At 66.8% G+C, this 112,433-nt stretch carries 106 protein-coding genes and 5 tRNA genes (1 of these 111 running past the window's edge); 61 read left to right on the top strand and 50 right to left on the bottom strand.

Annotated features, from left to right (window positions below; all coding sequences use genetic code 11):
* From ILP86_RS19305 to ILP86_RS19280, 6 genes are all read left to right on the top strand, one after another.
* On the top strand, positions 1–156 hold the end of the coding sequence (locus ILP86_RS19305; protein WP_113681754.1) for a DUF4352 domain-containing protein. 381 nt of this gene lie to the left of the window's left edge; 156 of the gene's 537 nt are visible here — the last part of the coding sequence; the start codon falls outside the window, past its left edge; the stop codon is at positions 154–156.
* An 85-nt stretch (positions 157–241) separates the two neighbouring features.
* Positions 242–4,951, top strand: coding sequence for a PKD domain-containing protein (locus tag ILP86_RS19300; protein WP_227751424.1), 4,710 nt, complete (start codon positions 242–244; stop codon positions 4,949–4,951).
* Positions 4,952–4,962: 11 nt separating this feature from the next.
* Positions 4,963–6,273 carry a hypothetical protein gene (locus ILP86_RS19295; RefSeq protein WP_061017332.1) on the top strand — a complete coding sequence of 437 codons (1,311 nt, stop codon included), beginning with the start codon at positions 4,963–4,965 and terminating at the stop codon, positions 6,271–6,273.
* 53 nt (positions 6,274–6,326) lie between these two features.
* Positions 6,327–7,679 carry a polysaccharide biosynthesis tyrosine autokinase gene (locus ILP86_RS19290; RefSeq protein ID WP_052748602.1) on the top strand — a complete coding sequence of 451 codons (1,353 nt, stop codon included), beginning with the start codon at positions 6,327–6,329 and terminating at the stop codon, positions 7,677–7,679.
* Between the two features lie 194 nt (positions 7,680–7,873).
* Positions 7,874–10,624 carry a right-handed parallel beta-helix repeat-containing protein gene (locus ILP86_RS19975; RefSeq protein WP_193762706.1) on the top strand — a complete coding sequence of 917 codons (2,751 nt, stop codon included), beginning with the start codon at positions 7,874–7,876 and terminating at the stop codon, positions 10,622–10,624.
* A gap of 10 nt (positions 10,625–10,634) precedes the next feature.
* Positions 10,635–11,945 (top strand): lipopolysaccharide biosynthesis protein, encoded by a 1,311-nt coding sequence (locus tag ILP86_RS19280; RefSeq protein WP_113681724.1) that lies wholly within the window; start codon positions 10,635–10,637, stop codon positions 11,943–11,945.
* A 45-nt stretch (positions 11,946–11,990) separates the two neighbouring features.
* Here the strand turns inward: ILP86_RS19280 and ILP86_RS19275 are convergent, their stop codons facing one another.
* Genes ILP86_RS19275 through ILP86_RS19265 form a run of 3 tightly spaced genes read right to left on the bottom strand, consistent with a single transcriptional unit; the run spans position 11,991 to position 15,851 of the window.
* Positions 11,991–13,127, bottom strand: coding sequence for a glycosyltransferase (locus ILP86_RS19275; RefSeq protein ID WP_193762705.1), 1,137 nt, complete (start codon positions 13,125–13,127; stop codon positions 11,991–11,993).
* Positions 13,124–14,320 carry a glycosyltransferase gene (locus tag ILP86_RS19270; protein ID WP_113681722.1) on the bottom strand — a complete coding sequence of 399 codons (1,197 nt, stop codon included), beginning with the start codon at positions 14,318–14,320 and terminating at the stop codon, positions 13,124–13,126. Before ILP86_RS19270 ends, ILP86_RS19275 begins: the two co-directional genes overlap by 4 nt.
* 4 nt (positions 14,321–14,324) lie before the next feature.
* Positions 14,325–15,851: a sugar transferase gene (locus tag ILP86_RS19265; RefSeq protein WP_061018776.1), complete on the bottom strand. Its 1,527-nt coding sequence runs from the start codon at positions 15,849–15,851 to the stop codon at positions 14,325–14,327.
* Between the two features lie 350 nt (positions 15,852–16,201).
* On the opposite strand from ILP86_RS19265, the gene ILP86_RS19260 reads away from it, so the two are divergent.
* From ILP86_RS19260 to ILP86_RS19245, 4 genes are all read left to right on the top strand, one after another.
* The gene (locus ILP86_RS19260; RefSeq protein ID WP_193762720.1) at positions 16,202–17,344 is read left to right on the top strand and encodes a low temperature requirement protein A; all 1,143 of its coding nucleotides are present in this window, start codon (positions 16,202–16,204) and stop codon (positions 17,342–17,344) included.
* A 77-nt stretch (positions 17,345–17,421) separates the two neighbouring features.
* Positions 17,422–18,375, top strand: coding sequence for an intradiol ring-cleavage dioxygenase (locus ILP86_RS19255; RefSeq protein ID WP_193762704.1), 954 nt, complete (start codon positions 17,422–17,424; stop codon positions 18,373–18,375).
* A 202-nt stretch (positions 18,376–18,577) separates the two neighbouring features.
* Positions 18,578–18,862, top strand: a complete 285-nt coding sequence (locus ILP86_RS19250; RefSeq protein ID WP_127011755.1) for a hypothetical protein — start codon at positions 18,578–18,580, stop codon at positions 18,860–18,862.
* A gap of 155 nt (positions 18,863–19,017) precedes the next feature.
* Positions 19,018–20,136, top strand: a complete 1,119-nt coding sequence (locus ILP86_RS19245; protein ID WP_307723518.1) for an acyl-CoA desaturase — start codon at positions 19,018–19,020, stop codon at positions 20,134–20,136.
* 85 nt (positions 20,137–20,221) lie between these two features.
* On the opposite strand, the gene ILP86_RS19240 is transcribed toward ILP86_RS19245, so the two are convergent.
* The 3 genes from ILP86_RS19240 to ILP86_RS19230 form a co-directional block, all read right to left on the bottom strand.
* Entirely contained in the window at positions 20,222–21,613 is a 1,392-nt protein-coding gene (locus tag ILP86_RS19240; protein ID WP_046746759.1) for a hypothetical protein, read from the bottom strand.
* Between the two features lie 213 nt (positions 21,614–21,826).
* The gene (locus ILP86_RS19235) at positions 21,827–22,351 is read right to left on the bottom strand and encodes a hypothetical protein (RefSeq protein WP_308431988.1); all 525 of its coding nucleotides are present in this window, start codon (positions 22,349–22,351) and stop codon (positions 21,827–21,829) included.
* 49 nt (positions 22,352–22,400) lie between these two features.
* On the bottom strand, positions 22,401–22,706 hold the full coding sequence (locus ILP86_RS19230) for a hypothetical protein (protein WP_046746757.1): 306 nt from the start codon (positions 22,704–22,706) through the stop codon (positions 22,401–22,403).
* A gap of 133 nt (positions 22,707–22,839) precedes the next feature.
* Between ILP86_RS19230 and ILP86_RS19225 the strand changes: the two genes are divergently transcribed.
* Both ILP86_RS19225 and ILP86_RS19220 read left to right on the top strand, forming a co-directional pair.
* Positions 22,840–23,103 carry a hypothetical protein gene (locus tag ILP86_RS19225; protein WP_218867944.1) on the top strand — a complete coding sequence of 88 codons (264 nt, stop codon included), beginning with the start codon at positions 22,840–22,842 and terminating at the stop codon, positions 23,101–23,103.
* 62 nt (positions 23,104–23,165) lie between these two features.
* Positions 23,166–24,008 carry a transposase gene (locus ILP86_RS19220; protein WP_193762702.1) on the top strand — a complete coding sequence of 281 codons (843 nt, stop codon included), beginning with the start codon at positions 23,166–23,168 and terminating at the stop codon, positions 24,006–24,008.
* Between the two features lie 58 nt (positions 24,009–24,066).
* Here ILP86_RS19220 and ILP86_RS19215 read toward each other — a convergent pair whose 3' ends face one another.
* The 4 genes from ILP86_RS19215 to ILP86_RS19200 form a co-directional block, all read right to left on the bottom strand.
* Positions 24,067–25,002 (bottom strand): aminoglycoside phosphotransferase family protein, encoded by a 936-nt coding sequence (locus tag ILP86_RS19215; RefSeq protein ID WP_193762701.1) that lies wholly within the window; start codon positions 25,000–25,002, stop codon positions 24,067–24,069.
* 116 nt (positions 25,003–25,118) lie between these two features.
* Positions 25,119–25,191, bottom strand: a tRNA-Phe gene (locus ILP86_RS19210).
* Between the two features lie 69 nt (positions 25,192–25,260).
* Positions 25,261–25,334: transfer RNA gene (locus tag ILP86_RS19205), tRNA-Asp, on the bottom strand.
* A 27-nt stretch (positions 25,335–25,361) separates the two neighbouring features.
* Positions 25,362–25,434: transfer RNA gene (locus ILP86_RS19200), tRNA-Glu, on the bottom strand.
* A gap of 209 nt (positions 25,435–25,643) precedes the next feature.
* Here ILP86_RS19200 and ILP86_RS19195 point away from each other — a divergent pair.
* Entirely contained in the window at positions 25,644–27,023 is a 1,380-nt protein-coding gene (locus ILP86_RS19195; protein ID WP_193762700.1) for a M23 family metallopeptidase, read from the top strand.
* Positions 27,024–27,095: 72 nt separating this feature from the next.
* On the opposite strand, the gene ILP86_RS19190 is transcribed toward ILP86_RS19195, so the two are convergent.
* Both ILP86_RS19190 and ILP86_RS19185 read right to left on the bottom strand, forming a co-directional pair.
* Positions 27,096–27,587: an inorganic diphosphatase gene (locus tag ILP86_RS19190; RefSeq protein WP_017204665.1), complete on the bottom strand. Its 492-nt coding sequence runs from the start codon at positions 27,585–27,587 to the stop codon at positions 27,096–27,098.
* 83 nt (positions 27,588–27,670) lie between these two features.
* Positions 27,671–28,336, bottom strand: coding sequence for a TMEM175 family protein (locus tag ILP86_RS19185; protein WP_141370518.1), 666 nt, complete (start codon positions 28,334–28,336; stop codon positions 27,671–27,673).
* 83 nt (positions 28,337–28,419) lie between these two features.
* On the opposite strand from ILP86_RS19185, the gene tilS reads away from it, so the two are divergent.
* On the top strand, positions 28,420–29,412 hold the full coding sequence (tilS, locus tag ILP86_RS19180) for a tRNA lysidine(34) synthetase TilS (protein WP_127011761.1): 993 nt from the start codon (positions 28,420–28,422) through the stop codon (positions 29,410–29,412).
* 41 nt (positions 29,413–29,453) lie between these two features.
* Here tilS and ILP86_RS19175 read toward each other — a convergent pair whose 3' ends face one another.
* Positions 29,454–30,050: a DUF937 domain-containing protein gene (locus ILP86_RS19175; protein ID WP_061015361.1), complete on the bottom strand. Its 597-nt coding sequence runs from the start codon at positions 30,048–30,050 to the stop codon at positions 29,454–29,456.
* Between the two features lie 131 nt (positions 30,051–30,181).
* On the opposite strand from ILP86_RS19175, the gene hpt reads away from it, so the two are divergent.
* The 10 genes from hpt (at position 30,182) to ILP86_RS19125 (ending at position 38,960) form a co-directional block, all read left to right on the top strand.
* Positions 30,182–30,733, top strand: coding sequence for a hypoxanthine phosphoribosyltransferase (hpt, locus tag ILP86_RS19170; RefSeq protein WP_046746747.1), 552 nt, complete (start codon positions 30,182–30,184; stop codon positions 30,731–30,733).
* A 112-nt stretch (positions 30,734–30,845) separates the two neighbouring features.
* Complete coding sequence (ftsH, locus tag ILP86_RS19165; protein ID WP_141370512.1) at positions 30,846–32,846, top strand: ATP-dependent zinc metalloprotease FtsH; 2,001 nt, start codon at positions 30,846–30,848, stop codon at positions 32,844–32,846.
* 1 nt (position 32,847) lies between these two features.
* The gene (folE, locus tag ILP86_RS19160) at positions 32,848–33,453 is read left to right on the top strand and encodes a GTP cyclohydrolase I (protein ID WP_058631537.1); all 606 of its coding nucleotides are present in this window, start codon (positions 32,848–32,850) and stop codon (positions 33,451–33,453) included.
* On the top strand, positions 33,450–34,259 hold the full coding sequence (gene folP, locus ILP86_RS19155) for a dihydropteroate synthase (protein ID WP_061015363.1): 810 nt from the start codon (positions 33,450–33,452) through the stop codon (positions 34,257–34,259). The genes folE and folP overlap by 4 nt, the downstream gene beginning before the upstream one ends.
* A gap of 34 nt (positions 34,260–34,293) precedes the next feature.
* Positions 34,294–34,689 carry a dihydroneopterin aldolase gene (gene folB, locus ILP86_RS19150; RefSeq protein WP_058631535.1) on the top strand — a complete coding sequence of 132 codons (396 nt, stop codon included), beginning with the start codon at positions 34,294–34,296 and terminating at the stop codon, positions 34,687–34,689.
* On the top strand, positions 34,686–35,225 hold the full coding sequence (gene folK / locus ILP86_RS19145; RefSeq protein WP_046746742.1) for a 2-amino-4-hydroxy-6-hydroxymethyldihydropteridine diphosphokinase: 540 nt from the start codon (positions 34,686–34,688) through the stop codon (positions 35,223–35,225). The genes folB and folK overlap by 4 nt, the downstream gene beginning before the upstream one ends.
* Positions 35,222–35,704, top strand: coding sequence for a DUF3180 domain-containing protein (locus tag ILP86_RS19140; protein WP_046746741.1), 483 nt, complete (start codon positions 35,222–35,224; stop codon positions 35,702–35,704). Before folK ends, ILP86_RS19140 begins: the two co-directional genes overlap by 4 nt.
* Positions 35,655–36,236: a PH domain-containing protein gene (locus ILP86_RS19135; protein WP_046746740.1), complete on the top strand. Its 582-nt coding sequence runs from the start codon at positions 35,655–35,657 to the stop codon at positions 36,234–36,236. Before ILP86_RS19140 ends, ILP86_RS19135 begins: the two co-directional genes overlap by 50 nt.
* The gene (locus tag ILP86_RS19130) at positions 36,233–38,278 is read left to right on the top strand and encodes a PH domain-containing protein (protein WP_193762699.1); all 2,046 of its coding nucleotides are present in this window, start codon (positions 36,233–36,235) and stop codon (positions 38,276–38,278) included. Before ILP86_RS19135 ends, ILP86_RS19130 begins: the two co-directional genes overlap by 4 nt.
* Entirely contained in the window at positions 38,268–38,960 is a 693-nt protein-coding gene (locus ILP86_RS19125) for a DUF2520 domain-containing protein (RefSeq protein WP_046746738.1), read from the top strand. Before ILP86_RS19130 ends, ILP86_RS19125 begins: the two co-directional genes overlap by 11 nt.
* 45 nt (positions 38,961–39,005) lie before the next feature.
* On the opposite strand, the gene ILP86_RS19120 is transcribed toward ILP86_RS19125, so the two are convergent.
* Positions 39,006–40,883: a DUF2207 domain-containing protein gene (locus ILP86_RS19120; protein ID WP_193762698.1), complete on the bottom strand. Its 1,878-nt coding sequence runs from the start codon at positions 40,881–40,883 to the stop codon at positions 39,006–39,008.
* An 80-nt stretch (positions 40,884–40,963) separates the two neighbouring features.
* Here ILP86_RS19120 and lysS point away from each other — a divergent pair, with 80 nt between their 5' ends.
* A complete protein-coding gene (gene lysS / locus ILP86_RS19115) occupies positions 40,964–42,496 on the top strand; it encodes a lysine--tRNA ligase (protein ID WP_058631529.1) in 1,533 nt (510 codons plus the stop codon).
* A 13-nt stretch (positions 42,497–42,509) separates the two neighbouring features.
* Here lysS and ILP86_RS19110 read toward each other — a convergent pair whose 3' ends face one another.
* Positions 42,510–43,628, bottom strand: a complete 1,119-nt coding sequence (locus tag ILP86_RS19110) for a DUF4192 family protein (protein WP_061018211.1) — start codon at positions 43,626–43,628, stop codon at positions 42,510–42,512.
* A gap of 112 nt (positions 43,629–43,740) precedes the next feature.
* Here ILP86_RS19110 and ILP86_RS19105 point away from each other — a divergent pair, with 112 nt between their 5' ends.
* The 3 genes from ILP86_RS19105 to ILP86_RS19095 all read left to right on the top strand — a co-directional run bounded on the left by ILP86_RS19105 (position 43,741) and on the right by ILP86_RS19095 (position 46,236).
* On the top strand, positions 43,741–43,914 hold the full coding sequence (locus ILP86_RS19105; protein ID WP_164734077.1) for a hypothetical protein: 174 nt from the start codon (positions 43,741–43,743) through the stop codon (positions 43,912–43,914).
* 87 nt (positions 43,915–44,001) lie between these two features.
* Positions 44,002–45,462, top strand: coding sequence for a cardiolipin synthase (gene cls / locus ILP86_RS19100; protein WP_046746734.1), 1,461 nt, complete (start codon positions 44,002–44,004; stop codon positions 45,460–45,462).
* A 45-nt stretch (positions 45,463–45,507) separates the two neighbouring features.
* Positions 45,508–46,236, top strand: a complete 729-nt coding sequence (locus ILP86_RS19095; RefSeq protein WP_193762697.1) for a hypothetical protein — start codon at positions 45,508–45,510, stop codon at positions 46,234–46,236.
* 19 nt (positions 46,237–46,255) lie between these two features.
* Here ILP86_RS19095 and ILP86_RS19090 read toward each other — a convergent pair whose 3' ends face one another.
* Complete coding sequence (locus tag ILP86_RS19090) at positions 46,256–47,254, bottom strand: diacylglycerol kinase family protein (RefSeq protein ID WP_113680717.1); 999 nt, start codon at positions 47,252–47,254, stop codon at positions 46,256–46,258.
* A 76-nt stretch (positions 47,255–47,330) separates the two neighbouring features.
* Between ILP86_RS19090 and ILP86_RS19085 the strand changes: the two genes are divergently transcribed.
* Positions 47,331–47,858 carry an RNA polymerase sigma factor gene (locus tag ILP86_RS19085; RefSeq protein ID WP_193762696.1) on the top strand — a complete coding sequence of 176 codons (528 nt, stop codon included), beginning with the start codon at positions 47,331–47,333 and terminating at the stop codon, positions 47,856–47,858.
* Positions 47,859–47,892: 34 nt separating this feature from the next.
* Here ILP86_RS19085 and ILP86_RS19080 read toward each other — a convergent pair whose 3' ends face one another.
* A complete protein-coding gene (locus ILP86_RS19080; RefSeq protein WP_058631524.1) occupies positions 47,893–48,273 on the bottom strand; it encodes a nuclear transport factor 2 family protein in 381 nt (126 codons plus the stop codon).
* A 110-nt stretch (positions 48,274–48,383) separates the two neighbouring features.
* Here ILP86_RS19080 and serS point away from each other — a divergent pair, with 110 nt between their 5' ends.
* The 9 genes from serS to ILP86_RS19035 all read left to right on the top strand — a co-directional run bounded on the left by serS (position 48,384) and on the right by ILP86_RS19035 (position 58,170).
* Entirely contained in the window at positions 48,384–49,700 is a 1,317-nt protein-coding gene (gene serS / locus ILP86_RS19075; protein WP_061018213.1) for a serine--tRNA ligase, read from the top strand.
* Positions 49,697–50,518, top strand: coding sequence for an HAD family hydrolase (locus tag ILP86_RS19070; RefSeq protein WP_113680714.1), 822 nt, complete (start codon positions 49,697–49,699; stop codon positions 50,516–50,518). The genes serS and ILP86_RS19070 overlap by 4 nt, the downstream gene beginning before the upstream one ends.
* A 42-nt stretch (positions 50,519–50,560) precedes the next feature.
* A tRNA-Ser gene (locus tag ILP86_RS19065) sits at positions 50,561–50,645 on the top strand.
* A 51-nt stretch (positions 50,646–50,696) separates the two neighbouring features.
* A complete protein-coding gene (locus ILP86_RS19060; RefSeq protein ID WP_061018215.1) occupies positions 50,697–51,947 on the top strand; it encodes an LCP family protein in 1,251 nt (416 codons plus the stop codon).
* Positions 51,948–52,010: 63 nt separating this feature from the next.
* Positions 52,011–53,018 carry a LacI family DNA-binding transcriptional regulator gene (locus ILP86_RS19055; RefSeq protein ID WP_017204694.1) on the top strand — a complete coding sequence of 336 codons (1,008 nt, stop codon included), beginning with the start codon at positions 52,011–52,013 and terminating at the stop codon, positions 53,016–53,018.
* A 181-nt stretch (positions 53,019–53,199) separates the two neighbouring features.
* The gene (locus tag ILP86_RS19050) at positions 53,200–54,831 is read left to right on the top strand and encodes a glycoside hydrolase family 13 protein (RefSeq protein WP_193762719.1); all 1,632 of its coding nucleotides are present in this window, start codon (positions 53,200–53,202) and stop codon (positions 54,829–54,831) included.
* Between the two features lie 52 nt (positions 54,832–54,883).
* Entirely contained in the window at positions 54,884–56,254 is a 1,371-nt protein-coding gene (locus ILP86_RS19045; RefSeq protein WP_193762695.1) for an ABC transporter substrate-binding protein, read from the top strand.
* Between the two features lie 6 nt (positions 56,255–56,260).
* A complete protein-coding gene (locus ILP86_RS19040; RefSeq protein ID WP_193762694.1) occupies positions 56,261–57,226 on the top strand; it encodes a carbohydrate ABC transporter permease in 966 nt (321 codons plus the stop codon).
* The gene (locus ILP86_RS19035; protein ID WP_046746726.1) at positions 57,223–58,170 is read left to right on the top strand and encodes a carbohydrate ABC transporter permease; all 948 of its coding nucleotides are present in this window, start codon (positions 57,223–57,225) and stop codon (positions 58,168–58,170) included. The genes ILP86_RS19040 and ILP86_RS19035 overlap by 4 nt, the downstream gene beginning before the upstream one ends.
* A 90-nt stretch (positions 58,171–58,260) precedes the next feature.
* Here the strand turns inward: ILP86_RS19035 and ILP86_RS19030 are convergent, their stop codons facing one another.
* Entirely contained in the window at positions 58,261–58,839 is a 579-nt protein-coding gene (locus ILP86_RS19030) for a TetR/AcrR family transcriptional regulator (protein WP_046746725.1), read from the bottom strand.
* A 94-nt stretch (positions 58,840–58,933) separates the two neighbouring features.
* Here ILP86_RS19030 and ILP86_RS19025 point away from each other — a divergent pair, with 94 nt between their 5' ends.
* Complete coding sequence (locus ILP86_RS19025) at positions 58,934–61,219, top strand: glycoside hydrolase family 3 C-terminal domain-containing protein (RefSeq protein WP_193762693.1); 2,286 nt, start codon at positions 58,934–58,936, stop codon at positions 61,217–61,219.
* Positions 61,220–61,317: 98 nt separating this feature from the next.
* Here ILP86_RS19025 and ILP86_RS19020 read toward each other — a convergent pair whose 3' ends face one another.
* Both ILP86_RS19020 and ILP86_RS19015 read right to left on the bottom strand, forming a co-directional pair.
* Positions 61,318–63,924 carry an alpha-L-rhamnosidase gene (locus ILP86_RS19020; protein WP_193762692.1) on the bottom strand — a complete coding sequence of 869 codons (2,607 nt, stop codon included), beginning with the start codon at positions 63,922–63,924 and terminating at the stop codon, positions 61,318–61,320.
* Between the two features lie 52 nt (positions 63,925–63,976).
* Positions 63,977–64,684, bottom strand: coding sequence for a potassium channel family protein (locus tag ILP86_RS19015; protein WP_058631517.1), 708 nt, complete (start codon positions 64,682–64,684; stop codon positions 63,977–63,979).
* Positions 64,685–64,843: 159 nt separating this feature from the next.
* Between ILP86_RS19015 and ILP86_RS19010 the strand changes: the two genes are divergently transcribed.
* Positions 64,844–64,932 (top strand) — tRNA-Ser (locus tag ILP86_RS19010).
* 264 nt (positions 64,933–65,196) lie between these two features.
* Here ILP86_RS19010 and ILP86_RS19970 read toward each other — a convergent pair.
* Positions 65,197–66,321, bottom strand: a complete 1,125-nt coding sequence (locus ILP86_RS19970; protein ID WP_193762691.1) for a tyrosine-type recombinase/integrase — start codon at positions 66,319–66,321, stop codon at positions 65,197–65,199.
* Complete coding sequence (locus ILP86_RS19000; RefSeq protein WP_193762690.1) at positions 66,318–66,518, bottom strand: hypothetical protein; 201 nt, start codon at positions 66,516–66,518, stop codon at positions 66,318–66,320. Before ILP86_RS19000 ends, ILP86_RS19970 begins: the two co-directional genes overlap by 4 nt.
* A gap of 782 nt (positions 66,519–67,300) precedes the next feature.
* Here ILP86_RS19000 and mobF point away from each other — a divergent pair.
* Complete coding sequence (gene mobF, locus ILP86_RS18995) at positions 67,301–70,846, top strand: MobF family relaxase (RefSeq protein ID WP_193762718.1); 3,546 nt, start codon at positions 67,301–67,303, stop codon at positions 70,844–70,846.
* Between the two features lie 454 nt (positions 70,847–71,300).
* On the opposite strand, the gene ILP86_RS18990 is transcribed toward mobF, so the two are convergent.
* Positions 71,301–71,753 (bottom strand): signal peptidase II, encoded by a 453-nt coding sequence (locus ILP86_RS18990; RefSeq protein WP_227751423.1) that lies wholly within the window; start codon positions 71,751–71,753, stop codon positions 71,301–71,303.
* A 255-nt stretch (positions 71,754–72,008) separates the two neighbouring features.
* On the opposite strand from ILP86_RS18990, the gene ILP86_RS18985 reads away from it, so the two are divergent.
* The 5 genes from ILP86_RS18985 (at position 72,009) to ILP86_RS18965 (ending at position 75,719) form a co-directional block, all read left to right on the top strand.
* On the top strand, positions 72,009–72,368 hold the full coding sequence (locus tag ILP86_RS18985; protein WP_025103725.1) for a helix-turn-helix transcriptional regulator: 360 nt from the start codon (positions 72,009–72,011) through the stop codon (positions 72,366–72,368).
* A complete protein-coding gene (locus ILP86_RS18980) occupies positions 72,365–72,970 on the top strand; it encodes a cadmium resistance transporter (RefSeq protein ID WP_060926248.1) in 606 nt (201 codons plus the stop codon). The genes ILP86_RS18985 and ILP86_RS18980 overlap by 4 nt, the downstream gene beginning before the upstream one ends.
* 98 nt (positions 72,971–73,068) lie before the next feature.
* A complete protein-coding gene (locus ILP86_RS18975; protein ID WP_227751421.1) occupies positions 73,069–74,037 on the top strand; it encodes a permease in 969 nt (322 codons plus the stop codon).
* Positions 74,038–74,267: 230 nt separating this feature from the next.
* Positions 74,268–74,669: a hypothetical protein gene (locus ILP86_RS18970; RefSeq protein WP_046747422.1), complete on the top strand. Its 402-nt coding sequence runs from the start codon at positions 74,268–74,270 to the stop codon at positions 74,667–74,669.
* A gap of 312 nt (positions 74,670–74,981) precedes the next feature.
* Entirely contained in the window at positions 74,982–75,719 is a 738-nt protein-coding gene (locus ILP86_RS18965; protein ID WP_308431985.1) for a metallophosphoesterase family protein, read from the top strand.
* Between the two features lie 154 nt (positions 75,720–75,873).
* Here ILP86_RS18965 and ILP86_RS18960 read toward each other — a convergent pair whose 3' ends face one another.
* From ILP86_RS18960 to ILP86_RS18940, 5 genes are all read right to left on the bottom strand, one after another.
* Entirely contained in the window at positions 75,874–76,422 is a 549-nt protein-coding gene (locus ILP86_RS18960; RefSeq protein WP_193762688.1) for a GNAT family N-acetyltransferase, read from the bottom strand.
* Positions 76,423–76,498: 76 nt separating this feature from the next.
* Entirely contained in the window at positions 76,499–77,059 is a 561-nt protein-coding gene (locus tag ILP86_RS18955) for a T6SS immunity protein Tdi1 domain-containing protein (RefSeq protein ID WP_193762716.1), read from the bottom strand.
* A gap of 10 nt (positions 77,060–77,069) precedes the next feature.
* Complete coding sequence (locus ILP86_RS18950) at positions 77,070–77,645, bottom strand: polymorphic toxin type 15 domain-containing protein (protein WP_193762687.1); 576 nt, start codon at positions 77,643–77,645, stop codon at positions 77,070–77,072.
* A gap of 79 nt (positions 77,646–77,724) precedes the next feature.
* Complete coding sequence (locus ILP86_RS18945; RefSeq protein ID WP_227751420.1) at positions 77,725–78,261, bottom strand: hypothetical protein; 537 nt, start codon at positions 78,259–78,261, stop codon at positions 77,725–77,727.
* A gap of 247 nt (positions 78,262–78,508) precedes the next feature.
* The gene (locus tag ILP86_RS18940) at positions 78,509–79,120 is read right to left on the bottom strand and encodes a TetR/AcrR family transcriptional regulator (protein ID WP_193762686.1); all 612 of its coding nucleotides are present in this window, start codon (positions 79,118–79,120) and stop codon (positions 78,509–78,511) included.
* A 50-nt stretch (positions 79,121–79,170) separates the two neighbouring features.
* Between ILP86_RS18940 and ILP86_RS18935 the strand changes: the two genes are divergently transcribed.
* A complete protein-coding gene (locus ILP86_RS18935; protein ID WP_193762685.1) occupies positions 79,171–80,307 on the top strand; it encodes a hypothetical protein in 1,137 nt (378 codons plus the stop codon).
* Between the two features lie 26 nt (positions 80,308–80,333).
* Here ILP86_RS18935 and ILP86_RS18930 read toward each other — a convergent pair whose 3' ends face one another.
* Together ILP86_RS18930 and ILP86_RS18925 are read right to left on the bottom strand one after the other, a co-directional pair.
* Entirely contained in the window at positions 80,334–81,215 is an 882-nt protein-coding gene (locus tag ILP86_RS18930; RefSeq protein ID WP_193762684.1) for an ABC transporter permease, read from the bottom strand.
* Entirely contained in the window at positions 81,212–82,072 is an 861-nt protein-coding gene (locus ILP86_RS18925; RefSeq protein ID WP_308431991.1) for an ABC transporter ATP-binding protein, read from the bottom strand. The genes ILP86_RS18930 and ILP86_RS18925 overlap by 4 nt, the downstream gene beginning before the upstream one ends.
* Positions 82,073–82,300: 228 nt before the next feature.
* Between ILP86_RS18925 and ILP86_RS18920 the strand changes: the two genes are divergently transcribed.
* The 5 genes from ILP86_RS18920 (at position 82,301) to ILP86_RS18905 (ending at position 86,137) form a co-directional block, all read left to right on the top strand.
* Positions 82,301–83,047: a ubiquinone/menaquinone biosynthesis methyltransferase gene (locus tag ILP86_RS18920; protein WP_193762683.1), complete on the top strand. Its 747-nt coding sequence runs from the start codon at positions 82,301–82,303 to the stop codon at positions 83,045–83,047.
* 113 nt (positions 83,048–83,160) lie between these two features.
* Complete coding sequence (locus ILP86_RS18915; protein WP_193762682.1) at positions 83,161–83,550, top strand: SRPBCC family protein; 390 nt, start codon at positions 83,161–83,163, stop codon at positions 83,548–83,550.
* Between the two features lie 490 nt (positions 83,551–84,040).
* Positions 84,041–84,325, top strand: a complete 285-nt coding sequence (locus tag ILP86_RS18910; RefSeq protein ID WP_227751429.1) for a MerR family transcriptional regulator — start codon at positions 84,041–84,043, stop codon at positions 84,323–84,325.
* Positions 84,277–85,209 (top strand): MFS transporter, encoded by a 933-nt coding sequence (locus ILP86_RS19965; protein WP_350502332.1) that lies wholly within the window; start codon positions 84,277–84,279, stop codon positions 85,207–85,209. The genes ILP86_RS18910 and ILP86_RS19965 overlap by 49 nt, the downstream gene beginning before the upstream one ends.
* Positions 85,094–86,137, top strand: a complete 1,044-nt coding sequence (locus ILP86_RS18905; protein ID WP_308431990.1) for a 1-deoxy-D-xylulose-5-phosphate reductoisomerase — start codon at positions 85,094–85,096, stop codon at positions 86,135–86,137. The genes ILP86_RS19965 and ILP86_RS18905 overlap by 116 nt, the downstream gene beginning before the upstream one ends.
* Positions 86,138–86,180: 43 nt before the next feature.
* Here the strand turns inward: ILP86_RS18905 and ILP86_RS18900 are convergent, their stop codons facing one another.
* Positions 86,181–86,942: a metallophosphoesterase gene (locus ILP86_RS18900; RefSeq protein ID WP_193762679.1), complete on the bottom strand. Its 762-nt coding sequence runs from the start codon at positions 86,940–86,942 to the stop codon at positions 86,181–86,183.
* A 15-nt stretch (positions 86,943–86,957) separates the two neighbouring features.
* Here ILP86_RS18900 and ILP86_RS18895 point away from each other — a divergent pair, with 15 nt between their 5' ends.
* Positions 86,958–87,626, top strand: coding sequence for an NUDIX domain-containing protein (locus ILP86_RS18895; protein ID WP_193762678.1), 669 nt, complete (start codon positions 86,958–86,960; stop codon positions 87,624–87,626).
* On the opposite strand, the gene ILP86_RS18890 is transcribed toward ILP86_RS18895, so the two are convergent.
* From ILP86_RS18890 to ILP86_RS18880, 3 genes are read right to left on the bottom strand one after another with little or no spacing between them, the layout of a single operon-like run.
* Positions 87,605–88,108 carry a DoxX family membrane protein gene (locus ILP86_RS18890; protein ID WP_193762677.1) on the bottom strand — a complete coding sequence of 168 codons (504 nt, stop codon included), beginning with the start codon at positions 88,106–88,108 and terminating at the stop codon, positions 87,605–87,607. The genes ILP86_RS18895 and ILP86_RS18890 overlap by 22 nt on opposite strands.
* 43 nt (positions 88,109–88,151) lie before the next feature.
* The gene (locus ILP86_RS18885; protein WP_193762676.1) at positions 88,152–89,006 is read right to left on the bottom strand and encodes a phosphotransferase; all 855 of its coding nucleotides are present in this window, start codon (positions 89,004–89,006) and stop codon (positions 88,152–88,154) included.
* A complete protein-coding gene (locus ILP86_RS18880; RefSeq protein WP_193762675.1) occupies positions 89,003–89,818 on the bottom strand; it encodes a DUF3626 domain-containing protein in 816 nt (271 codons plus the stop codon). The genes ILP86_RS18885 and ILP86_RS18880 overlap by 4 nt, the downstream gene beginning before the upstream one ends.
* A gap of 121 nt (positions 89,819–89,939) precedes the next feature.
* Here ILP86_RS18880 and ILP86_RS18875 point away from each other — a divergent pair, with 121 nt between their 5' ends.
* Positions 89,940–90,863 (top strand): DMT family transporter, encoded by a 924-nt coding sequence (locus tag ILP86_RS18875; RefSeq protein WP_193762674.1) that lies wholly within the window; start codon positions 89,940–89,942, stop codon positions 90,861–90,863.
* A gap of 19 nt (positions 90,864–90,882) precedes the next feature.
* Here ILP86_RS18875 and ILP86_RS18870 read toward each other — a convergent pair whose 3' ends face one another.
* From ILP86_RS18870 to ILP86_RS18835, 8 genes are all read right to left on the bottom strand, one after another.
* Complete coding sequence (locus tag ILP86_RS18870; protein WP_227751427.1) at positions 90,883–92,742, bottom strand: long-chain fatty acid--CoA ligase; 1,860 nt, start codon at positions 92,740–92,742, stop codon at positions 90,883–90,885.
* A gap of 43 nt (positions 92,743–92,785) precedes the next feature.
* A complete protein-coding gene (locus ILP86_RS18865) occupies positions 92,786–93,874 on the bottom strand; it encodes a hypothetical protein (protein WP_193762672.1) in 1,089 nt (362 codons plus the stop codon).
* Between the two features lie 82 nt (positions 93,875–93,956).
* Entirely contained in the window at positions 93,957–94,397 is a 441-nt protein-coding gene (locus ILP86_RS18860; RefSeq protein ID WP_193762671.1) for a carboxymuconolactone decarboxylase family protein, read from the bottom strand.
* Positions 94,394–94,963, bottom strand: coding sequence for a GNAT family N-acetyltransferase (locus ILP86_RS18855; protein WP_193762670.1), 570 nt, complete (start codon positions 94,961–94,963; stop codon positions 94,394–94,396). The genes ILP86_RS18860 and ILP86_RS18855 overlap by 4 nt, the downstream gene beginning before the upstream one ends.
* Positions 94,964–95,001: 38 nt before the next feature.
* On the bottom strand, positions 95,002–95,391 hold the full coding sequence (locus tag ILP86_RS18850) for a hypothetical protein (protein WP_193762669.1): 390 nt from the start codon (positions 95,389–95,391) through the stop codon (positions 95,002–95,004).
* Between the two features lie 277 nt (positions 95,392–95,668).
* Positions 95,669–96,280 carry a LysE family translocator gene (locus tag ILP86_RS18845; RefSeq protein ID WP_193762668.1) on the bottom strand — a complete coding sequence of 204 codons (612 nt, stop codon included), beginning with the start codon at positions 96,278–96,280 and terminating at the stop codon, positions 95,669–95,671.
* A 43-nt stretch (positions 96,281–96,323) separates the two neighbouring features.
* Positions 96,324–96,887, bottom strand: coding sequence for an RNA polymerase sigma factor (locus ILP86_RS18840; protein ID WP_193762667.1), 564 nt, complete (start codon positions 96,885–96,887; stop codon positions 96,324–96,326).
* On the bottom strand, positions 96,884–97,468 hold the full coding sequence (locus ILP86_RS18835) for a hypothetical protein (RefSeq protein ID WP_193762666.1): 585 nt from the start codon (positions 97,466–97,468) through the stop codon (positions 96,884–96,886). The genes ILP86_RS18840 and ILP86_RS18835 overlap by 4 nt, the downstream gene beginning before the upstream one ends.
* Before the next feature lie 148 nt (positions 97,469–97,616).
* Here ILP86_RS18835 and ILP86_RS18830 point away from each other — a divergent pair, with 148 nt between their 5' ends.
* Both ILP86_RS18830 and ILP86_RS18825 read left to right on the top strand, forming a co-directional pair.
* Complete coding sequence (locus tag ILP86_RS18830; protein ID WP_193762665.1) at positions 97,617–98,249, top strand: LysE family translocator; 633 nt, start codon at positions 97,617–97,619, stop codon at positions 98,247–98,249.
* A 15-nt stretch (positions 98,250–98,264) separates the two neighbouring features.
* On the top strand, positions 98,265–99,179 hold the full coding sequence (locus ILP86_RS18825; RefSeq protein WP_193762664.1) for an NAD-dependent epimerase/dehydratase family protein: 915 nt from the start codon (positions 98,265–98,267) through the stop codon (positions 99,177–99,179).
* A 94-nt stretch (positions 99,180–99,273) separates the two neighbouring features.
* Here the strand turns inward: ILP86_RS18825 and ILP86_RS19705 are convergent, their stop codons facing one another.
* The 3 genes from ILP86_RS19705 to ILP86_RS18810 all read right to left on the bottom strand — a co-directional run bounded on the left by ILP86_RS19705 (position 99,274) and on the right by ILP86_RS18810 (position 100,443).
* Positions 99,274–99,471 carry a sensory rhodopsin transducer gene (locus ILP86_RS19705; RefSeq protein ID WP_227751417.1) on the bottom strand — a complete coding sequence of 66 codons (198 nt, stop codon included), beginning with the start codon at positions 99,469–99,471 and terminating at the stop codon, positions 99,274–99,276.
* Between the two features lie 401 nt (positions 99,472–99,872).
* A complete protein-coding gene (locus ILP86_RS18815; RefSeq protein WP_193762663.1) occupies positions 99,873–100,274 on the bottom strand; it encodes a DUF4913 domain-containing protein in 402 nt (133 codons plus the stop codon).
* Entirely contained in the window at positions 100,267–100,443 is a 177-nt protein-coding gene (locus ILP86_RS18810; RefSeq protein ID WP_193762662.1) for a hypothetical protein, read from the bottom strand. Before ILP86_RS18810 ends, ILP86_RS18815 begins: the two co-directional genes overlap by 8 nt.
* Positions 100,444–100,737: 294 nt before the next feature.
* Between ILP86_RS18810 and chrA the strand changes: the two genes are divergently transcribed.
* On the top strand, positions 100,738–101,946 hold the full coding sequence (gene chrA, locus ILP86_RS18805) for a chromate efflux transporter (protein WP_193762661.1): 1,209 nt from the start codon (positions 100,738–100,740) through the stop codon (positions 101,944–101,946).
* Between the two features lie 692 nt (positions 101,947–102,638).
* Here chrA and ILP86_RS18800 read toward each other — a convergent pair.
* The 5 genes from ILP86_RS18800 to ILP86_RS18780 all read right to left on the bottom strand — a co-directional run bounded on the left by ILP86_RS18800 (position 102,639) and on the right by ILP86_RS18780 (position 107,626).
* The gene (locus tag ILP86_RS18800; RefSeq protein ID WP_193762660.1) at positions 102,639–103,184 is read right to left on the bottom strand and encodes a pyridoxamine 5'-phosphate oxidase family protein; all 546 of its coding nucleotides are present in this window, start codon (positions 103,182–103,184) and stop codon (positions 102,639–102,641) included.
* A 779-nt stretch (positions 103,185–103,963) separates the two neighbouring features.
* A complete protein-coding gene (locus ILP86_RS18795) occupies positions 103,964–104,590 on the bottom strand; it encodes an SDR family oxidoreductase (protein ID WP_308195883.1) in 627 nt (208 codons plus the stop codon).
* Positions 104,591–104,891: 301 nt separating this feature from the next.
* Entirely contained in the window at positions 104,892–105,473 is a 582-nt protein-coding gene (locus ILP86_RS18790) for a recombinase family protein (RefSeq protein WP_193762658.1), read from the bottom strand.
* A gap of 190 nt (positions 105,474–105,663) precedes the next feature.
* A complete protein-coding gene (locus ILP86_RS18785; protein WP_193762657.1) occupies positions 105,664–106,281 on the bottom strand; it encodes a nitroreductase family protein in 618 nt (205 codons plus the stop codon).
* A gap of 10 nt (positions 106,282–106,291) precedes the next feature.
* On the bottom strand, positions 106,292–107,626 hold the full coding sequence (locus ILP86_RS18780; protein WP_193762656.1) for an MFS transporter: 1,335 nt from the start codon (positions 107,624–107,626) through the stop codon (positions 106,292–106,294).
* A gap of 137 nt (positions 107,627–107,763) precedes the next feature.
* Between ILP86_RS18780 and ILP86_RS18775 the strand changes: the two genes are divergently transcribed.
* The 4 genes from ILP86_RS18775 (at position 107,764) to ILP86_RS18760 (ending at position 111,940) form a co-directional block, all read left to right on the top strand.
* Positions 107,764–109,545: a multicopper oxidase family protein gene (locus tag ILP86_RS18775; protein ID WP_193762655.1), complete on the top strand. Its 1,782-nt coding sequence runs from the start codon at positions 107,764–107,766 to the stop codon at positions 109,543–109,545.
* A 158-nt stretch (positions 109,546–109,703) separates the two neighbouring features.
* Positions 109,704–110,489: an acetoin reductase gene (locus ILP86_RS18770; protein WP_025104939.1), complete on the top strand. Its 786-nt coding sequence runs from the start codon at positions 109,704–109,706 to the stop codon at positions 110,487–110,489.
* A gap of 206 nt (positions 110,490–110,695) precedes the next feature.
* Complete coding sequence (locus ILP86_RS18765) at positions 110,696–111,418, top strand: hypothetical protein (RefSeq protein ID WP_193762654.1); 723 nt, start codon at positions 110,696–110,698, stop codon at positions 111,416–111,418.
* Positions 111,419–111,460: 42 nt separating this feature from the next.
* Complete coding sequence (locus ILP86_RS18760; RefSeq protein ID WP_025104937.1) at positions 111,461–111,940, top strand: cupin domain-containing protein; 480 nt, start codon at positions 111,461–111,463, stop codon at positions 111,938–111,940.
* Positions 111,941–112,433: the final 493 nt, after the last annotated feature.

The following is a 112,433-nucleotide window of genomic DNA, read 5'->3' as shown; positions in this document are numbered from 1 at the left end:
CCGAACGAACCCCTGCAGGGTGAGGTCGCCGCGGGCGCGAAGACCACCGGCACCTACGTCTTCATGCTCGATCCGACGCAGGGGCGCTCGGTGAAGATCAGCGTCAACTACGCCGCAGGCGAGCCGGTGGCCACCTTCGCCGGCCAGCTGTCCTGACGCGCACGTAATCACTCGCATCACTTTCGTTTTTCATTGCACTAACTCATTTTCGAAGAAGAAAACTGGCGGCTGGGGAGTCACTATGGGGAACACATCGACCACGAGGCGAGCGCTGAGCGCACTCGCGTCTGTCGTGACGGCGGCGTTGCTCGTCGCAGGCATGACGACACTGGGAGCGCAGGCGGCGTCAGCAGACGTCCCCTCGACCCCACCGCCTCTGCTGCAGCGTGACGACAACGTCGTCACCTCGGATCCGATTCCGACGGTGCAGATCGACAACGGCTACGTCTGGGCGCAGACGATGATCGGGTCGACCGTCTATGCGGTCGGCAAGTTCGACAACGCCAGGGCCCCGCTCGCCACGCCGGGAACGAGCCTGACGGCCCGCTCCAACGTGCTCGCCTACGACATCAACACGGGTCAGCTGCTCTCGTTCGCGCCGCAGGTGAACGGTGTGATCAAGGCCGTCGCCGCGTCGCCGGACGGCAGCCGCATCTACATCGGCGGATCGTTCAACTCCGTCAACGGTCAGGCCCGCTGGAACTTCGCGGCCCTCGATGCCGTGACCGGCCAGCTCGTGGCCGGCTTCAACCCGTCGATCGGCGGCAGCGGTGTCTACGCCCTCGCAACCTCCGGCACCAGCGTCTACGTGGGCGGGCTGTTCACGCAGGGCAACGGCACCGCCCGTAAGAACCTCGCCGGCTTCAACGCCGCCAACGGAGCCCTGTTGAGCTGGGCGCCGCAGACCGACCTCCAAGTCGACGCGATGGTCATGGACCCCGCGGGGCAGAACGTCATCGCCGCCGGGCGCTTCTCGCAGGTCAACGGCGACCTGACGATGCGCGGAACCGTGGCACTGGACAAGGCGACCGGCGCGGTCGACACGTCCTGGGCACTCCCGCAGACGGTCAAGAACGGCTCGAACACGGGCTCGAACTCCGGCAAGGCCGGCATCTTCGGTCTCGCCGCCGACGACAAGGCCGTGTACGGCACCGGCTGGGTCTACGCCGACGCCGCCACGGGAAACCTGGAGGGGACCTTCGCGGCGGAAGCAGGGACGGGCCAGGTCCGCTGGATCGCCGACTGCCTCGGTGACCACTACGGCGTGTACTCCACCGGCAAGGTCGTCTACACGACCAGCCACACGCACGCGTGCGGCACGATGAGCCTGCACCCGGAGCAGAACCCGCGCACGCACCGCTACTCGGAGGCGTACACGGCGGATGCTCGCGGCTCGCTGGGCAACCAGCCCGCAGCCGGCGGCACCTACAAGAACTGGGCGGGCACTCCTGCACCGTCGCCCTACGCCTGGACGCCCGACTGGGCCGTCGGTGTGACGACGGGCATGGGACAGGCCGGTCTGTCGATCACGGGCGCCGGCAACATGATCTCGATCGGCGGTGAGTTCCGGTCCGTGAACAACGGCCGCTTCGAGGGACTCGTGCGCTTCTCGACGAACCCCCCTGGCGGAGCCAAGGACGGTCCCCGTCTCGCGGCGGCGAACTGGACCGGCACGGCGCAGTCGTTCATCCCCGGTCGCGTCCGGGTGTCGATCCCGGCCAACTGGGACCGCGACGATCTGACGCTCACGTACGAGCTCCGTCGCACCGGCACGGCCACGCCGGTCGCCACGACCACAGCCAACGGCACGTGGTGGAACCGGCCGTCCGTCACCCTCGAGGACAAGACGGCGACACCGGGATCGCAGCAGGAGTACACGGTCAGCGCCAAGGACAGCGCGGGAAACACCGTCAGCAGCCAGGCCATGAGCGTCACGGTCGCATCGGGAACGGTCTCGAGCTACACGAACGCGATCTCGGCCGACAACCCGCAGCTCTACTACCCGCTGGGCACCGCGGCGCAGGACTGGGCGGGCGCGAACCCTCCCGTGTTCGGCTCCGGCGTGACGTCGTCGGCTTCGGGCGTGGAGAACACTGCGACCGGCGCATCGACGTTCAGCGGAACCTCGTCGGGGCGAGCCTCTTCGACCGACAAGATCGCCGCATCGACGGAGTTCTCCACGGAGCTGTGGTTCAAGACCAACACCACCACCGGTGGCAAGCTGCTCGGCTACGGGTCGGCGGCCTCGGGTGACTCCACGAGCTACGACCGTCATCTCTACATGACGAACAACGGGCGTCTGGTGTTCGGCACCTACAACGGCAGCACGCAGACGATCCAGAACACCACGGCGCTGAACAACAACGCCTGGCACCATGCGGTGGCCACGCAGAGCGCTGACGGCATGAAGCTGTACATCGACGGCGTGCTCGTCTCGTCCGCGGCCGGCGCGACCACCGCCGAGAACTACGTCGGGTACTGGCGTGTCGGCGGGGACAACCTCAACAGCTGGCCCTCCGCACCGAGCTCGAGCAACTTCAAGGGAGCTCTCGACGAGGTCGCGGTGTACCCCTACGCGCTCACCGCCGCGCAGGTGCAGACCCACTACGGCATCGGCAAGGGCTTCCAGCCGCCGACCGCGGCCTTCACCTCGACGCCGACGGATCTCGCCGTGGCATTCGACGCCAGCACGTCCGCGCCGACCGGCTCGGCCACGATCACCGGCTACCGCTGGGACTTCGGGGACGACTCGGCCACCGCGACGGGTAAGACGGTGTCGCACACCTACACGGCGGCGGGCACGTACACCGTCAAGCTCACCGTGACCGACAGCAACGGCCTGGCCACCACGACGGAGAACCCCGTCACGGTGCAGGCGGCCAACGTCCTTCCGACCGCGTCCTTCGAGCTGTCGGGCACCGGGCTCTCGGTCTCGGCCGACGCCTCGGCATCGACCGATTCGGACGGCACGATCGCCTCGTACGACTGGAACTGGGGCGACGGTTCGACGTCCTCCGGCCAGGTCGCCAGCCACGTGTACGCCTCGGCGGGCACGCGCACGGTCACTCTGACGGTCACCGACAACCGCGGTGGCACGGCGACGACGACGCGGGAGTCCGTCACGACCCACGCGAACCCGGTCGCCACCTTCACCGCGACGGCGTCGGGGATGAACGTGGACGTCTCGGCCGCGGGCTCGAGCGCCTCCGACGGCGCGACGCTGTCGTACTCCTGGAACTGGGGTGACGGCACGGCCGCGGGCAGCGGTGCGACCGCCGGTCACACCTACGCCCAGCCCGGTGCGCACGACATCACGCTCACGGTGACCGACAGCCTCGGCGGATCGGCCAGCGTCACGAAGTCCGTGACCGTCCAGGCTCAGGTGTTCGCCGCGTCCGACTCCTTCGGTCGTGTCGTGTCGAGCGGATGGGGCGCGGCCGACATCGGCGGCACCTGGGCGCCGATGAGCGGTTCGGCCGCCGTCACCTCCGTCGGCGACGGCGTCGGCAAGGTGAACCTCACGCCGGGTGAGACGCGCGAGATGCTGCTGCAGGGAACGTCTCTCCTCGACACGTCCGCGCGCATCACCTACACGCTGGCCTCCGGCCCGTCGACGGGTGTGGCCTACGAAGGACTCGGTGCACGTCGCTCCGGCTCCAACGGGTACCGCGCACTCGCGTGGCACCGGGCGGACGGGACCACGTGGCTCGTGATCCACCGCAACGGAACCGCGATCGCCAGCACCGCCGTCGCCGGTCTCACCTGGACCGCGGGAAGCACGTTCAACCTCGCCATGGAGACGACGGGGTCCGGGACGACGACCATCCGCGCGAAGCTGTGGGCTGCCGGAGCTGCGGAGCCCGCCAACTGGCAGCTCTCCACGACGGACACGACGCCCGCCTTGCAGGTCGCGGGGGCGCCGACGGTCTTCTCCTACCGCGCAGGCAGCGCGACCGGCACCAACCTGGCGAGCTTCGACGACTTCACGCTGAAGAACCTCGGGGCGGCGACACCGCAGCCCGAGCCGCAGCCGGAGCCGCAGCCGCAGCCGAACGTGCCGCCGACCGCGGCCTTCACGGCGACGACCACGGGGCTGACCGTGAACGTCAACGGTGGGGCATCGACCGACTCGGACGGCACCATCGCCTCCTATGCCTGGAACTTCGGAGACGGATCGACGGGCACGGGGGCGACCAGCTCGCGGGCGTACACCGCGGCGGGCACCTACACGGTGACCCTCACGGTGACGGACGACAAGGGGGCCACCCACACCGCGACCCAGCAGGTCACGGTCACGGCACCGCCGGTCGACCCGCAGCCTCAGCCCAACCCGGCCGCGCTCGCGAGCGATGAGTTCGACCGCACGGCGGGGCCCGGCTGGGGAACCGCGGTCACGGGCGGAGCGTGGACGATCGCCGGCGGTTCGCAGGCGGCGGCGACCGTCGCCGACGGCCAGGGCAAGCTGAGTCTGGTCGCGGGGGACACCCGCCACGCCACGCTCAACTCGACCTCGATCGGCGACGCGATCCTCGAGACGCAGTTCCGCGTCGACCAGGCTCCTGCCGCTGGCGGCGCCTACGTCGGCGTGATCGCGAGGCAGACCGCTGCCGGGAAGTACTTCGCCCGTGCGTGGCTCCGTCCTGACGGAACCGTCTGGCTCGTGGTCCACCGCGAGGGAACGGTGCTGCTGACGCAGGCGGTACCCGGACTCGTGTGGGCGGCGAACACGTCGTACAGCCTCAAGGTCTCCGTCACCGGATCGGCCTCCACCGCCATCTCGGCGAAGATCTGGGCGACCGGCACGACAGAGCCCGCGAACTGGCAGATCAACGCGACGGACACGACTCCGCTCGCTGCGGGTTCCGTCGGTCTCAGCGGCAACCGGTCGGGCAGCTCCACGGCGCCCCTGAACGTCTCGTTCGATTCGTTCCGCGTCACCGCGCCCCAGTAAGATCCTGACGCATGGCCACTGCTGTTCCGATCGCGCTCCTCGCCGTCGGAGGAATCGCAGCAGTGGCCATCGTCGTGTTCGTGCTCAGGCTGCTGCCGCGCACGGCGTTCGTGGGCTGGGCCTGCGTCCTCTTCTTCGTGCCGCTCTGGGTCGGCGTCAACATCGGCTTCTACTGGGCCGCGATCACGCTGCTGACCGCCCTGATGATCATCGTCAACTGGTCGGTCGTCCCGCTGCGCGCCGCAGATGCCTGGGTCGTGGCATTCGTCATCGTGATCGTCGGGCTGTACGGCTTCGGAACGGTCGATCTCCCGTCGCTCGTCGCCGCTCTGCTCGAATGGGTCATCCCCTATCTCTGGGGACGCGTGGTGCTCGCCCGGGTCGCGCCGGAATGGGTCACGTCGACGATCGCGGTCGTCGCCATCGTGGCAGCCGTCCTCGGCATCATCGAGTTCTTCACCTCCCTCAATCCCTTCGTCCTGATCCCCGGATCCGGCGTGGTCTACGACACCTGGAGTCCTCTCCAGGAACGCGGCGGGGTGCTGAGGGTCGAGGGCGCGTTCGGCCACTCGATCGCCCTGGGAGCGGCGCTGGCGATGTCGTCGGCGTTCATCGTGGCGACGAAGTGGCGGCTGATCCCGAAGATCGGCGGCGTGGTGATCGTCGCGGTGGCGACGGTGCTGACGTTCAGCCGCGCCGGACAGCTCACCCTCGTGCTCACGCTGGTGCTGTCCACGTTCCTCATCGTCGGGGTGTCCACGCGGTTCCGGGTCGCCGTCGTCACAGCCGGTGTCATCGGCACCGCCATCGCCATCCCGATCATCGACTCCGTCTTCGGGGCGGCGGGTGACGAGGCGGGCGGCAGCGCGGACTACCGGACCGATCTCCTGGTGCTCCTCCAGCAGGTGCAGCTCTTCGGCAACCCGGGGGACTGGCACTCGCTCGTCTCGGGGGACTACTACCTCGGCTACTTCGCGCGCTCCGTCGACAACGCGCTCGTCCTCACTCTGCTCCGGTACGGGTACGTCCCCACACTGCTGATCATGGCCGCCCTGGTCTGCGCGGCGATCATGACCGTACGACGCTCGACCAGGAGCCCGGCGTCGATCGCCGTCGTCGGACAGCTGCCGAGCCTCGTGGTGGTGGCGTTGATCACGCAGTACAGCATGTTCCTCTGGTTCTGCGTGGGCCTGGCGATCACGTGGGCGCGCGACGCGGACGTGATCGGCAGAGGGGGGCAGCAGTCAGAGGAAGCACTCCAAGACGGGCTCGGACCCGTGCACCGGCAGCGCCTCGTCGGGAAGCCCCCTGCACAATCATGAGGTCGCAGGAACGAACACCTCTAGAATCGAAGTCTCAGGGGGAATGGGGAGTCATGGGCGAGAGCCGGGTGAGTCTGCGCGTGATCGCCAGCTCGTTGCGCAAGTTCTGGTGGGCGATCGTGCTCTGCGCGGTCGTCGGGGCTGCAGGGTCCTTCGGGTACGCCTCGTTGCAGACCCCCCTGTTCCAGGCGACGACCTCGTTGTACTTCGCCCTGAATCAGGGAACCAGCGCCTCTGACCTCAACCAGGGCTCTGTGTACACGCAGAGCCAGATGCTGTCGTTCGCCCAGTTGGCGACCAGCTCGCGGGTGCTCGACCCCGTCATCGAGGAGCTGGGGCTCGACACGACTCCGCGAGCCCTCGCAAGGGACATCGAGGTCACGATCCCCCAGAGCACGGTCACGTTGCGGATCACGGGGATCACGGATGATCCGAAGGCAGCGGCCGAGCTGGCCGATGCCGTGGCGGACCAGCTCATCATCGTGGTCAAGGACGTGGCGCCCAAGGACCCGCAGGGCGAATCGACGATCACGGCGCAGGTCATCGACGACGCGGTCGTGCCTGAGTTCCAGTTCACGCCGAGCAAGCCGCGCGATGCCCTTCTCGGAGGCTTCCTCGGGGGCGTCCTGGGCCTCGCCATCGCGGTGCTCATCGGAGTGCTCGACACCCGTATGCGCAACGAGGAGACGCTGACGGAGGCGGGTGGCGACCCTGTTCTGGGCGTCGTCTCGAAGTCGCCTCTCCTGGCCATGCGGGGCATCGCCGTCGCGCAGGAGCCGCTCGGCCACACCTCGGAGGAGTTCCGCCGTATCCGTTCGGCTCTGGCCTACGCGAACGTCTCCTCGCGGGTGAAGGTGCTGCTGGTGACGTCGGGCATGCCGGCGGAGGGCAAGTCGACCATCTCGGTCAACCTGGCCATGACCCTCGCCGGTCTGCGCAACTCGGTGCTGCTGATCGACGCCGACATGCGGCGGCCGCGGGCGCACGAGCACGCGGGCATCGACGGCTCGATCGGTCTGACCAGCGTGCTGCTGGACGAAGTCGAGTTCGAGGTCGCCAAGCACAGTGTCGCCGACAGCACGCTCGATATCCTGCCCGCAGGTACCATCCCGCCGAATCCGGCGGAGCTCCTGACGTCGGCGCGCATGAACCAGCTCCTCGACTTCGCCGCAGCGGAGTACGACTACGTGGTCATCGATTCCCCGCCGATCCTCAGCGTGGCCGACGCCAACCTCTTCGCCACCCAGACCGACGGCGTGATCCTCGTGGTCGACGCGACGAAGACGCGCCGCGCCGCTCTCGCCAAGAGCATCAAGTCGCTCGAGTCGGGCGGTGCCCGCATCCTCGGCACGGTTCTGAACCGCGCCCGGCCGGATCGTCACCGCAGCGAGTACTACAGCGACTGAGGCGACATCCGAGGCCCCTCGGGTCGCGGAAGCGACGAAGTATATCGGTGCCTCGCCGTTTCCGTTTGTCTTCGCCGGGATGACCGGGGTATTCTTCATGAGTTGCGAGGGGGACTCGCACTTTGCTGCCCGGGGTTGAAACTGCGGCGGAGCTGCGGGGTGATCATGAATCTGCCCCAGAAGACGGTGACACCGTGCCCACTCCGCTCCTCGACCGCACCTCACGCGAGACTTCGAGTCCGCCCCGGCGACGCACCCGCACGATGCTCGCAGGAGTGCTGACCGCTGCCGTCGCGCTCACGACGGCGCTGACAGCCGTTCCTGCGTCGGCACTGGCCGACGACGCTCCGCTCCTCGCACAGTCCGCCGATGCCACGGACGCTCCCGTCATCGCCGACGACATGGATCGCACGGTCGACTCGGGGTGGGGGTCCTCGCCCGACGGCCCATGGCGTGTCGTGGAAGCGACGGCGAGCGTGACCGGCGAGCAGGCGCTGCTCGCGAGTCGCAAGCCGGGTATCACCGCCAGGGCCACCATCGACGGTGCGGTCACCGCTGATGTGGACAGCCGGTTCTCGCTGACCGTTCCCGAGCTGCCCGTGGGAGGGCCGCTCTACCTCTCCCAGGCGGTCCGGGTGTCCGGCGCCGACTCGTACGGGGTGCGCGTGCGCGTCCATCCCGACGGCTCGGCCTACGTATCGGTCGTGCGGCTCACCGACCTCATGCGCGTGCAGCATCTGGCCGAGCGTCGGCTTCCCCTCACCGTGACGGGCGGTGACACGCTGACGGTGGCGTTCAGCGTCGCCGGCACGAGTCCGGTGGCGCTGGCGGCCAAGGCCTGGGAGTCGAACGCCGCGGAGCCGGCGGATTGGCAGGTGACGTACTCCGACGACTCGAACGCGCGGATTCAGTCCGCAGGAGGATACGGCTTCGCGCTCTACACGTCCTCCGGGGCCAGGGCTGCTGTTCCGGTGGGAATCGACGACTTCGCGGTGACCGCGCCCGCGCCGTCCCCGGAGCCCTCACCCGCTCCCGAGCCCACTCCGGCTCCTGAACCCGCGCCGACCCCGGCTCCTGAGCCCACCCCGACGCCGTCTCCTGAGCCCACGCCGGCTCCCGAGCCCACGCCGGCTCCCGAGCCCACGCCGGCTCCCGAGCCCACGCCGACCCCGTCTGAGCCGACCCCGGCTCCTGAGCCCACACCGGCCCCGGAGCCCACACCGGCCCCTGAACCCGAGCCGGTGCCTCCCGTGACGCCTGAGGGCCTGCGCGGCGAACCAGGGGCCAAAGCCCCAGGGACGCTCGTGTACGAAGCTCCGGCGACGGCCGTCTACGTCTCACCCGCAGGGTTCGACGGAGCCTCCGGCACCAGGAACGCACCGGTCAAGTCGGTCGCTGCCGCGCTCCGCATCGTCCCTAACGGGGGGACGATCGTCCTGCGTGGCGGCTCGTACCACGAAGAGGTCGTGGTGCCCGCGCAGAAGCGGGTCACCATCCAGCCGGCGCCCAACGAGTCCGTGTGGTTCGACGGCGCCGAGCCGGTCACCGGCTGGAAGGCCTCGGGAAGCACCTGGTTCGTCGACGGCTGGAACACAGCCCTCGATGCGAGTCCGACCTACACGAAGGGCGCGCCCGACAACACGGCGGCGGAGTGGAGATTCGTCGATCCGGCGCACCCGATGGCCGCGCACCCGGATCAGGTCTGGGTGGCAGGAGTCCAGCTGCGCGAGGTCGCATCCGTCGCCCAGGTCGCAGAAGGCACTTTCTTCGTCGACGATTCCGCCAAGCGTCTGGTGATCGGAACGAACCCGTCGGGCAAGTCGGTCGAGGCGAGCGTGCTCACGCAGGCGCTCTCCATCCGCTCCGCAGGGACCGAGGTGCGCGGGATCGGAGTGCGCCGATACGCCACCAGCGTCCCGCAGATGGGCACGGTCATCGCCGCTGCACCGCACGTGTCGCTCACCGATGTGACGATCCGCGACAACTCGACCACAGGCTTCTACTCGTGGGCGCCGGCGACCACGCTGACCCGTGTCTCCCTGATCGGCAACGGTCTGCTGGGCGGCGGCGCATCGCAGGCCGACGGACTGACCGTGACGCAGATGCTCTCCGTGGGCAACAACATGGAGCACTTCAACGACGCACCGGTGTCCGGCGCGTTCAAGGTCACCCGCACCAGGGGGGTGACCGTCACGGACAGCGCGTTCACCGGGAACGACGGCCGCGGACCATGGTTCGACGAGTCCGTGCTTGATATCGCGTTCACCGGGAACGATGTGATCGGCAACACCGGGCATGGCGTGATGGTGGAGCTGTCGGAACGTGCGGTCATCGCCGACAACGTCATCGCCCGAAACGGAGAGTTCGGCCTGTGGGTGCTGAACTCCGGCAGCGTCAAGATCTGGAACAACACGCTGGTCGGCAACGGGAACCGGAACATCAGCATCGCGATGGACGCCCGCCGCGCCTCCGACCCGAACACGCCGGGGCACGACCCGCGGACGCGGTACGCACCCGAGGCGTCCTGGATCACGAGGAACATCGTGGCATCGAACAACATCGTGGCCGAGAGCGCGGGCAACTGCCTGGTCTGCGTCCAGGACTTCTCCTTGCAGTACACGGGTTCGCAGATGATGTCGAGCGTCAACGGAAACCTCTATCACCGCACGTCACCGGGCACCCCCCGCTGGTTCTCCGCGTGGTCGAAGGGTTCCGTCTCGAGAGACCCCGCGGTGACGGATACGCTGGCCGCGTTCACCGCGGCCACGGGGCAGGATCGACGGTCGCAGTTCGTCGAGGGAGCCCCGGTGGTCGACGCCGGCTTCGCCCTGCTGCCGCAGTTCGCCGCGACGCAGGGGTCGGTGGCGGTGCCGGTGCCGTCCGACATCGCCTCAGTATCGCGACTCCCCGGCAGCAGCACGACACTGGGAGCCCTGCCCCGGTGACGATGTAAACATGGGTTCTCTTCTCGCTGTCGGCGCGCGTGCGCTGACGATGGTAATCGCGCTGGTCTGCGGCGTCATCACGACCCGGATGATCATCGGCGGCGCCGGCGTCGACAGCTTCGCCCTGTACACGTTGTTGACGACCATCCCCTCGCTGCTGACGTTCACAGACCTCGGCAGCGGCGCGGTCCTCGTCAACGCTGTCGCGACCAGCACGAACGTGCGCACCGACGAGAAGCTGCGGTACCAGCTCACCTCCGTCGGCCGGGTGCTGCTCACCTTCGCCGCCACGGCGATGGCGATCAACACGGTGCTCGTGCTCACGGGTGCCTGGGAGCTGGTGTTCGGTGAAGCCGGAGGGCGACCGGGTGCCTCGTTGGCCGCTTTCTACTGCGTCACGATCTTCTGTCTCGGCATCCCGCTCGGGGTGTGGGCGCGGATCATGCTGGGCCAGCGTCGCAACCACATCGTGATCCTCCTCCAGGGGCTGATCTCGCCGCTCACGATGACGGGCGTCTGGCTGATGCTCACCTTCGGTGGCGAGAGTCTCCATTCCTTCGTGGCGATCGCCTCCTTCGGCGCGTCTTTCCTGGTATCCGTGCTCGGCATCCTCATCACGGCTCGCACGACTTCGCCGCTGATCCCCTCGGCCGCCCGGATGGTCCTGCATCCTCGCCGCTACCCGGGCGTGCGGGTGATGGACGTCGGGTGGCCGATGCTCGCCCAGATGGTGACGTATCCGATCGCCGTCGGCTCGCAGCGCTACGTGATCGCTCAGCTGGGCGGACCCACCGACGTCGCCGAGTACGGCGTGGCGGGCCAGGTGTTCTTCGCCCTCAACGGACTCGTGATGGCCGGTGGACTCGCGCTCTGGCCGCACTTCGCGAAGAGCCGCCACGACGGTGACCTCCGGCGTGGGCCGTTCCTGCTGTCGGTCTTGTTCGCTGCGGCGATCGGCGTCGCGACTGTGATGGTGTGGCTCGTCGGCCCGTGGCTGTTCGGGTTCATCACCCAGGGCGAGCTGACGGTGCGCACGAGCACGATCTTCGCCTTCGGTCTGATGATCATGATGACGGCGGCCGTGTACCCCCTGGGGATGTTCATCATGGACAAGCCGGGAATCCGCTTCCAGGTGATCCCCACGCTCAGCATGGCGGCCGTGGGCATCACCCTCTCGTTCGTGCTCACTCCTGTGCTGGGCATCGCAGGACCCCTGATCGGCGTCGCGTTCGCCCTCGTCGTGTGCCAGCTGATTCCGTTCTCGATCTACATCGTCCGGAACAAGAAGCGGCTCACCGTGGGCGAGCTGGAACAGGTGTAGCGAGAGCGCTGACCCGCCGGCGGGTGTGGCGGACCGGGGTGCGGGTCAGCCCAGGAGATGCGTCGAGATGCTCGAGCGGTAGACCTGAGGCGCGTGCCTGCGCAGGGCCTCGGCGCGGCTGTCTGCGACGGTCGCGACGATCTCATCCCACCGGGCGTCGATGTCGGTCAGCGCGGAAGCGATCGCCTCCGCATCGCCGGCCGCGACCAGCCTCGCCGTGCCGTAACCGCCTGCTGCTTCCCGGAGTCCGCTGCTGTCGCTCGCGATCACCGGTCGCAGGGCGAGGACGCCTTCGACGGCGGTGTTCCCGAAGGGTTCGTCGACGCGTGATGGCACGAGAAGCACATCGGCCTGCTCGAGGAACGGCCAGATGTCGGTGTGGAATCCGGCGAAGTCGACGGTGACCCCGGCCTCGGACGCCTGTGCACGAAGGTCGCGTTCGAACCACTCGTAGCCCTCGAAGACCGCGCCGAGGAGGGTGACCTCCACTGCGCGCCCGGCGGAGTGGAGGCGTGAGGCCGCCGCGATCACGAGATCGGGGCCCTTGCGGGGGGAGAGACGCCCGATGTAGAGCACGCGGAGGGGGCCCTCTGTGCGGGGACGGGGAGACAGCGGCTGCGGGGGAGAAGCGACGCCGTTGTACACCACGTGCGAGCGCCGGGCCAGGGCGGGGAGCGCGGTGCGGATGGTGTCCAGACTGAACCGGCTGTTCACGAGGGTCTGATGGGAGGCCAGATGGGGGGAGTAGAGGAGAGCATTGACGATCCTGTTGCCCGAGGCCTCGGCTTCATGCACGTGGCTCACGGTGCGGACTCCGCGCAGCCGGGCGATCAGCGGCCACTCGGGGATGATGATCGTCGAGACGTACACGACGTCGGGACGCAGCCGGCCGATCAGCCGCCAGGCAGCGCCCAGCCCTCGGAACGTGTCTCGGAACAGCCTCGGCAGTCCGCGCGGGGTGAGCAGCACTTTGCGGAGCACGAGCATCGGCAGGATGACGACCTCTGCGCCGGCCGCGCGCAACTCGTTCACGAGAAGGCCGGAACTCGGCAGAGCGACGACGACACGCACCCCCGATTCGGCGAGGCCGATGGCACTCTCCAGGAGCATGCGATCGGACCCGAACATCTCGGCGCCGGGGTGGACGAGTAGGGCGGTCGGTCGCTTCGACTCGTTGCTCACGAAGTGCTCGATTCGGCGCGAACGGGCGCCCAGTCCGTCGACCGTCGGCGTGCCCGCCTGGCTGAGGGGTGAATGGTCGCACCTTCGGAGATCCGCTGCGCGAGTGCCTCGTACTCGTCCGCGACATCATCCCAGCGGAAGCGGGTGCGGGCGATCTCCTGCACGGCGGTGCCCTTGGCCGCGGTCGCTGCCGGGTCGGATTCGGCGGCCATCACCTGCTCGGCGACCTGGGCGGCATCCGCGAAGAACCACCCGTTGCCGTCGAGTACCTCGCGGTTGAAGGGGACGTCGAAGCCGATGACAGCGGTCCCGGCCCCCATGGCGCGCAGGAGCGAGGGGTTGGTGCCGCCCACAGAGTGGCCGTGCAGATACGTGAGCGCATTCGCATAGAGCGCATCGAGCAGCTCCTGGTCATAGACGCCCCCCACGAGACGGATGCGGTCGTCGCCGTCCGCCACACGCTGGATCTCCTGGGTGTACCCCGCGCTGTAGGGCGCCGAGCCGACGACGACGAGCGGCAGCTTCGCGTCGCTGTCGCGGTAACCCCGGACGATCTCGAGCACATGGTTCTCCGGTTCGAACCGTGCGACGACCAGGTGATACCCCTCAGGGGTGAGGTCCATCTCGGCGACGCCACGTTCCGGAAGCTGGTCGAGGATCGGGGCGCCGTAGCGGATCAGCTCGGTCGGAACGTTGAACTGGTGCCGGTAGTAGTCGGCGATCCCGGGCGCATCCGCGATCAGTGCATCGGCCGTGCGCACCCCGAACTGCTCAGCCCAGCGGTAGTACGCCTTGCCGCGCGGACCCCACTTCGAGCGTCGCCATTCGAGTCCATCCATATGCAGGGCGACCGGCGCGCGGCGCAATCGCAGCAGGGGCAGGAACGGGGAGTTCGCCGCGTTGAAGACGAAGGTCGCATCCGGCCGCCGCCGGAACATGAGGTGCAGAGCCGACAGCCCCGTGTGGCTCAGCGTCTCGATCTGCTTCACCGGGATCGCGGGAAGGTGCACGACCCTCATACCGAGGTACTCCTTCTCGCGCCGCTCGGAGCCGCGGGTGTACACGACGACGTCGTGTCCGCGGTCGGCGAGACGGCGTCCGACCTCTTCGATGGCGGTCTCGAAGCCGCCGTATGCTGCGGGCACTCCTCTGGTCCCCACCATCGCGATGGTGAGGCGGTTCGAATTGCTCATCCGATCAGTATGCCCCGCTGGGCTGCACCATGACCTTGGCGGTGCGCCACATGATCTGCAGGTCGTTCATCACGGACCAGTTCTCGACGTAGCGCAGGTCGAGCCGGACACTCTCGTCCCAGGAGAGGTCGCTCCGACCGGAGACCTGCCACAGCCCCGTGATCCCCGGCTTGATGTACAGGCGACGGAAGACGGTGCCGTCGTAGGCGGTGACCTCGCTGGGCAGCGGCGGCCGAGGCCCCACCACGCTCATGTCGCCGATGAGGACGTTCCAGAACTGCGGCAGCTCGTCGAGGGAGAGCTTGCGCAGCACTCGGCCGACCCGGGTGACGCGGGGGTCGTCCTTCATCTTGAACAGGAGTCCGGCGCCCTGGTTCTGCTCCTTGAGCAGGGCGAGCTGCTGCTCGGCGTCCGTCTTCATCGACCGGAACTTGACCATCTTGAACCGTCGACCGTCGCGGCCGACCCGCTCCTGGAAGAAGAAGACCGGGCCGGGGGAGTCCAGCTTGATCAGCAGCGCGAGCACGGGAGCCAGCAGCGCGATGGGAATCAGCGCGACCGTGGCCACGGCGATGTCGAGGGCGCGCTTGAGCAGGTGCTGGCCACCTTCATAGGTGGGGATCTGCACCTGGATCAGCGGCAGTCCCTCCACCGGCGCGAAGGAGATCCGCGGACCCGCGACGTCGGTGAGGCGACTCGAGAGCACGAGCTCGGCGGCGGTCCCTTCCAGCTGCCAGCTGAGCTGCTTCACGAACTCGGGCTCGCCCTCGGGGCGGCTCGCCACGATGATCGTGTCGGCACCGACCTCGGCCGCGACCGACGACACGGAGTTCACGTTCCCCAGGACCGGGAACCGCGTGTCGTCGATCACGATGTCGCGAGCGTTGCCGTCGAGCAGCGTCGCGCCGACCACCTGGTAGCCGGAGGCGCCGATCGGGTGCAGCGTCCGGACCACATACTCCACGTCGTCCCTATTGCCGACGACGAGGGTGCGGGAGGCGAACCTCCCCTGGGATCGCTGCTTCTGCAGCCAGTGACGCCACAGCCACCTGGTCACCAGGAGAGTCAGCACACCGACGGGCAGCCCCAGCAGCAGCGTCAGTTGCATCGTCTTCCAGGCGAGCAGCACCGCCACGATGGCGATGATCCCGAACGCGAGTCCCGTGGCGTGCACGACGCCGCGGTACTCGGTGGCGCTGGCGCGGAACAACGCGGCGTCCCGCGTGTGCAGCGCGCTCAGCAGGAGGTACCACAGCGCGGCGAGCGGAATGCCGTCGCGGAGGACCTCAGGCCCGGAGACGCCGTTCGCCAGCTGGATCGCTGCTGTCAGACCGAGTGCGAACAGGATGACGGCCGCATCCGTGATCCGCAGCTGCATCCGATAGCGACGTTCCCACTGACGGCGCCGTTCCAGAGTCGCCGAAGCGCGCGGCGTGACCACCGTGCGCGTCACCGACTTCGTGGCTCGTGGAGCCGCGACCGGCACGAAGCCCGTACGAGCGATGCTCAGGGCATCCTCGACGGAAGTCATGCCGGGGCCCCATGAGCCGTGAATGTACGCAGAATTCCCCAGTGCGACATGTGTTTCCCCAGTTTCCCCAGACCATGAACCCCACGTTCACGGCTTCGTCTGCTTCCCGACCCCTCGGGTCCTGCTGAAGATCTCCATGATTCCCACATCACGGAGTGCGTTCTCACCGTCCCACACGGTGATCGCTGACAGCAGGCACTGCAGACTCGAGCCAGTGTAGCGGAACACGGGCTTCACCGAAAGGTAATTCTGTTGATTGGATGAACGGCGGCTGCGGGAAGCGGCCGCCGGAGGGCTATCCTGTCGCGGTGACCGCGAACATCGACCGTCCACGCTTCCAGCTTCGAACCATGATGCCGCGCGACCCGGCGCAGCCGCATCGCACCGCGAGTCCGCTCGAGCTCTTCTTCGACCTCGTCTTCGTGGTGGCGGTGAGCATCGCCTCCGCTCAGCTGCACCACGCCCTCAGCGAAGGAGAGTTCCTGCACGGCATCACGTCCTATGCGATGCTGTTCTTCGCGATCTGGTGGGCCTGGATGAACTTCACCTGGTTCGCCACATCGTTCGACACGGACGACTGGCTCTACCGCGTCACGACCTTCGTGCAGATGGGCGGCGTCCTCATCTTCGCCGCCGGCATCCCCCGAGCGTTCAACGAGGGGGACTTCACCGTTCCGGTGCTCGGGTACGTCGTGATGCGCGTGGCGATGGTGGCGCAGTGGCTGCGCGCGTCGCGGTCGGCCGGTCAGCTGCGGTCGGTGACGCGACGGTACGCGTTCGGCATCGCTGCCGTCCAGGTGCTGTGGATCCTGTTCCTCCTCATACCCACCGGCCCCCTGCAGATCGCCGCGTTCGTGCTGTTCGCCCTGATCGAGATCAGCGTCCCGGTGTTCGCCGAGTTCCGCAAGCAGAATCCGTGGCATCCGCATCACATCACCGAGCGCTACGGACTCTTCACGCTCATCGTGCTCGGCGAGAGCCTGCTGGCCTCGGCGAACGCGATCATCGATGCGCTCGACAAGGTCGAGAGTCTCGGGCCGCTGATCGCGATCTCGGTGTTGACGCTCGTCGTGACGGCGTCTCTCTGGTGGATCTATTTCTGGCCGCCGCATCACCGTGCCATCTCGAGCTTCGCGCGGTCGCTGCGCTACGGATACACGCACTACTTCGTCTTCGCGGCGGCGGCCGCCTTCTCGGCGGGCATCGAGGTGGAGCTCGACGTCCTGACCGGGAAGAGCCATCTGTCGAACATCGCCGCATCGTTCACGGTCACCATCCCGATCGCGATCTTCCTGGTGGGCATCTGGTGGATCGCCATCCGTGAGAACGCGGATCGTGTCGTGAACACGGTGGTCCCGGTCGCGGCGGTGCTGGTGCTGCTCGACCCCGTGCTGCCGGTTCCGGTGACGCTCACCGCCCTCATCCTCGTCGGAGTCGTGGTCGTCCTGGTGCTGCGTCCGCCGGTCGATTCCCCGCACATAGAAAAGGCATAGCGGGCGCAGGAGCGCCTGATCGGAAGCTCCGCGACGCTGGTGGTCATCACCAACAGCCCGTCGAGGAGGAGAGCATCATGAGCATTCCGGAACCCACCCAGACCCCCGATGGTCCCGCGTACGAGGGGAGGCTGCTCGATCGTGTCGACGAGGAGGTCGTCGACCAGGGGGCGGCCTTCGACATCCGCACCCTGCTGAGTCGACGCGGTGTGCTCGGCCTCGCGGGGCTCGGTATCGGAGCCGTGGTCCTCGCGGCCTGCACGCCGTCCGACTCGGTCGGAGCTGCGACGTCGACACCGACGCCCAGCACGACGACGACATCGGATGGCGAGTCCGTGAGCGTCGATGAGATCCCCGACGAGACGGCGGGGCCGTATCCGGGGGACGGGTCGAACGGGCCCGATGTGCTCGAGGACGCCGGCATCGTGCGTCAGGACATCCGGTCCTCGATCGACGGCGGAGCGACGGCGGAGGGAGTGCCCCTCACCTTCGAGCTGCGGGTCATCGATCTGGCGAACGGAGGCCTGCCTTTCGCCGGTGTCGCCGTCTACGCGTGGCACTGCACCGCCCAGGGAGAGTACTCGATGTACTCCTCGGGGCTGGAGGACGTCACCTACCTGAGGGGTGTGCAGGTGGCGGACGCCGACGGCAGGGTCTCGTTCACCTCTGTGTTCCCCGGGTGCTACTCGGGCCGCTGGCCGCACATCCACTTCGAGGTGTATCCGGATGTCGGCTCGATCACCGACTCGACGGCGGCCATCGCCACCTCGCAGCTGGCACTTCCGGAAGCGGCATGCGCGGACGTCTACGCCGAGTCGGCCTACGACGGATCCGCGAAGAATCTGTCGCAGATCACGCTGGCGAGCGACAACGTCTTCGGCGACGATTCCGGAGCGCTGCAACTGGCCGCGGTCACGGGCGGCGTGCAGGGCGGGTATGCGGCGACGCTCGTGGTCGGCATCGATACCGAGACAGCTCCCGCCGCGGGCGGAAGTCAGGGCGGGCCAGGCGGCGGCCGGCCGTCGAGCTGAGCCACATCGGGGCTCCTGAGGTCGAGAGGGGGAGATCTGCTATGCTTGTCGAGCAACGTGTGTGCATCGCCCCTCTCGGCCGCCACGTCGCCACTGATCAGGGCCATCACGGACCGCGCACATCGATGCGTGCGGAATCCGCCCTCGGTCTCACATCTTGCGGAGCGCCACGCGTGTCCGCCACACAGCAATGAGTATGACCATGAGCAGCACCACACTTCCCCCTTCCGACCCGTTGACCTGGAAACAGGCCGACGTCGATGTGCACGTCGCGACGCGCGGCGGCGAGTTCGCCGGCTTCGTCGAGTTCGACGGCAGCGCGCACCTCGTGCGCGACAATCACGGCACCGAACTCGGAGTCTTCGATTCGCTCGATGCCGCCTTCCGCGCCCTCGAAGACGCGAACCGACCCTCTCGGTCGACCCCCGACTTCCCCTCGATCCTTCCGCGAGCGTGGCGACGCCGGACCCGACGCGCGCGGGCCTGAGCCCCCTCGGACATCCGCAGCCGGGCTCGGCTGAAGGGTCGGCGAGAGGTTCCGATGTATTCCCTGACGCGTATAGAGCTAGGGCTACTGTGAGGTAAGCGTTGGGCAGCTGCCTTGGGCTTTCACAGCTCAAGGGCTCCGATCGTCAGGAGAAGATCATCTCCCTTACACAGATCGAACCGACCGCGGCAACGCTGGGTCCGATTCGTCAGACGTATTCCGGCAACGCAGACTTCCCTCCCATGGCGAAGGCGTACAAGCAGGTTTCGCAGGTGGTCAAGGAGACCGGGCTGCTGCAGCGGACCCAGTGGTTCTACATCTTCGTGGCCACCGGCATCGCTGTTGCGCTCGGCGGTCTCATCACCGGCTTCATCCTGCTCGGCGACAGCTGGTTCCAGCTGCTCATCGCCGCAGGGCTCGGCATCGTCCTGACGCAGATCGCGTTCCTCGGGCATGAGGCAGCGCACCGCCAGATCCTCTCCACCGGGCCGGCGAACTTCAAGCTCGCCCGCATCGTGATCGCCAGCATCGGCATGAGCTACTCGTGGTGGGACTCGAAGCACACCAAGCACCACGGGAACCCGAACCAGGTCGGCAAGGACCCCGATATCGAAGTCGACACGATCTCGTTCCTCGAGGAGGATGCCGCCAAGTCCAAGGGCCTGATCAAGCTGATCACCCGCAAGCAGGGCTGGCTCTTCTTCCCGCTCCTCACCCTCGAGGGGCTGAACCTCCACTTCCTCGGCCTGAAGTACCTCATGACGACGAAGAACGTCAAGGGACGCTGGACCGAGCTGAGCATCATTGCGCTTCGGTTCGCCCTCATCCTGGTGCCCGTGTTCATGATGCTCCCCCTCGGTATGGCTTTCGCCTTCATGGGGGTGCAGTTCGCGGTCTTCGGCGTCTACATGGGGGCCGCGTTCGCGCCGAACCACAAGGGGATGCCGATCATCGAGCCCGGCGCCCGTCTCGACTTCTTCACCAAGCAGGTGCGCACCTCCCGCAACATCAGCGGAGGATGGTGGACGACCTGGCTCATGGGCGGCCTCAACTACCAGGTGGAGCACCACCTCTTCCCGAGCATGCCGCGACCGCACCTCGCGAAGGCGCGGGAGATCGTTCGCGACTACTGCGCGGCGAACGACGTGCCCTACACGGAGACCAGCCTCGGTCGGTCCTACATGATCGTCATCGAGTACCTGAACCGGGTCGGTCTCTCCGCCGGAGCCGATCCCTTCGACTGCCCGGCAGTGGCGCAGTTCGGCCGGGGGTAGCCCCCAGACATCACCGGGCCTGATCAGTCCGGGAACGACAGAGGCGCGAGCAGGAATCCCTGCTCGCGCCTCTGTCGTTCGTGCGTTACTTTGAGGACTTCTTCTTGGTCTCCACCACGTCGATCGTGATCTTCTCGAGCGGACGGTCATCGTCGAGTTCGTCCTCGAGCACCTCGTCGCCGAGGAAGGTCTCCTCCGGCGCCTCGTCGGCGACCGCAGCTTCGGGAGCCGGGGCGGCAGGCGCGTCCGCTCCGGTGATCTCCGTCGGCAGCGACTCGTCGGAGAAGATGCCGTCGGGGCGGATGAGTTCGCGCACCTCCGCCATGAAGCTCGACAACTGCTGCTGCTGCCACCGCAGCTGGCGGGTGCGGTCCTCCGCGTCGTGCAGCACGGCAGTGGTGTGGCCGGTGACCGAATCGACGATCTTCTGGGCCTTGGCGCGTGCGCGCTCCAGGGTCTCACGTGCGCGGACCTGAGCCTCGGCCTCGATCGCCTGCGCCTGCGAGCGGGTCAGGCGCTCGTAGTCCTCGGCGCGTGCAGAGATGCGCTGGGCGTGCTCGAGCGAGGCCGTGACCTGCTCGTTGGCGTCGTTGGTGATCCGCTCCGCGTGCGCCACCGCCTGGTTGTGCAGCACCAGGAACTCCTGCTGCGCGTCGTCCTGACGGCGGGTGAGGGTCTCCTCGAACTCGAGCACGCGGGCGTTCATGTCGCGCACATCGCGCTCGGCATCGGCGCGCAGCTGGGTCGTCTCACGGGTGACGAGGGAGCGCAGTGCTGCCGCGCCCTTCTCGGCCTCGGTGCGGATCGCCGTGGCCTCCTGAGCGGCCTGGTTCACCTTCTCCGCGGCGTGCGCGGCCTCGCGCTCGATGCGCGCCTCGTGAGCCGTGTACTCGGTGTCCATCTTCAGGCGCACCTGGTCGGCGTCGCGCTGCGCCTGGTCGGTGATCCGCTCCGCGTCGGCCTCGGCCTCGGCGCGCTGCGCGGCCACCTCCTCGCGAGCGGAGGTCATCAGGCGATCGGCCTGCACCGCGGCGTTCTGGATGAGGACGTTCGCCTGCTCTTCCGCGACACGGAGGATCGCTTCGAACTGCTGGCGCGACGGGGCCTCCTCGCCATCGGGCTGCGGGGCGTCGACGAGCTCGGACGTGAGTGTCGCGACCTGCTGCTCGGCGTCGGAGGCCTTGGCGTTCGCGGCCGTGAGCTCGCTCTCGAGCGCCTCGCGAGCCTTGCGCTCCTCTTCCCGCACCGCTTCGACGGCTTCTTCTTCGCGCGCCTGAGCCTCGGCCACGTCTGCGGCGGCCTGCTTGAGCTGGTTGCGAAGCGCGGAGAGTGCGGCGTCGACCTCGCCCTTGTCGTATCCGCGGAAGCCGATGGTGAACGCGCCCTGCTGGTCGCGGGGCGAGGTCTCGATCAGCTGGTCGAAGAAGTCCGGCGAGCGCTCGCCGTCACGGTCTGCGGTTCCGGGGGATTCGCTCATGGGTATTTGCCTTTCTGGCGTGGCCACACCGGGAGCGGCGGCTCCGTCCCGTCAGTCGGGACCGTGTGGACCGGAGGAGGTCGTCAGGGCGCACGCCACCACCGTGACCCGGCGGAGGCCCGGCGGGCGGGGCGCGCCCTCCAGCCTAGTTGCGTCTGCGGTTTGTTGTGCGTCCGTGTTTCGCCTGCATCGGCTGAAGGCGCGTGACCCAGGTCAGGGGGCCTGCACCCAGCGGGCGTTCCGGTCGTCGATCGTCTCGCCGCGGACGTAGCGGATGGGCTTTCCCTCTGCGAACGTGACCTCGTGGGCTTCCGCCGCGGCGGCGACGCGTGCACGCAGCTCCGTCCAGAACTGAACGGTCTGGGGAAAACCGAAGTAGTCGCGGAAGGTCTCGATCTGCATCCGGGTGCCCTCGGTGACGGGAACGAGTCGGACGAGCGTGTCATCGGGTTCGACGAAGCGGATGCCGTAACCGCCGTCGCTGCGGATCACGTACCCCCGTTCCTTCCCCGCCATCGCGGAGGCGATGATCTCTCTCGCGCGCGGCTCTGGTGCGTGGATCACCAGAGTGGTGCCGAGTTCGCCGAGCGCCGTCTCGAGCTTCTCGTCCGCGAACTTCTTTCCTGCCTTGGCTCCGGTTGCAGAGGCACGGCGACCCATACGACTCCTGAGGATCGGGCCGCCGATGATCAGCGCGAGGATCGGCAGACCGAGCAGGAGATAGGGGGCGGCATCCACGGGCACAGCGTAGCCGGATCCGCGGCGGGTCCTGCGGAGGTACTCGGGGTCAGGCGGGGGAGATCAGATGATCGAGCACGAGTTCGCCCGACGCGTTGAGCGCCTGCATCATGTCGGCGATCAGTCGCGGATCGATCGCCGGAGGCTCGGCGGCGTCGTACCCGAACTGCAGCGGGATCGCCGGATGGATCCACACGGTGGCGCGCTTGTCGACCCCGCCGTTGACCGGGAGCCAGGTCATCATGAAGCTCTCCTGGCGGCGGAGCTTGGTCGAGATGACGATCTTGAGGTGCGCCAGAGTCGCGTCTTCGATGAGGATCGGATCCGAGGTCCCGTCGTAGCGGAGTCTGCCCATGTGATCACGGTACACCGGCGCACTGCCTCTTCTGCGGCTCATGCGCAACCCCCTCTGCGAGCCCGGATGTACTCGTTACCGTCTCAGCATGACGACAACGGAATGACAACGAGCGGAGGACAAGGTGCAGACGATGGCGCGCACGCGGATTGCGCTCAATGAATCAGAGTTCTTCCTGGCGCAGGGGGAGGATGCCGTCGAGCTGAGAGGTCGGATAGAGGAGGCGATCCAGACCGGAGGCGGGTTCGTCGAATTCTCGGTGGTGGGCAATCGCTCGGTCAGCGTGTTGATCTCCTCGGTCACACACGTCGTGATCTCAGTCGAGACGGTGGAATTCGACGCGCGGGACACCGGCGACAGTGCGGTGCCGTACGGCGGGGAGTACGACCTGCTGTGATCGCGGGCGGGATCACAGGGCGGAGCCCGGGCGGGCGACCGGTATCGGCGTAGGGTGGCGGCATGGTCGGTCCCACGTTCGAGGAGATCGCAGCCGTGCTGTACTCCGACGCCCCGGAATCGTTCGTGGCGTCGCGCAAGGCCCGGGCGGGGGAGGCTGATCCGGAGCTCGCCTCCCGGATCCTCGCTCTCAGGAAGCCGTCGATCGCGGCCTGGGTGGTGAACGTGTTCGCGCGCGAGCGGGCGGCACAGCTCGGGGAGGCGCTGGAGCTCGCGCGAGAGCTTCGCGAAGCCCAGGACGACCTGGACGCCCCGGCGCTGGCGAAGCTGGGACGGGAACGCCGTGCCCTCACCCGGCGGCTCGCCCAGGCCGCAGGAGAGCTGGCCGCAGCGCGCGGGGAGCGCGTGACGCCGTCGACGCTGGAGGCGGTCGAGCAGACCATCTCGGCGGCGTTCTTCGATCCGGCGGCGGCCGCAGCCGTCGCTTCCGGCCGACTGCTGCGGGCTCTCGATCCCTCGGCCACGGCGAGCGAGATCCGTGAGGCGGTGGCGGGCGACGTGCCAGACCTCGAGCCGGCGCCGCGACCTCCGACGGATGAGCTGCAGGCGCGACGGGCGCGCCGGGACGCCGAGCGGGCGATCGCGGCGGCGGAGAAGGAGCACACGGTCGCGGAGCGCGAACTCGCACGGAGGGATGCGGCGCTGCAGAGGGTGCGAGCGCACATCTCGGAACTCGCGGACCGGACCGCCGAACTCGAGGCCGAGCTCGCCCGCGCCCGCGCCGATGCCGAGCGCGCCGAGGCCGAGGTGTCGCGCGCAGAGGCGGAGCGAGCTGCTGCGGCTCAGCGCACGGAAGTGGCGGCGCACGATCTGGAGCAAGCGCGGGAGGCTGCGGAATCGCTGTGACGACGACGGGGCCTTCCACTTCGCGACGAGCGCTCGACGCGAACCCGTTTCGGTGCGTTCACCGCATCTCGGAGCTGTGGGCGGCGAGGAGAGCATCGTCGACCAGCTTCGCTGCCGCGCTGATGGCGGGCTGACCGTCTTCGATGTCCCACAGGGTGTTCTGCAGCAGGCGGGCACGGGTCCAGGCGGCAGCGCGGTGGCGGTCGAGGTCGAGCATCTCGGTGAGGATGTCGAAGCGTCGCCGTACGAGCTGGGGTGCATCGGTGCGGGCGGGATCGTCGCTCCACCCGCTGTCGAGCGCGGGCCAGAGGTCGAATCCGGGATCGCCGACGAGCGGCTCCGGGTCGATCGCCAGCCAGGGTTCGCGGTCGGCTGCGAGCACGTTGCCGTAGTGCAGGTCCCAGTGCAGGAGACGGTCGCCGGTGTTATCGGCGACCGCCGACACCGTGTCGACCCATCGGTCCAGCCGGGACCGGTCATCGTCATCGAGCACGTGCGCTGCCGCGGCAGCATCGGCGATCATCTCGGCGGTGACCGTCGTGAGCTGGGGGAGCCAGTCCGGGGCGGCCACAGCGTGCAGGCGTGCGAGGAGGCCACCGACCACGCGGACGGCAGCATCGTCGTCTTCGACGGTCTCCAGAGGGCGGTCCCCATGGAGGCGTTCGAGCAGCATCCCTCCGCGGTCGGCATCACTGTCCAGCAGGCGGACGATGCCGGCTCCCTGCCAACGGGTGAGGCCGATGATCGCAGCCGTGGTCTCGGCGCAAGGGACCTGCAGCTTCAACGCCGCGGGCGTTCCATCGGCACGGCGCACCGGAACGAGGACCCCGGCCTCTCCCGATCGGACCGTGCCTTCAGGGCGGAGCTCCCACCGCTGCAGCAGGTCCAGCGCGACGGCTGACACCTGGGCCGACCATTCGCGCGTCGTGTCGTCCCGGGACCGGAAGCCTCGGAGGACTTCGACCGGGATGACGGACGACTGCTCTTGACGCATACGGACCAGTTGATCACAGGGCGTCGGTGGAAAGGCCTCGCCCGCGGGTAAAGCAAAACCCCCGCCATGTAGAAGCTAGGCGAGGGTTTCTGGAGTGATTGTAACGATCACTCGTGTGGCTCCGACCGGCATCGATCCGGTGACCTTTCGATTTTCAGTCGAACGCTCTACCAACTGAGCTACAGAGCCGCGCGACCGGCGAACCTGTCGCGTCCTAGACGAAGAGCCCTCTCCGAAGAAAGAGCTCATCGCACGGAGCGACCCTGACGGGACTTGAACCCGCGACCTCCGCCGTGACAGGGCGGCACGCTAACCAACTGCGCTACAGGGCCATACTTGTTTAATTATATCGGAAGGTGTGACCCCAACGGGATTCGAACCCGTGCTACCGCCGTGAAAGGGCGGCGTCCTAGGCCGCTAAACGATGGGGCCGAGTCAGTCCCGGGGGACTTCCTTGCCGACGCTCAAGCATAAGGGATGTTTCAGGCAAATCGCGAATCGAGGGCGCGGCGCCGCAACCCGGGCGTGTTTCCGGGGCACGATCGAGGGGTCGGTGGAAGGCGGAGGAGCGGCCGTGCCCCTGGTGCGGATGTGAAAGTTGTTGTTACTGTGGCAACTGTGAAACCGGCGGAAGGGGCCGTGTGAACGACAAGATCACGCTGGATGCTGCGGTCGCAGCAGCGTCCGAGGACTGCGGCTGCGCGCCCACTCCCACAGAACGCCGCGCCTTCGGTGCGACAGGCATCAGTCGTCGAGGAGCCCTCGGCATCGGCGCGCTCGGCGTCGTGGCGCTCAGCGCCTTCGGCATCACCAACGGTGTAAGCGCCGCGTATGCCGCCACGTACCCGAGCTGGGATGACGTGCAGCGAGCGAAGAACAACGAGGCGGCCAAGGCCACCGAGGTCTCGCGTATCGAAGGGCTGATCCAGTCCCTCACGCAGAAGGTCGCCGAGACGCAGGCCGCGGCGAAGGTCGCATCCCAGGAGTTCTACGACGCGCAGCAGGCGTACTTCGCTGCAGCGACCGAAGCCGACACCCTGCAGGCGAAGGCCGATGAGCAGGCTGCGGTCGCCGACAGTTCTGCTCGCAAGGCGGGACAGGTGGCTGCGCAGCTCTACCGCAACGGAGGCGACGACACCTCCATGGAGCTGTTCTTCGCCGGGTCGGCGAACAACGCCGATGAGCTGCTCGCGCGCCTCGGCACGATGGACAAGCTGCTCGAGTACAACCAGTCGGTCTACGACAAGGCTGTCGCCGCTCGCAACTCCGCGCAGTCGCTCAGCGACCAGGCCGTCGTCGCCCGCAACGAGCGCGACCGGCTGCAGAAGGTCGCCGAAGAGAAGATGGTCGTCGCGCAGCAGGCGGCGGAAGCCGCTCAGGCCGCCCTGGACGAGCAGTCCGCGAACCTCGCCACCATGCAGGCTCAGCTCGCGGCCCTCAAGGACGTGACCACTCAGACCGTGGCCGGCTACCAGGCCGGTGTCGAAGCCGAGGCGAAGGCCCGTCGCGAACGCGAAGCCGCCGAGCGTGCTGCCGCAGCGGCGGCCGCCGCTGCCGGTGGTGGCGGTGGTGGCGGCGGAGGCGGTGGCGGAAGCCAGGGCTCCGGCGGCTGGTGCCGTCCGCACGGCGGCGGGAAGAGCTCGGGCTACGGCCCTCGCTCCGTGCAGTGCGGCTCCCAGGGCTGCTCCTCGTCCTTCCACTACGGAACCGACTTCGCCAACGGCTGTGGCTCTCCGATCTACGCCGCGAACTCCGGGACCGTCGACTATGCGGGCCCCAACTCCGGTTACGGCAACTACATCCGCATCCAGCACGGCGGCGGCATCGGCACGGGCTACGCCCACATCCGCGACGGCGGCATCCTCGTCCGTTCGGGTCAGCGCGTGAACTCCGGCCAGGTCATCGCATATGCGGGCAACACCGGCCGCTCGTTCGGCTGCCACCTCCACTTCGAGGTCTACGTCGGCGGTCGCCCCGTGAATCCCGTCGCGTTCCTCGGCGATCGCGGAGTGTCGGCCTGAGCCGCTCCTTCCTGACATGAAGAAGACCCCCGGCCGCTGAGCGGAACCGGGGGTCTTCTGCGTGCGTGAAGGTCAGTGGCCCTGCTCGCCGAAACGGACGATCGCCTCGTCCAGGATGCGCTGCGCCTCGGCGGCGTTCCCCCACTCGTCGACCTTGACCCACTTGTTGGGCTCGAGGTCCTTGTAGTGCTCGAAGAAGTGCGCGATCTCCTTCTTCGTGTACTCGGCGATGTCGTCGATGTCCTGGATGTGGGCCCAGCGCGGGTCCTTGGAGAGCACGGCGACGAGCTTGTCGTCTCCGCCGGCCTCGTCGCTCATCTTGAGCACGGCGACGGGGCGGACCTCCACGACGACGCCCGGGTAGATGGCGTGGTCGAGCAGCACGAGCACGTCGAGCGGGTCGCCGTCCTCGCCGAGCGTGTTGTCGAAGTAGCCGTAGTCGGCCGGGTAGCCGAAGGTCGTGTAGAGCACGCGGTCGAGGTGCACTCGCCCGGTCTCGTGGTCGACCTCGTACTTCACGCGGCTGCCGCGCGGGATCTCGATGACGGCGTCGTGTGCGCCCATGCGTGTGCTCCTCAGGAAAAGTTCGGTTGGATGCCGCCGACTAGCCTACCTGCGGCGCTCGCACCCCCGTGGGCAGTGAATGCTCAGGATCCGGCGTCGGTCTCCGGCCGAGGCTCTTCGGTTCCGCGCCTGCGCAGCAGCCGATTCAACAGCCGGCTCGTCGGGTCGCTGAGCAGCAGCAGGAAGAGCCCGGCGTACCCGTTCGGCGCAGCGAGGACGGCGATGGCGAGGGCTGCGGCGAACAGGATGATCGCCGCGAGGTCTCCGATCGCCCCCAGCCGGATCGTCTCGGTCGACGCCGTGGTGAGTTCGCGGTGACGCGCGAGATAGAGCCAGCCGGCGAGAGTCGTCACCTGCGTCATGATCAGCGTGCCGATGTAGACCACCGCCTGGAGGGCGTCGGTGTCCATCTGCCCGATCATCGCCGTGGGAACGGGCAGCCAGACGATCGTCGCCATCCACGCGACGTTGATCCACAGGAGGGGGACGGTGATCCACTCCACGTCGCGGTACTGGCGATGGTGGCCCATCCAGAACGTCGCGATGAGGAGGAAGCTCAACCCGAAGCTGAGCAGCTGACCCGCGTGCTCGTTCAGGAATTCGGCGGTGGTCAGCTGACCGGAAGCCGCTTCGGAGACGGACTCCATCAGCGGGAGGATGAGCAGTGTCATGGCGATCGCGACGACGGCATCGACGAAGGCCTTGAACCTCTCGGTGCGGAACGGTCGTGTGCTCGTCTCATCGGTCACGGCGTCAGGATAGCCCCGCCCGCGGCCGTCGCCGGCGATCGGGACAGGGCGCGCCGTTCCCTGCGGTGCCCTAGCGTGGAGGCGTGCCGTCACTCGCTCCCGCCATCGCCGAGATCCGCCTCGCCGTGCGCACCGCGCTCGCCGACCTTCCCGAGGGAGCGACCGTCATCGTCGCCCTGTCCGGGGGTGCGGATTCGCTCGCGCTCGCCGCGGCCGTCGCGTTCGAAGCGCCCAAGCTCGGACTTCGTGTCGCGTCCCTGACCGTCGATCACGGCCTGCAGCACGACTCGGCAGAGGTCGCATCCGTGGCGGCTCGTGCAGCCGCCGACCTCGGCCTCGACCCGTTGATCGTGCGCGTGGACGTCGCAGGGGAGGGCGGTCCTGAGGCCGCCGCCCGAGAGGCGCGATACCGGGTGCTGCGAGACGCGGCTGCCGACGTCGGAGCCGCCGCCGTGCTTCTCGGGCACACGCTCGACGACCAGGCGGAGACCGTTCTGCTCGGCCTGGCTCGTGGCTCCGGGGCCGCCAGCCTGCAGGGGATGGCTCCGGTCCGTGAGGATGAGGACGGTGTGCGATGGGTGCGTCCGCTCCTGGGCGTGCGCCGCGAGACGACGCGCGCTTTCTGCGTCGCCTCCGACCTCACGCCGTGGGACGATCCGCACAACCGCGACGACCGCTACGCCAGGGTCCGAGTGCGCGAGCGCGTGCTCCCGGTTCTCGAAGACGAGCTCGGTCCCGGCATCGCCGAGGCCCTCGCCCGCACGGCGGAGCAGCTCCGGGAGGACGCCGAGGCGTTCGACGAGATGATCCACGAGACGATCGAGGACATCGTCGAGCACGCGGAAGCCGGGATCTCCGTCAGCGTGGCGGCGCTCGCCGCGAATCCCGCCGCACTGCGCAACCGGATCATCCGGCTCGTCGTCGACAGCGAGTTCGGGGTGAGCCTGACCAGGTCGCAGACGATCGAGGTCGCGCGGCTGGTCACCGACTGGAATGGGCAGGGGCCGATCGACCTGCCGGAGTGCTCGGCCATGCGCCACGGGGGGCGCATCGTCTTCGCCGCATCCGGTCGCTGAGCGGGGACCACCGCTGCGCGACCGGATGCGTGCATGTGGTCTTACTTCTTGCCGCCGAACAGGCCGCCGAGAATCCCGCCGAGGTCGATGCCGCCGCCGGAACCGCTGCTGTTGCCGCCGCCGAGGAGTCCGCCGATGACATCGCCGATGCCGCCGGACGAGCCGCCGCTGTTGCCGCCGCCCAGCAATCCGCCGATCACATCGCCGATACCGCCGGAGCCCTCCGCGCCCGCGTCGGCCTTCGCCGACTTGTCCTTGGTCGCGTTCGCGATCAGGCCCATCACGATCGGGGCGAGGATCGGAAGGAGCTTGCCGAAGTCGATGCCGGGGGTCGCCTTCGACTCCGTGAGCTCCTTCGTCACCTCTTTCTCCTTCGAACCGAGGATGTGGGAGACGATCTTGCCGCCGTCGGCCTGATCGATGTCGTCGACTTTCGACGCGCCGGAAGCGCCCTCATGCTTCTTCAGCGCGTTCCGGATCGCCGCGGAGCCCTCATCCGTCTCGGCGTTCTTGGCGAGGCCGCCGAGCAGCACCGCGCCGCCCTGCTCGACCGCGACCTTGGCTTCGTCCCGCGAGACGCCCAGCTTCTCGGCGATGTCGTCGATCGGCACCTGGTTGAGGATGTCGTCAAGAGCCATGGTGAATCCTTCCTCGGGGCGTCCGCCCGCATCACCGCTCACAGTAGTGCGGATGCCCGACGAGGGGCAGATGCCGTCCCGATGAACGGACCTGGGACCGAGCATCCGATCGCGTCGCCTAAAATCGATCCATGCGCGCCGCGGAGATCCAGGACGACCTTGCACAGATCCTCGTCACCGAGGAGGAGATCCACGCCAAGCTCGACGAGCTCGCAGCGCAGGTCGCCGAGGACTACGCGGGCAAGGACCTTCTCCTCGTCGGCGTGCTGAAGGGCGCGGTCATGGTGATGGCCGACTTCGCGCGGGCGCTGCCGTTCCACGCTCCGATGGACTGGATGGCCGTGTCGAGCTACGGTGCCAGCACGAAGTCGAGCGGCGTGGTGCAGATCCGGAAAGACCTCGACACGGACCTCAACGGCAAGCACGTGCTCATCGTCGAGGACATCATCGATTCCGGCCTCACGCTGAGCTGGCTGCTGGAGAACTTCGGATCGCGCGGCGCGGAGTCGATCGAGGTGCTGGCGCTCCTGCGCAAGCCCGAGGCGGCGAAGGTCGAGATCGACTGCAAGTACGTCGGCTTCGACATCCCGGTGGAGTTCGTCGTCGGTTACGGCCTCGACTACGCAGAGCGCTACCGCAACCTGCGCGACGTCGCCGTGCTCGCCCCGCACGTCTATTCCTGAGGTCGCAGACCCGGCCGCGGTGACGCGGCGACTCCGACCTCGCCGTCGAACGCTACGCCGTGGGTGAACGCACAGCGACCCCCTAGGGCGCGCGCGATACGCTGATCCGATCATGGATGTGAAGAAGCTCACCCGGAATCCGCTGATCTACGTCGCGCTGATCGGCGTGCTCCTGTTCGGCGGTTTCCTGCTGATCTCGAATCTGGGTGCGCCCAAGCAGATCACGACGCAGGAGGGGCTGAAGCTCCTCTCCGGCACCACGGTCACCGAGGTCGTGAACACCGATGGCGATCAGCGCGTCGACATGACGCTCTCCAAGCCGTTCCAGGGCTCCGAGAACGTCCAGTTCTACTACGTCGATGCGCGCGCCGACGAGGTCGTCAAGGCCGTCAACGATGCAGCGCCGAAGGACGGCTTCAACGACGCCGTCCCGCGTGCGACCTGGTTCGACGGCTTCCTCTCCCTTCTTCTTCCCCTCGTGCTGCTCGGTCTGCTGTTCTGGTGGCTCCTGTCCTCCATGCAGGGCGGCGGCGGCAAGGTCATGCAGTTCGGCAAGTCCAAGGCCAAGCTGGTCAGCAAGGAGACCCCGACCGTCACCTTCGCCGATGTGGCCGGTGCCGACGAGGCCATCGAGGAGCTCCACGAGATCAAGGAGTTCCTGCAGGACCCCGCGAAGTTCCAGGCGATCGGCGCCCGCATCCCGAAGGGCGTGCTGCTGTACGGCCCTCCCGGAACCGGAAAGACCCTCCTCGCCCGCGCCGTCGCCGGTGAGGCCGGCGCCCCGTTCTACTCGATCTCCGGTTCCGACTTCGTCGAGATGTTCGTCGGCGTCGGTGCCTCTCGCGTGCGCGACCTCTTCAGCCAGGCCAAGGAGAACGCTCCGGCCATCATCTTCATCGACGAGATCGACGCCGTCGGTCGTCACCGCGGCGCCGGCATGGGCGGCGGAAACGACGAGCGCGAGCAGACGCTGAACCAGATGCTCGTCGAGATGGACGGCTTCGACCCGAACGCGAACGTCATCGTGATCGCGGCCACCAACCGTCCGGACATCCTCGACCCCGCACTGCTGCGCCCCGGCCGCTTCGACCGTCAGATCGGCGTCGACGCCCCCGACCTCAAGGGTCGCCAGAAGATCCTCGAGGTGCACAGCAAGGGCAAGCCGCTGTCGAAGAACGTCGATCTCGAGGTCGTCGCCCGCAAGACCCCCGGCTTCACCGGTGCCGACCTGGCGAACGTGCTGAACGAGGCCGCGTTGCTCACAGCCCGTTCGAACGCGCAGCTCATCGACAACCGCGCCCTCGACGAGGCCATCGACCGTGTGATCGCCGGCCCGCAGCGCCGCACCCGCGTGATGAAGGACAAGGAGAAGCTCATCACGGCGTACCACGAAGGCGGACACGCGCTCGCGGCGGCGGCGATGAACTACACCGACCCGGTGACCAAGATCACGATCCTGCCTCGTGGCAAGGCGCTCGGCTACACGATGGTGCTGCCGCTCGACGACAAGTACTCGGTCACCCGCAACGAACTGCAGGACCAGCTCACCTACGCCATGGGCGGCCGCGTCGCGGAGGAGATCGTCTTCCACGACCCCACCACCGGTGCCTCGAACGACATCGAGAAGGCGACCTCGATCGCTCGCAAGATGGTCATCGAGTACGGCATGACGACGCAGGTCGGTCCGGTCAAGCTCGGCACCGAGGGCGGCGACATGTTCGTCGCACGCGACATGGGCCGTGGCCGCGAATACTCCGAGAAGGTCGCCGAGCGCGTCGACGCCGAGGTGCGCGCGCTCATCGAGCAGGCGCACAACGAGGCCTACGAGGTCATCAGCGAGAACCGCGACATCCTCGACAAGCTCGCCCTGGCCCTGCTCGAGGAGGAGACCCTCGACCACAACCAGATCGCGGAGATCTTCACCGAGATCAAGAAGCTGCCGGAGCGCCCGCTGTGGCTCTCGAGCGAAGGGCGTCCGGTCTCGGAACGTCCTCCGATCGAGGTGCCGAAGAAGGACGTCTCGCTGGCGGCATCCGTCGAGGCTCCGGCCGGCGTGCCGCGCACGCAGCAGGGCTCGGCGGGAGCAGGGAACCCGCGGCCTGCGACGGCGTGACGTGACGGTCGACAGAGAGCGCGTCGAGCGGCTCACGCGAGAGCTTCTCGCGGCGATCGGCGAAGACCCGGACCGACCGGGATTGAAGCAGACCCCGACGCGCATGGCCGAGCTGTACACGGAGTTCTTCTCCGGAGTGGGCGAAGACCCGGCTGAACCGCTCGCGCGCACCATCAGTGTCTCCCGAGGCCCCGCGCCCGACACGCTGCCCTCCGGCGCCGTGCTGCTGCGCGACATCCGCTTCCGCTCCGTCTGCGAGCACCACCTGCTGCCCTTCGCCGGGCACGCGCACATCGCCTATCTCCCCGGCGAACAGGTCGTCGGGTTGGGAGCGCTCGTGCGGGTCGTCGAGATCCTCGCCGCGCGTCCGCAGGTGCAGGAACGCCTGGGCGAGCAGATCGCCGACACGATCGCGGAGCACCTCGACACCCGCGGTGTGCTGGTCGTGCTCGATGCGGCGCACGGCTGCGTCACCATGCGCGGCGGACGCCAGACCGAGGCCTCGACACTCACCATCGCCGCGCGCGGTGAGTACAACGATCCCGTCTCCCGGGCCGAGCTGATCACTCTGATCGGCGCGGGCGGCTTCGGAGCAGCGCACGGATGACGGGCATCTGGGGCATCGTCAACGTCACTCCGGACTCGTTCAGCGACGGGGGTCGCTACCTCGACGTCGACCGCGCGGTGGCCCACGGGCTGCGGCTCCGCGCCGAGGGAGCAGCTGTGCTCGATGTGGGTGGTGAATCGACCAGGCCCGGCGCCGACCGGGTCGGCACCGACGTCGAGCAGCAGCGAGTGATCCCGGTGATCGAACAGCTCGCTGCCGCTGGCGTGCCGGTCAGCGTCGATACGCTCAGCGCCGCCACAGCAGCCGCCGCCGTGCGGGCGGGGGCCAGGATCGTCAACGACGTCTCCGGGGGGCTCGCCGATCCGGAGATGCGCGCTGCCGTCGCGGAATCCGGCGCCGACTTCGCGATCGGGCACTGGCGCGGGTTCTCTTCGGACATGTATGCCAATGCCGAGTACCACCGCGTCGCGCGCGAGGTCGCCGGCGAGCTGCAGGAGCGCATCGGTGAGGCGGCCTCATCGGGGATCGCGCCGTCTCGCCTCATCATCGATCCCGGCATCGGGTTCGCGAAGTCGGGAGCGCAGAACTGGGACATGCTGCGCGGGCTCGACGAGATCGTCGCACTGGGCCCTCGGGTGCTGATCGGCACGTCGCGCAAACGGTTCCTCGCAGAAGTACTCCGTCAGGAGACAGGTCCTGACGAGGAGGTCTCCGAATCCCGTCGCGACCTCGCCACCGCCGTCACCAGTGCGCTCGCGGTCAGAGCCGGAGTGTGGGCCGTGCGTGTGCACGACGTGGCATCCACGCGCGACGCCCTGGCGATCGCGCACGCCTGGGAAGGCTGAGGGCGTCTCGGGGCGATCCCCGTACGCTAGACGTATGGAGCCCCTCGACGAGATCGTCCTCACCGGTCTGACGGTGTTCGGTCGTCACGGCGTCTTCGAGCACGAGCGTCAGGACGGCCAGGAGTTCACGATCGACCTGCGACTGCGGCTCTCCCTCGCGCGTGCCGCTGCCTCCGACGATGTCGTGGACACGGTGCACTACGGCGAGCTGGCCGAGAAGGTCGCCGCGGTCGTGTCGGGGGAGCCCGTGAACCTGATCGAGACGCTCGCCGAACGCATCGCCGCGGTCGGTCTCGACGACCCACGGGTGCAGGACATCACCGTGACGGTGCACAAGCCCCACGCCCCGATTCCCCTCGACTTCGCCGATGTGGCGGTCACCCTGCATCGCCGCCGAACCCCTGATGCGCCGGAGGACACCACCGCATGAGCCGCAACCTCGCGAACCCACCCGCAATGCCGGCGCCTCGCCCCGGGCGGCCGGAGGTGACGGCCGTCGTCGCCCTCGGCGCGAACCTCGGCGATCGCCATGACACGATCACCGCTGCCGCCGAGCGGATCGCACGACTGCCGCTGGTCAGCGAGGTGCGGTTGTCGAAGCTGTTCGAGACGGTCGCCCTCCGGCCCGACGGTCCCGATCCCGACGCCCCCGGCTACGTCAACGCGGTGGCACTGGTCACCACGCGTCTGGCCCCCGAGATCCTGCTCGGAATGCTGCACGCCATCGAGGATGAGAACGGTCGGGAGCGCCGTGAGCGCTGGGGCGACCGCACCCTCGACCTCGACCTCATCGCGTACGGCGACGTCATCTCCGAGGAACCGCATCTGCAGCTGCCGCACCCGCGTGCCGCCGAACGCCTCTTCGTGCTCGACCCCTGGCTCGACGTCGATCAGGACGCGGTGCTGCTCGGTCGGGGGAGGGTCGCCGACCTCGCGGCCGCCCTTCGTGCCGGAGGCGAGGGATGAGACGCACCTCCGCCGGCGTGCTCGTCCTCCTCGCACTGCTGGGCGGCGGCGTCGGCTTCCTGCTCGACCATCTGCTGACGGCCTCGGGGCGCGCGACTTTCACGCCGTCGCTCCTGCTGCCGGTACTCCTGCTGCTGATCGCCGCGGCATCTCTCGGCGTCGCCTGGCCGGTGCGACGCAGTGTGCGTTCGGGCATCCGCATCGACCCGTTCCGTGCGCTGAGAGCGGCGACGCTCGCCCGTGCATCCAGCCTTCTCGGCGCGATCATGGCGGGGTTCGGAGCGGGGCTGCTGGTCTTCCTCCTGTCGCGCCCCGTCGTTCCGCCGGTAGGGTCGACTGTGGCCATGCTGGCCCTGATCGGAAGTGCGATCGTCCTCGTGATCGCCGCTCTCGTCGCCGAACAGTTCTGCACCCTGCCGAAGGATCCTGATGACTCAGAACCCAGAGACCGCGCCCCTGAACCCGGCGGAGGGCACTGACCTCGACGCCCTCGACCGTGGCACGTACACGCAGCTGCGCACGGCGCGCAACGAGGCCCGCCTGGAGCTCGACGGCACCTGGCACCAGATCTCGCCGCGCTACGTCGTCTCGCAGATCGTCCAGAACGTGATCTTCCTCGTGATCGTCGCCGCCGCCGCGATCGTGCTGAACATCGTGCTGGAACAGGACTGGGTGTGGATCCCGGCCGGTGTGATCCTGCTGATCACGGTGGTCACCCTGATCATCCTCCCGCGTCAGGCGAGGGCGATCGGCTACATGCTGCGCGCCGACGACATCGTCTTCCGCAAGGGGATCCTCTGGCAGCGCATGATCGCCGTGCCCTACGGCCGCATGCAGCTTGTCGACATCACGCAGGGGCCGCTCGACCGTGCCTTCGGGATCGCCCAGCTCAAGATGGTCACGGCTGCGGCGACGACCGGTGTGCAGATCCCCGGTCTCACGCAGGAAGCGGCCGAGGCACTGCGCGACACGCTCATCCATGTGGCCGAGACCCGACGGACCGGCCTGTGAGCGAGCAGCAGCCTCCGCTCGCGACGCACAGCCCGCAGGCATCGGCGGGGGAGGCCCCGACGACCCTCGCGAACGGCGAGTGGCACCGGATGCACCCGCTCACGCCGCTCTTCAAGGGCGGCCTGGCGCTCATCATCATCGGCGGCATCGTCATCGCGAACATGCGCGACCGCCTGATCTCCTGGGCCGTCGCGCTCTTCGCGCCGGAAGAGGCGCATTACGGCGACTACGCCGGCGCCGATCCCGTCGACTGGGTTCTCTCGAACAACCTGATCCTGGTCGCGTTGCTGAGCGTGCTGGGCCTCGTGATCGTGCTGATCCTGATCTTCTGGTTCATCTGGCGCTTCCAGCAGTTCCGCATCACCGGTGACCACGTCGAGGTCCGCAAGGGCATCATCTTCCGTTCGCACCGACGCGCGCCGCTCGACCGCGTGCAGGGCGTCAACCTGACGCGTCCGTTCCCCGCGCGCATCATCGGCCTCGCGAAGCTCGAGGTCGTCGGTGCCGGCAATGACGCGAACGTCGAGCTGGAGTATCTGGCTACTCCGCGTGCCGAATCCGTGCGCGCCGACATCCTCCGTCTGGCGTCCGGTGCGCGCGCGGCGCGCGACGCCGCGCTCAACCCGGCAGCAGCCGCAGCGGCGGCGGCCGCACCGGCATCCGCGCGAGCGCAGCTCGTCGGATCGATGAACGCGGGAGTCAACGGTCTGATCGCCGGAGTCGATCTCGCCGACGTGGTCCCCGAGAGCGTCGTGAAGATCCCGACCGGTCGGCTGGTCGGATCGCAGCTCATCTCCGGACTGCTGTGGTTCGTCTTCTTCGGTGCGATCTTCGCGATTGCGATCGGCAGCGCCCTGATCGGGATGCTGGCCGACGGCAACTCGGACGGGGGGTTCATCCTCCTCGGGCTGGGACTCGGCATGGGCGTTCCCATGATCGTCGCCGTGGTCGGTATCACCTGGGCGCAGATCTCCAAATCGCTGCGCTACTCGATCGCGCCGACACCGGACGGCGTGCGGATCACGTACGGTCTCCTCACGACCGTCACCGAGACGCTCCCGCCCGGTCGCATCTTCGCCGTGGAGGTGTCGCAGTCGCTGCTGTGGCGTCCCTTCGGCTGGTGGACGATCAAGATCAACCGGATGAGCGGCAAGAGCGCGGCGCAGCAGTCATCGGGCAGCGGCCAGCAGTTCAACGTGGTGCTGCCGGTCGGCAAGCGTGCCGATGTCGAGCGGGTGCTCGCGCTCGTCCTTCCCGACGTGCCCGCCGAGAGCATCCCCGCGCTGTGGGAGCAGGGCATCGTCGGCCCTGAGGGTGACGACACCTATCGGACCATGCCCCGCCGAGCGCGGTGGCGACGTCCGTTCTCCTGGAAGCGTCACGGGTACCTGGTCGCCGACTTCGGGCTGCTGCTCCGCCGCGGGAACGTGTGGCGCAAGCTCGCCGTGTTCCCGCTCGCACGGCTGCAGGGCGTCTCGCTGAGCCAGGGGCCGATCGACCGCGCGCAGCGTGTGTCCGGTGCGCAGGTGCACACCGTTCCCGGTCCCATCACCGGCTACCTGTCCGGTCTCGAGCGTGCCGATGCGCTGGCGCTGATCGACGAGGTCACGGCCGCAGCGGCGGAGGCCGCGTCCCGCGACACCACTCACCGGTGGAGCGAGCATGCGGCGCCGCAGCCGGTCGCCGCACCTCCCGCACCTCCTGCGTACACGGGACCGCCGCCCGTCGCCGCACCTCCGGCGTACACGGGGGCGGCGCCGGTCTTCCCGGCTCCGGAGCACACGGCTCCGCCCGCGCCTCCGGTCGTGCCGCCCACACCTCCGGCAGCTCCGCCCGCACCTCCGGTAGCGCCGCTCGCGCCTCCAGTCGTGCCACAGGCGACAGCGCCGGTCGCTCCGCCCCTGCCTCCGGCGGTTCCGTCTTCGCCCTCGGTGAACGCCACGACCCCGACCCCGGTTCCTCCGGCCGTGCCTCCCGCCGCGCCCGAGGCTCCCTCCGAACCCCCGCTGCGACGGCGGAGACGGAGCGACGATGGCACGTGACGGGCGCCTCGGTGTCGGCATCATCGGTGCCGGCCGTGTGGGCCCGGTCGTGGGCGCAGCCCTCGGTGGTGCAGGCCACGCCGTGATCGGCATCACGGGCGGCTCCGACGACGAGCGAGCCTCCGCCGTGCTCCCGGATGTGCCGGTGCTCGAAGCGCTGGAGGTCGTGCGTCGAGCCGAGCTCGTGATCATCGCGGTCCCCTCGGAGCAACTGCCCTCTCTGGTCGCCGGCATCGCGGAGGTGGGCGGCTGGCAGATCGGTCAGCTCGTGCTGCACACCGACCCCGCCTACGGCATCGAGGTGCTGCGTCCTGCGGCCGAGCGCGGCGCGATCCCTCTCGCCGTGCATCCGGCGATCACCTTCACGGGGACGTCGATCGACCTCCGCCAGCTCCAGGCCGGGTTCGCCGCGGTGACAGCGCCGGCCGCCGTGCTGCCGATCGCCCAGGCGCTCGCCGTGGAGATGGGATGCGAGCCCGTGGTGATCGCGGAAGCGGATCGTCCCGCCTATGCGGATGCCATCGCGACGGCCACGGAGTTCTCGCGGTCGATCATCGGTCAGTCGACCGAGCGACTGCGGCAGATCGGTGTGGAGAACCCCGGAGGCTATCTCTCGGCGCTCGTGCAGTCGACCGTCGAGAGAGCATTGCGCGAAGCCTCCGACGTTCCGCCGTTGATCTGAGCGGTTCCCGCCGCGTCTCAGCGCAGGGTGCGGGAAGCCGCCGTGTCATCGTCCGCCCGAGAAGCCCCCGCCGCCCCCGCCACCGGAGAATCCGCCGCCGAAGGACCCGCCCGCGCTGGACGAGGACCCCGTCGACGGCGCCGAGTAGGTCGCCGCCGAGTGCGACGAGGCCACGAATGAGGCGAGCTGCGCGCGCAGCACGAACGAGGTCGGGTCGCCGATCCAGGTGGCGCCGTGCTGTGCACGCGTGTACGCCTTCTCGAGCACCTCGCCCCATTCGTCCTCCATGCCGAAGAGGATGGCGTAGGGGAGGAGGCGCTCGTAGATGTGGATGACGTCGGCGGTGCCGTCTGCTCGACGTTCGGCCCCGCTGTAGGACTGCAGCATGCGCAGGCGGTCGGCGTCCGCGACGCGGATGAACTCCTCGACGCCGCGCAGGTACTCGTAGGTGCGGGCGCCTTCGGCCGTGAGCACCGTGTGCTTCGAGAAGCCGTAGATGCTGGAGAGCAGCACCAGGAAAGCGCCGAAGGAGATCACCACGAGCGCCGGGATCGCGGAGAGCCGCCCGCTGGCCGCGCTCCAGATCCCGAACGCCAGACCGATGACCGCGATGCCGATCGCACACCACTGCAGGATCACGGCCGCCCGACTGCGCGCCTTCTCGGTGAGCCCGCGGTTCTGCGCCTCGATCGTCCCGCGTTGCTCCAGGGCGGTCATCCGCGCGGCGAACGTCTCATCGGCGGTGGGTAGGTCGACCACACCCTCGCCGTCCGCGTCGGTGAAGAGGGCATCCAGGGCCTCGACGTCGAGCTGGTCGGGAAGTCGCGTTCCGGGGAGCCGACGCAACCGGGGCTCCTCCTCCTCCGCCCCCTCCTCGATGCGCAGCTTGCCGCGGACGGCCAGGTGCACGATCTCCGAGGGGATCACGTCCTTGGCACCGGGCACCACGGCGGCGGCCAGCAGGGGAGGCAGCGAATCCGGCACGTCGTACTGGGCGACCACGATTCCGGTCGCCCTTCGGCGTCTCCGGGTGAAGGCCGAGACGGCCACCCAGCTGCCGACCGAGAGCCCGAGCGCGCCGACGGCGGCGACGATCGGGGTGACGTCCGCCACGGGGTCGGGGGTACGGGCGAGAGGCTGGGTGACCGTACCGGCGTCGAAGCCGATGGCGAGGGTCACCCCGTCGCCGGCAGGACGGGCTCCCGATTCGACGCGGAACGTCACATCGCGCCCGTCCGCGATCGGACCGTCCAGCTCGCACTCGTCCTTCGATCCGGAGGGACCGGTGTAGCAGCGCGTGGCCCCGTTGAGCGCAGCGCTCAAGGAGGAGTCGAGCGTGACGTCAGCACGGAAGCGATCGATGGACTGCGTGCTGTCGAGCGGCAGCAGGTCCCAGTAGAACTCGTCCGCGGGAGGAGCCGACGACCCCGCAGAGGGCTTCGTCGCCAGGATCACATCGCGCATCTCGTACTCGATCACGTACGTGGTGAGACCCCGGACGAAGTCGTCGTCGTTGCCCGTGAGCACGTAGAGGAGACCGTCCTCCTCGTCCGTCTCGTAGGGCACCTCCGCGCCGTTCCCGTCGGTCACGGACAGTACCGTCGTCTCCGTGCTGGCCCCTTCGTACGAGGTCGCGAGCCCCCGGACGATGCCGTGATTCTGGTCGGCGTCGGGGAAACTCGCCACGAGCGTCTCCGTCACACGCATCCGCGCGCGGCCGTCGTCATCGAGCCCGACCTCGTACGCCGCGTCCCAGGAACTGTAGGAGAAGTCGTCGACATCGGTCGTGGCGGCGCGGATCGGACCGGCTGCGGCGTGAGCGGCGTGCTCGGCTGACGTCGCGAACGCCGCAGCCGGGGTGAAGGCCGCCACGAGGGCGAGGGGGAGTGCAGCGAACGCGCGGAGGATCCGTGTGTGGGCCATTCTCCGAGGCTACCCAGCACGCGACCGATGGCGTCACGCCGCCTCGGTAAACTGGGAGGGACTTCCAAGGAGCCCCCCACATGACTGACGCGTCGCCCGCGCCCGAATCGGCATCGACCGACCCCTCCACCGATGAGGACGTCCACGAGCAGAAGGCCGTGCGGCTCGCCAAGCGCGAGCGTCTGATCGAGAAGCGGTCGAACGCGGGGGGAGGGGCATTCCCCGTCGGAGTGCCCGTCACTCACTCGATCCCCGCACTGCGCGCCGAGTACGGCGACCTCGAAGCGGGTGCCGAGACCGGCGTCGTCGTCGGGGTCGCCGGCCGAGTGGTGTTCAGCCGCAACACCGGCAAGCTCTGCTTCGCCACCCTGCAGGCCGGCGACGGGTCGCGTATCCAGGCCATGATCTCGCTCGCGAACGTCGGCGAGGAATCCCTCGCGGACTGGAAGGAGTACGTCGACCTCGGTGACCACGTCTTCGTGCACGGTGAAGTCATCTCGAGCCGTCGCGGCGAGCTGTCGATCATGGCCGACGACTGGACGATCGCTGCGAAGGCGATCCTCCCGCTGCCCAACGCGTACTCCGAGCTCAGCGAAGAGGGCCGGGTGCGCAGCCGCTACCTCGACCTGATCGTGCGGGAGCAGGCGCGCAACACCGTCCGTGCTCGGGCCGCCGTGAACGCGAGCCTGCGTTCGACGTTCACGAGCCACGACTACCTCGAGGTGGAGACGCCCATGCTGCAGGTGCAGCATGGAGGAGCCTCTGCCCGCCCGTTCATCACGCACTCGAACGCGTTCGACACCGAGCTGTACCTGCGCATCGCGCCGGAGCTGTACCTCAAGCGCGCCGTCGTCGGTGGCATCGAGCGCGTCTACGAGATCAACCGCAACTTCCGCAACGAGGGTGCTGACTCGACGCACAGCCCCGAGTTCGCGATGCTCGAGGCCTATCAGGCGTACGGCGACTACAACCAGATGGCCGCGCTCACGCAGGAGCTCGTGCAGAACGCGGCGATCGCGGTCGCCGGCTCCACCACGGTGACCTGGGCCGACGGCACCGAGTACGAGCTCGGCGGTGAGTGGGACCGCATCTCGATGTACGAGTCGCTCTCGGCCGCTTCGGGTCGTGTCATCACCCCGCAGGACTCCGTCGAGGACCTCATCGCCTTCGCGGAGGCCAACGATGTGGATCTGCCACCGCAGGCCACCCACGGCAAGCTCGTCGAGGAGTTGTGGGAGCACTTCGTGAAGGGCGACCTCGTCCGCCCCACGTTCGTGATGGACTTCCCCGTCGACACGTCGCCCCTCGTGCGCGAGCATCGTTCGATCGCGGGCGTCGTGGAGAAGTGGGACCTGTACATCCGCGGCTTCGAACTGGCGACGGGATACTCCGAGCTCGTCGATCCCGTGATCCAGCGGGAGCGCTTCGTCGAGCAGGCCAAGCTCGCAGCACGCGGCGATGTCGAGGCCATGCCCGTGGATGAAGAGTTCCTTCGCGCCCTCGAGCACGGCATGCCGCCGTCCGGCGGGATGGGCATGGGGATCGACCGACTGCTGATGGCCATCACGGGTCTGGGCATCCGGGAGACCATCCTCTTCCCTCTGGTGAAGTAGTCCACGGAGTCGTTCATCCCATCGGGCCGCGCCGGAACGCCCATTCCGGCAGCATGGCCCCGCCGATCATGGTCTCCAACAGTGCGGCGAGCGAGTACCGAGGGTCGATCTCGCGCACCATCTCGAGGTAGCGGCCCGCGTGACTGGCGCGCCCCAGCGCCCAGGACAGCCACGCGGCCACGGTGAGCGGGGCGGGTCGCGAGTGCCGGGGTGCACGGGCGGCTGCCTCGCGCGCGACCGAGAGGGCGCACCGCAGGCGTTCGGTGTCGGGCGTCGGTCCGCGTCCGAGGAACACGTCGCCCACTTCGTCGGGAACCATGATCCCGGACTCGGCGAAGGCGGTCTGGGCGTCGAGCGTGCGGATGCCTCCCGCGAGGTCGGTCGCCCATTGCGCGATCGCCACGTCGCGCAGCAGCGGCTTCTCCAGACACCACAGCAGCGCGGCTGTCGCGAAGGGCGGAAGCCCGTCGGGTGCAGCCAGCACCGACTCGAGGAACGCGGGCACGTCGTCGAGCAGGACGAGTGCGGCGATGAGCTGAGGGTTCTCCCTGGCGCTTCGCGGAGCGCGCCCGCGCCGATCGAGGAGCGCGTCGAGGTCGGCGGATGCTCGCCCGACCCGCTCCTTCTCCGCCAGATCGACGGTCGGCAGCTCCGTGCCGACGTTCTGATCTCCGGACACGTCTTCCATCGGCGGCAGGTCGGACGGAATGCGGATCTGCGCGAGAGACCCGAGCTCCGGTTCCTCCTCGAGGTAACTCGACCAGCCGGACGGCGTCACGCACAAAGCGTCGACGACTCGCAGACCCGCATCCTCCGCGCAGCCGAGCACCTCGTCGATCACCACCGCGTGCGGGAGCACCAGGCCGTCGCGCGTCGGGTGCGCATCCTGATCGGTGTAGACGACGACGGCCACCGCATCCGTTCCGGAGACCCGTGCCACGAGCCCGACCGCGTTGTCGGCATAGCGACCGACATCGGTGCTCTCCTCGGGGAGGTCCAGACGCATGGCACCGTCGGTGCGCGAGCCGCGGAACGGGAGGAGGACGATGCTCCGACGGGGCGTGAAGCCGGCGAGAGAGGGGACGATGCCGAGGAATGCGGCGGAATCGGTGGCGCGGAGAACTGTGGTCATCTCGAGAGTGTGCACGTCGGCGGGGCGGACGGGAGGGGAAAAGGGGGCTTGTGGACGCAGATCCTGTGAGTGCCGGAGTGTGCACGAACAGTGGCTCGCGTACCATGGAGGGATGGACAACTTCTGGCTCGCCGCGGCATGGTCGCTTCTGCCGACCGTCGGAGTGAGCGTCGTGTTCTTCCTCGTGGTCCGAGGCATCCTCCGTTTCGACCGCACCGAACGCAAGGTGCACGCGCAGATCGAAGCCGAGGAGCGCGCAGCGCGGGGCCTCCCGCCACGCGGCTGATTCCCACCCCATCGGCTACTGTGAAGCCAGTGCATCTGCTCAGATGCGCGTGAGCTGTGACGGTCACTGCGGTGGCGAGGGGGCACGATGACGGCGGATAGCTGGGCATGGTGGATCGCCGCCTTCCTGCTGATGCTCGACATCGTCATCCGCGTCACTGCGATCATCGTCATCCCCCGCAACCGCCGCCCCACCGCCGCGATGGCGTGGCTGCTCGCCGTCTTCTTCATCCCTTTCGTCGGCGTCTTCCTGTTCCTCATGATCGGCAACCCACGCCTCCCGCGGGCGCGTCGACGCAAGCAGGATCAGATCAACGAGTACATCGCGGAGACCAGCGAGCACCTGCACTTCGGGACCCTGCGCCCGAACGCCCCTGCGTGGTTCGGCCCGATCGTGCAGATGAACCAGAAGCTCGGCGCTCTCCCGCTCTCCGGCGACAACGGCGCCCACCTCATCTCCGACTACCAGGAGTCGCTCGATGAGATGGCCGAGGCCATCCGCACCGCGCAGGAGTACGTGCACGTCGAGTTCTACATCCTGCAGTCGGACGACTCGACCGACAACTTCTTCCGCGCCCTCGAAGAGGTCTGCGCGCGAGGGGTGGAGGTCCGCGTGCTGCTCGATCACTGGGCGAACCGCGGAAAGCCCCGCTACAAGCAGACCATCGCGCGACTCAACGCGATGGGGGCGGACTGGCACCTGATGCTCCCGGTGCAGCCGCTCAAGGGCAAGATGCAGCGCCCCGATCTGCGCAACCACCGGAAGCTCCTCGTCGTCGACGGCAACATCGCATTCCTCGGGTCGCAGAACATCACCGATTCGACCTACAACCTGAAGAAGAACATCAAGCGAGGACTGCACTGGGTCGACCTGATGGTCCGTCTCGACGGTCCCGTGGTGTTGAGCGTGAACGCGATCTTCGTCGCCGACTGGTACAGCGAGACCGACACGGTGCTCGAGGGCATCGACATCGCCCACGCGAACATCGGCTCCGGGGATCTCGACTGCCAGGTCGTGCCCTCCGGCCCGGGGTTCGAAGTCGAGAACAACCTCCGTCTCTTCCTCGCACTGCTCTACGCGGCGAAGAAGAAGATCATGATCGTCAGCCCTTACTTCGTCCCCGACGAAGCCCTGCTCCTCGCGGTCACGGCCGCCGTCGACCGTGGCGTGCACGTCGAGCTGTTCGTCTCGGAAGAGGGCGACCAGGCGATGGTCTATCACGCCCAGCGCAGCTACTACGAGGTTCTGCTCAAGGCGGGAGTGCGCATCTGGATGTATCGCAAGCCCTACATCCTGCACACCAAGACGCTCACGATCGACGAGGAGGTCGCGGTGGTCGGGTCGAGCAACATGGACATGCGCTCCTTCGGTCTGAACCTCGAGGTCTCGATGCTGGTGCGCGGCGAGGAGTTCGTCGCCGAGATGCGGGAGGTCGAGGACAAGTACCGCTCCCTCAGCCGTGAGCTGACGCTGGAGGAGTGGATGCAGCAGCCGCTGCGCTCGACCGTGCTCGACAACCTCGCCCGCCTCACCTCCGCGCTGCAGTAGTCGTCGCGCTATCCGTCGCGAGTCCGCGAGGGCTACCCTGTGAGCATGACCTCCGCGCTGCGTCCTCTCGCCCCTGTCGTCGGTCTCGTCGCCGCGGCGCTCCTCGTCGCCGGCTGCACCGCGAGCCCCGGTTCGGAGACGCCGACGAGTTCCCCTGCGCCGAGCGCGGGCGGCGTCGACGACCGGAACGACATCGAGGGTGCGCTGCTCGACGACGGACGCATGTTCGCCGTCGTCACGGTGGGCTCCTCCACGTGCGTCCCCCAGGTGGACCAGGTGAGCGCCGAGGGACAGACCGTCACGGTCACTCTCGTCGACGCCGAGGGCGAGTCGCCACGGCCGTGCACGAAGGACCTCGCTCCGCGGGCCAGCATCGGCGCGCTTCCGCAGGGCGTGGATCCGACAGCCGACATCACCCTCGAGGTCACCTACGGCGACATCACCGACGACGTCGACCTCGACGGCGACCCCGCCGCGACGGGCACGCCCGGCACGTCGACCGAGTACCTGCCGTCTGCCGGCTGGTCCGGCGACGGCGCTCTGGTGCTGCTCACCTGGGGATCGTCGTCCTGCCCGCCGGAGATCGAATCCCTCGAGGGGTCGGGGAACAGCGGCACGGCGACGTTCGTGACGGATGAGACCAAGGCCTGCACGATGGACATGGCTCCGCGCGCCACGCTGCTCTCCTTCGGGGACGACGCGGTCGATGACGACGCGCCCTTCACCCTGACCCTCGTCGGCGGAGGCCTCGAAGGCACGGTCGAGGTGCGCTGAATCCGAAGCCCGCGGTCCTTCAGAGGATGTGCACGGGGTGGCCCGTCGGCAGCGCCAGCAGAAGCGCCCCCGGGTCTGCCCAGCAGGTGATGCGCACGGCTTCCCCGAACTCGTCGCCGTCGAGCTCGATCGGGATCGGGTCGGGCGCTGCAGCCTCGGCCGCGGCCCCGTGGAAGTAGTGGACGGAGGCGTTCTTCCCGCGCCGTTCGAGGACTCGGCGTCCCGCGCGGAAGCGTCGCAGCACGGAGTTGTCCCACCAGATCTTCCGCCAGACGGCGAACCAGCCGAGCATGCCGGTCGGCTGGATGACCGCCACGTCGAGGGCGGCGTCGGTGATCGATGCCTCGGGGATCAGGGATATCCCGGCAGGGAGCGTGCCGCAGTTCGCGAACAGCAGGCTGTAGGCGCGATGGGTATGCAGGCGCCCGTCGTCGATCTGGTAGACCGCGCGGAACGGCTTCGCGCGAGGCAGGGAGCGGGCGGCGCCGTCGACGTACGCGATCCACCCGACGGATTTCTTCAGATCGGAGCGGGTGTTCGCGATCATGTCGGCGTCGAGACCCATTCCGGCGAGGACGACGAACGCATGCTGCGCCTCCTCACCGTCCTGTCGAGTCAGCCGCGCCCAGCCGATGTCGATCGGGTGTCGGAAGTCGCCGAGCGCCGCCTGGATCATCTCGGTCGGGTCGCCCAGCGGGAGCCCGAGATTGCGCGCGAGCAGATTCCCTGTGCCGCTGGGTAGGATCGCCAACGGCACCCCGCTGTTCGCGATCGCCTCCGACACGGCGCGCACCGTGCCGTCGCCTCCCGCGACCAGCACGACGTCCACCCCGCGCTCCAGCGCCTGCGCCGTGGCGAGCTGGCCGGCGTCCTCGACGGTCGTGGGGTAGAACGCGGGATGCTCCCAACCGGCCTCCCGGGAGAGATCGCGCACTCGAGCCCGGAGGTGCTTGCCGTCGACCTTGATCGGGTTGTAGATGAGCGCCGCCTGTCGCCGGACGGGTTCGCTCGTGGTCATGGCGCTACTCTAAACCGCGATCCACTCGGGTCGCCCATCCGGCGCCGGGCCTTCCCTGCGCGAGGAGAATGGAGACATGCGCGATGACTCCGACGACACCGCTCGCACGTTGCTCTCCGCGATGATCGAAGGCGACCCCGATCGTCTGCGGCGACGGAGCATCTCGCTCGGGGTTCCCGTCGACGACGCCGACGACGCGGCGCAGAACGCGCTGCTGCGCGCCTGGAGGTCGATCTCTCACCTCGACACCCCGCAGCCAGGGCGCATGTGCGCCTGGCTCGACGTGATCGCCAGGAACGTCGCCGTCGACCTCGCCAGACAGCGCTCCCGTCGCCCCGCCGCGACGCTGGAAGGGGCGGCGGACGAGCACGTCAGCGTCGAGTCCGTCGTCGAGGCGCGAGTCCTGCTCGACGGAGCAATGGCGGCTGTGCATGCGCTCCCACCCACGCTTCGGGAACCACTGCTGTTGACGGTAGCCGACGGGCTCTCGGCGGAGGAGGTGGCGACGCGACTCGGAATCGAACCCGCCGCCGCCCGGCAGCGCATCTCGCGGGCACGCAAGGCGCTGAAGGCCTGCCGCGGCACAGGCATGGGGGTGGCGTGAGGGAGACTCTCCTGCAGGTCTCCCTCACGTCATCTCAGGCGGTCCCGAACGGGTTGTCGATCGCGTAGCGCCAGCCGTGCGCATCGTCGTACACCGCGACGTCGGCGGTCGTCCCGGCGAGGGAGACCTCCGACCCGTCGGGTGCGACGCCCGAGATCGTCCAGTCGGCGACCGCGAGGCCGGTGCCCGCGCTCTCGAAGACGTGACGGACCGTCATCGAGATCGGCAGGTTCAGGCCGAGGAACTGCTCGAGCGCGCCCCTCACGGCTTCCGTGCCGGTGACCGGTGTCCCCGGCGCGGGGACGAAGACCACCTCCGGGGTGTTCAATGCCATCAATCCGTCGAGGTCACGGGCGTTGAAGCGGTCGGCGAACGCCAGGTTCAGCTGATCGAGGGCGGTGACGCGAGTGCTCATGGGTGTTCCTTTCCGAGGGTCGGCGGAATGCCGGCCGTTGCAGAGGAAGACGCTGCTGCGCCGAGAGTGTGACATCCGAGAGGGTGTGACGATCACCGTAGACTTGGTGGATGATCGACCTCGCACTCCTCCGCGACAATCCGGAGATCGTCCGCCGCTCGCAGACTGCTCGTGGAAACGACCAGAGCACCGTCGACGTCGCACTCGAGGCCGATCGATCGCGCCGGTCGGCGCTCTCCGCATTCGAGGAGCTGCGAGCAGAGCAGAACGCCTTCGGGAAGCTGGTCGCGAAAGCCCCGAAGGAGGAGAAGGCCGCCCTGGTCGCGCAGGCCAAGGACCTCGCCGAGCGAGTGAAGCAGGCCCAGCACGCCGCGAACGAGGCGGCTGAGGCCGCGGCCGCGGCCCTCGCCCGGATCGAGAACGTCGTCATCGACGGTGTACCGGCCGGTGGCGAAGCCGACTTCGTCGAGCTGCGGCGTGTGGGAGACGTGCCCGCTTTCGACTTCGAGCCGAAGGACCACCTCGAGCTGGGCGAGCTCCTCGGTGCGATCGACATGGAACGCGGTGCCAAGGTCTCCGGCGCCCGCTTCTACTTCCTGCGCGGCATCGGAGCACGTCTCGAGATCGCGCTGATGAACCTCGCGCTCGACAAGGCGCTGCAGAACGGCTTCGTGCCCCTGATCACCCCGACGCTCGTGCGCCCCGAGATCATGCAGGGGACGGGCTTCCTCGGCGAGCACGCCGACGAGGTCTATCACCTCGACAAGGACGACGATCTGTACCTCGTCGGCACCAGCGAGGTCGCGCTCGCCGGGTACCACAAGGACGAGATCGTCGACTTGACGGACGGTGCCCTCCGGTACGCCGGCTGGTCGACGTGCTACCGGCGTGAGGCGGGCTCGCACGGCAAGGACACCCGAGGCATCATCCGTGTGCACCAGTTCAACAAGCTCGAGATGTTCGTCTACACGACGGCCGAGGACGCGGAGGCCGAGCACCTGCGCCTCGTCGCGCTGCAGGAGGAGATGCTGACCTCCCTCGGCCTCGCCTACCGCGTGATCGACGTCGCAGCGGGAGATCTCGGTTCGAGCGCCGCCCGCAAGTACGACATCGAGGCCTGGGTCCCCACGCAGGGTGCCTTCCGCGAGCTGACGTCGACCTCGAACTGCACGACGTTCCAGGCCCGACGTCTCGATGTGCGGTACCGGCCGGTGGTGGAGACCGCGGATGGTGCGGCGCAGGGCGCGGCGAAGACGCAGCACGTCGCCACGCTGAACGGCACGCTCGCCACGACGCGCTGGATCGTGGCGCTGCTCGAGACCCATCAGCAGGCGGATGGATCCGTGCGCGTCCCCGAGGTGCTGCGCCCGTATCTCGGCGGCCTCGAGGTGATCGAGCCGCTCGCTGAGGGGCGGGCCGCACGATGACGGACGCCTGGCTGGTCGGCCTCGACGTCGACGGGACCATCCTGCTGCAGGACGAGACGATGAGCCCCGGTGTTCCGGAGGCGATCGCCCGCCTGCGCGACGGCGGACATGTCGTCACGATCGCGACCGGACGAAGCTGGATGGCGACGCGGCGCTACGTCGAGGAACTCGGACTGACCGCTGACTTCGTCGTCTGCTCCAACGGGGCCGTGACGATGCGGCGCTCGGGCGATGACTGGGAGCGTTGGAACGTGGAGACGTTCGACCCCACCCCGGTTCTCGGTCTGCTGCGAGAGCGGCTGCCCGACGCCAGGTACATGGTGGAACTGGCTTCGGGGCAGCGGCTGTTCACGGAGCAGCTCGACGACTGGACGCTCGACGGCGGTCGACAGGTCGACTTCGACGAGCTCGGAGCCCTTCCCGTCTCGCGCATCGTCGTCGTCTCTCCCGGTCACGACGAAGAGGACTTCCACCGTCTGGTCGCTGACGCCGGTCTGAACGAGGTGTCGTACGCGATCGGCTGGACGGCGTGGCTGGACATCGCACCGCAGGGTGTGGACAAGGGCACGGCGCTGGAGCAGGTGCGTACCGAGCTCGGTCTCGGCGAGGGGCGCATCCTCGTCGCCGGGGACGGGCGCAACGACATCGGGATGTTCGGCTGGGCGCGCGCGCTCGGTGGTCGGGCGGTGGCGATGGGCCAGGCTCCGGACGTGGTGAAGGAGGCAGCCGGCGAGGTCACCGCAGATGTCGTCGACGGTGGCCTGGCGCGAGCGCTCGACACGCTTCCAGCCCCCGCCCAGGTCAGCGCCGGAGAATAGAACTCGGCTAGACTCACGCCTGGTCGGCAGAAGTGCCTGCCGGGAGGGTTGTCCGAGCGGCCGATGGAGCTGGTCTTGAAAACCAGTGGGCAGAGATGTCTCGTGGGTTCGAATCCCACACCCTCCGCATTGTGAGCACGGTGTCCCCCGCACCGGCGCTGAATCCGAAAGGTCCCGAGTGAGCCAGAACCCCCGACGCCGGCACACGATCGCGCGCCATGGTCAGCTGGGTACTCCCGGTACCGTCGGCCAACTCCTGAAGTTCATCGCCATCGGCCTCGCCGTGGTCCTGGTGAGCGGCCTCGGCGTCGGCGCCTACGTCTTCTACGACCTCACGAGCACGGTCTCGGCGAATGCTGTCGAGATCGAGGGCCAGGACCCCATCCCGCCGGACATCGGCGAGTACGAGGGCGGCTTCAACATGGTGCTCACCGGGGTGGACACCTGCGAGGAGAAGTACAAGGACCTGTTCGGCGAGCGGTGCACGGGAGCTGACGCCGAAGGAACACTCAATGACGTGAACCTGCTCGTCCACGTCTCGCAGGAGCCGCGCCGCATCACGGTGGTCAGCTTCCCCCGAGACCTGATGGTCCCGATCCCGTCCTGCACGGACAAGAACGGCAACGCCACCTCTGCGATGAGCAAGCAGCCGCTGAACACGGCGTACACGGACGGCGGCCTGAACTGCGTCGTGAAGACCATCTCCGAGCTGACCGATCAGGAGATCCAGTTCGCGGCCGGCGTCACCTTCGGCGGCGTGATCGAGATCACGAACGCCATCGGAGGCGTGGACGTCTGCCTCGCCAACCCGATCAAGGACCGCTACACCGGACTCGACATGGCTGCGGGCACGCACACGGTGGAGGGGCTGCAGGCGCTCCAGTTCCTGCGCACCCGCCACGGGGTCGGTGACGGCAGCGACCTCGGCCGCATCGGCAATCAGCAGCAGTACATGTCGAGCCTGGCCCGCAAGATGATCAGCGGCGAGGTGCTCGGCAACGTCCCGGTGATGCTCAAGCTCGCGAACACCGCGATCCAGAACCTCGAACCGAGCGAGTCGCTCACGAATCCGATGACGCTCGTGCAGATCGCGCTCGCGGTCAAGTCCGTGCCGTTCGAGGACATCGTCTTCGTGCAGTACCCCAACGGCGCGGACTCGGCGAACCCCAACAAGGTCGTCCCCAACTACACCGCAGCTGCTGCGCTCTGGGATGCGCTCGCCGAGAACGCGCAGCTGCAGATCACGCACGAGAACAACCGCAACGACGGTGTGATCGTGCAGGAGCCGACCACAGCCGGCGAACAGCCGACCGACACGGCGGCGACTCCGGACCCGGCAGCGACCCCCGACAACGTCGTGGCGCTTCCCGATTCGATCAAGGGCAACTCCGCCGCGCAGCAGACCTGCTCCAACGGCAACGTCCGCTGACGACTCCGCGAGGGAGCGCAAACCGCTTGCGCCTTCTTGCAAGGACTTGCGTACACTGGCTGCATGTCGAAGCGACTCGCCGAGGTGGCCCGCAAGGTCGGAGTGAGTGAGGCGACGGTCAGTCGCGTGCTCAACGAGAAGCCGGGGGTCTCGGACGCCACGCGCCAGGCGGTCCTCACCGCCCTCGACGTCCTGGGCTACGAGCGGCCGACGAAGCTGCGCGGAGAACGCGCCCGCCTCGTGGGCCTGGTGCTGCCCGAGCTGCAGAATCCGATCTTCCCCGCATTCGCCGAGATCGTCGGCGGTGCGCTCACCCAGAACGGGTATACGCCGCTGCTCTGCACGCAGAATGCCGGAGGTGTGACGGAGTCGGACTACGTCGACCTGCTCCTCGCGCAGCAGGTGTCCGGCGTCATCTTCCTCGGGGGGAACTACACGCAGGCCGACGCCGCGCATCAGCACTACGAGCGCCTGCGTCAAGTGAACCTCCCGACCGTGCTCGTCAACGCCCGCGTGCCGGAGCTGCCGTTCGCCACGGTGTCGACCGACGACGCCGCCGCCGCGGAACAGGCGGTGCTGCACGTGCATCAGCTCGGGCATCGGAAGATCGGCCTGCTGCTGGGGCCGGAGGATCACATCCCGTCCCGCCGCAAGCTCGAATCGGCGCGACGTCTGCTCGAATCGCTCGGCGCACCGCTGGCGGACGAACTCGTCGTGCGCGGCATGTACTCGCTCGAGTCCGGCCAGGCGGGCGCTTCACGACTGTTCGCCGCCGGTGCGACGGCGATCGTGTGCGCGAGCGACCCGATGGCGCTCGGGGCGGTGCGCGCGGCGCGGCGTGCCGGGCTGTCGGTGCCGGGTGACGTGAGCATCGTCGGATTCGACGACTCCGCGCTGATGAGCTGCACCGAGCCGCCGCTGACCACGGTTCGGCAGCCGATCGAGTCGATGGGGCGAGCTGTGATCGCCCTCCTGCTCGCGCAGATCGCCGGCACGGCTCAGCCGAGCGACGAGCTCCTGTTCGAGCCCGAACTGGTGCTGCGCGCCTCGACGGGGCCCCTGCCCCTCTGACCACGGGTCCCCGAAGGGGCGCTGATTGTCGTGCCCGCAAATCATCGCAAATTTGCGACAACTCGTTTAGTTCTTGCGTTAAGTGATTGAGAAAGCTACATTCGACTCATCGCCACCGACGACGAGGAGTTCCGTGGACACTGACGTTCTGCGCACGACGGCACCCGCCGGCACCCTGACCATGCCTGCTGGAGACGGCTGGTGGCGGACGGCCGTGATCTACCAGGTGTACGTGCGCAGCTTCGCGGACGGAAACGGCGACGGTATCGGCGATCTCGCGGGTGTCCGCTCGAGGCTCCCGTACTTGAAGAGCCTCGGGGTGGACGCGCTCTGGTTCACCCCGTGGTACCTGAGCCCCCTCGCCGACGGCGGGTACGACGTGCAGGACTACCGCCGCATCGATCCCCGTTTCGGCTCCCTGGAGGAAGCGGAGCAGCTGATCGCGGAGGCGCTCGCTCTGGGCATCCGCACGATCGTCGACATCGTGCCCAATCACATCTCGGATCAGCACGAGTGGTTCCAGCGGGCGCTGGCGGCGGGTCCAGGCAGTCCGGAGCGGGAACGGTTCTGGTTCCACCACGGCCGCGGGGAGCACGGCGACGTCATCCCGACGAACTGGGTGTCGAGCTTCCAGGGCGAGACCTGGTCGCGCACGCGGAACCCCGACGGCACCGACGGCGAGTGGTACCTGCATCTGTTCACCCCCGAGCAGCCGGACCTGAACTGGAACCACCCCGATGTGCGACGTGAGCACGAAGACGTCCTGCGGTTCTGGTTCGACCGCGGGGTCGCGGGTGTCCGGATCGACTCGGCGGCTCTTCCCGTCAAGGACCCCGCGCTTCCCGACCTCCCCGCAGGTTCGGCGCCCACGGTGGACCATCCACACATCGACCGCGGCGAGCTGCACGACATCTATCGCGAGTGGCGTGCGGTCGCCGACGAGTACGACGGGGAGCGGGTGCTCGTGGGCGAGGTGTGGCTCGAGGATGCAGAGCGATTCGCCCGGTACCTGCGCCCGGGGGAGATGCACACCGCCTTCAACTTCGGCTTCATGACGCAGCCGTGGAGTGCGCGTGCCATGCGCGATTCCATCACCCGCACCCTCGCGGAGCATGCGCCGGTCGGTGCCCCGGCCACGTGGGTGCTCTCGAACCACGACGTCACGCGTCCGGTCACGCGGTACGGGCAGGCGGATTCCTCTTTCGCCTTCGAGCGCAAGCGCTTCGGCACCCCGACCGACCCGGCTCGCGGTGCGCGAAGGGCCCGCGCCGCCGCGCTGCTCGTCGCCGCGCTGCCGGGCAGTCTCTACATCTACCAGGGGGACGAACTCGGCCTTCCTGAGGTCGAGCTGCCGCTCGACGCGATCGAAGACCCCATGCACTTCCGCTCCGGCGGGGTCGACCCGGGACGCGACGGCTGCCGAGTGCCGCTGCCCTGGACGGGGGCGACGAGCCCCTACGGCTTCGGTGGCGCTCCCTGGCTGCCGCAACCCGAGGACTGGGCGGCGCTCACCGTCGAGGCGCAGGATGCGGACCCCTCTTCGACGCTCAACCTGTATCGCACGGCGATCGCTCTGCGACGGCGCATCGACGACTTCGCCGGCGACCACCTGGAGTGGCTCGAACTGGGCGCCGACGTCCTTTCATTCCGCCGTGGTGACGGCACGCTCAGCGTCACCAACCTCGGGGCGGTCGCCGTGCCGCTGCCTGCACACCATGAGGTCCTCCTCTCCAGTGCGCCGCTCGACGGCGTGCTCCCACCCGACTCCACAGCCTGGCTCGCTCTGCGCGCCACCCCCACGCGCTCGCAGTGAGCGCCGTCGTGATCCTGCACCACCCGTTCAGCACCACATGGAAGGACAGACAATGAAGTCACCAACGAAGGCCATGGTCGCCGGCATCGCCGTGCTCGCGACGGTCGGCGCCCTTGCCGGATGCACGTCCGCCGGCGACGGGGACGGCGCCGACGGACGCCTCGAGCTGCGCGTCGCGACGTTCCCGCCCGGGGCGGATGCGGCCGCGTACGATGCGTTCGCCGCGCAGGAGAAGCAGTTCGAGAAGGAACACCCCGATATCGACATCATCGGTGTCGAGTACGAATGGGAAGGCCCCACGTTCGCCGTGCAGCTCGCCGGGGGAAGCCTGCCCGACGTCTTCACCGTGCCGTTCACCGACTCCAAGACCCTGCTCGAGAACGGGCAGCTGATGGATGTGACCGACGCGATCGAAGAGCTCGGCTACACGGACAAGTTCAACCCCACCATCCTCGACGGGGTCACCGGCGCCGACGGCAAGATCTACGGCTTCCCGCGGCAGGCGTACGCCGCAGCACTGCACTACAACCGCGACCTGTTCGAGCAGGCGGGGCTCGACCCCGACAGCCCTCCGGAGACGTGGGACGAGATCCGCGAGGCCGCCAAGAAGATCACGGACGCCACCGGCAAGGCCGGCTATGCGCAGATGGCCATCAACAACACCGGTGGATGGCAGCTCACGTCGCAGACCGTGGCCCGTGGTGGCCGCACGCAGACCGACAACGGGGACGGCACCGCCGAGTCGACGATCGACAACGACGCGACCAAGGCCTCCCTCCAGTTCCTGCACGACGTGAAGTGGGAGGACAACGCCTTCGGCTCGAAGGTCGACCTCGACTGGGGGACCATCAACCAGGAGTTCGCCGCGGGCAACATCGGCATGTACACCTCCGGCTCCGACATCTACACCGCTCTCGTGCGCGACTTCGGCATGGACTCGGACATCTACGGCATGACCGTCGTGCCCATGGAAGGCGACGACCCCGGCACGCTCGGCGGCGGTGACATCGCGGTGATCAGCCCCACGGTCGACGACGCGACCAAGGAAGCCGCAGTGACCTGGATCGACTGGTACTACATGCAGAAGCTCATGGACAAGGACGCCGCGGTGCTCGACGCGAAGACCCTGAACGAGTCGGGCCAGGCCGTCGGCACTCCGCTGCTGCCGGTGCTCAGCCGCGAGCTGTACGACGAGTCGCAGGAGTGGATCGCCGACTACATCAACGTGCCGGTCGACCAGATGGCGCCGTTCAGCGACCGCATCTGGGATCAGACGCCGGTGGGGGAGCCGAAGGTCAAGACGCAGGAGGTCTACGCCCTGCTCGACACCGTGGTGCAGAAGGTCCTGACCGACCAGAACGCCGACATCGACGCTCTCCTTGCCCAGGCGCAGAGCGATGCGCAGGCGAAGCTCGACGAGTAACCCTTCATGACGATGACGCTCCCCGAGCAGCGGGCGGCGGTGGAGAATTCTCCGCCGCCCGCTGTGCGCCGCTCCCGCCGCCGCTCACCCCTCACCTGGTTCCGCGGCGGCGGGCTCGCGAACCTCCTGTTCGTGCTCCCGATGCTGTTCGTGTTCGTGTTCTTCTCATGGTCGCCGATCGTGCAGTCGGTGGTCATGAGCCTGCAGAAGACCAACCTGATCGTCTCCGAGTGGGTCGGGTTCGACAACTACCTCGCGGTGATCGGTGACCCCGAACTCGGCCGCGCTGTGGTCAACACGCTGTGGTTCGCCGTGCTCGCTCTGCTCTTCGGGTTCCCGCTGCCCCTGCTGATGGCCGTACTCATGAGCGAGGTGCGCCGCGGCAAGGGCCTCTATTCCGCGCTCGCCTATCTCCCGGTCGTCATCCCGCCGGTCGTGGCCGTGCTGCTGTGGAAGTTCTTCTACAGTGCCGATCCGTCCGGTGTGTTCAACACCGTGCTCGGGTTCGTGGGCATTCCGCCGCAGCCGTGGATCCAGGACGCGGTGCAGGCCATGCCCTCGCTCGTGCTGGAAGCCACCTGGGCCGGAGCCGGCGGATCGATCATCATCTACCTCGCGGCGCTCCTGGGTGTGCCTCCGGAGCTCTACGACGCGGCCGAGGTCGACGGTGCCGGCGTCTGGAAGAAGGTCTGGCACGTCACGCTGCCGCAACTGCGCGGCATCCTCTTCATCATGCTGATCCTGCAGGTGATCGCGACCGCTCAGGTCTTCCTCGAGCCGTTCCTGTTCACCGGCGGTGGCCCCGCGGGAGCGACCAAGACCGTGCTGCTGTACATCTACGACAAGGCCTTCCGGAACAGCCTGGGCGGCGACTACGGCGAGGCCACGGCTGTCTCGGTGCTGCTGGCGATCATCCTCGCCCTCCTCTCCTGGCTGTACTTCAAGCTGACCGACCGTTGGAGCACGACGTGAGCCTCACCACCCGCCTCTCGACCCGCGCCGCAGAGAGGGCCGCGGAGAAAGCCGCTGACAGTGCGGGCGATCGCACCGTCATCTCCGACTCCGAACGTCGGCGCCCCGGCATCCGCATCGGGATGACGCTCACGCACGTGTTCCTCGCCGTCGGGCTGGTCGTCGCCGGACTCGGTCCCATCCTGTGGCTCGCGAAGTCGGCGATCACGCCGACGCAGGACACCCTGCAGCAGCCGTTCGCGCTGTGGCCGAACGGCATGGACTGGGAGAACCTCTCGACCGCGTGGAACGACATCCACATCGACCAGTACTTCCTCAACACGGTGATCATCGCGCTCGGGGCCTGGTTCGTGCAGCTGTTCATCGCGACGACGGCGGGCTATGCGCTCTCGGTGCTGCGCCCGACTTACGCGCCCATCCTCAACGCGCTGGTGCTGGCGACGCTGTTCATCCCCGGGATCGTGCTGCTGGTGCCGCTGTACCTGACGATCGTGCGTCCACCGCTGCTGGGCGATGTGAGCCTGCTCAACAACTACCTCGCGGTGTGGCTGCCGATGGGCGCGAACGCCTTCAACATCCTGCTGGTGAAACGGTTCTTCGACAGCCTTCCGCGCGAGGTGTTCGAGGCCGCGCGCACGGATGGCGCCGGGCCCTTCCGGCTGTTCTGGTCGATCGTGCTGCCGATGTCGAAGCCGATCCTCGGGGTGGTCTCGGTCTTCGCGATCATCGCCGCGTGGAAGGACTATCTCTGGCCCATGCTGGTGCTGCCCGATCCCGCGGTGCAGCCGCTGTCGGTGCGGCTCCCCGCCGTGCAGTCGCAGACCGAACTGGACGTGTTCCTGGCCGCGCTCGCGATCGCGACCCTGATCCCGATCGCGATGTTCCTCGTCTTCCAGTCGGTGTTCCTGCGCTCGGCAGGTCTCGGCGGTGCCGTGAAGGGGTGAGACGCGTCGAGACCCACGTTCCGCGTCGAGACCCATCGCCGGCGACGCATCCTGCGATGGGTCTCGGCGATGGTGATGGGTCTCGACGACTCAGGTGGGTGGAGTCGGAGGAAGCAGTGCGTCGATGAGTGCGCCCATGATGCCGGGCATGTCGACGGTCGGGTCGATCATCCACTGCAGCTGAAGTCCGTCGGACGCGGCCTGGATCACGCGGGCGAGGGCGTCCGGATCCAGGGGGGAGCGGCGACCGTCGGCTCCGAAGCCGTCGGCGATCGACTCCCTCAGCCGCTCGCTGCGGTCAAGGAAGTACTGGTGGGCCGGATGCTCCGGGTCGGCGGCATCCACCGAGAGCCGCGAGAACAACGCGACGATGCCGGGAACCTCGGTGTTGTGGCGGATCACGTCGAGGAAGGCGGTGCGGGCATCGTCGGCCCCGAGTCCTGTCGGGTCGAGACCGTCATGCGCATCGCGGGTGCGGAGCACCTCGGTGAAGAGCTCCTCCTTCGATCCGAAGTAGTGCAGGAGGGCGGCGGGTGTGACACCGACGACCTCGGCGATCTCCTTGAGCGAGGCGTTCTGATACCCCTTGCGTCCGATCACGTCGAGGGCGCTCTCGAGGATCTCCTCGCGCCTCGCGACACCCTTCGCGTATGAACCTCGTCGTGCCATGACTCGACCCTAATCCTGAATGACGTTTGAAATCTAATACTGAAAGGCATAAGGTTTTCGCAAGGACATCGCCGTCGCCCGCGAAAGGAACACAATGACCGAGAACTCGGCTTCCGACCTGACCCTCGAGGAGAAGGCTTCGCTCACCAGCGGTGCGGACTTCTGGACGACGAAGGCGATCGACCGCGTGGGCATCCCGTCGGTGATGATGACCGACGGACCGCACGGTCTGCGCAAGCAGTCGGGCAGCACCGATCACCTCGGCCTCGCGAGCAGCGTCCCGGCCACGTGCTTCCCGCCCGCCGTCGGTATCGGCTCATCGTGGGATCCCGAGATCATCGAGCGGGTGGGCGCCGCGATCGGCATCGAGGCCGCGATCGAGGACGTCGCGGTCGTGCTCGGACCCGGCATCAACATCAAGCGCTCACCGCTGTGCGGCCGCAACTTCGAGTACTTCTCGGAAGACCCGATCGTGTCGGGCGTGCTCGGAGCCGCGTCCGTCCGCGGCATCCAGTCGAAGGGCGTCGGCACCTCGCTCAAGCACTTCGCTGCGAACAACCAGGAGTTCGACCGCATGCGCGCGAGCTCCGACGTGGATCCGCGTCCGCTGCGGGAGATCTACCTGCGCGGATTCGAGCGTGTCGTGAAGGACGCTGCGCCGTGGACGGTCATGTGCTCGTACAACAAGCTCAACGGCGTCTGGACCTCCGAGGACCCCTGGCTGCTCACCAGCGTGCTCCGCGACGACTGGGGCTTCGACGGCCTCGTCGTCTCGGACTGGGGAGCCGTGAACGACCGCGTCGCCGGCGTCGCCGCAGGACTCGACCTGGAGATGCCCTCGTCCGGTGGGAGGACGGATGCGCAGCTCGTCGCAGCCGTGCGCGCCGGCGAACTCGCCGAGAGCGTGCTCGACACCGCAGCCGGTCGCGCGATCGACCTCGTGCGCAAGGCCGCCCGGCGTCCTGCCGTGTCCGGCCCGCTCGACGTCGACGCGCACCACGCGCTGGCCAGGGAGGCCGCTGGTCGGTCCATCGTGCTGCTGAAGAACGACGGTGCGCTGCTGCCGCTCGCCGACGACCAGAAGGTCGCCGTGATCGGCGCGTTCGCGACCGAGCCGCGGTTCCAGGGAGCGGGCTCTTCGCTGATCAACCCCACGCGCATCGACGAGGCCCTCGACGGACTGCGCGCCGTCGGCGGCGACCACGTCACCTACGCCGCGGGCTTCGCGGTCGAAGGTGGTGCCATCGCCGCGTCCGGACGCTCTGCAGACGACCTGCGGGCGGAAGCCGTCGACATCGCGACGGCGGCTGACGTGGCCGTGCTCTTCCTCGGGCTCCCGGCCGCGGAGGAGTCGGAGGGCTTCGACCGCGACCACATCGATCTGCCCGCCGAGCAGCTTGCGGTGCTCGATGCCGTGCTCGCGGTGAACCCTCGTGTCGTGGTGGTGCTGTCGAACGGCGGCGTGGTCGCGCTCCCCTTCGCCGACCGTGTACCCGCGATCGTCGAGAGCTGGCTGCTCGGTCAGGCGGGCGGCAGCGCTGTGGCTGACGTGCTCTACGGGACGGTGAACCCCTCGGGCAAGCTCACCGAGACCGTGCCGGTGCGGCTCGAGGACAACCCCTCGTTCGGCAACTTCCCCGGAGAGTTCGCACATGTCCGCTACGGCGAGGGCCTGCTGGTGGGCTACCGCTGGTACGACGCGAAGGGTCTCGACGTGACCTTCCCCTTCGGCCACGGTCTCTCCTACACGACGTTCGAGTACGCACCTGCGACGGCCGAGGTCGGAGCGGACGGCGACATCGTCGTGCGCGTCGACGTCACGAACTCCGGAGACCGCGACGGCCGCGAGGTGGTGCAGGTGTACGTGGCTCCGGCGACATCGATCGTGCAGCGCGCACCCCGCGAGCTCAAGGCATTCTCCTCCGTCGCGCTCGCCGCAGGGGAGACCCGCACGGTCGAGCTGGTCGTGCGGCGCGAGGACCTCGCCTACTGGGATGTCCGCGTCGACCGCTGGGTGGTGGAGGGCGGCGAGTACATCGTCGACGTCGCCGCCTCCAGCCGCGACATCCGCTCCACCGCGACCGTCGACATCGCCGGAGACACGGTGCGCCAGGAGCTGACCATGAACTCCTCGGTCGGCGACCTGATGTCGCACCCCGTCGCGGGCCCGATCGTGCAGCAGGCTCTCGGTGGTCTTCTGGGCGGGTCCGGCGGCGATGCGGCAGCGGCGTCGATGATGCCGAACGACGAGGCGATGCAGAAGATGATGGCGTCGTTCCCGATCGGTCGCCTGGCCGGTTTCCCGGGCCTTCCCGTCGACTTCGAGCAGATCGAGCAGCTCATCGCCGCAGCGAACGCGGGGGACTCAGCCGCCCGCTGACCCGTCGGTGCCAAGCGACATTCCGGTCGCACTTTCCATCGCTCCCGCCGAGCGGGAACGACGGAGAGTGCGACCGGAGTCTGCATTCGGCCAGGCCGTCACGACCGCATGCGCACCGTCCGCGTGTGGGAGCCGTGCCCGAGTTCCTCGACGGATGTTCCTGGCAGGTCGAGTTCCGCGGTCGCGCCGACCGGGACCACGACGTCGGCGTGCAGTCGGTCGCCGTCGACGCGCCACGAGATCGACGCGACTCCGTAGGGAGTGCGCTGCGTTGATGAGGCATGCGTGAGCCCACCGCCAGGGCGCGGGGCGAAGCGGATACGGCGGTAGCCCGGTTCCGCGGCGGCGAGCCCTGCGACGCTGCGGTGCAGCCAATCGGCGACGGCGCCCAGCGCGTAGTGGTTGAACGACGTCATGGTGCCGGGGTTCACCGTGCCGTCGGGGAGTATCGCATCCCAGCGCTCCCAGACCGTGGTCGCTCCCTGCACGACCTGATACAGCCACGACGGGCAGCCCTGCTCGAGCAGCAGGTCGTACGCGGTGTCCGCATGGCCGGTCATGGTCAGTGCGTCGCAGACCAGCGGTGTGCCGACGAAGCCCGTCGCGATGCGATTGCCTGCCTCTCGCACCAGCTCGGCGAGACGCGCCCCTGCCGCTGCGCGCTGCGTGTCGTCGTCGAGCAACGCGAACACGATGGCGAGGGCGTACGCGGTCTGAGCGTCCGAGGTCATCGTGCCGTCGGCTCGCACGTAGGCCGCGCGGAAGGCGGCGGCGACCTCGGTGGCGAGAGTCGCATAGCGCGCAGCCTCTGTGGGGAGCCCGAGCACCCCGGCCATTTCCGCGAGCGCCCTGGCCGATCGGGCGAAGTAGGCCGTGGCCACGAGGTACCGATCCGTGCGGCCGGCTCCGGGATCCTGCGGGGGAGCGGCGGGATCGAGCCAGTCGCCGAGCTGGAACCCCTCGTCCCACAGTCGGTCGGGTCCGGCCAGCGAATCGACCTTGTCGACCCAGCGGCGTGCGCTCTCGAACTGCGTCGCCAGCACGCCGGTGTCGCCGAAGCGCTCGTACAGGGTCCAGGGCAGCAGCGTGGCGACGTCTCCCCAGGCGGCACCAGCCCTGGCCGGAGACCAGACCTTGTGCGACGGGATCACCGGCACGAACCAGGGCACCGTGCCGTCGGGCAGCTGATCGGCCTCGACGTCTCTGAGCCACCCGGACAGCATCCCCGAGACGTCGAAGAGTGTCGACGCGGTCGGGCCGAACACCTGCACGTCGCCCGTCCAGCCCACGCGTTCGTCGCGCTGCGGACAGTCGGTGGGGATGTCGACGAAGTTCCCCCGCATGCCCCAGACCACGTTGCGGTGCAGCTGCTCGACCAGCGGATCGGAGCACGTGAACCATCCGGTGCGCTCGAGGTCGGTGTGGAGCACACGGGCGACGAGTGCGCCGGCCGCGGCATCCGCGTCGAGGTCGCCCGGCCACCCCGAGACCTCTACGTAGCGGAAGCCGTGGAAGGTGAACCGAGGCTCCCATTCTTCGCCGCCCTGATGTCCGGCCAGCGTGTAGGCGTCGCTCGAACGGGCGCTGCGCAGCGGACGCGTGTAGATCTCGCCCTCCTGTAGAACCTCCGCGGTGCGCAGCGTCACGGTGGCACCGCGGGAACCCGCGACGCGGATGCGGACCCTGCCGACGAGGTTCTGCCCGAAATCGAGGATGCGTGCGCCGCTCGGTGAGGTGAGCACGGCGATCGGGGCGACCTCCTCCGTCACCCGCACGGGCGGGCCGGTCGGGGCGACCAGGGTTCGCGGGTCGCGTTCGCGCACGGCGACAGGGAACCAGCCGGTGTCGTCGAACGGCGCGGTCGTCCACCCGGTGTGCTCGTGCCGTGCGTCGTAGTCCTCGCCGTCGTAGATGCCGGAACGCAGGATGGGGGAGAGTGATGCCCTCCAGGATTCGTCGGTCGCGATCATCTCGCGCCGTCCGTCCACGTAGACGAGCTCCAACTGGCCGAGGAAGGACAGGTCGCTGCCGAAGACGTTGCGATGACCGCCGCGCCAGCCCAGACGACCGCGGTACCAGCCGTCGCCGAGCCAGGCGCCGAGCGCGTTCTCGCCGTCGAGGAGCAGTGCGGTCACGTCGTAGGTGTAGTACCGCAGGCGTTCGCGGTAGGTCGTCCATCCGGGTGAGAGCGTGTCGGAGCCGACGCGGACCCCGTTGATCTCCGCCTCGTACAAGCCGTGCGCCGTGGCGTAGAGCCGGGCGCTGGCGATCTCGCCCTCGACGCGGAAGCCGCGTCGAACCAGTGTCGCGCGGCGGGCATCGCTCTCCGGATCCTCGTCGAGGTCGACCCCCACCGGTCGCGCCGACCAGTCGTCTGCCCGGAGAAGGCCGGCCTCGAGCCAGGTCTCCGGGCTGTCGGCGGACCAGCTGCCGTCGCCGCCCCGCACTGCCACGCGCACGCCGACGCGCTCGCGCGAGTCGAGGGCGTCGAAGGGCCAGGGCACCAGGACCTGTCTTTCGGACGTCACCTCGATGCGCTCCTCGTCCCGGTCCTGGCTGCTGCCGCGCACCACCGTGACGGCATAGGACTGCTGTCGCCAGTCAGCGGGGGCGTCTGCGATGCTCCAGCTCAGACGCGGGCGGCTCTCGCCGATGCCGAGCGGCTCCCGGTGGTGCTCGATGCGTGGCGCGGAGACGGTGGTCATGTGCTTCTTCCTGCCCCTGCGGCTCGTCGGGTGTCGATGCTCTGTCGCGGGTTCACTCGGACGGCGCCGGGGTGCGCTTGGCGCTGGCGCCCCGCATGATCCGGGCGACAGCCGTGATGAGGAACAGCTGTCCCGTGATCCCCTCGGCGATCGCGACCGCCTGCCCGCCGGTTCCGACCGGGACGATGTTGCCGTAGCCCGTCGTCGTCAGGGCTGTGAAGGAGAAGAACAGCTGGTTTCCGAGGGAGTCGGCGGTCGCGTCGCCGAACAGCGGAGTGGGAGACAGCTGCGACATCAGGTTGTACACGAACGCGAAGAACATCCCGACGAGGATGTACGCCGTGACCGCAGCCAGGAGCGCTTCGAAGTCGAGCCCGCGACGGGTGACCTGGTGGGCGATGATGACCCACGGCGCCACGAGGAGCGCGAGCATCGAGGCGGCGGAGAGCGGGATGGCCAAGAGCGGGCCGTCGAGCCCGAGGGCGCCGGCGATGACCGCGGCGAGACCGGCAGCGGAGAGCACCACCCACGACACACGTTGCGCCAGCCGCGTCGCTCCGGTGACGTAGAAGACCACGGCGACGGTCGCCAGCATCGGCAGGAAGGCCCACGGGCTCGGGTCGGTGCTCGGCTGCGTCGCGCACAGTCCATACGAGACGACGAGGAGTACGAGCACGACCCCGTACCCGGCTGCGCGTCGGGTCCACAGGCCGCTGGAAGGCGAGGAGTCGGTCCCGTGCGCGGTCAGCTTCTCGGTCATGGCGTCCCTCCGGATCAGCTGCTGGCGATGTCCGTGATCTGCGGTCAGTATCCCAGGCGGGTGACGACGAGGAGGGACGACCGGCCGGGCGCGGTTCGTGTCCGCTCGCCGGACCCGTTATGATAGCTAGGTGCATCCGCGCTTTCCGGCCGGATGCCTGGAGACGTCGCATAGTCCGGCCGAGTGCACCACCCTGCTAAGGTGGAGTCCCCTCACGGGGACCAGGGGTTCAAATCCCCTCGTCTCCGCAGTGAAAATCCCCGCTCAGGCGGGGATTTCTTGGTTCGGGGAGTGTGTGGTCGATTGGGCGTGTTTGCCGCTTTTCGGCCGCCAAGTGTCCCCCAGGTGTCCCCCGATCGAGTGACGGGTTCCCCGGACTGCCCAAGCCACCGCCGTTCGCGGCTCTCCAAGCGTCGAGAACGTCGCTGTGCGACTAGGGCCGTTGAGGCCGTCTGGCTCTCAGATAACGGCAGACCGGTGCACTAGCTCCGCGCGAGGTGACTGGGGGAGTGTCAGCTGCCGGGCCCCGGAAAGCGATCGTTGGGAGAGCGCTGAGCGCGACGTTGCTCGAAGGGATGCTCTTCGGCAGCCGTGAGGCGTCGCAGGTGCGCGCGCCGCTGGTCGTCCCCCAGTACGTGGGCGTATACCGCAAGCACTGTGCGCGGATCGTCGCCGAGGTACTCGGCGACTTCGTTTACGGGTGTGCCCAGCCGTAGCCAGGTGGATGCGGCGTAGTGACGTAGGGCGTGGCGGCGGAAGCCGAGAGGGAACTTGCGGACAACGCCCACGCTCAGCTGCGCGCCGCGACGGTTGGTGAACAAGTAGGCGTCGGGCGGCTTTCCGTGCGCATGGTCGCGGAAGATGGCCACCGCTCGAGGGGAGAGTGGGATCAGACGCGCACCACGCCAGGTCTTCGGCTCTTTTTCCTCGTAGTGATCGGAGTGCGAGCGCTCGACAATCAACTGCGGAAGCGGAACGTCCGACAGCGCATTCGTGCGGAGAGCGCGAAGCTCACCCCAGCGCAGTCCCGTGAGCGAGAGGAACTCGAAGACATCAGCGATATCCGAGCGGCGCGCACGGAGCTCGGTGAGAGCCGATGCAACGATCCGCGATGTGGGGATGGAATGAGGGCTGACGGGACGGAGCGCGGGTGCTGCGAGTTCGGGGATCCGCGCCATGGTGCGCACGGGATGAGGTTGATGCAGAAGACCTTCGGCAGCGGCGAAGGTGAAGAGCGCGCTCAGCGTGGTCTTTGCCCGCGCGACGGTGGACGGCTTCTTCCCCGCCCGCAGCTGGCCGAGCAGATGAGCGTGGATGTCGCTGGCGTTGATGGACGCAAGCGGGCGTTCGAGCAGGTGCGCGGGCAGCGCGTTCAGGTTATTCACGTCGGTATCGACACTGTGCGGGTTCCCGCCCGCGCGCGCCGCCTTGAACTGCGTGACAAGCTTCCCGAGGGTGAACGTGCGGGGAGGAGGCAAGGAGCGGCCTGTCTCGACGAGGTGCTTCTGGGTCCGTTCCCATATCTCGGCGTCTCGCTTGATATCGAACGCCTTCGAGGCCACTAACCGGCGGCCGGACTTGACTCGAACGACGTAGTAGGGCTTACCGGCCGTAGTCCGGCGGATCTCGATGCTCACTCCGCTACCCCGCCCAGCCGTTCGAGATCACGGAGACGGTAGATCCGCTTATGCGCGGTTACATTGACGGGCTCGATGGGGGAGCGGCCATTTAGGGCCAGCGCGCGTAGCGTCGTGCGGTGGATGCAGAGCTGTGCTGCCGCCTCTTCCTCGGAGAGGAACATTCGAGGCGAGTCCGCGCTGTGATCCGCGCTCATCGCATCCTCCTATCTTGTGCGACACCATTCGTGGCCGGCGTTGCGACTCCCCGGTGGCGAGGTGTGACAACGGTTCCAGCGACGATTAGGTGTACACATCGCTCCCACGTGTCTCTGGAAGCCCGCTCGCGCTTGCCGGCCCACGGGGAACGTCTTGCCAGCGCGTTTATTCGCCACGTCCCCTCCTTAACGTGCGTCTATTGACACCAGGGGGTGGCGGCGTACCTTAAGGGGAAGAGGTCAGTGGCCTTGACACAACGAGAACGGTGCCGCAAATTTTGCGGCACCGTTCTCGCAAGCACACGATCGTCCGCATCGACCGCAAGCCGCCCCGGAATACACCGCCCTCTTCGGACGCCTCAGCGATGCTCGCGAACTCAACCATCCCTGCGGTCAGTTCATGGACCATCTTGCGAGACTCGACCTCCGGTGACGGCAGCGAGTCGAACGCGTCGAAGGGATCTCTGTGAGCCGGGGCGGGGGCCACCACGGTCCCGAACGATCGCTCGTCATGTCTTGCACTTCCACGCCCTGGTCCGTGTTCGGGGGCAACCTCGCCGAGAAGATGCTTGTACGCGTCGCGCTCGAGATCAGCCGGCCCACAAGCGCGTCCTTCAGAACGCAGCCCCTCTCGACCATCGGACGTTGCTGGATCCACGCCCCCGCCACCGTCCAGCGCAAGAGCTGCCACGCCTCTTGCAGATCGAGGGTGAGTCCGCTTTCAGTGGGCTGCTGCTCACCTGGTGAGCAGGAGGAGAAGGGTGGCCGGGGTGACGGTGTCGATGCGCGTGATGAGCGCAGGCGACGGGTACAAGTACCTGCTGCGCACCGTAGCGGCCGGTGACGGAGACAGGTCGCTCTCCACCCCGTTGACGCGCTATTACACCGCTGAGGGCACGCCGCCGGGCCGCTGGCTTGGGGCCGGGGTGACGGTGCTCGGTGGCGGGAGGATTCGCGTGGGCGATCAGGTCTCCGAAGCTCAGCTCCAGCTCCTGGTCGGGATGGGCCGCGACCCCTTCACCGGAGAACCGCTCGGCCGTGCCTATCCCGACTATCGGAGCGTGGCCGAGCACGTTGAGGCGCGCACTGCGGCACTCGATTCGGCACTCCGCCCCGCGTCCCGTGCCGAAGCCGTCGCCGCGATCGAGGCGGAGGAGTCCGAGCGGGGGACGCGGCGGGCGGTGGCAGGGTTTGACTTCACGTTCTCGATCCCGAAGTCCGCGAGCGTGTTGTGGGCGGTCGCGGATGCGGGGACGCAGGCGTTGATCGCGGGCGCGCATCATGCGGCGGTTGCGGAGGTGGTTGCGTTCATGGAGCGGGAGGTTGCAGCCACCCGCACCGGTGCAACCGGCCGCGACGGTGCGGTTGCGCAGGTCGATGTCCGCGGTCTGACTGCGACGGCGTTCGATCACCATGACTCGAGGGCGGGCGATCCGCACCTGCACACGCACGTCGTCATCAGCAACAAGGTGCAGACCGTCCTCGACGGCAAGTGGCGGTCGTTGGATGGGCGGCCGATGCACGCCGCCGTGGTCGCGCTCTCCGAGCTGCACGAGGCGGTCTTCGCTGACCACCTGACACGGATGCTCGGGGTCTCGTGGGAGGCGCGAGACCGGGGCCGCGACCGGAACCCGGCATGGGCGATCTCTGCGGTGCCGGAGGCGCTGGTTAAGGAGTTCTCCACCCGTGCCCGGCACATCGACGCCGAGACGGATCTCCTCATCGGCCAGTACGTCGAGGCGCGTGGGCGGCGGCCGTCACGGACGACGATCATGAGGCTCCGCGCCCAGGCCACGCTTTCGACGCGGCCCGAGAAGGAGGTGCGGTCGCTGGCCGACCTCACCGCCTCCTGGCGGGAGCGCGCCGGGCGGGTGCTCGGGTCGGAGGCGACCGGGTGGGCGCGCACCGTGATGATGAATGAGAAGCCGTTGCTGCTGCGTGCGGACGACGTGCCGTTGGATGTGATCGCCTCGCTCGGACAGGACGTGGTGACCGCGGTCGGTGAGAAGCGATCCACCTGGCATCGCTGGAACCTCACCGCGGAGGCGGCGCGGCAGACGATGGGCTACCGGTTGGCATCGACCGAGGACCGAGAAGCGGTCGTCGGACTGGTCGTGGATGCCGCCGAGGCCGTGTCGCTGCGCCTGACCCCGCCGGAGCTCGCGTCGAGCCCGGCTGCGTTCCGCCGGCCGGATGGCACGAGCGTGTTCCGGCCGAAGCACTCCGCGCTGTTCACGTCCGAGGTACTCCTGGCGGCCGAGGACAGGCTCCTCGAGCGTGCCCGGACCACCACCGCACCCACCGTGCCGTTGACGACCGTCGAACGGATCGCGAAGCGTCCCGACAGCAAGGGGCGGATGCTCGGTGACGACCAGGCGGCCGCGTTGACAAAAATCGCGGTCTCCGGGCGGATGGTCGATGTGCTGGTTGGCCCGGCGGGTGCGGGGAAGACGACCGCGATGTCGGCGTTGCGGTGGGCGTGGGAGCGCGAGCACGGGCGCGGCAGCGTGGTGGGACTCGCGCCGTCTGCGGTCGCCGCGCAGGTACTCGCCGATGACCTCGGTATCCAGACGGAGAACACGGCGAAGTGGCTCGACACCCATGACCGCACCGACGAGACGTTCCGCAGGGGCCAGCTCGTCATCGTAGATGAGGCGTCGCTGGCGGGCACTATCTCCCTCGACCGCATAACCTCCTTGGCGGCGGAGGCTGGGGCGAAGGTGCTGCTGGTCGGGGATCACGCGCAGCTCCAGCCTGTCGACGCGGGCGGCGCGTTCTCGCTGCTCGTTCATGATCGCGACGACGTTGCGGAGCTGGTCGACGTGCACAGATTCATCAACCCATGGGAGAAGATCGCATCCCTCGGTCTGCGGCACGGGCGCACTGATGTCATCGACACCTACGCCGGGCACCGCCGTGTGATCGGCGGTGACACCGAGGAGATGATCGACGCCGCCTACACCGCCTGGCGCAACGACACTCTCGCCGGGCGGGCCAGTGTCCTCGTGACCGACTCCAACGAATCCGTCCAAGCCCTCAACAACAGAGCGCGTGCCGATCTGATCTTCGACGGCACCGTGAACGCCCGCCGCGAGGTCGAGCTGCACGACGGCACCCGCGCCGCGGCCGGGGACACCGTCATCTCTCGCCGCAACGACCGCCGCATCGGTGCCGGACGCTCCTGGGTCCGCAACGGCGACAGGTGGACAGTCGCCGAGGTGCTGGACGATGGCGCCCTCACCCTGCGCCGCGCCGGACGCAGGCGGAGCGGGTCGGTGGTGATCCCGGCCGAGTACGCGACAGAACACCTCGACCTCGGCTACGCCGTCACCTCGCACCGGGCGCAGGGCATCACCGTGGACTCCTCGCACGTCCTCGCGGATGCGTCGATGACCAGGGAGACGTTCTACGTCGCCATGACCCGCGGCCGGGAGGCAAACATCGCCTACGTCGCCGTCGACAAACCCGACCCCGCCCACGACGGCCCGCACCCCGGCGACAACACCGAAGCAACCGCCCGAAGCGTGTTGCTCGGCGTGTTGCAGCACGTCGGCGCTGAACTGTCCGCGCGTGAGGCGATCGCTGTCGAGCAGGACACCTGGCCTTCGATCGGTCAGCTCGCCGCCGAGTACGAGACCCTGGCAGCCGCCGCACAACACGATCGCTGGGCCGCACTCATCCGATCCTCCGGGCTCGGCGATAACGATGCCGAGGACGCGATCGCCTCACCCGCCTTCGGCGCGTTGACCGCCGAGCTTCGGCGCGCAGAGGCGAACCAGCACGACATCGAGATCCTGCTGCCACACCTGGTCAGAGCGCGCGGGTTCGGAGACGTTGATGACATCGCCGCTGTCTTGCACGACCGCGTCGCCAAAGCGACCTCCCGCCCGGCGGGCGTCGGCCGTGCTCGCAAGGCGTCGCGCCTGATCGTCGGTCTCATCCCCGAGGCCAACGGCGTGATGACTGCAGATATGCGGCGGGCGCTGACCGAGCGGCGCAAGCTCATCGAGAACCGCGCCGATGCGCTCCTCGACACCGCGCTCACAGAGAAACTCGAGTGGGTCACGAAGCTCGGCACGCCACCGAAGCAGCTTCGTGCTGCCCAGACATGGCGCTACGGTGCCCGCACCATCGCCGCCTACCGGGACCGCTACGGGATCACCGGATCGTCACCGCTCGGGGCACCGGCCGAGTCGGAGGCGCAGAAGATCGACGCGACTCGCGCTCGTGCCGCTCTCCACCGGTCGCAGAACCTCGCCCAGGCCCACCACCCTGAGCAGGAACGAACCCGCCGCAACGAAGTGCAGCGGGTCGGGCCGTCGCTGTAGCTGCTTCGTTTCGACTGGTCCGTCCGATCCGGAGGCTAGATCGTCTGCACGTTCGAGACGTCACCCTTTGGTTCACGCAGCCGTAGGCGAGATCGTGAACATGCCCGCACGAGCGAACATCGGTCGCCGTCGTGTCCACGGTGCCCTCGATGTAGCAGTCGGGACATAGCGCGTGGGGGCGTCTGTGCTGGTGTCGCTCGAGACCGCGCCGAAAACGGTAATACCGATGTTCCGGCGCGGTTTGGTTCGGCAGGGGGTTTCGGCGGATCAAACGTCGGCGTGTTGCACACCAGGGAGCAGTCGGCGATCGATTCACCGTAAACGATCGATTTCGGCGGGCGCTGAAGCCATCTTCGCGTGACCCATGCAGCGCGAGCGTCCCAGCACGGGGAGGAGATTCACGCGGACATGGCAAGCAGGTGACTACGGTAAAGACGAGATGAGTTTGCGGAGGTCAAGCACCAGGGGACTGTCCACGGGGAAGCTCCGGGCGGGGATACCGGATGATCTGAATGAGGCCCAGGCCCACGCCGATGCCGATGGAGATATCCGCGATGTTGCCAATGAAGAGGTTGCCGTAGGCGAGGAAATCGGTCACATGACCGATGCCAAACCCGGGCGGGGCAAGGAGTCGATCGATGAGGTTCCCCATCGCTCCGCCCCAGACGAATCCGATAGCCACCGCCCACGCGATCGACTTCGATCGCCACGCAACGTAGACCAGCGCGATCGTCGCTGCAACTCCGATCACAGTAAACACCCACGTGCTCCCCGACCCGAGCGACATGACTGTGCCGGGATTGAATGCAAGTTGGAGGCCCAGCAGATCACCAACTAGGGGAATGCGCTCGTTCTCGCTGAGCTGGGTCAGGGCTAAAGCCTTCGAACCCTGGTCGATCACGGTCATACTGAACGCGATCAGGAGCGCAACAACCAGCCTCCGACTTCGATTCCGCCTCACCATGTGCCGCTCGTGCGGGAGGGGCGGTGTGCGGCTGCTCGGTGGCCGGGCCCGGATATCGAAGTGTGCATGATGGAGATTCCTTGACGTCGAGCGCTGCACTAGCGGGTAGACCCAGGTAGTCGAGACGCTTCGGATCGCGCCTTGTCGGATGATCTGGCGCCGTAGCCGATCATACATCCAAGCGTGTATATTCATTGAGTGCTGACTATTACCACTCGCTTGGACGTGATGAATCGCCTCGGCCGCGCTATGGCCGACTCGACGCGATCACGCATTCTTATGTCGCTGCTTGACGGCCCGATCTATCCGGCGGCGCTCGCCCGCGAGCTGGGTCTGAGCCCATCGAACGTCTCCAACCATCTCACTTGCCTCCGTGACTGCGGCATCGTCGTGGCAGAGCCCGAGGGGCGGCGCACTCGATACGAGGTCGCAGATCCTCGGCTGACCACGGCGCTGACCGCTCTACTGGACACGACCCTGGCCGTGGATCACGAGGCCGAGTGCATCGACCCCACCTGCACAGTTGCGGACTGCTACACGACGGAGGTCAACGCATGATCTTCCTCTCCATCCTCCAAGCAGTTGGTCTGTTCCTGGTAACGAACATCGACGACATCATCGTGCTCTCGCTGTTCTTCGCCCGAGGGGCGGGCCAACGAGGTACAACGACCCGGATTCTGCTCGGACAGTATTTGGGCTTCGCTGGCATCCTCGGCGCCGCCGTACTCGTTGCTCTCGGCGCAGGAGCGTTCCTCCCCCCTGAAGTCATTCCCTACTTCGGCCTCATCCCCCTGGGTTTGGGTCTCTGGGCGGCATGGCAGGCCTGGCGCAATCGCGACGAAGACGATGACGACGAGGGCAAGATCGAAGGAAAGAAGGTCGCGGTCTGGGCTGTGGCCGGGGTCACCTTCGCCAACGGCGGTGACAACATCGGCGTCTACGTCCCCGTGTTCCTCAGCGTGGGCCCTGCCGCGGTCGTCGCGTACTGCGTGGTGTTCCTGGCCCTCGTTGCGGTCCTGGTCGTTGTCGCAAAGTTCATCGCTACTCGTCGACCGATCGCGGAGATTCTGGAACGTTGGGAGCACGTGCTGTTCCCGCTCGTTCTGATCGGTCTGGGCATCTTCATCCTGGTTAGTGGTGGCGCATTCGGGCTGCGATGAGCCGAGCACAGATGACACGGTCGACTGAGCCAGATCAGGTGACCACCAGGGCGAGCAGCGGGGCACCTCCTGCTGCTCGCTCGCGTGCTGCGTGGGCGATGGTCGGTGTCGGCGTGTGCGTGATTGCGGCACTATTGCTGATCGAAGTTTTTGCGCCGACGTTCTTCCCGGTTTCCCTCCCGACCCGCGCGCAGGACGGCCTCACACTCGCTGTCAGCGTCCTCATTGAGTCGATGCCATTCGTCACGCTCGGCGTGGTCTTGTCGATCATCGTGCAGGTGTGGATTCCCGCCGGGGTGCTCGAACGTTGGATGCCGCGACGGGCATGGCTGCGTCGGATGGTGCTCTCGCTCCTGGGCATGTTCGTCCCCGTCTGCGAATGCGGCAACGTGCCGTTTGCTCGGGGGCTGCTGATGCGCGGCTTCACTGTCCCTGATGCGCTCACTTTCTTGATCGCAGCCCCGATCGTCAACCCGATCGTCATTCTCACGACCCACCAGGCCTTCGGATTCGATGACGGCATTCTGATTGCGCGCCTTCTCGGCGGCTACGCGATCGCCAACCTCATCGGCTGGCTGTACAGCCGTCACCCCGATCCGGGAACTCTCCTCACTGACCAGTTCCGTGACGCGTGCGACAGGGCCGCCCACGAGTCAGGCAGCCGTGGCCGCGGTCGGCGTAGCCTCACCCAGTTCGTCGTCGAGTTCCGCGCAGTCATGCCCGCACTCGTGATTGGCTGCGCCCTAGCCGGTGCTATCCAGGTGCTAATCCCCCGTGAGGTTCTCCTGTCTGTCGGATCCAATCCAGTCATGTCGATCGTGGCAATGATTCTGCTCGCGATGGTCGTATCGATCTGTTCGAACGTGGATGCGTTCTTTGCCCTGTCGTTCGCGTCATTCTTCTCCGCAGGATCAGTCGTCGCCCTCCTCCTCGTCGGCCCCCTCGTCGACGTCAAAATGCTCGCTCTCCTGCGCACCACGTTTAGCACCCGGACTCTCGCGGGCATCGTGGCAATCGTGCTCCTCGCAGCCTTCACGATCGGGCTGGGACTCAACGTATTGGCGTAGCGGCGATGACGGGTTCCGAGTCGATGGATCGCCATTCGAGCCCTCGAGGCTCCGAGTGGATAATGCCCGATGGGGGGACAAGCCAGAAACGCCTGCCGAAAGCAGGTACCGGCGAGCGCTAGCGGCAGGCGTCTAAGGACGTGGGATGCGAGCTCGCCGGAAACGATCGTTATCGGCTGCCTGGCGGTCGACCTGTGGTGCTCTTGTTTGTGGTGAGCCAAGATGGGGCCATGCCTCGCCTCCGTTACGCTTCTGCGACAGCTCTGGTTCTCGCGTCGATCACGCTTCTCTCTGGCTGCAGTACTGACCTGGTCGGATTCTCGGACCTTCAAGGGGAAAGAGAAAGCCGCGATGAGTTGCCGGAACTCACGGACTATGCGTATGACGACGTCGACGTATCGACGAGTCGCTACGTCGGGGAGCATGCGGGCACTTCGCTCTGGCTCGCTCGCGGCCTCGAAAACTCAACCGTTTGTCTTGTCGCGGACGCAGGCAAGGATGAGTGGGTGGTGGGCTGCGGTGGCGGCACGGTCGGGGTCGACGGTCTGGCAGGCAAGTACCAAGTCGTGGTCGACGGAGTTCAAGCACCGGAAGGGGCGGTCAAGATCTCCGAGAACGTCTACGCCTGGTAACCGTCCAAACTGTCTACCAACGTCACCTCATACCCCGGACGGGGCAGAGACGAGCGGGACAGTCCGAGATCAGCCGAAAGCCCTTGTCGTTTGGCGGTTGCGGCGAACGTTTGTGACGGGAACTCCTAGGCAGGCACTAGATCGCGCCGTAAATGATCGTTTACGGCGCGCAGGACTCAGGGGCGTCTGCCCCTACCTTCAGCCAGTAATCGCGTGCTGGTTAGGCATGGGTGTCGCCGGAGGCAAACCGCTCATCCCGTACCTGAAGTCACTGAGACGTGGCATCGTTGGGGAATGGTGACAAGTGTTGCAGTGATCTCCGACATCCATGGAGTCCTACCGGCGCTGGAGCGCGTCCTGCTTGAGCCGGCCGTAGCTGGAGCAGAACTAATCGTTGTGACGGGGGATCACACCTGGGGTCCGCAGCCGACCGAGGTGCTCGATCGACTGGCTCTCCTCGGCGACGGCGCGGTGCTCGTGCGAGGAAACGCCGACCGAGAACTTCTGCAGCTGTCGCGTGGCCGGATTGTCGGCTTCGATCCGGATCCTCTCTCGGTCTGGGGCTCACGTCAACTCTCACCGGCCCACCAGAGTCTCCTCGAGGACATGCCGGAACAGGTCACTCTCGATGTTGATGGTTTTGGCGCTGTGAGGTTCTGCCATGCCACGCCTGGTTCCGATAGCGAAGTTGTTGTCGTCGACAGTCGGATCGAACGCTGGCAAGAAGTGTTCGCCGATCTTCCAGCTGAGGTTCAAACGGTCGTGTGCGGCCATTCGCATATGCCGTTCATCCGCTTGGTAGAGGGACGGCTGGTGGTGAACTCCGGGAGCGTCGGCATACCCTACGGGCGATCCGGTGCCCACTGGGCCCTCCTCGCGCAGGGAACCGTCTCGTTGGGTCGCAGTGTCTTAGATCTGCAAGAGCTCAGCCGCGAAGTGGTCCAGCAATCGAACTATCCCCAGGTTTCGGAGTGGGTGGCAGACTATCTCCGCACGCCAACATCCGACGTCGACGCGATCGAGGCTTTCGGGCGGCATGACGGTCGCTGACGTGCTGGCGCGAAAAATGCTGAGTGGTCGAGCTCCTCGATCGCGCTGAGATAGGAGACGGTGCCAGCTGGTTCGACTCGAACTCACATACAGGGATGGTTCGACAATCGCCACGATCCGTCAAACTTCCAATTTCGGCCTGAGTCTTCACAGATTAAATTAACGACGCGGGCGCCTCGTAGATGGTCTCAAGTCCATCCTCTTCGTCCCACTGCTCTCCGTTCGCAACGAATCCAAAAGCAGTAACGAGGGCGATCGACGCGGTGTTGGTCGGGCTGACGGTCGCGCGAATGGTTGTCACATCTGGATGTCGTCGCGCCTCATCTGTGAGTATTTCTAGCGAACACTTAGCGTAGCCGCGCCGCCGAAATGATGGGTCCACACGGTACCCGATCTCGACAGTTCCGTTTTCATCCGGAGCACCGTGAAATCCTGCGAGACCCACGGGTATGGTGATCTGCGGGTCCACGATAAGCCGTGTCACCCATGGAGCGTCAGAAGGCGTCGCAAGTATCTGAGCGCTCCGCATGCGCCAGAGGCTGATGCACTCAGGTCCAGCGATGTACGGCGAGACGTAGCGCAGCGCGATCGAATCTGCTTCACCTTTGGCAAGCGCGTGAATAACGCCGCGTGGAACGACGTCGAGGTAGATCTGCGACTGCCGGGGCTGAGGGTGAAACCAGGGAAGCTCAGTGATCGTCATACGAAGTTCTTTCTTCTCGTTGTATGCGAGGAGTGGCGTGCCGAAGAGGAATGACCGTGGTTTCGTCGCTCGTGGCTCAGTGCCCGACGACGCCCTGGAACTCGACCATCACCTGGATCGCTGCGATCGTTTCGCGCTTCTTCAGGTTCTCGACCTTCTCCGGGCCGCCCAGCGAGCGCAGCGGCACGAACGTGAACGACTCCTCGTAGGGCAGTTCGCCGTATGCCTCGACGGCTTTCGGGAAGATGTCCCAGTTCAGCGTCATCGACAGGTAGTCCTTGCCGGCCAGCTGCAGCATCTCCAGGAACCCGCTCAGCTCGCTATTGAGACCGGAGGCACGACCCTCGCGGTACTTCAGACCCACGAAACCGATACTCGGCTCCCAGGTGATGAGGTCGGCGAGGCCCGACACCATGATGGGGATCGCGATGCCGTCACCCTGGGTCTTGCCGATGCAATCCGCCAGCTCCGACTCGTACACCGCGGGATTGATCACGCGCAGGAAACCCCACGCGAAGGTGCCGTACCCGTACTTCTCCCACAGTTCGATCACCTCATCGGGAACGCGGCCCCTGTAGGCCTCGATGATCTCCGGTTCCACCGGCCCGTGCGACACGAAGTCCGAAATCTCAATCATCATTTTCAACCTATCGGAAGTGAATGTTCATAAAGACGGTGTTGAGGTCGACACCGGGGTTCTTCTGCATGAAGTCGATGACCGCGGCGTCGAGATCCGCCACGCGGTCCTTCCACTGGCTCCCCAGGGAGAAGTTCACGTTTCCGTCACCCACGCGGGGCACGTCGGTGACGTCGCCGCCTGCGATGCCGTCCAGGCGGTGCAGAGCGGCCTGCGTACCCATCCACTGGTCCACGAACCGGGTCGCTGTCGCCAAGTCCAGGCCAGGGTTCTCTCTCATGATCTCGCGGAGTGCATCCTGGTGCGCGACGTCTCGAGTCATTTGCTGCATCACAGTTGAGTCGCTCGGCCGTCCACCGCGGATGTAGTCGACGCGGTTGAGCACCCAATCGGCCATGGTCGTGTTCTCGAGCATGTCGATCTGCTCGTTCAATTGCTCGTCGAACTGCTCTGAACGATGTTGGGGGTTCCGATTGAACCGCTGGATTGTCACGTCGACGTGTGCTGCGTCGCTGTCGTACCGGTCTATGTATCGGACAGCTTCCTGGTTCGTCTTTCGCGCGGAGCTTGCGAGGGAGGTCGGCAAGCGCCTTCAAGTTTGGGGCCGCGTCCTCGAGTGCCCGCAGGATCGGCCGCGCGAGCTTATCTCCGACTTCTCCCATGGTTCAGTCCCCCGTGATGTTCAGGTCGGCGAGGTCGGCACCGAGCCGCTCGATCAGCTCGTCGATGTCTGCGGCCTGGATGTCCAGATCGGATTCGGCCTGCTCCAGCGCCTGCAGGTCGGCGTAGAACTCGTCGGAGTCGCCGACGGCCGCCTCGACGACCGGTGCGTCGAGCGCAGCCATCACCAGGCCGGGCAGCTCTTCCGCCAGCGGTTCGATCACCATGGGGAGGATCTGGTTCAGCGCCTGCTCCAGTGCGATGTCGACCGCCGCGTTCAGCAGCTTCTTCTTCGCGATGACCATCAGGCCCGCGCCCGGAGCCGTGAACGGGTTGGTCAGCATGGCCACCAGCGCGATCGCGGTCGTGGTGAGGTCGGCGATCACCTTCATCTTGAGGGCGAAGACGACACCGGCCGCTACCTCCAGTCCGGCGGGCACGGGGCCCAGAGCGTCGAGAAGCTTCTGCAGATTGTTGGAGCGGTTGCTGTTCCACGCGGCGACGAATGCCGGACCTGCCTGTCCGCGCATGGCCGCGGCCATGTCGCCGTTTGACCTTTCGATCGACGGCCTGGATCCGCCCCTCCAGCTCTCCGGCGAAGGTGCTGACGATGTCCCCCGCACGGCGGAGCTCGTCCTCATCGACATCCGGCCATTCGAAGCCCAGCTTCTCCATGATCCAGATCAGATCATTCGGCAACATCATTCCCATGCACGCACCCCCACCCAGGCTCTTTCGAACCCGACGAACGAAGATTTGGACGCGCGCATCGTCTCGCGCGGCGCTCGTTCAAGAGTCGACGTGCGTGCGTGCGTCATGCTCGGTCGGTACCAGCTGTTCAATGATGTGATCCACCATTTCCCGCGTTGCGGGGGTTTCGTCAAAGGACACCTCGGCCACATAGTCTGACGCTGTCCGCCGCAGTTGCAGCCACCCCACATAGGTCGCATAGGTTAGGACGGCTTGGCGCCTGGCATCGGCTGCGGAGAGACCGAGGCCCACAAAACCTCGTTCGAGGATGTCCAAGCGCTTCTGGGTCACACGGCGGATCGCTGGGGCGACGATGGGGTCATCCGGTTGTGCGTAGATCGCCGGCTCGAGCCCAGGAAATGGATCGTCCACTTCGGCAAGTCCCATGAGGAAAGTGGTGCGCATTCGTTCGGCAGGATCGGTCACCGAGTTGATCGACTGCTCGACCGCGTCCGTTTCAAATTCTTCCCAGGCCAACATCGCTTCGACCAGCAGGGCACGGCGATCGGTGAAATGCCAGTAGAAACTTCCGCGAGTCGCCCCGAGCTCCGTGGCGAGCGTGTCGATAGACACCGACGCCAGTCCTCCCCGAGCGATCGCGCGCAGAGCGGCATCCGTCCACGTTCGCTTCGTCCATCTCGCTTTTGCCATGACCATACAATACTGTGCGGATATCCATACGAATGCGCATGGAACGGGGAATGGTGAAGATTGATCGCATCGGCGTGAGGTCGGGTTTGCTGGCGGCCGGATGGTCGATCGCGTCCGCGGTCCTGGGGATGTGGTGGCTCGCCGTCCCTACCGCGTACCCATTCGGCGCCGGGGATCCGCACGCCGATATGTCGCTGCTCTTTGCAACGACCGCGCACCAGGCAGCGTGGGTTCTGTTGGCGACGGGGCCCGTCGGTATCTTGGCCGGCATCGCCGCAGGTCGGCCGCGGCGGACCTCGTCACTCGCCGTCGCCGTCGCCACCGTGTTTGCCATGGGATTCGGGCTCTTGGTGCCCGACCTGCAATTGCTGATCTTGCTGACCTATCTGCTCGCGATCCTGAGCCCGCTCCTCCTCGTGACATTCGCCGCGGCCGCCCTGGTTCGTCACCCAGTGCACCTCATTGCATGCGTCGGCGTCGTTGTCGCGGTCGTTCTGCTCCTGGGGGGAGTGGTCGATGGGCAACATGTGGGAGCGCTGATAACCCAAGTGGCGGCCGCCGGCTCTTCATTGGGCTCTCGTCCTCTCGTGGCGGGATTCTTCCTGGTTGGCGGCGGGCTGTGGGCATGGACAGCTGTGATCGCGTGGCGACGGAGACACACGCGCTGCGGATGGTGCGGTCGGCCCGCTAGGTCGTGGGCGAGCCCGAGAGCTGCCGCGCGTTGGGGGCGATGGGTGACCATCGCGGCCGCGCTATGCCCGCTACCGTACGCCGTCGTCCGGATGACCTGGCTGCTTCCGCCGAACCTTCGGATTGCTCCAGCAGGCCTGGATGCCGAACCGGGTCTGCGGCTGTTCGGACTCCTCATCGGCGCAGTAGCGGTAGCTGCTTCGATCCTCACGCTGGGTCTCGTCGCGAAGTGGGGTGAGCGCTGGCCCGAGTGGCTCCCGCGCCTCGCGGGACGTCGCATCGCACCGATGCTGCCCGTGTCACTTGCCGGAGCGGCAGCGGTGTTGATCACGATCGGCGGCATCTCGATGATTCGCCAGTCGCTGTTCGCTGACGGCGGCGACTGGTCGACGGTTGTGGTGATGCCGTTCCTGTTCTGGGGCCCGGTGCTGGGGGCGGGCGCGCTTGCGCACTACTACCGACGCAGGTCGGCCTGTCGGCATTGCGGTCTCGCCTGAGCACGGATGACTGCAGCTCGCGCCACTCAGCCGTGCCCCATACGCGATCTGATGCGCGCGGCCGCGAGCGTCGCGAATACGACGGTCATGGCCGAGAGCAACACGAGAACATGTGCCGCGGTGATCTGAAGTTCGCCGATGGCGATGTCGACACCGAAATAATCGCGCAAACCTGCGATGGCATCCTGTTCCCCGGCCACAGCTCCAAGCGTGCTGGCTGTGAACTCTTGCCGGAGAAGCATCGACGACTGCGCGAACGGGAGCGCATTGACTGTCGCCCGGACGGCTTCCGGCAGTGACCCGACGGGGATGTATGCTCCCGCCAGGAAACCGAGTATCGTGCCGACGATCGTCGAAAGCGCCGCGAATGCGCCCGGGGTGGCAACGAACGAAACGACGAAAGCGGAGAGCGCTGCGAAGGCGCAGCTCACCAACACGATGTACCCGATCACCCTCAGCAACGATGCCGGCGCCGCGATTACCCCGTTGACAAAGAAGAGGGAAAGCAAGCCGAATGCCAGCAGGATGCCAGTCATCAAGAGGGCGACGATCAGAGCCGCGAGGAAGTAGCCGAGAACGAGCTGTCCCCGGCGAAGCGGAGACACGAGGAGATCGCGGAATCGACCGGTCGCGGCGTCCTCGACCAGCACGCCGAATGCAGCGAGACCTGTCGTGATAGCAGTCATGCTGACAATCCCCGCGTACATCCAGGAATCGACGAAGGCCTTGATCTGCGCCGGACTCGCTTGCGGAAAGGATTTTTCAAGGTCCGCAGTCTGCAGATTGCCGAGGAACAGGGCGTAGAGACCGAAAAGGATGACTGCGGCCAAGAGCGAGAAGAAGACGTTGAGTCGATCTCGGAAGAACAGCCGAAGGTTGCGCCGGACAAGAGCCAGCACGGCGATCACGGCGCAAGCCCGTCGCTGGTCGTGCTGCCCGTGAGTGCAAGGAACACGTCGTCCATACGACCGTGCCGGAACTCGAAGTCGGCGACATCATCGCCGTGATCGATGAGCAGCCGTCGCGCCGCATCGGCATCATCGACCGGAATGGCGAAGATGTCGCCGCTGGCGTCAGCCGTTCGCGCCGCAGCGCTGACGAGCCTCTGCAGCCCGGCAGGGTTGCGAGTGGTGATCGTCAGCACGCTGCGGCTGTGCTGCGACCGCAGTTCGGTCGGAGTTCCTTCCGCGATCACCGCCCCGGCATCGATGACGCAGACGCGATCGGCCTGTTCCGTCTCCTCCATGTAGTGCGTCGTGAGGAAGACGGTGAGGCCGGCGTTGGCGTTGAGTTCATGGAGCGTTCTCCAGACGACGGCTCTACTCGCCGGGTCGAGGCCTGCCGTCGGCTCATCGAGGAAGAGGACGCTCGGGCCGTGCAGAAGGGCACGTGCGATATCCGCCCGCCGACGTTGCCCGCCCGAGAGATCGCTGTATCGCCGGTCGAGAAACTCCTCAAGTTGAATGAGGTCAGAAAGCTCCGCAGTCCGAGACGCGATGGCGCGTGAGTCCGACCCGTAGAACCGTGCGCGCGTCGTCAGGTTCTCGCGCACCGTGAGGGACGGATCGAGCAACGATTCCTGGAACACCACGCCGATTCGGCGTCGCACACTGGCACCCTCACGCGCGACATCGTGGCCCGCCACCTCCACGTCTCCCTGGTCGAATGGCCAAGCGGTCGTCAGGCACCCGATCGTTGACGACTTTCCAGCACCATTTCGGCCGAGGAAAGCGAAGACGCTGCCGACCGGAACGGTCAGCGACACGTTGTCCACAGCAACCACCTGAGAGAAACGCTTCGTGAGGCCGCTGACTCGGATAGCGGCCGGCTCCTCTGGGTGCTGAGTTGCAAACACTGTACCTCCCGAAGCAGTTCCATAACTTTGTGCACGGATTATCCATACGATAGCGTACGGATATGACGCGAACCTCTCTGAAAGTGGTCGACGGTGACGTCCGGCCCTGCGGTGCCCCGACTGCCACACTGCCGGTCGATGGGTGAGCAGATCACCAAGGTGAGAGCACCGGGCGGGGTTCGCGCCGACCTCCGCCGAGATCCCGCGGAAGTGCGAAAGATGTTCGACGCCGTAGCGCGCGGCTACGATCGCACCAACTTCTTGCTTAGTCTCGGTCAGGTCAGAAGGTGGCGCCGAGTGGTGACGGCTGCAGTCTCCCCGCGGCCGAGTCAGCGGATTCTGGATCTTGCTGCAGGAACCGGACGTTCCAGCGTGCCGCTCGTCCGCAGTGGCGCGACCGTCATCGCTGCGGACTTCTCGCCTGGGATGATCGCCGAGGGTTCTCGTCGTTTCGGGTCTCTTCCGGGGCTGCGGTTCGTGCAAGCGGATGCGGTCGATCTGCCGTTCGACGACGGCGAGTTCGATGTCGTCACGATCTCGTTCTCTTTGCGGAACGTCGCGGAGCCCCGCGCCGCATTGGCGGAGATGAAACGTGTGGTTTCGCCAGGCGGCCGCTTGGTGATCTGCGAGTTCTCGCATCCTCCGTCGCGGGTCATGAGTGCGCTGTACCGGATGTACGGCGCAATGGCTTTTCCCGCCCTGGCTCGACTGAGCAGCTCGAACCCCGAGGCCTACCGTTACCTGCGTGAGTCGATCGAAGACTGGTCGGAGCCCCGCGAGCTGTCATCGTGGCTGCAGGAGGCGGGGTGGGTGGGCGTCAAGTATCGACGACTATCGGCGGGCATTGTTGCCCTGCATATCGGGGTGAACCCTCCAGCCGAGTAGTCGAGCCTTTCCGGAAGCCGCGGTGCCCTCGCTCCCGGTATGACCTCGATGTATGCTTATCCATACACAACTGTATGGGAGTGAGAATGATCCGTAACGTACACGAGAGAGTCGTGACTGGCACTCCGGACGAGGTCTGGACGATCCTCGCCGACGTCAGTTCCCTTTATCCGTCGAGCAGCGGCAAGTTCGAGCTACCCGAGGGTCTTCACCCTGGGGCACCCGTGGTCCACGATGGAACTCGATACCAGGTCGCGAGCGTCGACGTTGGCAGGCGGCTGTGGTTCGACATGGGCAAAATGCTGCCCGGCGGACACGGATTCGAACTGTTCCCGTGTGGCGCGGGCACCCTCGTGCGGCACACGATTCAGGGCCGACCGAGCATGCTCCTCGCTGTGATGTGGCCGCTGCTACTGCGACGCCAACATGAGAAGGCGATCGAAGGCACCCTCGCCAACCTCGCGCGCGCGACAGCCCGAGCCGAGTCGCCCTTGACGCCGTGAATCGGACCCGAGCTGAGAGGGTCAGCCGATCAATCGGGGACGCTGCTGTGCCACCCAAGCTCCGCGGGGCGGTCGCGCTCCCCGGGTATGACTACCTCGACGCCTTCACACTGCCATTCGCCGGTGCGGATGCGTGGACAGCCGAGAACTGGGCGCGCTGCATGTTCCAGGACGACCGACCCTTGGTCGTTCGCGCGCTGACGCGCGGCCTGCTGGGCGTGGTACTTCAGAGACCCGATCCGAGCGGGCGGATCGGCGGCTACACGATCGTGGCATCTGAGCCGCGGCTCGTGCGCGCGAGCGTTAGTTCGCAGCTCAGCGACGACCAGGTTGTGGTGATGATTGATGCTGGCTCCATCTCGTTGATAACGGCGGTGCGCCATCGAGTGTCATTCTCGCGGGCTGTCTGGGCGATGCTGGGCCCCCTGCACCGTTCGTTCGCACCGCGCGTACTTCGCCACGCGGCATCCCGAGCGAGAGTCGCCCGGTGATGACAGTCTCATCGACGAAGGCGCAGACGCTGCGGATTGGGGAGGTCGCCGCTCTCGTTGGTGTCACGCCTCGAGTGCTCCGCGCTTACGAGGAGCAGGGGCTTCTCGACGCGGAGCGTGGGAGCAACGGCTACCGCGTGTACCGTCCGACAGGAATCACGCGTGCAGCAAATATCAAGGCGCTGATCGACGTTGGCTTGACCAGCGAGGACATCCGTTCGTACTTAGAGGCCGGCTGTCTAGACGTCCCGCGCGCGCCACCTTCGTCGTCGTCGCAGGGATGACCATCGTCGCCGTGGCGGTGATCGCGTCGACGGTTCCGATCATCCCGGGGCGATGGGAGACAGGAACCCGGGAACGTCTGGCTCTTCTGCGCCGGCCTGCGGTGATGGCGGGGGTCGGTAGTTCCGTGCTCGGTGCAACCAGCGGACTGATGCCCTATATCTTCATCGCACCCATCCTCGGCGACATCAGCATGCTGAGCCGGGAGCTGGTGCCGAGTGCCATCGCCATCCTCGGGCTGTCCGGGGCGCTCGGCACAGCGATCGGAGGTCGTCTCAACGACCGCTGGGGCACTGACCGCACCTTCCTCCTCCTCGCGCTCGTGGCCGGCGCGATCGCCATCTTGGCGTGGATCGGTGTCGGCTTCGACGGGAGCACTCCTCTCTGGCTGCTCGCAGGGGTGATCATGCTCTGGGGTGGGGCGTCCTGGGGATACAACCCGCCCATGAACGCGCGAGCTCTTCGTTTCGCCGGTGCGGCGGGCACCGAAGCGATCGCCCTCAACACCAGTGGCCTCTACGCCGGCATCGCCGCAGCGGGTGCTATCGGAGGCGTCGCCCTGAGTTTCGTAGGCGGAGCCGCAACTCTCCTCGCAGCAGCAATCATCGGCGTTGTCAACCTCGTATTCACGGTCATCGTCGTCCGTCGCTTTCCGTCGTCGCCGCACATCCCGCGCATACAGGATGACGTCAAACTCAAGGAGGTTCATCGTGAAGAAGATCGTCGTGCTCGGCTCGACGGGCTCAGTTGGTCGTCAGGCACTTTCGGTCATCCGCCAGTACCCGCAACAGTTCGAGATCGTGGGGCTCAGCGCGGGACGCAATCGCGACCTTCTCCAGGCGCAGGGGCGCGAGTTCAGAGTCTCGCACCTGGCTCTCGGAGCTGAGGAGGCGGCATGGCTCGCAGCGGAGGCTGCGTGTGACATTGTTCTGAACGCGATTACCGGTTCCGTGGGCCTTCGGTCGACAGTCGCCGCGGTGAAGGCTGGCCGGACGGTTGCCCTTGCGAATAAGGAGTCTCTTGTCGTCGGCGGGGAGCTCCTGGCGCGTCTTGCCGTTCCCGGCCAGGTGATCTCCGTCGATTCGGAACATTCGGCCATCGCACAAGCGATGAGGGCTGGCCGAGCCGCGGAGGTGAATCGGCTGTTGATCACCGCGTCGGGAGGCCCGTTCTATGGGCGGAAACGCCACGAGCTGCGGGATGTCACCCCCGCCGAGGCGATGCGGCATCCGACCTGGGACATGGGGCCAATGATCACGATCAACAGCGCGACCCTGGTCAACAAAGGGCTGGAGGTGCTCGAGGCCCGGGTGCTTTTCGGAGTGGCTCTCTCGGCCATCGATGTCGTTGTTCATCGACAATCCGAAGTTCACTCAATGGTCGAGTTCACCGACGGCTCGACCATCATCTGCGCATCAGAACCTGACATGCGGCTCCCGATCGCGCTCGGCTTGTTCTGGCCCTACCGCCCCGTCGAAGCCATCCGCGCGCTGGACTGGTACACGCCACGCGAGTGGACCTTCGCTCCTGTCGATCACCACACGTTCCCCGCTATCGAGTTGGCGAAGGAGGCAGGCCGGGAGGGGAGCTCGTATCCGGCCGTATACAACGCAGCGAACGAAGAGGCTGTTCACGCGTTTCGCACCGGCGACCTGCCTTTCGTGAGCATCACTGATGCGATCGCCGACGCCCTGCAGCGGCATTCTCCGTCAACCACCGAGTTCTCACTCGACACGATCGCGGACGCCGAGGCATCCGCCCGCCGCGCTGTGGGGAGATTCGTCAGGAGCAAACGCCGATCACAGTCGGACTAGCGCGGCTCGCGACTGACGGTGCGGGAAGGCCGCGGGGTTGCGACTAGAAGTCACCAGGGCTGACGAAGTGGAACACGCTTCGCAGCACCGTCCCGTCGAGCGTGTGAACAGCGAGACCGGGTGACGCTGTCGGATCGGCGATTGGATCCGTATGGTTGCCGAGTCGCATGGTCGAGACGATCCCGGGGGCGCCGATAAGCGGCTTCCCTGCGAATGTCGTCGCGAGAGCGGTATGCACATGGCCGGTGAGGACGCCGACGATCTCATCGTGCGCGTCGAGCAGATCGCGGAGATCGCCAGGATTCCGCAAGCCGAGTCGGTCCATTAGATCGTGTCCGACTGGTACCGGCGGATGATGCAGGGTCAGGATCACCCGACCCCCGACAGCTTCGATCGTCTCGTGAGCGAAGGTCAGCGTCTCTTCGGCGAGAAAGCCGCCGACTTCCTCCTCGACGAGGCTGTCCAACCCGATGATGGTCAGATCGGCCACAGTGAAGGCGGAGTTCAGGTATCCGCCGACCTCACCCGGGAGGTGCGCCAACATCGCACTCCGCACATCATGATTGCCCGGCACGACGACGACCGGTACATCGCGGGGAAGCTTGCGGAAGAACTGATCGTACTCAGCTGACTTGCCATGGTCTGCGATGTCGCCCGAAACAACCAGTGCGGCAACATCGTCCAGCCCCGCGACCTCTGCGATGATGCGTTCGAGGCGCCTTGAACGGAGCGTACTGGTGTCCAGATGGCAGTCGCTGATATGCGCAATCCTCAAGTTCTCTTCCTCCTCAATGACTTTCGCCAACGCTAACATACACATATGTATGGTGACGCAGTTGGCAAGAAGACAGGACGACGCGCTACTCAAAGTGTCGGCGGAACTGCGGGCAGCCCGGCCGGCGCGGCGACATGCACGGCACATGCGGCGACGGCGTCCGAGGGCGCGGCGGACGAGGTCGTGGTTCTGTATGGTAAGGGAAGCCGGGTGGTCGGCGCCGCTCGAAGATCTGAAGTTCGCGCGCACAACCTTCGCCACGCGTGCGTGGTGGTGATGGTGTTCAACAGTGCAGGGGAGCTCTATGTGCACCGGCGCACCCACACGAAGGACGTCTACCCGGGATGCTACGACGTCATGGCCGGCGGCGTTCTCCGGGCCGGGGAGGAACCGTACGAGGCCGCGCTGAGGGAAGCTGCAGAGGAACTCGGCGTCACGGGTGTCGAGCTCCGACCGCTCCTCGAGACAGACTATTCCGACGACCGCTCGCGCTACCGTGCGTTTGGATTCGTGACGACGTACGACGGCCCTATTCGTTGGCAACCCGAGGAAGTGATGTGGGGCGGGTGGGTATCTCCGGAGGAGCTCCTAGACATGGTGGCGGATTCCAACCTCTCCTTCGCGCCAGATACTCTCGCGCTGATGCAGACGTGGATCAACGACGGCAGCCTTTGGCCCTTCTGGCTGGGGAATCAGCCTGAAGACGCGCCGTAGCGTCCTGCGCAGACCTCGCGTTCGACCGCCTTCCGCAATCTGTGCCGCTTGTACTCGTCCACGAACACGAAGACTGTCGCGCCAAAGAAGACGGCTTGGATCAAGGTTCGAGGGAGCAGGGCATCGGCGCCGGCGCCGCCGTTCAGCGCGTATTCCACGTTTGCGGGAAACATGGCGAGGAGCATTAATCCGAGACAAGCAGCGGCCAGCTGAGTCGTCGGCCGAAACAGTAGCCCCACTGCGCCGGCGAGTTCAAGGATCCCCGTGATGGCGACGGCGAGGTCGGGATGCGGGACCCATGTCGGCACCATCAGAACGAGGGTCTCGCGCATGCCAATGAAGTGCGAGATACCCGTCATCGTAAACATGGCCGCGAGGCCCAGGCGCACCGCGACCGGCCAGGACCGCAGCCGCCCTACGCCTAGCACGCCAAGAAGGCGCGATCCGAGCGTGATGAGACTGAGGGCGATGAGAGGTTCCATGGCACTAACCATACAGTTGTGTATCGTTAGTGACACCATCTAGTCAGACCTGTTCAAGCCAGGCGAGAAAGGCACCGCGTACAGCCCGCAGGACGTCTCGCGCTTGCCTGCTCGCGGCTGACGTTGATGCCATCTCGACAACGGTCCAGGCCTTGGCCCAGAGGATCTCGTCTACGGACGGAGAGTCAGGGCCGTACGCGCTGGTAAGGGCCTCAGCTTCGCTGCGGTCCGGCAGCCCGGGGAGCAATATCGCGAGGTCGAGGGCCGGACTCGCAATCGTCAACCGCTCGAGATCGAGGAGGACGGGGAAGCCCGCATGATCCACGCGCCAGTTGAGAGGATTCGGGTCCCCGGATATGACGCAGCGACGTGCGAACAGCGGCTGAGCGCATCGCTCGAGATCCTCGAGGTGTTGCGCCGTGGCGGCATCTGCGTGCAATGCGGACACGGCCGACCGCGTCATAGCCGAGTCCCATCCCGGCTGAAAGCCGTATCGAAGGCTCGCGACCAGCCCCTGCGGCAGGGAGTGCAGGGACCTCAGCGTGTCGATTACCTGTAAATCGACGCCCCAACGTTCTTGGGGCAACGGGTGGGGGAGGCGCTCCATAACGAGCCACGTGCCTGCGCTCGATGTTTCCACGATCGCGAAGATCGTTGGAGTCCGTATCCCGTGCCGTTCGAAGTCTCCCGCAAGCCGGCCCGCGATCTCGACTTCCGCCGCTACCGCGGGCCCCTTGACCACAACCGACGCTGACACGCCGTGCAACGCTGCCACGGAGCGCCCGGAGAGGCCGCCGAGCCACTCGAATCCTTTGAGGCGTCCGCCGACGCGGGCGGCAGATCTCAGCACCTCAACTGGTATCTCTTTCGGCGCTTTCGCCGTCTTCAGAGCGTTCACGACGGATGCCTGTCAGACTTGGCTCCGCGACGTTCTGTGCTGTCAGGGCCACGGGTGCCACCGGCGTCGGCCGCACCCCCATACCGTGCCAGGAGGTGCCACACTTTCTTGAGAAGCTGCGGGTCGTGGTGGCCCGAGCGCGCGGCTGACCCGACGATATCGGGTGTGAGCTCGGGCGCCAGGCTTCTCGCCAGCCTGACGGGCGCCGCCCCCCTATACGACGGACTGAGGGTTTCGGTGTCCACTCGAAACCCCCGGTGAAACTCCACCTTGCACCCCAGTCGTGCAGCCGCAACCTCGATCGCGGTCCCTCGGAAGCAGGGGTCCAGCACGACCGCGTCCGCGTCGGTGTCAAAGCGAACGCCGCCGTGCACGTGCGCCTCTACGTAACGGTCGAGAAGGTCGGTGTCGTCGCTCCGCATCCGCTCGATCAGGTCGCGCAGGCCCTTGGCGTCGCGCACACCCTCCGGCTCGAACACAGAATCCGGGTAGCAGAAGGTAGTGCGCTCCGTGACGTTCGCTTTCAGACGCAGGAAGGCGGAACCGAAGCGGGGTGCGGCCCCGCGCGCCTGCCCTTGGTCGATGGCGCCGTAGATGGGTCGGGCGGAGGGTGGGCGCTCGTCATACTTCTTGTCGAACAGGCGACTCTCCCAGAGCCAACGGTCGCCGCCCGGGTACGCAGTGAGGCCTCCGTTCGACGTCGCGGTCTCGAACTGGGACCGATATCGGCCGGCTGCTGCCATGGCCTCGATGACGGTCGAGTCCTGGAACGGCCAGTCAGGGTGAAAATGCAGTAGGACGGCTGGGGGCATCCGTGTTTCTCTCATGCGGTGGAACATACAGTACAGCATTGTATGGTTGCGGCAATAGAAAGGGAGGCGACTCCCGCACGAACGGCGCGGGCTGCCCGGCGACGCCGGTAGGGGAGTGAAGATGGCACACGGTTCCGCTCGGCTGCCGTTGATCGCGATTGGCACCGCCGTGCTCCTTTGGTCGACGAACTTCGCCATCAGCGACGAAGTCCTGCGTACCGCATCTCCGGCCGTGGTATCCGTGGGCCGATTCGTGATCGGCTTGCTGGTGCTAGTCCCCATCGCGCTGAAAAGGCCCGGTTTCATTCGTACCCTGCAACATCCGCGCACGATGCTACTTGGCCTTCTGGGGGTGGCCCTCTACTACTCCCTCACAAACATCGCACTCGTCCTCACCCTGCCCGGCATCGTAGCTTTGACCAACGCCGCGCTCCCGGCGCTGACAGCCGTCCTCGCGTTCTTTACTCTTCGCGAAAAGGTTTCGCCCTTAGCCCTCGTCGGACTGGTCGTGGCAATTCTGGGCGTAGTAGTCGTGGCCGGCTCGAGCCTCACCTTCGATGCTGGCGTTGCAGTGAGCCTGATTGGGCTCGGGAGCTACGCGCTCTACACGGTTCTGCTACGTCGCGGGCCGGTCAGCGAGGGGAGAGAGCGATCAAACTCGGTACCACCGCAAGTCAACCCGCTCGTGCTGGCGACGGCTACAGCCGTTTGGGGCACCGGCATCATGCTCCCATGGCTCGGGCTGGAGATGATCGTCCATAGTGCCGCGCTTCCCGCTGATGTGAACGGGTGGGGAGGGCTCGTGTTCCTCGGTGTGGTGATCACGGCCCCGACGATTGTGCTTTTCAATTACGGAGCGGAGCGCCTACATGCTGCGCTCGTTGGCATTCTCACCGCGGCGATACCTGGCCTGGGAAACCTGTTCACCTTGATGCTCGGCGAGCCCGCAGACATCGTCACGGCGTCCGGGGGAGCGATCGCCGTCATCGGTGCGACGATCGCTGTCGCCGCGGCGCGCGATTCCGATACTCACGGCTCACGATGAAGGTCCCGCGACCATACTCCTAGGATGCTGTTCCGTCCGTTCTCGGTCTGCGGTGTTCGTTCGCGGCGTACATCTCGGTGATCTTCCCTGCCCACGTGTCGATGACGGCGGCGCGTTTGACCTTCAACGAGGCGGTGAGGAGGCCGGACTGCACCGTGGGGGGAGCAATGGTCGTCCATCGCTTCAGGGTCTCGAAACTCGCTAGGCCCTCGTTTACGGCGTCAATGTGCGCCTGAATGGCGTCGATGACCTCGGGCGCGTTGATGTCTGCGGGCAGCGACCGCGCGCCAGCCCATTGGAGCAGATACTCCTCGTCGACGGCGATCAGGGCCGTGCAGTAGTTGTATCCGTCTCCCAGCACGACGGCTTCCTGAATCAATGGACACACCCGGAGCAGCCCCTCGATCTTGGCCGGTGCGACGTACTTGCCGCCTGATGTCTTGATGAGTTCCTTCGTTCTCCCGGTGATGGTGAGGTAGCCGTCTTCGTCTATCGATCCCTGGTCTCCTGTGTGGAACCAGCCGTCGGTGTCGATGACCTCGCGAGTCTCGGCGGGCCGGTTGTGGTAGCCGCGCGTGATGTTGGGGCCGCGCGCGATGATCTCGGCGCCCGCGCCGATCCTGATCTCTACGCCCGGCAACGGCTTGCCGACCGTTCCGATGCGCATGGCGCTGGGGCGGTTGGCACTCAGCCCGGGGCATGTCTCGGTGAGCCCGTACGCCTCGTACAGGTTGATGCCGAGACTCAGGAAGAACCATTGAACTTCGGGCTGCAATGGTGCCGCTCCGCTCAGCAAGCCCACCGCCCTATCGAGACCCAGCTTTCCGCGGATGCGGGAGAGCACCAACCGGTCGGCCAACCGGTGCGCGATACCCTTTCGTGCGCTGCGCCCGCTATCGGCTATTCGACGTTCGGCTGCAACGCGACCGGCTCGCAGCGCCCAGTTGAGGATCCGATTCTTGATAGGGGAAGCTGACGCCTGCTGCTCCACCGCGATTTTGATCTTCTCGAACACTCGCGGGGCCGCCGGCACGAATCCCGGTCGTGCCTCAACGATGTCGCGCGCGAGCGTCGGAACGGATGAGATGACGATGGGGACGTTCATCGCTGGTGAGACGAACTGCACCAGCCGACCGAATGAGTGCGCGAGGGGCAGAAACAAAAAGAGGCCGCCCTCTTTCACGTTCCCGTCGAGCAGACGCGCCTCGCGCACGCTGTCGATCATCGCCAGGTGGTTGTCAGAGGACTGGGTAACCGCTTTCGGCGGACCGGTGGTCCCTGAGGTGTACGTGAACGTCGTCGTCGCGGCCGGATCAACAGCCGCCCTCAGCCGCCGGATCGTTCCTCGCCATTCCTCAAGCCGCTGACGTCCTCGACGCTCGAGCTCGCCCAGTGATTCCCAATCCGGCGACCTGGGAATCCCCGTCGGATCGATGACCACCACGTGACGCAGCGCGAGCTCTTGCGGCAGGTAGGTGTGTCCGAAGAGCTCGAACCCGGCACTCATCTCCTGGACCTTCGCGTATTGGACCGCGTCGTCGACGATCAGGACTTTGATGTCGGTGTCGACATGCATGTAGCCGACTTCGGGCGCCGGCAACGAGGTGTAGATCGGGACGGTGAGGGCACCGATCGACATCGCGGCGAAGTCGGCAGCCACCCAATCGATCGATGTTTCCGCGAGGAGACCCACCGCATCGCCGGCCGCGAGGCCGACACCGCAGGTGATGAGACCCGCGGCGATGACGTCGACCCGATCGGCGAGCTCGGCCCAGGTCTGTTCTCGCCAGCGGCCATCGACTCTGAACCTCAGTGCCGTGTCATCGGGGTTCAACGCGGAACGATCATGGACCAGCGAAGCAAGTGTGCTCCCATGCATCTCAACGGAGGCCGCAGAGGAGGTGGGGGTCGGTCGTGGCATTTCAGCTCCGTAACGTCGGCGTTGCCAGGTGAGGGGAAGTGTGTAGGACGATCTCTGTTTCTGACCCGGAGCCGGCGCGGTGCATCGCGTAGCCCCAGGCGGCGAGGCCGAGAAGCGGACCCCACAGCCAGAACGGGAGCATGAACATCACGTAGACCGTCTGGCCGAGGTCTCCGGTGCCCATGAACACGAACTCCCCGCCAGCCGCGGTGAACAGGACACTCACGACGCTTGCCGGGACGATGGCCAGGGCCGGAGGGATGGCTCGGCCGCCGACGCCGGCGAGGAACCGCGGGAACCGTGCGCCCCAGGGCAGGATCAGCCCCAGGGTGAGCAGTCCGCCGACGAGCATGCCCAAGCCGAGCATCAATCCCGTCGCACGGGTTATGGGCTCCTCGACGAACGTCTCCGTGCTTCCGCCGAACAGCGGCCAGGGGGTGAGCCAACTCGCCCGCGCGATCGCGTAGGGCAAGGCGCAGGCGGCCGCGATCAGGGTGATTGGGATGCGGTGACGATGCACGAACCCGGCGAACGTGCTGCTGCTGGTCCGTTCGTCCCCGATCACCCATACGAGAAGCCCAGCCGCGGCGGTGACATGGGCGAAGGCAAGCGCCGCCTCCGGGAGGAGGGCGCCGAGTCCCGTGAGCACCTGAAGCGGTAGTCCCGTTGCTTCGAGTGCCACGGACGAGAACACGAGGCCTCCGATCACCAGCGCGGCGATAGGGATCCCGACCCACGGGCAGCGGATCGTCGTGAGAGCGACGAGCGCCACTATTCCGAGGATGACGGCCACAGCGAAGGTGTATCCGGCCGTCGGGATCATTCCTCCCGGGATGGTGAGGGCGACGAACGCAGCAGTGAGCAGGCCCGCAGTCCTCAGGGGCCAGACTGCTCCGCGCGGACCCGGACCACGCTCAGCGACCAGCGCGAACCCGGACACCACGATCACCGCGAGGCCCCCGGTCAGTGCCAGCGCGAGTTCAATGCTGCTCCCGAAGGACCTGCCGACCAGACTGTCGGGCAACGAGTCGCGCAAGCCCGGCAGGAGCATCCGCAGAAGACTGACGACCGTGATGGCAAGACCGCTCACCGCGGCCGCAAGAAGGACGACCTTTCGTGTGAGAGGTGATAGGCGCTTCGATACAGGTGCTTCGGGCGGCAGTCGTAGCATTTCAGTTCCGTAGTGGTGGCGGTGCCAGGTGCGTGGAGACGCCCATTCGGTTCGTGAGATTGATGAAGCCGATCGCGAGAATGAGGTCGGACAGTTCCTTCTCCGTGAACTCTTGGGCGGCCTGCGCCCAGGTGACCTCGTCGACGCCGTCGACGAGCACCGTGACCTCCTCGGTGAGGGCGAGTGCTGCACGCTCAGCACTGGAGAAGAACGTCGTCTCTCGCCAGGCGCTCACCGCATAGATCTTGCGAGTCGGCACGCCGATCCGTTCGAGGTCGGTCGCGTGCATGTCGACGCAGTAGGCGCACTTGTTCATCTGCGACGCGCGCAGCTTCACCACACCCAGCAATTCGTGGTCGAGCTGCTCCGCGACATAGTCGTTGAGGGCAAGGACTGCTTGGAATCCTTCAGGCGCATGCCGCGGTATGACGAGTCTGGTCATGGGTGTTCCCGGTGTTCAGTCCGATCGCTGACGAGCACCCCGAAGATCGCGGTGTCGGTCCACTCGTTCTTGTTCCACCAGTGCTGACGTAGGTGTGCCTCATGTTGCATGCCGACAGCGCGAGCGAGTCTGATGGATGCAAAGTTGCGCGCGTCCATCTGGGCGACCACCCGGCGCACCTCGTGTCGCTCGAAGGCGAGATCGAGTGTCGCGCGCACTGCCTCACGGGCGAAACCTTGACCGGTGTGGCCGGGATCGAGAACCCAGCCGATCTCGGCAATCTGACGCTCGTCGTCCAGATACCAGAGCTGCACATCACCGACGGGGGTGCCGTCGTGTTCGATGACCAGCACCAGAGCACCGGTATCGCCGTCGAGGTCTGACTTGAGGATCCGCTGTTGGGTATAGAGCTCGGCGGTCTCCATGGTCCAGGGTTCCTGGAGTAGGAAGCGCACGACATCGGGTCGCGAGTACACGCGATGCAACCAGATCGCATCCTCCTCGCGGTGGGATCGCAGCGTCAGCCGGGCGGTCCGGAGAGGGATACCGACGGCCGAACTAAACATGTCGGTCTCCTATGAGAGCGGTCAATATGTTGGTCGCGCTAGTTCGAGTAGACCGGGGTGAGGTAGTTTCCCCACCGGCGCAGCTTCATCGGCAGGCCGTCGACCCACTGGACGCCGTCAAGCCGCGCGACAGCAGATCCTGGCTTACTGAGCGACGACTCGACGAGGTAGCCACCGTTGATCGGCTTGAGGCATACCCGCCAGTAATAGTTACCTGCCTCGAGATAGAGCTTCCGCTGGCCGGGATAACTCCACTCATGATTGCGATAGTCGCCCCAGTCGTAACCTCGCGAGTCGGGATGGATGGGCACTTCGGCGCGCCAGCTGTAGTTGCTCGAGGAGAGTTGGATGTGCCTACCGATGCACGACATCTGCATCCACGAGCGAGGGCTACCCGAGAGGAAGGTCAACTGGTCGAGACTCGCCATAGCCGACGCGACAGCCGGTGTAGCTCTTGCCGACGTACTAGCCATCGCCCGAGTAGCGGCCGTCGTCTCGCCTGCGACCGCCGGCGCGCCAGCCAGAGTCGTCGCTATGACGAGAGCGGAGACGATGAGGGTCGATCTCAAGTTCTTTCGATGAGTGGTGGCGATGGGCACGATGTCTCCGTCTCATGATGAAAAGCAACCCCTTCAACATACAGACATGTATGGATGTTCGCAATCGCGCCGATTGTTGCAGCTCAGTGCGGCTTAGGCGCGTGAGCTATCGGCTCTCCAGGGCGAGCCGCCCGGCGAGCAGGACGTAGGTGGCGGCGAAAGTGCGGCGCAACCAAGTCATGACTCTGGGTCGGTTGATGACCTGCTCGCGCATCGTGCCAGCGAACGCCCCATAGGCGGCGAACACGATGAAAGTGAGGGCCATAAACACGAAGCTAAGTCCGACCATGCGCCACGTTCCGCTGGCTTCACCGGCCGGCACGAACTGGGGGAGGAATGCGAAGAAGAAGATCGTGAGCTTTGGGTTGAGCAGGTTAATCATGATCGCAGTGCGGATGACTCGCCAGAACTGTTCGGGCGCGGTCTTGTCGTCGACGCGGAGTGCCGATCTTTCCCGGATGGACCGCCATGCCAAGAGGAGCAGGTATGCGACCCCGAGCCACTTGATGATCTCGAACGCGAGTGCCGACGCATGCATGATGGCGGCGAGTCCTGTGATCGCGGCGATCATGTGAGGAACAACCCCAAGGGTGCATCCGAACGCCGCGACGATGCCCGCCTTGGCGCCCCGAGTGAATCCGGCAGCGATCGTGTACACCGCGCCCGTGCCAGGAGTGGCGACGACCACGAGGGTCGTGATCAGAAACGCAATGCTCATCATCCCGCCTTCGGAATCTATGATTCCGCACAGTACTCCGACGTCAGACTCTTCGTTGTCCGACCTCAAGCTGCGCGTCGTCCTCCTGTACACCGAGGCCCTTCGGCTCCGACGTATCAACGGTCAGCAGGAGGCGGAGCTTTGCTTTCGCTGCGGCGATCCGGGATCGGGCGGTAGACGGATTCAGCCCGAGAATCGCGGCCGCCTCATGAGAGGGGAATCCGTCCCAGTACACGAGTCGGATCAGCTCCGCTTGATCTGGCGGGAGAACCGCGATGGCTCCGCGAATCTCCACCGCCTGTTCGGTGCTCTCGGGCGGAGGGGCTGTTTGCGCCTCGAGCGTGAGCCGCTGGAGTGCGTTGGCGTAGCGAGCTTTGCTGCGGCGATTGCTGCGGAGAATATTGTGGGCCACGCCGAAGAGCCACATGCGCGCTTGGTCCGCTCGGGTCGGCATGCGTCGCCGACGTCTCCAAGCGGTGAGGAGCAGCTCACCGTACGCTTCCGCGGCGTCGGACGGATTGCTGATCCGGCGCATGAAGTACCGGTAAAGATCCTCCTCCGCCTCGCGAACAGCATCCTCGAACCGTTCCTTCGACGCCTCGCTCACTCGTCGCAACCTCGGAATCGAACTTCGGCTCCGTAGGACGCGGCGAGCCCCTTCGACTTCAAGTGTTCGGCTGTCAGGTCGCCGATGACCGCGCTAATCGCCTGCTGCCTGAGCTGTGTCGGAGGAATCACCGTGGGTGCCGGCGCGCCGTTCTGGTCCGTGGCGCGATCGGCACTGTCTTCGAACGCGTCCTCCCACCAGGTGATCGCAGACTCGTCCAGAGTCGTCAGGTCCAGCGTGGCTACAAAGTCGCGAGCTTCTTCGTAGGCCTCGGGGTCTTGGCCTTCGAGGGGGAGAACTTGGTAGCCGGCGACGCACTCGCCAGCGTCAGTTCGGATCGAGAAGATGTTGTCGGCGGCCCATCCCCACGGCGTTGTGATGCCGTTGGCCGCCATCGCCGCTGAGCCGCCTCCCAGCAGCAGGGCTGTCACCCCGGCGCCTGCCGTCCATGACCATGCTGAGCGGCGACGGCGCGCCTTTGAATCGGCGATGAGCCGCGTACGGTGCGCGCCGAGACTCGATGGGACTGCGACCTGCGGTGCGGCTTCGCGCAGCGAGAGTTCGAGTTCGGTGTCGTTCATGATGTACCTCCGGTTGGCGAGCATTTACCCAGTACATGACCGCTCGTGAAGGTTCTGTCCAACTAGGCGAAAGACCGTTCTTGACCAGGGCGCAGCCTCGAACAGCCAGCTCCGTACAGTCGCGTATGTTCGCGTGTATCATCACACTATGGTTCCCTTCGACAACCTCCTCGCGTTCGTTGTCGCAGCGGTTGTCATCCTGGTGATCCCTGGGCCGAGCGTGCTTTTCGTCATCGGAAGGTCGCTTTCCCTCGGTCGTCGCGCCGGACTGTTGAGCGTCGTCGGAAACGCTCTCGGCACCGTCCCGGCGGTGCTTGCCGTGTCCCTCGGTGTGGGTGCCATCGTCGCGTCATCTGTCGTCGCATTCACAGCGATCAAGATCGTCGGCGCGGTTTACCTTGTATGGCTCGGCGTCCAGGCGATTCGTCACCGAACGAACCACGCCGAGCAGCCATCACAGACCAAAGCGTCTGACATGAAGCTTCTACGCCAGGGCTTTGTTGTCGGCGTGACCAACCCGAAGTCGATCGCCTTCTTCGTCGCTGTCCTCCCGCAGTTTGCGGCGCCGTCCGCCGGACCCGTCTGGGTGCAGCTCTTCTTTCTTGGCCTGATCTTCCAGGCGCTCGCGTTGGTGTGCGACAGCACCTGGGCTCTCCTCGCAGGCACTGCTCGTCAATGGTTTGCTCGCTCATCGCGGCGAATGACCGCGCTCTCCGGTATCGGCGGAGCGATGATGATCGGCCTCGGCGGCACGCTCGTGCTGAGCGGGACCAAGAACTGACCACATGAACCGACCATGAAAGCTCTAGTCGTGGGCGCCCGTGGCGCAGTCGGACGTGTTGTCGTCGAGGAGCTCCGGAAGGCCGGACACGTGGTCACCTCGGCAGGGCGCTCTGCTGCGGGCGAGCTTGCGGTGGATCTTCGACAACCTTCAGGTCTGCGAATTCTGCACGAGGTCATGCAGGATCACGATGTGGTGATCAACGCATCGGGGATTGAAAATCCCGGCATAGCGGAAGTGGGTCCGTTCGTGGAGGCGTCTGCCACCTCTGCCTACCTCGCTCACCTCGCCGAGCTTGTCCCCGCAGATTCGAAAGCAGTGCTCGGCGCCGGCCTCGCCCCGGGGTTGAGCTCCATTCTGATCGCCGCATTGGCGACGCGTCCCGGGGATGAGGTTGATCTCGGCGTCATGCTGGGCACAGGGGAGCGCCACGGAGCGGCAGCGGTAGCCTGGACGGCGGGCCTTATCGGCAAGGCCATTCACGCTCCTCCCGAGGGAGGGGTGGTGCGAAACTTCATCGAACGCCGTGCGCTTCCGGGAGCTGACGGGCGTCTTCGCAAGTATCTGAGAGCCGACTTCCCCGATCACGTCCTCGTAGGTCGACGACGTGATATTGCTGTACGCAGTTACCTCGCGGTGGGTGGGCGAGCGGCCACTTGGGCGTTGTCCCAGGTGGGACGTTACCCGCTCGCGCGGGCGCTCGTCGCGAAGAGTCTTCACATCGGTTCGGAGGAGTGGCATCTCGCCGCTCTCAACCGTCGCACGGGAGAAACTCTCGTCGCGCGGGGCGTAGGACAATCCACGGCCACCGGAGTGCTGGCTGCGCTCGCTGCTGAACGCCTCGTTGACGAGAGACCGAACGGCGCCGTTTCGATGGAAGCGATCGTCACGCTACCCGAGGCAACTAACCGTCTAGTTGAGCTGAGCTAGAAAACTGACAGCATCCTCCCGCTTCCAACGCGCGGGTGGTCGAGTGGTTGGTGCCAGCGTCGCGCACCCCGCGTTCGCAAGAGGTCTTGGTCCGTTAGTGACTGGCAGGGTAGGCAATCGTGGACATCGGCGCGTTTTCTGCCTGGCGAGAGTCGAGGCGTGTGTGTTGCACGATGATCGGTTCGTCGGAGACGAGGACGAGGCAGTGGTCTTCTACGAGCCGCGTTCGACGCCGATCTCCGCGATAACCTCGTTGCCGAAGTCGAGCGTCGAGAGAACCCAGATCTATCAACGGGGTCTGCGGCTATCTCGCGACAGGCAGTTCCGAAAGTTCAAGGACGCCGCTCATCCACCGGAGCCCGAGTGAATCTCGATGAGCCGACCGCGACGCCGACGCCGGCGGCGTCACACTTGAGTCTCAGCTTCGCCGATCCTGATGCGACGCTCGCTGTCGCCGTTCTCTCGAATACGCCCGTCGTCGCCGCACGAGATATACCGCGTCGTCGCGGCGGATTACCAATAATCAGTATTGGTGCATTGAAATTCTTTCTGATCAGGGCTTTTTCTCCGATAATCTACCTTATGTCAGTCTATGAGTCCTAGCCTCACGGTACTCACGGTAGTAGGAACAATAGAACTATTAGCTCCAATAGATTCAATCGCAAGTCAAGCTATCCATGGGTTTGCATGCGATTACTGCTTCACCGACGCATCAACGCGTCGGGGTTTTTCGTGCCCGTATTCTCCGCACTGGGCGAAGATGCCGAACTCTTTGCTGGTGAGAAACGGCATGTGGTAGTCGAGGACCTCACGGATCATCATGTGCAGCGACGGGGCTCCCTTGCCGCCGGCCAGCATCACTTGCCACTCGTCGTACATCGCCGCGAGCCGATGCACCGCGTCCGGATGCTCGGTCCAGCGGGTGCACCAGCGGGTCTCCGCCGCCTTCCCGGCGCCCGTGAGGCGGTCCTGCAACGTGCCCTCCACCCACGCGACCAGCTCAGCGGGCGCCTCCGTCAGAGGCACCCGCAACACCATCAGCTGCAGCCCGTCCGTCTCGTCGACGTCGACGGTCCGATCCTCGAACTCAGACATCCTGGCTCACCTCCACCACACGATGCACCCGTTCCGGACGCATCTCGACGAGCTTGCGGAAACGCTTGTCCTTGAACCACGGCCGAGCCCGCACGAGGGTGGGGCGGGAGCCGGACGCGAAGACGATCATGCGGCCCACCGACAGGGAGTCGAGATCGCTGACGTCCATGATCCGTTCGCTGCGCTTGGCGACCTGGACGGATCCGCCGTTGCGGCCACTGTTGGTCGACTTCTCCGTGAACTCGTAATCACCGATCAGCTCAGAGAGGTTGCGGTAGAACGCGGCCGAGGTGACTATGTCAACTCGAACTGGCCCAGGGGTGTCAGTTTGATTCGGCCCAGGTGGTGGTGCGGTCGGTATCCTGGGTCCGCGGTTCTTGTGCGTTGTGAGCGAATGCCCAGGAGCTGAGCCGAGCGGTTCTGCGCAGGGCTGGAAATCTTCATCCCGGGGACAGGAGCAGTGATGGCGCAGACCTCGATAGTCGCCGCCCGGAGCACGGTGTGGGAAGTGTTCCGGGTGTTTCTCAAGCTGGGGACCACCTCGTTCGGTGGGCCGGTCGCTCACCTAGGCTATTTCCGCACCGAGTTCGTGGAACGCCGCAAATGGATGGACGACCGCGAGTACGCCGACCTGGTCGCGCTGTCGCAGTTCCTGCCCGGCCCCGCGTCCAGCCAGGTAGGGTTCGGCGTCGGGCTGCTGCGCGCTGGTGGGTGGGGCGCCATCGCTGCGTTCGTGGGGTTCACGTTGCCGTCCGCGGCGCTGATGGTGGCGTTCGCGTATGGGGCGGCCTGGTTCGCCGGCCCGATCGGCGATGGGCTGCTGACCGGGTTGAAGATCGTTGCGGTCGCGATTGTCGCCCAGGCGGTCTGGGGCATGGCGAAGACACTCACCCCTGACAAGCCTCGAGCGGGCATCGCAGTGATTGCGCTCCTTACCACCATGGTCTTGTTCGGTTCGATCGGGCAGGTCGTCGCGATACTAATCGGCGCACTCGGTGGACTAATCTTCTGCCGAGCGGGCGTGGAAGACCGCCCCGACATGCTTCACTTCCCGGTGCGACGCGCCGCCGGCATCGCCAGCCTTGTGATGTTTGTTGCGTTGCTGATCGGTGGTCCGATCCTCGCCGCGGCGACTGGTGCCGGTGGGGTGGCGTTGTTCGACGCGTTCTATCGCGCGGGCGCTCTGGTATTCGGTGGCGGGCATGTCGTGCTCCCGCTGTTGCAGGCAGGGGTGGTCGATCCGGGATGGGTTACCAACGCGCAGTTCCTCGCCGGATACGGTGTCGCCCAAGCCGTCCCCGGACCTTTGTTCACCTTCGCCGGATACCTCGGCGCGACGGCCACCAATGGCCCTGGCGGGATCTGGGGCGCGCTCATCGCCCTGGTCGCGGTGTTCCTCCCCGGGTTCCTGCTCCTGCTTGGGGTGCTGCCGTTCTGGAACACCTTCCGTCGACACGCGTGGGCGCAAGCGGTAATGCGTGGCGCGAACGCTGCCGTCGTCGGCATCCTCGCCGCCGCCCTCTACTCACCCGTCTTCACCACCGCGATCACCGGCCCCGCACCGTTCGCGCTTGCCGTGGTCTGCTTCGTGCTGCTGGTGTCCTTCAAACTCCCGCCGTGGGTGGTCGTGATCGTCGGTGCCGCCGGGGGTGTGCTCATCGGATTGCTATGAGGCCCTCCCGTTCCCGGCCCAGGGTGTCAGGCACCACCCCATCGATGCCGTAGACGGGAAGCCAGAGTCCCATCATCACCGAGGTCCCGCAAGACCATTCTCAGCCAGGAGTGGCGCGGTGAAGGTGTGACAGGGTCTTCAGGGGAGCTAATCGAGTAGCACGCGGGACGGCGGCTGCGCGCTAATGGTCGGAACCAGCTCTGCGACGACGAGTGCTCTCCTGAGACGCAAGCGGATGCCCCGCGAGGGATCAACCCCCTTCCGGCGCTCTGCGCTCCGTCTATCGTCGGCATACCGGGGGTCCCAGCTTCCTCGGGCACTACCGGAGACCCTGCACGGACCACAGCGCTCGCGGAGGTCTCCGGGCCCTTTCAGGAGGGGGTTCGCGGAAAGTCGAGCCCCCTCATGCGCGGGGGCGTATGAGGGGGACCCGACATCTCACTCCGCAAAGCGGAGGGCACGCGCTAACTGCTCCCGGTATCCCCAGATCCCGGCTCACCGACTCCCCAGAGGTAGTGCGAGAAAGCGCAACCCACCGTCGGGAGACGTCACCACTCTGTCAGGTCGGCATCGCCGCGGCACCTCCTCTGGGGTGCAGATACAAAGACGCGCCAAACACGCCGATATAGACTTGTAGCTAATCCACTATGGCCAAAAGTCCATACGCGCCAGGGTGACTCTTGACGATGCCCTCACGATTGCGACGGAGGCTGAAAGTGAGGGATGGGGGCAGGCCGCTCACCCCGGAGCTCTTGGTGTCGCGATCGCGCTGTCTCCGTGACCGGCACGGCGTAGACCGGGGGAGTGGGGCGCGCGACCTTCGGGAACCGGCGGCCGGTGATCTCGCTGGCGGTAACTTTCAGCACGAACAGCTTCGGCATCGCTGTCCACGACTTGAAGTGCTCAACTCCCACACGGTGCAGCTCGGCCTCGCTGGTGACCTGCTCCACAACTCCTCGGACCACCACACTCCAGAAATCCGCGTCGTCGACACCGTCGACCTCGACCGCAACTCGGGGCTGAGAAGCGACCGCAAGGAACTTCGAGTCCACCGCTGACCGAATATAGATGGTTCGGTCGACGGCGAGATGATTCACCGGTCGGATGTCGGGAAATCCGTCCGCTCCGGTGAAGGCGAGCCGGCAGAGTTGCGTCGTCCGGAGTAGTTCCCAGCAGTCCGCCTCGCCAAGCTCGTCAGGGCGAAGACCAGGCTGAGAGTCTTCCGATCTTGCAGTCATCACTGACCTCCTATGAGCCGGAACACTGTGTCGATTTTGATAGTGCTCTATCTCGATGATCCCACCAGGCCGAGGAGCGCTCGAGGCCCGCGCGTCTGAGAGCAGATCCCAGTTCCGGGACGCGCAATCCGACTCCCCCTTCTTCGGGGCAGACGGAAAACCCAACTTTCTCGGCAAAACAGCAGGCGTCATCAAAGGACAAGCTCAGCGATAAGTGGCGTCGCCTCGCTCGAGAACAGTATTTCTCACGGCCAGGGCCGACTCGGTGCCCATTCCCCGCAAACGATCGTTTACGGGGCCGCAGCCCTCCTGGGACGCTTCTCTCGGTCGCTGTATCCCAACTATCTAACAAAAGCCGAGGCTGTACAGACAGTCGAGCGGCCCCCGGGAGACGGTGACCCACTATCTGTCGGCGCACCATCGGTCTGATGGCGAGTCGGGCGATCCGGGAATCTTATAGATGTGTCCGTTTCCCCAGGCCTGAAACAGTGATGACTGAGCTCGTCCGGGCGGCGTCCAGAAGCCCTTGTCGTAAGCACGGTTGGGTGTCATGCTGGCGTCAGGGTTGCGGGCCTGGGGAGGCTCGCGACAAGCCGCGGGCGATTCCCCCTCATGCTGGCGGCCGCACGCTGAGGGCTGCTCCGCCCAGCCGTTTCCCGGTCACCGCGGGGTAGCCCTCGGCGTCCGGGGTTGACGGCGTGCAGCACGCGATGCGCTATCCGTCTGAAGCCACCGAGCGCCGGGCCGGACGAGTCGCGATCGTCGGACTTGCTGGGCGCCTAGCGGTCGCTGACAAACGGTGAGCTGCGTGAGTAATCGCCGTTGGCAACGGTTTCCGTAATGAATCGGGCGAGGTCGCTTCGACGGAGTGTGGTGCGACGCCCCGTCAGGTGCGCGTCGTGGTCGACTTCTCTTGCAGCACCGTCGACCAGGCCGGGGACCCGAACGAGCGTCCAGTCGAGACCGCTGCGTTGCCAGATCGCGCGCTCTGCGATCTTGTCCTTCGCGAGCATGCCGCCGAGCGAGTTTAGTAGCCAAAAGATGATCCGGTCCCGGTTCCTTTTGCGATCCCCGGGAAGAGTGAGACCTGCGCCGCTAATGCCGACGTACCGGCTCACGTGCGCATCGCCCATCGCGCGGACCACGATCGCCGCGGTGTCGCGCAGAAGAGTGGTGTCTTTGACGACGGGGCCGAGCGCGGAGGCGACGGCATCGGCACCGTTGATCGCTGTGGCGACCGCTGCCGTATCCCGGATGTCGCCCGCCGCAATGGTGACACGGTCAGCCACGGTTGCTGCTTTCGCGGGCTCGCGGACGAGCATCGCGACGTCATGGCCGTCTGCGAGCAAATCGGCGGCGAGTAGGCGACCTGTGCGACCAGTGCCACCTAGGGAGTGTCTCCCAATCGCGGGGGGTGTGACCCGCGATTCTGGCCGGCAAACTGTTCAGCGAACCCACGATCGAGAAGTTGGACGTCCTGGCCTCTAAGCTCCCCGCCTGGGACTACGATCTCGTCGAGTGTGTCGCTGTGCGATGTTCAGATCGCACAGCGACACACTCGTCACGATGGGGTCACGTTGGTGGCTGCGTGCAGTGCGGCGGTGAGGTAGCCCGGGGAAGCACCGACACCTTTGTCCGCGACGTGCTCGGGCCCAGCGATGTGAGCAGCTTCGCTCGGTGTCGTCCTTCTCGCTTCGCTCGGTGTCGTCAGGCGGCGGGTGGGTTCGCTCCGCCGCGCCGGATCGCTCGGTACACGGTTGAGCGTGCGACAACGAAGATCTCGGCGATTTCGCTCGTGGTGTGCGTGCCGGCACGGTGCAGCGCGACCAGGTGCTTCTCCTGTGAGACGGAGAGCTTGGGCTTCTTTCCGCGGAGCTTGCCCGCGGCCTTCGCTATCGCCATCCCCTCGCGCGTGCGGGCACGGATGAGGTCGGCTTCGAACTCCGCGACCATCCCGAGGACGTTGAACAGCAGTCGCCGAACGGGATCGGTTGGGTCGTAGACGGAACCTCCGAGCTTCAGCGTCACGCCCTTGCGCGTCAGCTCGTCGGCGATATCACGAGCGTCGGGGAGTGATCTTGCGAGGCGATCGAGCTTGGTGACGACCAGGACGTCACCTTTGCGGACCGCGGCAAGCGCTTCGCGGAGCCCCGGGCGTTCACGGTTCGTTCCGGTCATGCCGTGGTCGACGTGCACGTTCTCGGGATCGACGCCGAGCGAGTGGAGGCCGTCCCGCTGCGCGGCGAGGTCCTGCCCAGAGGTTGAGACGCGGGCGTATCCGACAAGCATGCGGCGACTGTAGCGTTTAGGGCACCTTCACCGGGCATTTTTGCGGGACAGTCTTACGGGAATCGAAGGCTTAGGTAGTTGCTGGGTTCTGGTCGTTCACCCGGATGGTCCGCACCTGTACCGGTGGACGACCCCTCAGCGGGCCGCCGGTTCACTGTCATCGTGCAGTCGCGATCCTGTAGGTTCTGGCTCAGGGAGTTCTCATGCGTCGCGCACGGATACCCCGGTCACGGCTCTGCGGCATCTGCCCGAAGTGAGGCCCGGGGTCGAGGATCGGGCGCGACGAGCTCGTCAGGCGGTCCCGCAGGGCGTCGTCGATGCTGCCGACGTACAGCCAGCCCATCAGCAGTTCGTGATCGGCCAGCCCGTGCGCGGCCCGTACTTCGGGCGAGTTGGCCAGGTGTCCCGTGCGCCATTTGACGCCCCAGCCGGCCTGCCAGAGGGCCAGTTGGAGCAGGTGGCCGACGCCGGCGGCGGTGGCGTGCTGTTCCCATTCGGGCACGTCGGGGTGTTCTCGAGGGCTGGCGACCAGGGCGATGAGCAGCTCCGCGCGGAAGGGCTTGGGGTTGCGCTCCCCAGGTTCGCGGTCGACGCTGCCGGCGGCGTCCAGTGCCTCGCCGAGTCGGGTGCGGTCCTCGCCACGGAGTGTGATGAGCCGCCACGGGCGAAGGGACTTGTGGTCGGCTACCGGGGTCGCTGCGGCGAGCAGGTGCATGAGCTCCGCATCGGTCGGCGTCTCCGGTCCCACTTTGCCCAGCGAGCGCCGAGTCGCCATGGCTTCGAGCAGGGGATCAGAGAAGTGGACCATGTATCCATTGTCAGCGCCTGGAGACATCCGGTAGTCGTCGAGAGGCGACCACCCCCACCGTGCCCATCGCGGCCAGGAACAGCAGCGCCCACTGCAGGGCGAGGGTCGCCAGCAGCGCGCTGATCGCGCCGACGATGAGCAGGACGAACCCCATGGCGGTGTTCGACACCGCCACGTAGGTGGTGCGCTGGTCGCCCTCGGCCATGTCGATCACATAGGTCTTGCGACCGACGCGCACGCCCGTGTGTGTCAGCGTCAGCAGGAAGTAGGCGGCGACGAAGACCAGATTGCCTGCCAGCGATGCTCCTGCGAAGACGGGGAGCGCGACGAGCACCACGAGCGCCACGATGATCGCGGATGCCGCGGCAGCGCCGAACGTCATCACGTTCCTGCTGGAGCGGTCGGCCCATCGGCCGAAGATCCTGCCGCCGATCAGGGCGGCGACCCCGGAGGCCAGGATGAACCCGCCGAGCCCCGACAGTCCGCCCGCTCCGGAGGCGATGGACAGGGCCACCACGAACGGCGGGGCGAGTGAGGAGACGAGCAGGAGACTGCGCACCCCGACGAAGCGGCGGAAGTCGCGGTCGCCGCGCAAGAGTGCGATGGTCTCTGCGAACCAGTTCGGCCCGGGGCCAACATCTTTCTCGACGCGGCCGGCGCCGACAGGTTCTTCGGATGGTTCGCGAATGCCGACGTACACTGCCGCCACCAGCACCCAGAGTGCGGCACCTGCCGCCAGCAGCCACGCGAGCTGTTCGGCCGCCAAGTCCTCGCCGCCGAGAATCCGGATGCCCAGGCCCAGGGTGATGGCCACCACTCCGGACGCCGTGGTCGCCAGCCCGTTGATCTGCCCGCGTTCGCCCTTGGGTATGGTCCTCCCTTGGACGTCCTTGGAGGCGATCGAGCACAGGCACCGCCCCAGCGCGAACGCCGCCAGCCCGACCAGGATCACGACCCCGGCGACCAGGCCCTGCCCGAGCGCGGCGGTTCCGGCGATCACTCCCGCCGAAGCGGCCTGCACCAGAGCGCCGGAGATGAACACCCACTTGCGGAACCGCACACGGACGATGAGTGGCGTGAGGAACGCCTGCGGGAGCATCGAGAGCGACTCGCGGATCGGCACCAGTAGGCCCGTCAGCGCCACGGGAACGCCGAGGGCGTTGAACAGCCACGGCAGCACGGTCGAGGCGTTGACGATCTGATCGCCCGAGGACTGGAGCGCGTTGGCGGCCACCAGTCGAAGTCCATTGGGCGCGAGATTGCGTCGCACCTCAGGATCGAGCTCCTGCTCGGCCCGCTTGTCCCGGTGCAACACCGCCGAGTAGATCCGCTCCCCAGCGCTCATACCCGGGAATCTAGACCGCGCCCGCGACATCCGCAAGACCTCTGTTCGACGCTCGCGTCTGCGCGCGGAACTCCGTCCGTTATACCCGTGTGTGCATAGTCCCACGACACGTCGGGCGGGCTGGTAGCGTGTAGCGCATGGCCGCCGCGCACCGCATGCCTCTGACGCCGTTCGTCGACGTTCTGCCGTTGCCCGAGCGCCTGCTCGCGCGCGATCACAACGGCCGTCTGACGGTGCGGATCCGTACCGGCTCGCACAGCTTCCATCGCGATCTGCCCCGGTCGCGTGTGTGGGGCTACGACGGCACGCTCCCAGGCCCGACGATCGAGGCTGAGCGCGGCCACCCGGTCCGCGTCGAGTGGCGCAACGAGCTTGACGGCGGGCTGCCCGTCATCGTAACGATGGCCGGCGACGAGGTCGACGCCGACGGTGTGCCTGTGCAGTGCAGTCCCGGTCTGAGCGGCGGCACGCCGGACCCGCACGCCGCGGCGCTGACGGGACACTCGGTCGTGCACCTGCACGGTGGCCTGACACCGGCCGTGTACGACGGCTGGACCGAGAACCTCTTCGCACCCGGCCAGCTCGCCGTATTTGACTACCCGATGGACCAACGCGCGACGCTGCTCTGGTACCACGACCACGTGATGGGCGTCACTCGGTTCGACGTATACGCCGGGCTGGCGGGACTGTGGATCATCCGCGACCAGCGCGAACGTGACCTCGGGCTGCCCGAGGGACCACCGTACGAGGTGCCGCTGCTGCTGCAGGACCGTAACTTCGGACTCGACGAGGGCGGTCGGCTGACCGGCCAGCTGGTGCACAAGACCGACCCTGGGGTGATGGAGGCCTTCGCGCCGTTCACGGTCGTCAACGGCAAAGTCTGGCCTATCCTCGACGTCCAGCCCGCCACGTACCGCTTCCGCGTGCTCAACGGCTCCAACGCCCGCACCTTCCGGCTCGTGCTGCTGCGAGACGGCGTGCCCGAATTCGATCGCATCACTCAGATCGGCACCGACTCGGGCCTACTCCGCGAGCCCGTCGCGCTGCCACCCGACGGGCTGGTCCTCGCCTCAGCCGAGCGCGCCGACCTGCTCGTCGACTTCTCGGACCTTCAACCGGGCACCGAGCTCACGCTCTACAACACCGCCGGCGCTCCGTTCGATGGCGCGCCCTTTCCCGCCGCTGATGCCGCCGATGCCGCGGATCTCGACGCGCTGCTGCCGTACCCCCAGGTCATGCGTTTCCGTGTCGTCCCGGGCCCGGTCGCGCACCGTCCGGTGCCCCGCGAACTGGCGACCGACTTCGCCCTGCCAAAACCCGAGGAGCTGGACGCGGCGCCGCGGCGTGCCATCGCGCTTGTCGAGCGCGAGTTCGAGGACGTACCCAACATGCTGACCATGCGTGAGCTCGCCGTTGTCGACGACGAGGACGAGACGACCGGTCCGCTGATCACCCTCACCGACGGCGACCACACGACGCGCTACCGCGCGGTTGCCGCCCACTTCGAGGACACCGCCAAGTTCTTCCCGATGCTCGGCCAGTACGAGATCTGGCAGCTCATCAACCTCACCGATGACACGCACCCCATCCACATCCACCTCGATCCCTTCCAGGTCCTCGCGCGCCGGCCCATCGGCTGGGAGATCCCCGACGACGGCATCGGCGATCTCGACCTCAGCGCGCGGATCACTCTCGGTCGCGACCCCGACGACGAGCTCGACCACGTCATCGACGCCAACGAGCGCGGGCTCAAAGACACAGTCCGCGTCAACCCCCACGAAATCGTCGAGATCGCCGTCCGGTTCCACGCCTACAGCGGCCGCTACATGTACCACTGCCACATCCTCGAGCACGAGGATCGCGATATGATGCGGCCCTTTGTGACCATGCCTCCCGAACTCATGCCGTTCATGGCGTGACCCTGGCACGTCAGGAGCGCCAGGGAATACAAATCGATTCGCCATGTTGAAGTGGGAGACGGGCAGCCACTTCTGCTGGCCCTGCACTGTACGACGCGCCAGGCCCGCGAACATCGAATCTGCTGGGCGCCCGTTCGCGTTTGAGAAGGAGTACGAGAATGGCTATTCAGGATAAGGTCGCATTGGTCACCGGAGCCGGGCAGGGGATCGGGCGCGGCATCGCGCTTCGTCTCGCCGCCGACGGTTTTGACATCGCCGTCGCGGACATCGAGCCGCAGCGCGAGAAGGGTGATTCGGTCGTCGCCGAGATCGAGCAGCTGGGCCGAAAAGCGGTCTTCGTCGCTGCGGACGTGTCGAAGCGCGACCAGGTCGTTGCCGCTGTCGACGCAGCCGCCGAACAGCTCGGCGGGTTCGATGTGATCGTCAACAACGCCGGCATCGCCCAGATCAAGCCCGTACTCGAGATCACCGCCGAAGAGCTCGATCAGATCTTCCGGATCAACGTCGACAGCGTGGTCTGGGGCATCCAGGCGGCCGCAGCGAAGTTCGAACAGCTCGGTCACGGTGGAAAGATCATCTCCGCGGCATCCATCGCGTCGATCCAGGGGTTCCCCATCCTCAGCGCGTATTCGGCCTCGAAGTTCGCCGTTCGCGGCTTCACCCAGGCGGCCGCGCAGGAGCTCGCTCCGAAGGGCATCACGGTGAACGCTTACGCGCCCGGCATCGTCGGCACCGGCATGTGGGAACTCATCGACGCCGAGCTCAGCAAGATCAACGGCAAGCCACTCGGCCAGAACCTCAAGGAAAACGTGGAGGGCATCGCGCTCGGCCGCATCGAGACCCCCGAGGACGTCGCGAAGGTCGTGTCGTTCTTCGCCGGCCCCGACTCGGACTACGTCACCGGCCAGGTGCTTCTCGTCGACGGCGGCATGCTTTACAACTGAGTCATCACTGACCGTCTCACCACCCGCCGCGCGTCGGCGTGTGACCCTCCCGGGCGCCCTCCGGTATCGGCAGCTCAGCCCGCAGACCGAGCAGTCGGAAAGGCCTCGTGAAGATCAGACGAAGTCACGACCGGATCGTACTCACCTGCCCCTCGACGCGACCTGCGTCGGGGGGCTTTTTCGCGCCCACAAATCGGCGCCCAGTGGTGCAGCCACCTCGATACGCCTGTACTGAATTACGTATCGAACGCGTCAGCCGCAACCTCCGCGAGCTCGAGGTCAGGGCGCGCACGCACTTCCGGCGGGTTCTGCCTGCCGGGACGCTCACCGCGCGTCGAGGGCTCCCGGCGAATGTGGTGTTCGCAGCCGCCTTGTCCATGGCGTTCTTCACCGCAGACCTGTTCATTCCGCTCGCCCTTACCAGCGTGCGAGGGATCAGCGCTACACTCGCCGGGATCGTCCTGACCGCAGGCATCATCGGGTGGACCGCCGGCGCCTATGCCCCCGCCCGGCTCCTGAAGTGGGGCATGACCAAGGGGGGCGTCGCGCGCCTCGGAGCGATTCTCGTCATCGCGGGTTTGACGGTGATCGGTGCCGTGATCCTCACCACCGTCCCCGTCCCCGTCGCCGCCGTGGGCTGGATCATCGCCGGGCTCGGCGCCGGTCTCGGTTTCACGATCAACTCCATCGCCGTCCGCGATGATGCCGCTGGCACGGTCGGGCGCGCCTCATCGCAGATGGAGCTCGGCAACCAGGCCGGCATCGCCATCGGCACCGGGCTCGCCGGTGCCCTGGTCGCCACCATGGGCGCCACTGCAGCCGGACTAAGCGGCGTCCTCGTCGTCGCTGGGGCCGGCGTCGTACTCGCTCTCCTCGCCTCCACGAGGTTCGCCGAAACCCACCCACCCTTGACTCCCCCCGAAAGATGATGCTGACTTGGACTCGAAGTCCGAGCACAAAAGGAGAACACAATGACCATCAACGACATCGGGCCCCGCCCGAACGCGTTCGACATCGAAGAGGCCACCCGGCGGAACGAGAACTACCGCAGCGTGGCGTGGACCGGGAAGTATTTGCAGGTCACGCTGATGTCTATCCCGGTCGGGGAGTCCATCGGCCTGGAGGTCCACCAGAACACCGATCAGTTCCTGCGCCTCGATGCCGGACAGGGCAGGGCCGTCATGGGCCCGGCCAAGGACCGGCTCGACTTCGAGCAAAACGTCTCGGATGGGTGGTCTGTCCAGGTCCCCGCCGGCACCTGGCATGACGTGATCAACACTGGCGACGAACCGCTGCGCCTCTACGCGATTTATGCCCCGGTGCACCACGCACCTGGCATCACCCAGAGAACCAGCGACAAGGCAGAACAAGACGAAGCGACCGGTAAGGACGAGCCTCCCGCATGGACCGTCCAGCCCGAGGACAGCGCGCCGGACGAGCACGCCAACTGACGTCTACTTGTGTCACCGCTCCGTAAGGATGTTGCGGACGAGGATCGTCTTGGTCCACCCCGGGCAGCGCGCCCCGCCGCCGCGTGAAGACATCGGCCGGTCTCGACCGGCCGATGTCTTCACGCTCCCGCCCCTCACGCTGGTAGGTCTGACGATCACGGATGTCGAGGACCTCGACTGGGCCTCGTGTCAGAGTGTCGGCAAGGCCGCATGGTTCCTCGGGCAGGCCAACACTGTGCCCTGTCTGCGACACCGTGCGATCACAGAACGCCGCCACAAAGCGTCAAACTCCACACGCATGGGAACGATGCATCTGGCGGCGGAGAAAGCGGGTGCCCAGAAGCCGCTGGCAAAAATTTCACCGAGCTAAGAGGACGCCCGCGGAAAACGATTGTTTTCGGTGACCAGCGTGCTGAACGAGTGGCAGGCTCGGAGAGTAAGCCGAACGGGGACAGATAATAGGTACGAGCTTGAGCCAAGCTGTGTCGGCCAG

Source organism: Microbacterium sp. R1 (genome assembly GCF_015159725.1).
GTDB classification, from domain to species: domain Bacteria; phylum Actinomycetota; class Actinomycetes; order Actinomycetales; family Microbacteriaceae; genus Microbacterium; species Microbacterium oxydans.
Note: the sequence above shows the minus strand (reverse complement) of the source record. Positions and strands in the feature narration are given on the sequence as shown.

What these genes read in the sequence shown, in the direction of transcription:
- ILP86_RS18895 (WP_193762678.1), top strand. Translation starts at nt 86,958, where the DNA reads ATGTATGGTGACGCAGTTGGCAAGAAGACAGGACGACGCGCTACTCAA.
- ILP86_RS19050 (WP_193762719.1), top strand. Translation starts at nt 53,200, where the DNA reads ATGCCTGCTGGAGACGGCTGGTGGCGGACGGCCGTGATCTACCAGGTG.
- ILP86_RS19270 (WP_113681722.1), bottom strand. Translation starts at nt 14,320, where the DNA reads ATGAGCAATTCGAACCGCCTCACCATCGCGATGGTGGGGACCAGAGGA.
- ILP86_RS18850 (WP_193762669.1), bottom strand. Translation starts at nt 95,391, where the DNA reads ATGGCGAGTCTCGACCAGTTGACCTTCCTCTCGGGTAGCCCTCGCTCG.
- ILP86_RS19070 (WP_113680714.1), top strand. Translation starts at nt 49,697, where the DNA reads ATGACGGACGCCTGGCTGGTCGGCCTCGACGTCGACGGGACCATCCTG.
- mobF (WP_193762718.1), top strand. Translation starts at nt 67,301, where the DNA reads ATGCGCGTGATGAGCGCAGGCGACGGGTACAAGTACCTGCTGCGCACC.
- ILP86_RS19265 (WP_061018776.1), bottom strand. Translation starts at nt 15,851, where the DNA reads ATGACTTCCGTCGAGGATGCCCTGAGCATCGCTCGTACGGGCTTCGTG.
- ILP86_RS18830 (WP_193762665.1), top strand. Translation starts at nt 97,617, where the DNA reads ATGGTTCCCTTCGACAACCTCCTCGCGTTCGTTGTCGCAGCGGTTGTC.
- ILP86_RS19190 (WP_017204665.1), bottom strand. Translation starts at nt 27,587, where the DNA reads ATGGGCGCACACGACGCCGTCATCGAGATCCCGCGCGGCAGCCGCGTG.
- ILP86_RS18775 (WP_193762655.1), top strand. Translation starts at nt 107,764, where the DNA reads ATGGCCGCCGCGCACCGCATGCCTCTGACGCCGTTCGTCGACGTTCTG.
- ILP86_RS19255 (WP_193762704.1), top strand. Translation starts at nt 17,422, where the DNA reads ATGAGCATTCCGGAACCCACCCAGACCCCCGATGGTCCCGCGTACGAG.
- hpt (WP_046746747.1), top strand. Translation starts at nt 30,182, where the DNA reads ATGCGCGCCGCGGAGATCCAGGACGACCTTGCACAGATCCTCGTCACC.
- ILP86_RS18825 (WP_193762664.1), top strand. Translation starts at nt 98,265, where the DNA reads ATGAAAGCTCTAGTCGTGGGCGCCCGTGGCGCAGTCGGACGTGTTGTC.
- ILP86_RS18980 (WP_060926248.1), top strand. Translation starts at nt 72,365, where the DNA reads ATGATCTTCCTCTCCATCCTCCAAGCAGTTGGTCTGTTCCTGGTAACG.
- ILP86_RS18855 (WP_193762670.1), bottom strand. Translation starts at nt 94,963, where the DNA reads ATGTTTAGTTCGGCCGTCGGTATCCCTCTCCGGACCGCCCGGCTGACG.
- ILP86_RS19135 (WP_046746740.1), top strand. Translation starts at nt 35,655, where the DNA reads ATGACTCAGAACCCAGAGACCGCGCCCCTGAACCCGGCGGAGGGCACT.
- ILP86_RS18870 (WP_227751427.1), bottom strand. Translation starts at nt 92,742, where the DNA reads ATGCATGGGAGCACACTTGCTTCGCTGGTCCATGATCGTTCCGCGTTG.
- ILP86_RS19125 (WP_046746738.1), top strand. Translation starts at nt 38,268, where the DNA reads ATGGCACGTGACGGGCGCCTCGGTGTCGGCATCATCGGTGCCGGCCGT.
- ILP86_RS18800 (WP_193762660.1), bottom strand. Translation starts at nt 103,184, where the DNA reads ATGACTGCAAGATCGGAAGACTCTCAGCCTGGTCTTCGCCCTGACGAG.
- ILP86_RS19295 (WP_061017332.1), top strand. Translation starts at nt 4,963, where the DNA reads ATGGCCACTGCTGTTCCGATCGCGCTCCTCGCCGTCGGAGGAATCGCA.
- ILP86_RS18910 (WP_227751429.1), top strand. Translation starts at nt 84,041, where the DNA reads ATGACAGTCTCATCGACGAAGGCGCAGACGCTGCGGATTGGGGAGGTC.
- ILP86_RS18845 (WP_193762668.1), bottom strand. Translation starts at nt 96,280, where the DNA reads ATGAGCATTGCGTTTCTGATCACGACCCTCGTGGTCGTCGCCACTCCT.
- ILP86_RS19230 (WP_046746757.1), bottom strand. Translation starts at nt 22,706, where the DNA reads ATGGGCAGACTCCGCTACGACGGGACCTCGGATCCGATCCTCATCGAA.
- ILP86_RS18990 (WP_227751423.1), bottom strand. Translation starts at nt 71,753, where the DNA reads ATGACCGTGATCGACCAGGGTTCGAAGGCTTTAGCCCTGACCCAGCTC.
- ILP86_RS19175 (WP_061015361.1), bottom strand. Translation starts at nt 30,050, where the DNA reads ATGGCTCTTGACGACATCCTCAACCAGGTGCCGATCGACGACATCGCC.
- ILP86_RS18770 (WP_025104939.1), top strand. Translation starts at nt 109,704, where the DNA reads ATGGCTATTCAGGATAAGGTCGCATTGGTCACCGGAGCCGGGCAGGGG.
- ILP86_RS19300 (WP_227751424.1), top strand. Translation starts at nt 242, where the DNA reads ATGGGGAACACATCGACCACGAGGCGAGCGCTGAGCGCACTCGCGTCT.
- ILP86_RS18815 (WP_193762663.1), bottom strand. Translation starts at nt 100,274, where the DNA reads ATGTCTGAGTTCGAGGATCGGACCGTCGACGTCGACGAGACGGACGGG.
- ILP86_RS19040 (WP_193762694.1), top strand. Translation starts at nt 56,261, where the DNA reads ATGACGATGACGCTCCCCGAGCAGCGGGCGGCGGTGGAGAATTCTCCG.
- ILP86_RS18860 (WP_193762671.1), bottom strand. Translation starts at nt 94,397, where the DNA reads ATGACCAGACTCGTCATACCGCGGCATGCGCCTGAAGGATTCCAAGCA.
- ILP86_RS19105 (WP_164734077.1), top strand. Translation starts at nt 43,741, where the DNA reads ATGGACAACTTCTGGCTCGCCGCGGCATGGTCGCTTCTGCCGACCGTC.
- cls (WP_046746734.1), top strand. Translation starts at nt 44,002, where the DNA reads ATGACGGCGGATAGCTGGGCATGGTGGATCGCCGCCTTCCTGCTGATG.
- chrA (WP_193762661.1), top strand. Translation starts at nt 100,738, where the DNA reads ATGGCGCAGACCTCGATAGTCGCCGCCCGGAGCACGGTGTGGGAAGTG.
- ILP86_RS19090 (WP_113680717.1), bottom strand. Translation starts at nt 47,254, where the DNA reads ATGACCACGAGCGAACCCGTCCGGCGACAGGCGGCGCTCATCTACAAC.
- ILP86_RS19250 (WP_127011755.1), top strand. Translation starts at nt 18,578, where the DNA reads ATGAGCAGCACCACACTTCCCCCTTCCGACCCGTTGACCTGGAAACAG.
- ILP86_RS19240 (WP_046746759.1), bottom strand. Translation starts at nt 21,613, where the DNA reads ATGAGCGAATCCCCCGGAACCGCAGACCGTGACGGCGAGCGCTCGCCG.
- ILP86_RS19085 (WP_193762696.1), top strand. Translation starts at nt 47,331, where the DNA reads ATGCGCGATGACTCCGACGACACCGCTCGCACGTTGCTCTCCGCGATG.
- ILP86_RS19290 (WP_052748602.1), top strand. Translation starts at nt 6,327, where the DNA reads ATGGGCGAGAGCCGGGTGAGTCTGCGCGTGATCGCCAGCTCGTTGCGC.
- ILP86_RS18880 (WP_193762675.1), bottom strand. Translation starts at nt 89,818, where the DNA reads ATGCCCCCAGCCGTCCTACTGCATTTTCACCCTGACTGGCCGTTCCAG.
- folK (WP_046746742.1), top strand. Translation starts at nt 34,686, where the DNA reads ATGAGCCGCAACCTCGCGAACCCACCCGCAATGCCGGCGCCTCGCCCC.
- ILP86_RS18970 (WP_046747422.1), top strand. Translation starts at nt 74,268, where the DNA reads ATGCCTCGCCTCCGTTACGCTTCTGCGACAGCTCTGGTTCTCGCGTCG.
- ILP86_RS19215 (WP_193762701.1), bottom strand. Translation starts at nt 25,002, where the DNA reads ATGCGTCAAGAGCAGTCGTCCGTCATCCCGGTCGAAGTCCTCCGAGGC.
- ILP86_RS18790 (WP_193762658.1), bottom strand. Translation starts at nt 105,473, where the DNA reads ATGCTTGTCGGATACGCCCGCGTCTCAACCTCTGGGCAGGACCTCGCC.
- ILP86_RS18810 (WP_193762662.1), bottom strand. Translation starts at nt 100,443, where the DNA reads ATGGACGTCAGCGATCTCGACTCCCTGTCGGTGGGCCGCATGATCGTC.
- ILP86_RS19000 (WP_193762690.1), bottom strand. Translation starts at nt 66,518, where the DNA reads ATGAGCGCGGATCACAGCGCGGACTCGCCTCGAATGTTCCTCTCCGAG.
- ILP86_RS18835 (WP_193762666.1), bottom strand. Translation starts at nt 97,468, where the DNA reads ATGAACGACACCGAACTCGAACTCTCGCTGCGCGAAGCCGCACCGCAG.
- ILP86_RS19120 (WP_193762698.1), bottom strand. Translation starts at nt 40,883, where the DNA reads ATGGCCCACACACGGATCCTCCGCGCGTTCGCTGCACTCCCCCTCGCC.
- ILP86_RS18760 (WP_025104937.1), top strand. Translation starts at nt 111,461, where the DNA reads ATGACCATCAACGACATCGGGCCCCGCCCGAACGCGTTCGACATCGAA.
- lysS (WP_058631529.1), top strand. Translation starts at nt 40,964, where the DNA reads ATGACTGACGCGTCGCCCGCGCCCGAATCGGCATCGACCGACCCCTCC.
- ILP86_RS19225 (WP_218867944.1), top strand. Translation starts at nt 22,840, where the DNA reads ATGGCGCGCACGCGGATTGCGCTCAATGAATCAGAGTTCTTCCTGGCG.
- ILP86_RS19025 (WP_193762693.1), top strand. Translation starts at nt 58,934, where the DNA reads ATGACCGAGAACTCGGCTTCCGACCTGACCCTCGAGGAGAAGGCTTCG.
- ILP86_RS18955 (WP_193762716.1), bottom strand. Translation starts at nt 77,059, where the DNA reads ATGATTGAGATTTCGGACTTCGTGTCGCACGGGCCGGTGGAACCGGAG.
- ILP86_RS18940 (WP_193762686.1), bottom strand. Translation starts at nt 79,120, where the DNA reads ATGGCAAAAGCGAGATGGACGAAGCGAACGTGGACGGATGCCGCTCTG.
- ILP86_RS19220 (WP_193762702.1), top strand. Translation starts at nt 23,166, where the DNA reads ATGGTCGGTCCCACGTTCGAGGAGATCGCAGCCGTGCTGTACTCCGAC.
- ILP86_RS19140 (WP_046746741.1), top strand. Translation starts at nt 35,222, where the DNA reads ATGAGACGCACCTCCGCCGGCGTGCTCGTCCTCCTCGCACTGCTGGGC.
- ILP86_RS18785 (WP_193762657.1), bottom strand. Translation starts at nt 106,281, where the DNA reads ATGGTCCACTTCTCTGATCCCCTGCTCGAAGCCATGGCGACTCGGCGC.
- folP (WP_061015363.1), top strand. Translation starts at nt 33,450, where the DNA reads ATGACGGGCATCTGGGGCATCGTCAACGTCACTCCGGACTCGTTCAGC.
- ILP86_RS19260 (WP_193762720.1), top strand. Translation starts at nt 16,202, where the DNA reads ATGATGCCGCGCGACCCGGCGCAGCCGCATCGCACCGCGAGTCCGCTC.
- ILP86_RS18875 (WP_193762674.1), top strand. Translation starts at nt 89,940, where the DNA reads ATGGCACACGGTTCCGCTCGGCTGCCGTTGATCGCGATTGGCACCGCC.
- ILP86_RS18935 (WP_193762685.1), top strand. Translation starts at nt 79,171, where the DNA reads ATGGTGAAGATTGATCGCATCGGCGTGAGGTCGGGTTTGCTGGCGGCC.
- ILP86_RS19030 (WP_046746725.1), bottom strand. Translation starts at nt 58,839, where the DNA reads ATGGCACGACGAGGTTCATACGCGAAGGGTGTCGCGAGGCGCGAGGAG.
- ILP86_RS18890 (WP_193762677.1), bottom strand. Translation starts at nt 88,108, where the DNA reads ATGGAACCTCTCATCGCCCTCAGTCTCATCACGCTCGGATCGCGCCTT.
- ILP86_RS18780 (WP_193762656.1), bottom strand. Translation starts at nt 107,626, where the DNA reads ATGAGCGCTGGGGAGCGGATCTACTCGGCGGTGTTGCACCGGGACAAG.
- folB (WP_058631535.1), top strand. Translation starts at nt 34,294, where the DNA reads ATGGAGCCCCTCGACGAGATCGTCCTCACCGGTCTGACGGTGTTCGGT.
- ILP86_RS19045 (WP_193762695.1), top strand. Translation starts at nt 54,884, where the DNA reads ATGAAGTCACCAACGAAGGCCATGGTCGCCGGCATCGCCGTGCTCGCG.
- ftsH (WP_141370512.1), top strand. Translation starts at nt 30,846, where the DNA reads ATGGATGTGAAGAAGCTCACCCGGAATCCGCTGATCTACGTCGCGCTG.
- ILP86_RS19110 (WP_061018211.1), bottom strand. Translation starts at nt 43,628, where the DNA reads ATGACCACAGTTCTCCGCGCCACCGATTCCGCCGCATTCCTCGGCATC.
- ILP86_RS18975 (WP_227751421.1), top strand. Translation starts at nt 73,069, where the DNA reads ATGGTCGGTGTCGGCGTGTGCGTGATTGCGGCACTATTGCTGATCGAA.
- ILP86_RS18960 (WP_193762688.1), bottom strand. Translation starts at nt 76,422, where the DNA reads ATGACGATCACTGAGCTTCCCTGGTTTCACCCTCAGCCCCGGCAGTCG.
- ILP86_RS19095 (WP_193762697.1), top strand. Translation starts at nt 45,508, where the DNA reads ATGACCTCCGCGCTGCGTCCTCTCGCCCCTGTCGTCGGTCTCGTCGCC.
- ILP86_RS19080 (WP_058631524.1), bottom strand. Translation starts at nt 48,273, where the DNA reads ATGAGCACTCGCGTCACCGCCCTCGATCAGCTGAACCTGGCGTTCGCC.
- ILP86_RS18945 (WP_227751420.1), bottom strand. Translation starts at nt 78,261, where the DNA reads ATGGCCGCGGCCATGCGCGGACAGGCAGGTCCGGCATTCGTCGCCGCG.
- ILP86_RS19280 (WP_113681724.1), top strand. Translation starts at nt 10,635, where the DNA reads ATGGGTTCTCTTCTCGCTGTCGGCGCGCGTGCGCTGACGATGGTAATC.
- ILP86_RS19020 (WP_193762692.1), bottom strand. Translation starts at nt 63,924, where the DNA reads ATGACCACCGTCTCCGCGCCACGCATCGAGCACCACCGGGAGCCGCTC.
- ILP86_RS19055 (WP_017204694.1), top strand. Translation starts at nt 52,011, where the DNA reads ATGTCGAAGCGACTCGCCGAGGTGGCCCGCAAGGTCGGAGTGAGTGAG.
- ILP86_RS18920 (WP_193762683.1), top strand. Translation starts at nt 82,301, where the DNA reads ATGGGTGAGCAGATCACCAAGGTGAGAGCACCGGGCGGGGTTCGCGCC.
- serS (WP_061018213.1), top strand. Translation starts at nt 48,384, where the DNA reads ATGATCGACCTCGCACTCCTCCGCGACAATCCGGAGATCGTCCGCCGC.
- ILP86_RS19015 (WP_058631517.1), bottom strand. Translation starts at nt 64,684, where the DNA reads ATGACCGAGAAGCTGACCGCGCACGGGACCGACTCCTCGCCTTCCAGC.